This is a genomic window from Pseudoclavibacter terrae, assembly GCF_008831075.1.
GTDB classification, from domain to species: Bacteria; Actinomycetota; Actinomycetes; order Actinomycetales; family Microbacteriaceae; genus Pseudoclavibacter; species Pseudoclavibacter terrae.
In genome coordinates, this window is sequence record NZ_WBJX01000001.1 from 697470 (window position 1) to 811310 (window position 113841).

A 113841-nucleotide genomic window follows, 5' to 3' on the forward strand; every position below is an offset into this window, starting at 1 on the left:
CCGACGCTGGGTTCGACGACCGGACGCTGCCAGCGCGCCGGTAACGCCACGAACCGCACGTCGCATGCAAGAAGGGCCGCTCCTCTCGGAGCGGCCCTTCCTGTGCGCTAGCGGATGTGCCGCGCTAGTTGTTGCCGCGCAGGATGGCCAGCACGCGGATGATCTCCACGTAGATGAACACGACAGTGGAGACGAGGCTGTACGCGCCGATCCAGCCGTACTTGCGGGGAGCGCCACCCTCGACGCCGTTCTTGATGAGCTCGAAGTCCATGACGAGCATGTAGGCGCCCATGAGGACGGCGAAGATGCCGAGGATCACGCCGAGCGGGATGCCGAAGACCTCCATGGAGCGCATGCCCCACGGGCCGGCGGCGCTCTCGAAGCCGAACATCATCATGCCGAAGTTGATGAGCGAGAAGAGCGCGTAGCCGAGCATCGCGACGAGCACGATCTTGGTCATGCGCGGCGAGGTGCGGACCTTGCCGAAGCGGAACAGCACGAGGGTCACGGCGACCACGGAGAACGTCGCGAGGACCGCCTGCATGGCGATGCCAGGGAACATCCCCTCGAGGATCGAGGAGAGGCCACCGACGAGGAGGCCCTCTGCCGCGGCGAACGCGAAGATGAGGCCCGTCTTGGGCTCGCGCTGGAACGCGAGCACGAGCGAGAGCACGAGCGCGCCGATCGCACCGATGATCATGAGCATCGGCACGAACCAGGCGACAGCAGCCGCGACGAGCACGATGCCGAAGAGGCCAGCGGTCTTCGCGATGGTGTCCTCGTAGGACATCCGCTCCATCTGGTCGGGTGTCGCGGGCGGTGCCTGGAACTGGGCGTTCAGCTGGTCGGCGGTGAGCGGCGCGGGAGGCTGCTGCCCGTAGGCCGACGCGGACGGCGTGTTGCCGTAGGAGGGAGCGGTGGGCGCCTGGCCGAACTGTTGGCCGTGCTGCCTGCGTGCCTCCCCGTTGAAGTAGGGGTTGCGTTCTAGCGCGGAATTCGCCATGGCTGTCCGTGAGTCCGTTCTGTCTCGAAGGTCAAGATGCCCGCCAGAGACGGGGTTGCCGGGATTCTAACGAAAGAGTTCGTGAATACGACTTGGAGGTGTGCGCCCTCAGCGGACGGCGGTCCTCGCGTCGCTCGTCGAGCGGGCGTCGCGGCCGGTGCCGAGGAGCAGACGCGGCAGGAGGAGGAACGCGCCGAGCACGATGGAGGCGACGATGATGAAGGCGACCTCGGCGGTGTCGCCGATCATGAGGCGCAGCAGCATCCCGCCGCCGACGGTCACGACCCACACGAAGACGCCGGCCGGGAACGGGCGCCAGGGCTTCCAGCGGAAGAGCGTCACGAGCACCCAGGCGAGAAGCAGGCCCAGGACGAACGGCCAGCCCGTCGTCACGATTCCCGCGAGGGAGAGGCCCTCTGCGTGGCTCATCCGCCCGATGACCGCGAACACCACGACGAGGAGGAGATCGACGATGAGGGGGAGCGCGTAGCCGCCGCCAGCGCGATAGACCGAACGTGTTCGCCGCATGACACCAACCGTACGCCTGGGTCCGGCACACTGCGCGCGTGAACGCGCCAAGCCAGCACAAGTGCCCCATGCTCATCGGCCACCGCGGTGCGCCCGCGTATCGGCCGGAGCACACGGCCGAGGGGTACCTCCTCGCCGTGCGGCAGGGCGCTGATGCGCTCGAGCCGGATGTCGTCCCGACCCGCGACGGCGTGCTGCTCGTCCGCCACGAGCCCATGCTCGGGGCGAGCACCGACATCGCCGCACGCACGACCGAGTTCGGGCCCGCTCGCACCCTGTCGACACCGGACGGGATGCTGACCGACTGGTTCGCGCACGACTTCACCTGGGAGCAGCTCGGGTCGCTGCGGGCACTCGAGCGCATCCCTCGCATCCGCCCCGTCAACGCCGTCTGCGATGGGACGTCAGCGCTGATGCGCCTTCGCGAGCTCGTGCAGCTGGTGGAGCACGAGCGGACCATGGCTGGAGCACGGCCACGCCTGGTGATCGAGCTCAAGCACGCCAGCTGGTTCCGTGGGCTCGGGTTCGATCTGCCGGCGCTGCTCGAACGCGAGCTGGCCGGGCTGTGGGGCTCACCCGCGCTCGAGGGCCTCGTCATCGAGAGCTTCGAGGGCGAGGTGCTGCGCGACGTTCGACGGCGGGGGGTCGCGGCCGACGCATCGTTGGTCTACCTGCTCGAGAGCGAGGGTGTGCCGCATGATCGGCTCGCCAGGGACGGCGCCCACGCGCAGAGCTACGCGAGCGACCTGACGAGTCCAGGGCTGGATGCGGTTGCGGAGTGGGCGGACGGCATCAGCCCCAGCCACCTGCTGCTCGGGGTGCGCGACGAGGACAGCGCGGCGCATCCACAGGCTGGCCGGAGGCTGGTCGAGCGCGCCCACGCCCGCGGCCTCGAGGTGTACACGTGGACCCTGCGACCTGAGGACGTGTTCTTGCCGCAGGCTCTCGCGGGTCGCCCCGAGACGTACTGGCGGGGCATCCTGCGCACGGGTGTCGACGGCGTCTTCGCGGATGCGCCCGACCGCGTTCGCGCGCTCATCGATGCGCAGACGCCGCGCGCGTAGCGCTCACACCAGCGCCCGCGCGCACGGCATCCTCCCCTCCCCGCCTCTCCTCACCCGGACGAAACGTGCGAGAGATGCAGGTCCCCGAGGCCGGGAGCCTGCATCTCCCGCACTTCTCTGGCCGAGCGAGGGGCGAGTCGGGCGCTGACTGCGCCTAGGAGGCCTTCGCGGAGACGCGGTCGAGCGTGCGCAGCTCGTCGTCCGTGAGCGCGAGCGTGAACGCGTCCGTGATGAGCGGCAGCTGCTCAGCGGTGCGCGCGCTGGCGATCGGGGAGACGACGCCGGGCTGAGCCGCGAGCCAGGCGAGCGCGACCGTTCCCGGCTGGGTGCCGTGAGCCTGCGCGATGTCCGCAACCGCATCCACGATCGCGTAGCCGCGGTCGGTGCGGTACTGCTCCACGGAGCTCGCACGGGCCGAGTCGACCTCGACGTCCTTGCGGTACTTCCCGGTCAGGAAGCCGTGCGCGAGCGCGAAGTACGGGACGACCCCGAGGCCGGCCTCGCGGGCCAGGGGCAGGAGCTCGCCCTCGATGTCACGCTCGAGGAGGTTGTACTCGGGCTGCAGGGCCGCGGGCTGGTGCAGCTGGCTGCTCTCGACGGCGGAGAGCCATTCGCGCAGGCGCGCCGGGGAGTAGTTCGAGACGCCGATGGCCGCGATCTTGCCGGCATCGACGAGTTCGGAGAAGACCCCGGCCGTCTCGGCGACGGGCGTCTCCGGGTCGTCTCGGTGCGCGTAGTAGAGGTCGATCTGCTCCACGCCGAGGCGCTTGAGGCTGTCGTCGACCGCGGCGCGCACGTTGTCGGCGCTGAGCCCGGGCCTCTTGTCGTACTGCGCGACCTTGGTCGCGATGACCAGATCCTCCGGGCGGCCGCGCGAACGCAGCCACTCGCCGATGATCGTCTCGGACTCGGCCCCGGAGTTGCCGGGGATCCAGGCTGAATAGACGTCGGCGGTATCGATGAAGTTGCCACCCGCCTCGACGTAGCCGTCGAGGATCGCGAACGACGCGTCGCGGTCGGCGGTCCAGCCGAACACGTTGCCACCGAGCGCGACGGGGGAGACGGAGAGCGTGCCGCCGAGCGCGCGGCGGGCGGGGGAGAGCTGCGTGGTCAAGGTGATTCCCTTCCGCGGCCCACGCGATGTCGGTGGCCGCACCTACAATCAACGAGTCATGACGCTACTGCCACCAGTCTTCGATCCCTCTGAAAACGACCTCCTCGACGGACTCAATCCGCAACAGAAGGAAGCCGTCACCTACCGCGGCCCCGCGCTGCTCATCGTGGCGGGTGCGGGCTCCGGCAAGACGCGAGTGCTCACCCACCGCATCGCGGGCCTCATCGCCTCCCGTGAGGCGTGGCCGAGCCAGATCCTCGCGATCACCTTCACCAACAAGGCCGCCGCCGAGATGCGCGAGCGCATCCAGCACATCGTGGGCGGTGCTGCGGATGGCATGTGGATCTCGACCTTCCACTCGGCCTGCGTGCGCATCCTGCGCCGTGAGGCAGACAAGTTCGGCTTCACCACGAGCTTCACCATCTACGACTCCGCCGACTCGAAGGCGCTCATCAAGCGCATCGTGAAGTCGCTCGAGGCGGACGTGCTCGGCTTCACGGTCTCGAGCGTCCAGTCGCGCATCTCGAAGCTCAAGAACGAGCTCACCGATGTCGACGGGTTCGCCCGCCAGGCCAACATGAGCGACCCCCGCGACGCGATGTTCCTCGACATCTACCGGCAGTACACGCAGTCGCTGCGCCGCGCGAACGCGTTCGACTTCGACGACCTCATCTCGCAGACGGTGTGGATGCTGCGCGCCTTCCCCGACATCGCGGCGCAGTACCAGCGACGGTTCCGCCACGTGCTCGTCGACGAGTACCAGGACACGAACCACGCCCAGTACTCGCTCATCCGGGAGCTCACGAGGCCCGTCGAGCCGCAGCACGTGCCGCCCGACACCCGAATGGAGCTCGACGAGCGCGGCGGCATCCCCGGCGCGTCGCTCACGGTCGTCGGCGACTCCGATCAGTCGATCTACGCCTTCCGCGGTGCCGACATCCGCAACATCAGCGAGTTCGAGCGCGACTTCTCGAACGCCAAGGTCGTGCTGCTCGAGCAGAACTACCGCTCGACGCAGAACATCCTCTCGGCAGCCAACGCCGTCATCCGCAACAACTTCGACCGCGTCGACAAGAAGCTCTGGTCCGACGGCGGCGAGGGCGCGAAGATCGTCGGCTTCACCGGGTTCTCGGCGCACGACGAGGCGCAGTTCGTGGCCGACGAGATCCACAAGCTCCGCGACGCCGGCCAGAGCTACAACGACATGGCCGTCTTCTACCGCACCAACGCGCAGACGCGTGCGCTGGAGGAGATCTTCATCCGCTCCGCCGTGCCGTACCGCCTCGTGGGCGGCACGAAGTTCTACGAGCGCGCTGAGATCAAAGACCTCATCGCCTACCTGACCGCCCTCGTCAACCCGGCCGACGAGATGTCGACGAGACGCATCCTCAACTCCCCGAAGCGCTCGATCGGCCCGGCCACGGAGACGGCGATCTGGGACTTCGCGAACAAGTACGGCATCACGTTCCGAGACGCCATGCGACGTGCTGGCGAGCTCGGGCTCGGCCCCAAGGTCACTGGCGCGATCGCTCAGCTCGCGAAGCTGCTCGACGACGCGACGGCCGGCCTCGACATCGACTCGCCGACCGGCCGCAAGACGGTCAGCCAGACGCTCAAGACCATCGTCAAGGGCACGGGGTACCTCGAGAAGCTGCTCCAGACCGGCAACCCGCAGGACGAGGCGCGCGCCGAGAACGTCGAGGAGCTCATCTCCGTCGCGGCCGAGTTCGACAAGAACAACGCTGGCGGCTCGGTCATCGACTTCCTCACCGACGTCGCGCTCGTCGCAGCCGCAGACGACCTCATCGACGAGTCCGGCGCGGTCGTGCTCATGACGCTCCACACCGCGAAGGGGCTCGAGTACGACTCGGTCTTCATCACGGGCGTCGAGGAGGAGCTGCTGCCGCACCGCATCGCGGCCGATGAGCCGGGCGGGCCAGCGGAAGAGCGGCGCCTGTTCTACGTCGGCATCACGCGCGCCCGCAAGCGCCTCCACCTCTCGCTGGCCATGATGCGCTCGCAGTTCGGCGAGACCGCGGCGTCGCTCCCGAGCCGCTACCTGCAGGAGATTCCCGAGGAGCTCATCGAGTGGCGGGTCTCACCCGGTGCCGCGGGCGGCCGCGGCGGCTACGAGCAGCGATCTGTCGCCTCAGCACGCAAGCCGCTCGGCAGCGAAGGCTATGGAACGGCCGGTGGCTACGGCAGGAGCTCCTCAGATGCGGGCAGCGCTGGCTTCTCCAGCGCCGTCCGCTTCCGAGACTCCGACGCGGGCCGAGAGACGGCCCCCAAGGCCAAGCCGAAGCAGAAGTGGATCAACGAGGTCACGGGGCAGATGCGCGACAACAGCGGCATGGAGCTCGTCGCCGGCGATCGGATCTCCCACGTCGACTTCGGTGAGGGCACGGTGCGTGCGATCCTCGGCAGCGAGGCGAAACGCATCGCGGAGGTCGACTTCGACAGCGCCGGGCGCAAGAAGTTGCTCGTGAAACTCGCACCGATCGAGAAGCTGACCAACTGAGGCGCGTGCTGGCACTAGGCTGGACGACGGACGTGTTTAGCCGGGCGGCGGGCACACACTGCCTGCCGGCGATGCGGTCCGCTCTGCAAATTCTGAAGGCTCGAGCGCGAGAATCCGAAGGCTCGGGCGAACGAACGCGACGACGCGTCGCGGATGGGATGAAACGTGGATCTCTTTGAGTACCAGGCGCGAGATGTATTCGACGCCCACGGTGTTCCAGTTCTCCAGGGACTCGTGGCCTACACGCCCGAGGAGGCGAAGGCCGCAGCCGAGAAGATCGGTGGCGTGACCGTCGTCAAGGCACAGGTCAAGGTCGGCGGCCGAGGCAAGGCCGGCGGCGTCAAGCTCGCGAAGACCCCAGATGAGGCGTTCACCGCTGCGGAGGCCATCCTCGGCCTCGACATCAAGGGCCACGTCGTCGAGAAGGTCATGATCGCGCAGGGCGCGGACATCGACCAGGAGTTCTACTTCTCCGTGCTCCTCGACCGTGCCAACCGCTCGTACCTCGCCATGGCGAGCGTCGAAGGCGGCATGGAGATCGAGCAGCTCGCCGTCGAGAAGCCCGAGGCGCTCGCACGCATCGCCGTCGACCCCATCCGTGGCATCGACGCAGCCAAGGCGGAAGAGATCGCGCGCGCCGCGAACTTCCCGGAGGAGCTCGTCGCGAAGGTCGCCGACGTCTTCGTCAAGCTCTACGAGGTGTACAACCAGGAAGACGCGACGCTCGTCGAGGTCAACCCGCTGGTGCTCACCAAGGGTGGCGACATCGTCGCACTCGACGGCAAGGTCACGATCGACGAGAACGCCGAGTTCCGTCACGCAGACCACGTCGCGCTCGCCGAGGCAGCAGGCGGACTCGACCCGCTCGAGGTCAAGGCCAAGGCCCACGACCTCAACTACGTGAAGCTCGACGGATCCGTCGGCATCATCGGCAACGGCGCAGGCCTTGTCATGTCGACGCTCGACGTCGTCGCCGGCGCCGGCGAGAAGCACGGCGGACAGAAGCCCGCCAACTTCCTCGACATCGGAGGCGGAGCATCCGCTGAGGTCATGGCCGCCGGTCTCGACGTCATCCTCGGCGACGAGCAGGTCAAGTCGGTCTTCGTGAACGTCTTCGGCGGCATCACGTCGTGCGACGCCGTCGCCAACGGCATCGTGGGCGCCCTCAACACGCTCGGCGACGCGGCCACCAAGCAGATCGTCGTCCGCATCGACGGCAACAACGTCGAGGAGGGCCGTCGCATCCTCGCCGAGGCGAACCACTCCCTCGTGACCGTCGTCGCCACCATGGACGAGGCAGCCGACAAGGCCGCCGAACTCGCCGCCCGCGCCTGAGTCGCCAGAAGAAAAGCAGAGAAGGAACAACAATGTCGATCTTCCTCGACGAGAACTCCAAGATCATCGTTCAGGGCATCACCGGCTCGGAGGGCTCCAAGCACGCCACGCGCATGCTCGAAGCCGGCTCCAACATCGTCGGCGGCACCAACCCTCGCAAGGCCGGGCAGACGCTCGAGCTCGCGGGCAAGGAACTCCCCATCTTCGGCACCGTGAAGGAGGCCATCGAGGCCACCGGCGCCAACGTCACCGTCATCTTCGTGCCGCCGGCCTTCGCCAAGGACGCCATCATCGAAGCCATCGACGCGGAGATCCCGCTGGCCGTCGCCATCACCGAGGGCATCCCGGTCAAGGACTCCTCCGAGGCGTGGTCGCACGCGCAGAGCGTCGGCAAGACCCGCCTCATCGGCCCGAACTGCCCCGGCATCATCTCGCCGGAGAAGTCGCTCGCCGGCATCACGCCCGCGAACATCACAGGTGCTGGCCCCATCGGCCTCGTCTCGAAGTCGGGCACGCTCACCTACCAGATGATGTACGAGCTCCGCGACCTCGGCATCTCGACCGCCATCGGCATCGGCGGCGACCCGGTCATCGGCACGACGCACATCGACGCGCTCGAGGCGTTCGAGGCTGACCCCGAGACCAAGGCGATCGTCATGATCGGCGAGATCGGCGGCGACGCCGAAGAGCGTGCGGCCGAGTACATCAAGGCACACGTGACCAAGCCCGTCGTCGGCTACGTCGCAGGCTTCACGGCCCCCGAGGGCAAGACCATGGGCCACGCAGGCGCCATCGTCACCGGCTCCGCGGGCACCGCTCAGGCGAAGAAGGAGGCCCTCGAGGCCGCCGGCGTTCGCGTGGGCACGACACCCACCGAGACGGCCAACCTCCTCCGCGAGGTCTACGCAGCGCTCTAGCGAGCGAGCGGCCGGGCGCCGCCAGGCGCCCCGCAACCAGCGCAGAGCGGCAGCTCTGCACACGACGAAGTGGGCTGCAGCCACACGTGGAAACACGGGCTGCAGCCCATTCGTCTCACCGCGAGTCGACGCCCCCGCGTCGCGTCGCGCGCGTGAACGTCCGCCGGAATCACGCCGTCGGGTCAGGACTCGAGACAGGATGCACGTGCCACGACCAGAGTCGGCCCCCGCACGACCGCATGGTCACACCGGCGCGCATCCGGGCGGGCAGTCCGGGACGCGCCCAGGCCCCGCGCCCGCTGGGCGCCCGGCCGGACCCGCCGGAGTCGCCGGAGTCGCCGGAGGGCATCGTGGCGACGGGTCGACTGGCCGCCCCGGCGGCCACCCGGGCGCCGCATCCGTCCCGCTCGACCCGCGGGTCGTCGCGGCGACCCCGAGGTCCCGCATCGCCGGGCCGCTGGCGCTCGGCTGGCTGCAGGCCCTCGCGCTCGCCTTCACGCTGCTGCTCGTCGGGGGAGTGCTCGACGGTGTCCTGAACCACGAGTCCCCGAGCCGCGGCACCGTCGCGCTGCTCGTGGTCCTGGTCCTCATCGCCTCCGCCGTGACGGCGGCCTCGACGATGCTCGTCCAGCGCAGCAAGAGCGCAACCGAACGCGCGCTCCGCCGCCTCCTCGTCGGCCAGTTCTTCACCATCGGGCCCCTCGCGCTCGGTCGGGAGCGCACAGGCTCGCTCGTCAGCCGCGCCACCGCATCCGTCGAACGCGCGGCCGCCTACCGCGCCGGCTTCCTCGGCCCCATCATCGCGTCCCTCACGACGCCACTCCTCGTCCTCGCGGTCATCGCCACCGCGATCGACCCGGTCACGGCCGGGCTGCTCCTCCTGCTCGTTCCGCTCATCCCGCTCATCATCGTCGGGGTGCAGCGCGCGTTCCGCTCCTCGACCGGCGCCTATCGGCGCAGCGCGGGGCAGCTCTCCGCGGCGTTCCTGAGCGCCATCCAGGGCCTCACCACGCTCACGCTCAACCGCGCCGCGACGCGCACGGGGGACGAGCTCCGGGTCCGCGGCGAGCAGAACCGGCGCAACGTCATGCGGCTGCTCGCTGGCAACCAGGTGCTGATCCTGGCCGTCGACGCCGTGTTCTCGCTCGCCATGATCACGGGCGCCGCCGCGCTCGCCGTGTGGCGCCTCGGCGACGGCGCGATCACGCCTGGGCAGGCAGTCGCGATCGTGCTGCTGTCGACCTTGCTGACGGGCCCGGTCGACATCGTCGGCCAGTTCTTCTACATCGGCATGACCGGACGAGGCGCGGAGCGCGAGCTGAGCGCGGCCATCGCGGCGCGGCCGAGCCGAGACGCAGGCGGCCAAGCGACGGATGCAGCCGCGACCGCAGCTGTGCACGCCGCCCTGGAACTCCGGGGCGTCACCGCAGGCTACGACCGGGCGCCGAACATCCTCAGCGACTACTCGCTCCGCGTCGAGGCCGGTGAGCGGGTCGTCATCACCGGGCCGAGCGGTTCGGGCAAGTCGACGCTGCTGACCCTCGCCCAGGGGTTGCTCGCGCCTCGCGAAGGGACAGTGCTCATCGGGGGAGCGCTCGCAGGAAGCGCAGACGCGCGAGCCGAACTCGCCGTCGTCGAGCAGAGCACGTTCCTCTTCACGGGCTCCGTCGCAGAGAACCTGCGGGTCGCGAAGCCGGACGCAAGCGACGACGAGCTGTGGGCCGCACTCGACGCGGCCGAGCTGCGCGACGACCTCGAGCGTGCGCCGGACGGCCTCGCGACGCAGGTCGGCGAGAGCGGACTCGCCATCTCGGGGGGCCAAGCGCAGCGTGTCGCAATCGCGCGGGCGTTCCTCCGCGATGCGAGTGTGCTGCTGCTGGACGAGCCGACGGCGCAGGTCGACCTGCGCTCCGAGCGCCTCATCACACGTGCCCTCGCACGGCTGGCCGAGGGGCGGACCGTGGTCATGGTCTCTCACCGGCCGACGAGCATCCTGGCCGCCGACCGCGTCATCAGCCTCGGCGCCGCCCGCTCCGAGCGCCACGAACCTGCCAGCGGGCCCTCGCACTCCCGCGGGGTTGCGGATGAACCCTCGGCTCCCGGGCAGCACGGCTCCAAGACCGCCAGCGGAACGGGGGAGCACCGATGAGCACCGTGACCACTCCAGCGGCGCAGCAGCGCGAGCCGGCGCGGCCGAGCCGGCCCCAGCTGGTCGCCTGGCTCCTGCGCCAGACGGCGCCGCTGCTGTGGCCGCTCGCCCTGGCGACCGTGCTGCGAGTCGTCGGCCAGCTGGCAGGCATTGCGATCCTCGTCGTCGCGGTGCTCGGGGTCTCCGGACAGCTCTCGCTCTCCGCCACGGTCGTGACGATGGTCGTCCTCGCGCTGGCGAAGGCGGTGCTGCGGTACCTCGAGCAGTTCAGCGGGCATTTCGTCGCGTTCGCGGCGCTCGCTCGACTCCGCGACCTCTTCTACGCACGCCTCGCGCCGCAGGCTCCCGCGGCCACAGAGGGGGCGGGCAGTGGCGAGCTGAGCGAGCGCGCCACCCGCGACATCGACCGCGTCGAGGTCTTCTTCGCGCACACGGCGCCGCCGGCTCTCTCTGCGGTGCTGGTGCCCGCCATCGCGCTCGCCTGGCTCGGCGGTACGCAGGACGCGATCCTGGCATCTGCCATCGCGCCATTCGTCATCTTCGTCGTGCTGGTCGTCCCAGCGCTCGGCGGCGGGGCGAGCTGGCGGGCATCGCGAGACGCGGTCGCGGCGAAGGGAGCCGTCGCGCAGCACGTCAGCGACTCGGTGCAAGGGGTCCGCGAGGTGCTCGCCTTCGAGCACACGGCAGCACGCCTCGACGACATGGACGCGCGGAGCGAGTCCGGCGCTCGCTCATCGCTGCTCGCTGCCCGGATCTCCGCGGTCCGAGGTGCGCTCGTCCTGCTGCTCCAGTGGGGGTCCGTGCTAGCGGCACTCCTCGTCGGGAGCGCGGGCGTTGCTGCCGGTGAGCTGATCTGGTCCCAGCTGCTCGTCGCCCTCGCCGTCGCCATCGGCCTCTTCGTGCCGACCCGCGCCGTGGAGAGCTTCGTGACCGACCTCAACGCGTCGTTCGCAAGCGCCGCGCGCCTCTACGAGGTCATCGAGCGGCCGCCGATCGTGACGGATGCACTCGCGCAGCCCGGTGGAGCCGGCCAGGCCGATTCCGCTCGGCAGGAGCACCGCGAGCATCCCGTGGCGCTCGCCTTCGATGGAGTCACGTTCGCGTATCCGGAGGGAGTCGGCTCGAATTCGGAAGCCCACGCCGCCCCCAGTCGGGTCGTCCTCGACGATGTCACCTTCGACCTGCGCACCGGGGAGCACCTGACCGTCGTCGGCCCCTCCGGAAGCGGCAAGTCGACCATCGCCTCCCTCGCCCTCCGGTTCTGGGACCCACTCGGAGGGGTGGTCTCACTTCGACGCGGCGCCGGGCCCGAGCCGCTGCAGCGCATCCCGCTCGACGAGCTTCGAACCCGGACGGCCCTCGTCCCCCAGCGCCCCTACCTGAGCGACGGCACGGTCGGCCAGAATGTGGCGCTCGCGAGGCCCGACGCGAGCGACGAGGAGATCCTCGCCGCACTGCGCGTCGCAGCGCTCGACGAGTGGGTCATGCAGCAGCCGAAGGGACTGGACACCCCGGTCCGGGAACGCGGCGGAGGGCTCTCCGGCGGACAACGCCAGCGCGTCGCGATCGCGCGAGCCGTGCTGGCCGACCCGGAGCTCCTGGTGCTCGACGAGGCGACCAGCGCGCTCGACGCGGCAACCGAGCAGACCGTTCGCGAGCGCCTCGCCGAGTGGGCCGCCGGACGCAGCATCCTCGAGATCAGCCACCGCATCGACACGCTCGGCGACACCGACCGCGTGCTGGTCCTCGACGCCGGGCGCATCGTCGAGGTCGGGTCACCCGAGCGGCTTCGCCACGCGGGCGGCCCCTTCCAGCAGCTCCTCGAGCGCTGATCAGCCGCGCCGCATCGACGTCTGCACGCCGTGTGCGCGCTGCCCGTCTGCACGGCGAGCCGCCGATCCGCGCGTGCGCCCAGCGGGTCACCGGTTGTCCTGGCCAACATCAGTGCAGCATCGCAGCGATCGCGGCTTGAGCGGCCGATTCTGGCTGATATCGCACTGATGTTGGTCAGCCGTTCGCGGAATCGCCGCCGCGAGCGTGGCCAGGCCGCGTGATGACTGGCGTCGGAGAGATGCCTCCGCTCGTCCGCGGGCGGAACGATCCCGGACGTTGGTCAGGCCGAGGCTGGCGCTCGGTCCGGATCCGAGTCCGGCGCTGCGGCCGAAGCGGAGCCGAGGGTGGCCTCGCCAGCGTGCTCGCGCAGCTCGAGGTCGATGAACGCGCCGATCATGGCTCGGTAGGTGGCCTCGACGACGTCAGGTGATGCGTCGGCCGACTCGGCAAGCCCGCGCACCTTGGAGATGACCTGGTCCACACGCGCCGGAGCGCGCACGGCACCCTGGTCCTGCCCTCGTTTCGCGACGGCTGCACGCTCCACCCAGCGCTGCCGCTGGCCGATGAGGGCAACGATCTGCGCGTCGAGGGCGTCGATCGCGGCGCGGATGCCGGTCATGTCGTGCGGGCCTGTTGATCCAGTCATTCCGGCAGGTTAGCGGCTATCGTCGGGGTGCTATGCCTCGCCCGATCACGTACTTGTACTCGGCCGTCGACGCGCTTGTCGCGGCCGCGGTCGGCCTCGGCGTCCCGCTGATCGCGGTCGTCGCGGTGCAGTTGGCGACGGCTGGCTTCGGCAGTGATTTCCTCGCCGGGTTCCAGTACGCGGCCGCCATCTGGGCGCTGTCCCTCGGCGGCTTCGTGAACGCCGCGATCGACCCGAGCTCAGGCCTCCTGCCTGCTGGCAGCGAGGCGATGGCCTTCACGGTGCGGGTCATGCCGCTTGGCCTGACGCTCGTCACCGTGTGGCTGGCTCGCGTGACGGGCGTGCGCATCCGTGCCGGTTCCGACATGGTCTGGCCTGGCCTCCTCTTCACGACGGCGGTCTTCTCCGCCTGTGCCGCCGGCGTCTCGGTCGCCGCGACCGGTCGTGGTATCGATATCGGCGTCTGGCAGACCACGATCGTCGGCGCCGTCATCTTCCTTGCCTCCGCGTTCATCGGAGCCAGGGCATGGCAGGTCGCCCCCATCGAAGCCGCCGTCTCGAGCCTCGAAGCGCGCGGCCACGCGCTGCTCACGCAGGGGCTCCGGGCCGCCGGCATCATGATCACCGGCGTGCTGGGAGCTGGTGCAGTGCTGCTCGTCCTCGCCGTTGTGGTTGGCCTCGCGAGCATCCTGGCCCTGTTCCAGTCGCTGCCGCTCGACGTGACCAGCGCGATCGTCGTGGGCCTCAGCCAGCTCGTGATCGCCGTCAACGGCGTCGTCTGGTCGGCTGCGTGGATGCTCGGCACCGGCTTCGCGCTCGGCACCGGTTCGAGCGTCACCCCGACCGAGACCCTGGTCGGCCCGATGCCGGTCGTGCCGCTCCTCGGCGCGATCCCAGCCTCGCCGCCGCTGCTCGCCATCTCCGTCATCGCGGTACCCGTGCTGGTCGGCCTCGCGGCGATGGTGGGCGTACGGATGCACGCGCCAGCTGGCGCCGCCCGCGGGGTGTGGTCGCGCATCTCGGTCGCGCTGGTCGCCGCCGGTGTCGCCGCTGTCGCTATCGGGGTCCTGGCACTCGCCGCGGGGGGCTCCGTCGGCCCCGGGCGGCTGGCCGATGTCGGACCCTTCCCTCTGCTCACCGGCGCGAGTGCGTTCGGGACCCTGGTGCTCGGAGCGCTGGTCGGCGCGCTCGTGCCGCTCTCTGCCGAGGAGCTCGACGACGATGCGGAAGAGTCCGACCGCCGCCGCGATGCGCGGGAGGACGACGAGCCGGCGGACGCGACATCGACGGCGAAGGCGAAGGCAAAGACGAAGGCAGGGTCAAGCACGGCGAGTTCGCGCGCCGGTGCGAACGCCGCGAAGCGAGATGCGCCTGCAGGCGCTTCGACTGCACCGGCTTCGTCCGGGAAGGACCCAAGCGCCGCGGCCAAGGCGTCTGCCGTGAAGCGTCGCGCGTCCAGAGACAGCGCCGACGAGCGCCCCTGGGTGGCTGACGCCGTCTCGAAGCGCTTCGAGGACCCGGGTGAGAGCGAGAAGAAGCCCGGGAGCGCGCTCGAGGTGCGGGCCGACGACCCGCCGGCGGAACGCCAGACGTCGGAGATCCGCCGCGCCAAGCGGCTCAAGGTCGAGAACCCGCGCTACGACGACGAGCCAGACATCTACGCCGATATCGACATCGACGACTGACGATGCCGCGACCTGCGACGTCTCTCGAGATGACGGGAATCGCCACTCGACTAGACTGACCCGGTGCTCAAGGTAGTTGTCCTCATCTCCGGCGCCGGGTCGAACCTGCGTGCGCTGCTCGAGGCACTCCGGGCGTCCGCCGCTTCCGGTTCGCCCATCGGAGCCGAGGTCGTCGCGATCGGCGCGGACACGCAGGCCGCTGGCCTCGCGCTCGCGGAGGAGTTCCGCATCCCGTCGTTCGTCGTGCGGCCGAAGGACTTCCCCGACAGAGAGGCCTGGGGTGAGGAGCTGCTCGCGCAGATCCGTCGATTCGAGCCCGACCTGACGCTGCTCTCCGGGTTCATGCGGCTCGTACCGCCTGCTGTGGTGGATGCGCTCGCCCCGCGCCTGCTGAACACCCACCCCGCGTACCTGCCCGAGTTCCCCGGCGCACGCGCCGTGCGCGACGCGCTCGAGGCCGGCGTCGCCGAGACGGGCGCCTCCATCATCATCGTCGACAACGGCGTCGACACCGGACCGATCATCGATCGCGTCCGCATCCCCGTGCTCCCCGGTGACACCGAGGAGCTGCTCCACGCCCGCATCAAGGTCGCGGAGCGCCGTCTGCTGGAAGACACCGTCAGAGGCGTCGCCTCCGGCGAAATCGCACTCGAGGAAAGAGCCACCGCATGAGCACCCCCGCCTCCCACGGACCTTCCCACGGGTCGCTGACGACCCTCGAGCGCATCGAGCCGAAGCGCGCGCTCGTCTCCGTGAGCGACAAGAGCGGCCTCACCGAGCTCGCGGCCGGATTGAAGGCCGCCGGTGTCGAGATCGTCTCGACCGGATCGACCGCGAAGACCATCCGCGAGGCGGGCTTCGACGTCACCGACGTGCAGCAGGTGACCGGGTTCCCCGAGTCGCTCGACGGCCGCGTGAAGACGCTGCACCCCGGGGTGCACGCCGGCATCCTCGCCGATCGTCGCATCGACGACCACGTCCGCCAGCTCGAGGAGCTCGGCATCGCCCCGTTCGAGCTCATCGTCGTCAACCTGTACCCGTTCGTGGAGACGGTGGCATCAGGGGCGGATGCGCCCGCGATCATCGAGCAGATCGACATCGGCGGGCCGGCGCTCGTGCGCGCTTCGGCGAAGAACTTCGCCAATGCCACGATCGTGACGTCGCCCGCCGACTACACGAAGGTGCTCGAGGAGATCGCCGGCGGCGGCGTCACGCTGTCGACGCGTCGCTCGCTCGCGGCCGCCGCATTCCAGCACACCTCGAGCTACGACCAGGCCGTCGGCGCGTGGTTCGTCTCCCACATCGCAGAGGTCGAGGGAGCAGGAGCAGGGGACGGGTCGACGGCGGCAACCGCCTCTGACACGCTTCCGACCTCGTTCACGCTCCGGGGCACGCAGCTCGCGACGCTGCGGTACGGCGAGAACTCGCACCAGGTCGCCGCCGTCTACGGCCGCGCCGACGGACGCGGGATCGCGCAGGCGGAGCAGCTCCACGGCAAGGAGATGTCCTACAACAACTTCGTCGACGCGGATGCGGCGCTTCGCGCGGCGTTCGATCACACCGCGCCCGCCGTCGCCATCATCAAGCACGCCAACCCCTGCGGCATCGCCGTGGCACCGGAAGGGCTCGCGCCCGCCGAGGCCATCGCCGAGGCACACCGTCGCGCCCACGCCTGCGACCCGGTCAGCGCGTACGGCGGCGTGGTCGCTGCGAACCGCGAGGTGTCGCCCGAGATGGCGAAGACGCTCTCCAAGATCTTCACCGAGGTCGTCATCGCGCCGAGCTTCGCACCGGAAGCGCTCGAGGTGCTGAGCGCGAAGAAGAACATCCGCCTCCTGCAGCTCCCGGCGAACCCCGCCCTGGAGGAGCGCGAGGTGCGTCAGATCTCCGGCGGCTTCCTCGTGCAGAGCGCAGATCGCTTCGAGCCGAACGCGTCGCTCATCGAGGGATGGACGCTCGTGGCGGGCGCGCCTGCGGCAGGTCAGACCGTCGAGGACCTGGAGTTCGCGTGGCGGGCATGCCGCGCCGTGAAGTCGAACGCGATCCTCCTCGCCTCAGACGGAGCCTCCGTTGGCGTCGGAATGGGCCAGGTCAACCGAGTCGACTCCTGCCACCTCGCCGTCTCGCGCGCGGGTGAGCGCGCCGCCGGGTCCGTCGCCGCGTCCGACGCGTTCTTCCCCTTCGCTGACGGCCTTGAGGTGCTGCTCGAGGCTGGCGTCAGCGCCGTCGTGCAGCCGGGCGGGTCCATCCGCGACGAGGAGGTCATCGCCGCCGCCGAGAAGGCCGGCGTGACGATGTACTTCACGGGCGAGCGCCACTTCTTCCACTGATCCGCGCCGGTCTGCGTGTCGCGCAGGTCCGCCCGCACCCGCATCCGACTTTCACGAGAGCAGCAATTGAGCACCAACACCTCCCAACCCGTGACCCGCGTCAGCGAGCTCGACGGCGGAACACGTTTCAACGCGGCGCTGGTGAGCGCCATGGGGGTTGCGTTGGCGACGCTCCTCACCTGCCTCGTCGTCATGAACGAGCGCGACCTGACCCTCGTCCTGTCGCCGCTCACCACCCTCAGCAACACGTTCGACTTCTACTCGCTGCCTGTGCTGGTCCTGCTGTGCCTCGTCACGCTGGTGGGCTGGCTCGGGTGGCTCCGGAGCTGGTGGATCGCCGCCATCGCCGGGTTCGTGCTGGCGCTGATCGCCGGCACGGTCGGGTACGTCGTGCGGCTCGCGACCGGCGGCGCCGAGTTCACCGGTGAGACCTGGTCGGCGATCTTCATGGAGTTCTTCGGACTCAACTTCGTGTTCCTCGTGTCCGCCACGGTGTACACGGCCATCATCGGGCCTGCCCTGTTCCGTCGGCAGGTCGCCGACATGCTCCGGGATGTGTCCGGCCGGGTCGCGCACGCCGGGGAACTCCGCCGGTTCTCCGAGTCGAACAGCAAGCTCGCGCTCGTCCGCATCCCCGCCGCGAACCCGCAGGATGCCCAAATCACGTTCCAGGAGCGCGCCGAGGTCGATCGGGATCGCGCCAACGAGCAGTGGGAGTCCTATGTGGCGCTGCTCGATGAGCACGGCTGGGAGACGCGCGAGGTCCCTGCTGCCGAGACCATGCCGGATTCGGTCTTCACCGAGGACCAGGTGATCGTGCTCGGTGAGATCGCGATTCTGGGTCGCAGCGGCGCCGCGTCCCGGCGCGCCGAGCTGCCCGGCGTGCGCGCGGCTCTCGCCGAGACCGAGCTCGTCACGATGGAGATCGAGGCCCCGGCGACACTGGATGGCGGCGACGTGCTCCTGGCCGGCGACACGGTCTACGTGGGTGCCTCCGCGCGCACCAACGCCGAGGGCATCCGCGCGCTCCGTGAGATCGCGCTCGACCTCGGCTACCGGGTCGTCGCGGTGCCCATCAAGGGGGCGCTGCACCTGAAGACCGTCGCGACGGCCCTGCCCGACGGCACCGTCATCGCGTGGACGCCGGCCCTCGAGCAGCCGTCGCTCTTCGGCGGCTACATCGAGGCACCAGAGCTGCTGGGAGCCAGCGTCCTGCCGCTCGATTCCGAGACCGTTCTCGTGTCAGCGGCGGCCCCCGCGACGGCGAAGCTCGTGAAGCGCCTCGGCTACAACGTGGTGTCCCTCGACATCTCGGAGTTCGAGAAGCTCGAGGGTGGAGTCACCTGCCTCTCGGCTCGCGCGTACTAGGCGGGAGCCGAGGGCAGCGACAGCTCGCGCCCGAGTCAGCGAATCACGGCATCGGCACGCGTCACAGCGAGCCGGTGCCGTGGTCGTTGAGCACGCGCTCGCCGACCGTCTCGCCATACTGGGTCTCGCCCGTGACGACGAAGCCCAAGCTGCGGAAGAAGTCGCCAGGCCCCAGGTCGCCCTCTTCCCAGATGGTCGTCACCTTGTCGAACCCGCGGCGTGCGGCCTCGTCGAGGATCGCCTTGACGGCGAACGACCCGACGCCGCGGCGCTGGAAGTCCGCGTCCACGTTCATGCGCATGATCGTGGCCCTGAACAGCTCGTCGGGGGCGTCCTCATCGAAGTTCGCCATGATGAACCCCACGACCCGACCGTCGAGCACGACGACCCTCGGCCACGACGTCGTCTGGTTGACGTAGGCCTCCGAGATCGAGTGCGAGACGGGCGCGACGAACGCCTCCTGGCCTGGTTTCAGCGTGAGCGTGTTGGCGGCGACGATGTTGTCGGCGGACAGCTCTTCGATATACAGCTCGCTCATGGATGCAGAGTAGCGGTCCGTCTGAGTATTTCTCCGAATGCGTCCCCGGTAGGCTGGAGGCAAACCGCGCGCAGAAGGAGGACTTTATGGCGAAGATCAAGGTCGAAGGAACGGTTGTCGAGCTCGACGGCGACGAGATGACCCGCATCATCTGGCAGAAGATCAAAGACACGCTCATCCACCCGTACCTCGACGTGAACCTCGAGTACTACGACCTGGGCATCGAGAAGCGCGACGAGACCGACGACCAGATCACGGTCGACGCGGCTCACGCGATCCAGAAGCACGGCGTCGGCATCAAGTGCGCGACGATCACCCCGGACGAGGCACGCGTCGAGGAGTTCGGCCTCAAGCAGATGTGGCGCTCCCCGAACGGCACCATCCGCAACATCCTGGGCGGCGTCATCTTCCGTGAGCCCATCATCATCTCGAACATCCCGCGCCTCGTGCCTGGCTGGAACAAGCCCATCATCGTCGGCCGCCACGCATTCGGCGACCAGTACCGGGCCACCGACTTCCGCTTCGCCGGCGAGGGCAAGCTCACGGTCGAGTTCACGCCGGACGACGGCTCCGAGCCGCAGAAGTTCGAGGTCTTCCACTCGCCGGGCGACGGAATCGCCCAGGTGCAGTACAACCTCGACGCGTCGATCACCGACTTCGCTCGCGCGTCGCTCAACTACGGACTCACGCGCGGCTACCCCGTGTACCTGTCGACGAAGAACACGATCCTGAAGAAGTACGACGGTCGCTTCAAGGACATCTTCCAGGAGATCTTCGAGGCCGAGTTCAAGGACAAGTTCGAGGCAGCAGGCATCACGTACGAGCACCGCCTCATCGACGACATGGTCGCGGCCTCGCTCAAGTGGGAGGGCGGCTACGTCTGGGCCTGCAAGAACTACGACGGCGACGTGCAGTCGGACACCGTCGCGCAGGGCTTCGGCTCGCTCGGGCTCATGACGAGCGTGCTCACGACGCCCGACGGCAAGGTCGTCGAGGCTGAGGCCGCGCACGGCACGGTCACGCGCCACTACCGTCAGCACCAGCAGGGCAAGCCCACGTCGACGAACCCGATCGCCTCGATCTACGCCTGGACGCGCGGCCTCGCGCACCGCGGCAAGCTCGACGGCAACCAGGACCTCATCGACTTCACGCAGGCGCTCGAAGAGGTGGTCATCGAGACCGTCGAGTCCGGCAAGATGACGAAGGACCTCGCCGCGCTCGTCGGCGAGGGAACCCCGTACCAGACGACCGACGACTTCATGAACTCGATCGCCGAGAACCTCGCCGCACGAGTGTCCGCGTAAGCGACACCACGGCACAGGGGCTCTCGCCTCACAAGCCCCGCATCCTGCTTCGGCAGGGTGCGGGGCTTCTGCGTGCGGCCGGCTCCTGGCCTACGGAGAATAGGGTGGATGCATGAGCACCTCGCCAGTCCGCATCACCGTCACAGGAGCAGCAGGCAACATCGGCTACTCGCTCCTCTTCCGCATCGCCTCCGGCTCCATGCTCGGCGACACCCCCGTCGAGCTGCGGCTCCTGGAGATCCCGCAGGCCGTCAAGGCAGCCGAGGGCACGGCGATGGAGCTGGCGGACGGCGCGTTCCCTCTGCTGCGGTCCGTGGACGTCTTCGACGACGCCGATGCGGCCTTCGACGGCACGAGCATCGCGCTGCTCGTCGGCTCGATGCCGAGGCGCGACGGCATGGACCGCGCCGACCTGCTCGAGGCGAACGGCGGCATCTTCGCGCCCCAGGGGCGCGCGATCGGCGAGCACGCCGCTGACGACGTCCGCGTGCTGGTCGTCGGCAACCCCGCCAACACGAACGCCGCGATCGCGCGCGCGGCAGCCCCCGACGTGCCGGGGGAGCGGTTCACGGCCATGATGCGCCTCGATCACAACCGCGCCATCGCGCAGCTCGCGGCCAAGGCAGGCGTCGGCGCCGGAGAGGTGTCGCGCATCCACGTCTGGGGCAACCACTCGAACACGCAGGTGCCGGATGTCGACCACGGCACGATCGGCGGCGTCCCGATTCGTGAGCGCATCGCCGACGACGCGTGGATCGACGGCGAGTTCACCACGACCGTCGCGACGCGCGGAGCGGCCGTCATCGCGGCCCGCGGAGCCTCCTCCGCCGCCTCCGCGGCATCTGCCGCGGTCGACCACGTGCGCGACTGGGTACTCGGCACACCGGAAGGGGACTGGACGACGGCGGCCCTGCCATCCGAGGGCCACTACGGGATTCCCGAGGGGCTCGTCGCAGGGGTGCCAGTGATCTCGCGCGGCGGCCGGTGGGAGGTGGTGCAGGGCCTCGAACTCAGCGAGCTGACCCGGACGCGCCTCGCCGCGACCGTCGCCGACCTCGAAGCGGAACGCGATAGCGTTGTCCGTCTGGGATTCGTTCCGTCGACCTCCTGAAGTGAGAAGAGCAGCAATGACCAATGCCGAACCGGACGTCCTCGCACTTGAGGTGCTGATCCGTCGAGACGGCGTCGGCGAGATCCGGGAAGGCGGCGCTGTCGAGCGCATCATCGCGGCGGACGCCGACGAGCTTCGCTCGGAGATCATGACGCGCGTCGTCGACCGCGCGACGCGCGAGGAGATCGTGATCGACCTCCGCACGATCGACATCGACGGCGTCTTCCCCCTCCGCGTGTCCCCAGATGGCAGCCTCGTCGAGACGGGGGACGTCGGCGAGCTGGCACCAGGCGATGACCAGCTGACCGACCGGCTCGCGCACGCAGAGCCCGCCCAGCCAGCCCAGCCGGGCAGCTCGGCCGAGCCGGACGTCGACGGCGGCTACGAGGCCGCGACGGGCGCGAACAGCGACGGCTTCCTGCCGCAGGGCAACGTGCACGAGACCGTGCGCATCCCTCGAGTCGAGATGATGCACCATGCGCTCGATCACGAGTCCGACGACGACGGCGTGATCCCCGGACCGCCGCAGCGCGTGGCAGCCGAGGTCGCCCCCGCGCCGGAGCTCGACGACCAACGACACGACGCGACGCAGGACGCGCCCGTGCAGCAGGCGGAGGCCCCGCCCGTGTGGTTCGAGGACCGGATCGACGAAGACGGCCTCGAGGACACCCAGCCGTGGCAGCCGCGCTTCCCCCGCGACGCCCGCGCGCAGCGTGACCTCGACGAGATCGAGAATGTCGAGACGGGACCGCGCGACATCATCCGACCCGGCCTGCCGCCCAGACCGACGAACACCGCACCGGTCGCCGCATCCGCCTCGGCAGGCACCGTGTCGAAGGCCGCATCCAGCACCGCCCCGGAGCGTCGCAAGAGCGACACCTCCGCGCCGACCCTCGCCGACCTCCTCGCCGACAAGCAGGCCGCGCCCGAAGCGCCCGCCCAGCAGGGATGGCGCAGCGCGCTGCGCGTCGGCACCGGAGGGCTCATCAAGCTCGGCCCCGGCGAGGCCGAGCGCATCAAACGCGACGAGATCCGCCGAGTGCAGCGCCAGTTCGACGGATCCAGGACCGTCGTCGTCATGAACCCCAAGGGCGGCGCCCACAAGACCACGGCCACGCTCATGATCGCGGCCACGTTCGGCGAGATCCGCGGCGGCTACACGCTCGCCTGGGACAACAACGAGACCCGAGGCACCCTCGGGTGGCGCTCGCACCCGGGCAGCCACCGCAACACGGCCGTGGACTTCCTCAGGCAGCTGCCCCGCTTCGAGGTCTCCGGAGGCGCGACCATCGCCGACGTCGACCGCTTCGTGCGCCCCCAAGGCGACGCCCAGTTCGACGTGCTCGCATCCGACGACGACGCGGCTTCGGCCGCCATCATCGACGCGGAGGCGTTCTCGCGCATGCACCGCACCCTCAGCCGCTTCTACCGCGTGCTCGTCGTCGATACCGGCAACAACATGCGCGCGAGCAACTGGGAGGCCGCCCTCGACGTCGCCGACCAGCTCGTGATCGTGTCCACCGCACGCGAGGACACCGCCGCATCCGCCGCCTGGCTCGCCGACGGCCTCCGAGAGCGAGGCTTCGGGGACAAGCTCGAGAACGCGGTCACGATCCTCTCGAGTCCCTCCGCGAAAGAGGACCAGGCGCTCACCGTGCGCCTGCGCCACCACTTCGAACGGCTCACCCGCGCCGTCGTTGAGGTACCGTACGACCAGGCTTTCGTCGGCGGCGGTGAGCTGAGCGTATCCAGCCTCAAGCCCGCGACGCGCGACGCGTGGCGCACCGCGACCGCCGCCATCGCGGAACGCCTCTGACCCGATACCAGACCTAGGAACCCAGTGCTCACGATCACCCACACCTCCCGTGCTGCCAGCCCGGACGAGATGGACGACATCCAGACCGGTCTCAACGACCGCTACGGCGTCGTCCTCTCATCCGGCGTCGAGTACCCGGGCAGGTACACGCGATGGGACATCGGGTTCATCGATCCACCGCTGATGATCGAGGGGCGAGGCTTCGCCCTGCGGATGCGCGCCCTCAACAGCCGGGGCGAAATCCCGCTCCGAGCCTTCACCGAGGCGTTCGAGCGCCTCGACGGCGTCGCGGTGCGGGTGCTCGCCGACGGCGAGGTCGAGATCGACGTGACCTCGCAGCGGGACGAGATCATCCCCGAAGAGCAGCGCACGCGGAGGCGTTCCAGCTTCAGCGTGCTGCGCGCCATCATCGAGACCATGCCGGACGACGCGCCCCACCTCGGCCTCTACGGCTCGTTCGGCTACGACCTCGTGCGACAGATCGAAGCCCTCGACGCCCCGAACGGCGGCGACCAGCGCGACCTCGTCGTCTTCCTGCCCGACTCCGTGCTCGCCGTCGACCGCCAGCGCGGCGACGCAACGCGCCACGACTTCGAGTTCTCCGACGGCACCACCACGACCGAGGGCATGCCACGCACACAGGTGCCGAGCCCCTTCATCGCACCCGCCGCATCCGCGCAATCATCGCGCGACCACGAGCCGGGGGAGTACGCGGCGCTCGTCGAATCGGCCAAGGCCTCCTTCGCCCGCGGCGACCTGTTCGAGGTCGTACCCGGTCAGGCCTTCCGTCGCCCCGTCCGCACCACCCCGGCCGACGTCTTCGCCTACCTGAAGCGCAACAACCCGGCACCGTACGGCGCGCTCATGAACCTCGGCGGGCAGGAGTTCCTCGTGAGCGCCAGCCCAGAGATGTTCGTTCGGGTCGCCGGCAGCCGCGTCGAGACCGTGCCCATCTCCGGCACCATCGCACGCGGTGCCGACGCGATCGAGGACGCCGACCGCATCCTCGAGCTCCTCAACAGCGACAAGGACCGCTCCGAGCTCACCATGTGCACCGACGTCGACCGCAACGACAAGTCACGGGTCTGCGAGCCAGGGTCGATCAAGATCATCGGCCGACGCCAGGTCGAGCTGTACTCGAAGGTCATCCACACGGTCGACCACGTCGAGGGGCGCCTGCGTCCCGAATTCGACGGGCTGGACGCGTTCGCGACCCACATGTGGGCCGTCACCGTCACCGGAGCCCCGAAGATCTGGGCCATGCGCTTCATCGACGAGCACGAGCGGAGCCCCCGCACCTGGTACGGCGGCGCCATCGGAGCGCTGCTCGCCAACGGCGACGTCAACACCGGGCTCACGATCCGAACCGCGATGATCCGCGACGGCATCGCCGAAGTCCGAGCCGGCGGCACGCTCCTCATGGACTCGACCCCCGCCGCCGAAGAGCTCGAGACCGAGATGAAAGCCTCAGCGCTCCTCGAGGCGCTCGACGCCGCCGCCGAATCGGCAGCCACCGAGGTTCCGGCCGAGACGGCACCCGCTTCGAATGGACTCGGCCACCGCATCCTCTTCCTCGACCACGAGGACTCCTTCGTGCAGATGCTGGCCGGCTACATGCGCGAGACCGGTGCGGAAGTGCGCACCGTGCGCATCCCCAAGGGCGGCATCGAGCGCGAGGAGATGGCCCGCATCCTGGACGAGCAGCAGCCATCGCTCGTCGTCATGTCACCAGGGCCTGGCGCGCCGAGCGACTTCAAGTCCTCCGAGCTGCTCGACGAGATCGTCGACCGTTCGCTGCCCATCTTCGGCGTCTGCCTCGGGCAGCAGGCCATCGGGGAGTACTTCGGCGCATCCCTCGGCCAGCTCGGGTACCCGCTGCACGGGCAGGAGCGGGAGGTCGTCGTCACCAATCCCGGTTTCCTGGACGCCCTGCCCCAGCGCTTCGTCACGGGCCGGTACCACTCGCTGCACATCGACCCCGCGACCATGCCGGAGAGCCTCGTCCTCGTCGCGTCCGACGACGACGGCATCCCGATGGCGATCCAGCACCGCGACCTGCCGATCTTCGCCGTGCAGTTCCACCCGGAATCGCTCATGACCCTGCGCGACTCTGCCGGGAAGCGCATCATCGAGGCCGTCATGGAGCGGATCCCGGCGCGCGTACCCGCCGCCTGAGCCGCGTCCAGCTGGGCGCGTGGCCGACTTCCGTGATGGGCGGGAAGATCTGGCGTGGTGACGGGCGTTGGGAGCGTTTTCGTCACGCAAGTCGGTCAGGGCAAGCGCCAGGCACGGATGCCGGGCGCCGTCACGGGTGCCTTGGGCGTCAAGAGGCCGTGGGCGGCAGCGCCGCGGCGCGTTTCATTGGCAGCGGAGCACTCAGCGACGACCTTTGACGTCTGCCAACGGCACCCGCAGTAGACCGGCCGGTCCAACTTCCGTGATGGATGCGCGTGGCTGAGGCGCCCGGGGCCCGTTGGCGTCGTCTCGTTCCGGAAGCTGGTCAGGCGCCGGGCCGTCGGCGTGAGCCTCGGACGTGGCTCCCTTCGGCGAGAAGTGCCCGCAGTGTGGCCTCGACACGCGGCCACTGGAACATCACCTGCTCGTAGGTCAAGCGCAGGACTCGGTATCCGAGCCTGTTCAGCACCAGGTCTCGGCGGCGGTCATTCCGAGAGTGCCACTCCGCGGAATGAAACTCCTTAGAGTCGCACTCGATGACGAGGCGATCGCCGACAAGCAGGTCCACATCACCGACGCCGACCACGTGGAACTGCGGAGTGACGCGCACGCCGCGCAGCTGGAGCCACAACCGGACGATGCTCTCCGTGCCGGATTGGCTCCGCGCATCCACGAATTTCAGCTTCTCACGCGCGCTCACGGCGAGCGGGGCGGCCAGCGCGGTGAGCGAGCTTCGCGTGATGAGGCGCAACTGGAGCGCCGAGTCGGCGACAACGACAAGGTCGCGTTCGGGGAGGCACAGGAGCGCGCATTCGAGAGCAAGACCGATGTCGTCGACCGCATGCTTCTCAAGCGGGCGAGCTTGATGGACTGAGGCTCGATGCAGGACCACTTCGCCTGTGCGGGGGTTGGAAGACGTTGTGCGCGTGATGCCGAGTGCGCTCGCTGCGATTCGCACATGCACCCCGGAGTGAGGCGGAGTCCAGACTCCTTGCGAACGGAGAGCCGTGAGGCAAGTGGCGCGACCGTGCAGGCGCACAGCTTCAACGACTGCGGCGGACGCGTCTGGCGTGGCAAACCAGCCAGGCGAAACCCGCCAGAAGGTCCCTTGTTTGAGCGACGCCTCTAACCCGCGGCGAGTTCCGCCCTCTGCATTCCATTCAGCGCGCGAGAAGACCCCTCCGTTTGTTCGCGCGGGCGCTCTCGCAGTTGCTGGTTCTGGCATGCGCCCAGCACAGCGCAGATCTACCGACCCGTGAACAGGAAGCTGGCCTCCTGTGGAGTCGTCGCCATCCACAGCTCGCCTGCTACGAAGTATGTGTCCAACTTCCGTGATGAGAGGCGAGCTCAGAGCGCCGGCGTGCCCGAAGTGGCCCATTCATTACGGAAGTTGGCCAGCAGCAGCAGCAGCAGCAGCAGACTGACCGAAGCGACCGGAGCGGGTCAGTGGAAGATGATGGTGCGCTGCCCGTCGAGCAGCACGCGGTGCTCGGAGAACCACTTCACGGCCTGCGTGAGGGTGCGCGATTCTTCGTCCTGGCCGATGGCCATGAGCTCCTGGGGTGCTCGCGTGTGGTCGACGCGGACGACGTTCTGCTCGATGATCGGGCCCTCGTCGAGGTCGCTCGTCACGAAGTGCGCGGTCGCGCCGATGAGCTTGACGCCGCGGGCGTGCGCCTGACGGTACGGGTTCGCGCCCTTGAAGCCGGGCAGGAAGGAGTGGTGGATGTTGATGGCGCGGCCGGCGAGTTCTGCGCAGAGCTCGGGGGAGAGGATCTGCATGTAGCGGGCGAGGACGACCAGCTCGATCTGCTGCTCCTCGACGACCTGCAGGATGCGCGCCTCGAAGGCCGCCTTCTCGTCCGGCCCGGTGACGGGGAGGTACTCGAACGGCACCTCGTAGAACTCGGCGAGGCTCGCGAGGGCTTCGTTGTTCGCGAGGACAAGCGGGACGTCGATGTGGAGGTGGCCGGAGCGTTGACGGAAGAGGAGGTCGTTGACGCAGTGGCCGGCTTTCGTCGCGAGGATGAGCGTGCGAACGGGGCGGCCGGCCTCGTCGAGGGAGACCTCGGCGCTGAAGCGCTCGGCGACGGGTTCGAGGCGGGCGAGGAGGTCCTCGCGGCTGGCGTCGGTGCGGATGTCGACGCGCATGAAGAAGCGACCGGTGTCGGTCGAGGAGAACTGCTGGAGTTCTTCGATGTTGCCCGCGGAGTCGACGATGGCTCCCGTGATGGCGTGCACGATGCCGGGCTGGTCTGGGCAGTTGAGGGTGAGCACCCATCGAGTTGCTTCTTGAATCACCACATCAGGGTAGCCGTCCTGCGCCTGAGGGGTAGACTTCACTGTGGTCGTGCGGATCGCTCGGCCCCCGGCGTGCCGGTACGCACGCAGTCGACTCCCTGGCGAGGTTTCCCGCTCGCCCGGAGTGCGCCGTTCGGATATTGCGAATGACTTCTCTCTCTGCTCCTGTGATGACGTCTGCCCCCAGGCTGCCGCTCGTCCCTCTGATCGCGCTTGCGTTCTCCACCTTCATCAGCGTCACGATCGAGATGCTGCCCACTGGCCTGCTCGAGCTCATGACCGTCGATCTCGGCGCGACGCGCGCGGAGATCGGCTGGCTCATGACGATCTTCGCGTTCACGGTCGTGCTGACGAGTACCCCGTTGACGGCGCTCACGAAGCGCGTCCCCCGCCACGCGCTGCTGGTTGTCGTCCTGGCGGTCTTCGCCGTCGGCTCCATCGCCTCGGCGTTCGCGCCCACGTATGCGTGGCTTGTCGTGACGCGCGTGGTCACGGGCCTGGCCCATGGCGTGTTCTGGGCGGTGGTCGCGTCCTATATCTCGCTCATCGCGCCGAAGGAGCTGCTGACGCGCGCGGTGTCGATCACGCTCGGCGGCGGCGCGATCGCCTACGTCCTCGGGGTGCCGATCGGCACTGCGCTCGGGCAGGCGTTCGGCTGGCGGTTCGCGTTCGGCTCGCTCGCGGTCGTGACGCTGCTCGTCGCGGTGCTGCTTTGGTTCCTGCTGCCGCGCGTGAACCACCTCGACGACTCCTATTTCACGCGGCCGATCGCGCTTCCGGACGACTCGGACGAGGAGGCGGTGCCTGCGAAGCGCGTCCGCTTCGCGCAGCGCTCGCTGCTGACGGTGATCCTGCTGTGCGTCATCACGCTCATCACGATGACTGCCCAGTACGCCTTCTACTCGTACATCTCGCCGTACTCGCTCGATGTCATCGGCTTCCCCGTCGAGACGTTGAGCCTCGTGCTCTTCGCGTACGGCATCGCGTCGGCGGGCGGGACGGCGCTCGCTGGCGTGTTCTTCACGGCACGTCCGCGCGTCGGCCTCGCGACCGGCTACGGCCTCATGCTCATCGCGGTGACGCTGCTGCTGTTCGCGCACGACACGACGGTGGCGCTCGTCGCGCTCGTCATCTGGGGGCTCGGGATGGGCGTGCTGCCGCCGCTGCTGCAGTCGCGCATCCTGAATGCCGCGCCGTCTCGCCACCGCGACCTCTCGAGCGCGCTGTACACGTCGGGCTTCAACTTCGGTATCGGCTCGGGCGCGCTCGTGGGCGGTCTGCTGCTGGATGCGGCGGGTCTCGTGGCGCTGCCGGTGTTCTTCCTGGCGATGGTCGGGCTCGGCCTGGTGAGCGCGCTGGTGCTCGACGCGGTGCTGGCTAGGCGTCCGCTGCAGCAGACGAGCTGACGCCGGACGCTCTGAAGGCCGCCGGGGTCGCCGCGGGCAGGGTGATGGTGTCGGTGCTGAGGCTTGTCGAGCTGAGGTCGTCGGCGACCCGCTGGAGTCCGTCGCGCACTGCGGCGATGGTCGGGGACGCCGCGCTCGCGGTTCGGATCGAGGTGAAGATCTCGCGCCGTGGAGCCCCGGCGAGGCTGAGGAATCGCACGCTGGGCGTGGAGTGGGCCCAGGTGAGGTCGTTGAGGATGCCGACGGCGTGGCCGGTCTCGATGAACCGCATCTGGGCCTGCAGGTCGGCGGTCTCGTAGCGCACGTCGGGTTCGAAGCCGGCGACGCGGCACTGCTGCTCTCCCCAGTGGCGGGATGCGGACCCCTGCGGTTCCATGACCCAGGCGAGCTGGGCTGCATCGGCGAGGGTGGTGACGGGGGAGTCGACGGGCACGGCGAGGCGCAGCGCGTCGCCGGTGAGGAGCCGTTGGTCGAGCCCGGGGTGGTGGGGTGCGGCGTGGCCGGGGTACTGCTCGGCGACGACGACGTCGAAGTCTCCCGCGAAGGTGTCGAAGAGCGCGGATTCCGGCTCGTGCTGCACCATCTCGATGCGGAGGCCGGGGTGCTCTTCCTCCAGGACGCGGAGGAGCGGCGGGATGAGCGTGAGGGCCGCGGATTGGAACACGGCGATGCGAACCGTGCCAACGGCGCGGCTGGTGGAGGCGAGGACCTCCTGCTCTGCGATCTCGAGTCGTTCGAGGATCTCGGCCGTGTGCCCTGCGAGGATCTCGGCCTGCTGGGTGAGCTGCACGCGGCGCCCGTGCTTGCGGAGGAGTTCGACGCCGAGCTCGGCTTCGAGGGCGGAGAGCTGCTGGGAGACGGCCGATGGCGAGAAGTTGAGCGCCTTGGCGACTTCGGCGAGGGTGCCACGGAGCTGCACTTCGCGGAGGAGTCGGAGCTTGCGTACGTCGAGCATGATTAATCATCACACGCACTGACGAAAACGCGTCAATTTCCTTCACTTTACCTAACGGAAGTCGGGTGTCGATACTGGTCACATGACCGCCACCGAGACGCCTGTCTTCCCCACAGATTCCCTCACCGAGCTCGCGCCGGAGGCTGTCGCGCTCGTGCGCCGATGGCTGACCGAGGCGGCCGAGATCCCGGTGGACGCATCCGCCGCGCAGCTCGCCGGCGTGCTGAAGGACCCGCAGGGTCTGGACTTCACGGTCGGATTCGTTGACGGCGTGGTGCGCCCCGAGGACCTCAAGGTCGCGGCGCGCAAGCTCGGCGCGATCGCCGACCAGGTGCCAGGGTTCCTGCCCTGGTACATGAAGAGCGCCGTGCGGGTCGGTGGCGCGGTGGCGCCAGTCCTGCCCGGCGTCGTGGTGCCGGCGGCGCGCAAGGTCCTGCGGGACATGGTCGGGCACCTCATCATCGATGCGACCGACTCGAAGCTCGGGCCCGCGATCGACAACATCCGAGGCAAGGGCGTGCGGCTCAACATGAACCTGCTCGGCGAGGCGGTGCTCGGCAAGAAGGAAGCCGCGCGTCGTCTCGACGGCACGACGAAGCTCCTGGCCCGCGACGACGTCGACTACGTCTCGATCAAGGTCTCGTCGACCACCGCACCGCACCAGCCGTGGGCCTTCGACGAGGCCGTCGCCGATGTCGTCGAGGAGCTGACTCCGCTCTACCGTCTCGCCGTGAACAGTCCGACGCGCAAGTTCATCAACCTCGACATGGAGGAGTACAAGGATCTCGAGATGACCATGGCGGTCTTCACGCGCATCCTCGACGAGCCGGAGTTCCTCAACCTCGAGGCCGGCATCGTGCTGCAGGCCTACCTCCCCGACGCCCTCGCGGCCATGATCCGACTGCAGGAGTGGTCGGCGCGTCGCGTCGCGCGTGGCGGTGCGCCGATCAAGGTGCGGCTCGTGAAGGGGGCGAACCTGCCCATGGAGCGCGTGGAGGCGTCGCTGCACGGTTGGCCGCTCGCCACGTGGGGCACGAAGCAGGACTCGGACACCAGTTACAAGCGGGTCATCGACTACGCACTGACCCCCGAGCGGGTGAAGAACGTGCGCGTGGGTGTCGCCGGTCACAACCTCTTCGACGTCGCGTTCTCCTGGCTGCTCGCCCAGCGCCGGGGCGCGACGGACGGCATCGAGTACGAGATGCTGCTCGGGATGGCGCAGAGCCAAGCTGAGGTCGTGAAGCGCGAGGTCGGCGGGCTGCTGCTGTACGTGCCGGTCGTGCACCCGCAGGAGTTCGACGTGGCGATCGCCTACCTCATCCGCCGCCTCGAAGAAGGGGCGAGCCAGGACAACTTCATGTCGGCGGTGTTCGAGCTCGCCGACAACGAGGAGCTCTTCGAGCGCGAGTCGCAGCGATTCATCGCGTCGCTCGACGCGCTCGACCGTGAGGTGCCGGCGAGCAACCGAGTGCAGGACCGCACCGCGGAACCGAACCCGTTGCCCGCCGACCGCTTCGAGGAGACCCCGGACACGGACCCCTCGCTGCCCGCCAACCAGGCGTGGGCGCGTGGCATCCGCGAACGCGCACAGGCGTCCACGCTCGGCACCGCGACCATCGAGGCGAACACGGTCGGCACCGCCGGCGAACTGGACGCACGTGTCACGCGTGCCGTCACGGGCAGCCAGTCGTGGGGTGCGCTGTCCGGCGCGGCGCGTGCCGAGATCCTGCACCGGGCGGGGGATGCGCTCGAGCGGCGACGCGCCGACCTCATGGAGGTCGCCGCGTCCGAGGCGGGCAAGACCCTCGACCAGTCAGACCCCGAGATCTCGGAGGCCATCGACTTCGCGCACTACTACGCGGAACTCGCTCGCGGCCTCGACGAGGTGGACGGCGCATCCTTCGTTCCGTCGAAGGTCATCGTCGTGACGCCGCCCTGGAACTTCCCCGTGGCCATCCCCGCCGGATCGACCTTGGCCGCGCTCGCGGCTGGCGCATCCGTCATCATCAAGCCGGCGCGGCCCTCGGCGCGCTGCGGCGCGGTGATGGTCGAGGCGCTCTGGGAGGCCGGTGTGCCGCGGGAGGTGCTGCAGTACGTGCAGTTCTCCGACCGCGAGCTGGGCAGCGAGCTCATCAAGAATCCGTCGGTCGACCGCGTCATCCTCACGGGTGGCATCGAGACGGCCGAGCTGTTCCGCTCGTTCCGCCCCGAGCTGCCGCTGCTCGCTGAGACGAGCGGCAAGAACGCCATCATCGTGACGCCGAGCGCCGACTATGACCTCGCGGCGAAGGACGTCGTCGCGTCGGCGTTCGGCCACGCAGGGCAGAAGTGCTCCGCCGCCTCCCTCGTGGTGCTGGTCGGTCAGGCGCAGCGCTCGCGGCGCTTCCGCGAGCAGCTCCTCGACGCCGTGCGCTCGCTCACGGTCGGCTACCCGTGGGACGCGCCGTCGCAGATGGGGCCGATCATCACGCCGGCCTCCGGCAAGCTGCTCGACGGGCTCACGACGCTCGGTGCGGGGGAGCGCTGGGTGGTCGAACCTCGTCAGCTCGACGACAGCGGGAAGCTCTGGAGTCCTGGCGTGCGTGCGGGCGTGCAGCGCGGCTCCGAGTTCCACCTCGTGGAGTACTTCGGTCCGATCCTCGGCATCATGACGGCGGACACGCTCGAGGAGGCGATCGAGATCGTCAACGAGGTCGACTACGGGCTGACGTCCGGCATCCACTCGCTCGACCGCGGTGAGGTGGCGCAGTGGCTCGACACGATCCAGGCGGGAAACCTCTACGTGAACCGGGGGATCACGGGCGCGATCGTGCAGCGCCAGCCGTTCGGCGGTTGGAAGAAGTCGGTGGTCGGATGCACGACCAAGGCGGGCGGGCCGAACTACCTCGTCGGCCTCGGAACCTGGGAGCGGGCTCGCGCCGTCGAGGTCGCGCCGGTCGCGAACGCCAGCGCGCAGACGCTCCTGGATGCTGCGGTGGCGATCGCGAAGGCGCAGCCGGCGGTGCTGACGAGTGGTGACACCGCGATGCTCGAACGCGCGCTCGGCAGCGACGCGCAGGCCTGGGCGGAGGAGTTCGGGCGCGACCGCGACGTGCAGGGGCTGTACGCCGAGCGCAACGTCTTCCGGTACCTGACGTTCCCGGGTGAGATCACGGTGCGGCTCTCCGAGGATGCACGCGTCGCGGATCTCCTGCGGGTCGTCGCGGCCGGACTCGTCGCCGGAGCGCAGCTGCGGGTCTCGACGGGGGTCGAGCTGCCCTCGGCGGCCAAGGCGGCGCTCGCGGGGGCCGGCGTGCGCATGCGGGCTGAGTCCGACGCGGAGTTCCTCTCGGCCGCAGGTTCGCTTCGAGGTGGGCGGATGCGTCTCATCGGTGGCGATGCGGTCGCGTTGGCGCGTGCCGTGGACGGCCGGGTGGACCTGGCGATCTACTCGGGAGCAGTGACCGAATCCGGTCGGGTGGAGACGCTGCCATTCCTTCGGGAGCAGGCGGTGTCCATAACGGCGCACCGTTTCGGCACGCCGAACGCGCTCACCGAGGGTCTTCTCTCTCGGTGATGTTCGATCGCGTTCGAGGTCGCTGAATACCCCCGCGATTCTCCAGCCAGTCTTCTCTCGGTATTCTGATCCGAAGGTTGGGCAGGCTGGTGTCGGGGGTATTCAGTGCCGGGGAATGCACGTCAGGATGTCAGCGAGTGGCTCGGTAGGATCGCGCACTCGGGGGAGTCGTCAGGCTTCTTCTCCGCCGATGACGTAGATCCCGGCGCATTCGAGGAATTCCGCGGAGAGTCGGGCTTGGCCCAATTCACGGGCACATCGACGACGATGAATGCCGCGGCGGGCGCGGATTTCCACGCGTACATCCTGAATACGCACGTCGGAACCGTGCAGCTCTTCGGCAGCCTTCGCCGGAGTTCCGGCTCGGAACGCGAGGGCGTGGATATCTCTCGCATCGAGAGCGAGAAGCTCGTCGTCATCGGAATGATCCGCGGGTCGCTCAAGTTCCGAACCGGCAGCCTCTCTGGTGTGCTCAACCCCGGCGACGTCCTCGTCGTGAACTCGAAGCATCCACTTGTCACGGCGAGTCTCGGCCCCATCGAGACGCTCGGCTTGGCCGTGCCCCTCGACGATGTCGCGAACGATGCGAGAATCACCGTCAGCGACCGCGCCGTCCGCCTGCCCGAGACGGCTCTGACCGCTGCCTTCCTGGCGTTCATCGGCCGCTACCTGGTGGAGGCGACGTCGAGCACCAGGGGCGGCCGTCGGTCACCGGCAGGCACGGAGCCCGTGCTCCACGACCTGCTGCGGGCTGTCCTCGCGCAGGTGACGCTTCCGGCATTGACACCCGCCCAGCATTCGCTGCGGATGAAGGAGGCGGTGCGCGAGCTCATCGAGAAGTACCACGTCATCCAGGGCTTCGACGCGGACAGCATCGCGCGCGCCCTGCACATCAGCAGGCGGAAGCTGTACCGCGATCTCGCCGACGAGGCCGACGGCATCGCGGGGCTCATCGCGGCACGCCGGGTCCAGTCGGCGGCCGCGCTCCTCGTCGAGCAGCCGCAGCGCTCGCTCAACGACGTGTCGGCTGCGGCCGGCTTCGGGGACGCCACGACGATGCGTCGACATTTCCTCACGCGACTCGGCGTGACACCCGCCGACTACCGCAAGGAACGCCCCTGATCGCGTAGCCTCATGTCTGCGGCTCCGGGCTCGCGCTGGGGCGGTCCCGTCGAGGCGCCGGGCGCAGCGCAGCTCCCTGTTCCCCCGTCACCGACAGAAGGATGGCCGTGGCCTCGTCGATTCACCGCCCAGCGCTCGTGACCGCGAAGATCGGGTTCGGTCTGCTCGCCTTCTCCTCGATCGTGTCCGAGATCGCGACGATCATAGAACGCGGCACCTGGGTGCCAGAGAACTTCTTCGCCTACTTCACGATCGAGACCAACATGCTCGTCGTGCTGTCGCTGCTGCTCAGCGCCGTCGCGACAGCGGCCAACGCGCAGGGTGCCAGGATCAACGCCTTCCGCGCCGCCGTCACGGTCTACATCCTCATCGTGGGCATCGGCTTCGCGCTGCTGCTCTCGGGCCTCGTCGACGTCGACTTCACCGCCGTCCCGTGGAACAACACCGTGCTCCACTACGTCATGCCGGTCGTGATGCTGCTCGACCTCCTCATCGACCGGCCGACGAAGCGCATCCGGTTCGGCACGGCGCTCATCTGGCTCATCTTCCCCGCCGGCTACGCGGCCTTCTCGCTCGTGCGCGGCAACCTCATCGGCTGGTACCCCTACCCATTCCTGAACCCCACGGATCAGGGCTACGCGCCGGTTGTGCTCACGATCATCGGGCTCGTCGTGCTCGGGGTCGTGCTCACCTGGCTCGTGACGCTGCTCTCGCGGCGACCAGGCAAGTCGCGCTAGACTTCTGACGGCCGCGACTGGCGTTCAGGTGGGTCACCACCGGGGAGCGGCTCTTCGGGTTTCGAGCCGTTCGCCTGGGCTCGCCGGTTCACGACCACATGTTCGCCGTGCCATCCGGTTTTCTGAAGGAGCCTTCGTGACCGATACGTTCAATTCCCCACTGAGTGAAGTCGACCCCGAGATCGCAGCGGTGCTCGAGCAGGAGCTCGACCGCCAGCGCTCGACACTCGAGATGATCGCCAGCGAGAACTTCGTTCCGCGCGCGGTCCTCGAGGCCACCGGCAGCGTCCTCACCAACAAGTACGCCGAAGGCTACCCCGGTCGCCGCTACTACGGCGGCTGCGAAGTCGTCGACATCGCCGAGAACCTCGCCATCGAGCGCGCCAAGTCGCTGTTCGGCGCGGAGTTCGCAAACGTGCAGCCGCACTCCGGCGCCACCGCCAACGCCGCTGTCATGCACGCCCTCGCGCGCCCCGGCGACACCCTGCTGGGCCTGTCGCTCGACCACGGCGGACACCTCACGCACGGCATGAAGATCAACTTCTCCGGCCGCCTCTACAACATCGTCGCGTACGGCGTCGACGCCGAGACCTCGCAGATCGACATGGAGCAGGTGCGCGAGCTCGCGCTCGAGCACAAGCCGAAGGTCATCGTCGCCGGCTGGTCCGCATACCCGCGTCAGCTCGACTTCGCCAAGTTCCGCGAGATCGCGGACGAGGTCGGCGCCTACCTGTGGGTCGACATGGCGCACTTCGCCGGACTCGTCGCCGCTGGCCTGCACCCCAACCCGGTACCGCACGCGCACGTCACGTCCAGCACGGTCCACAAGACCATCGGCGGCCCACGCTCCGGCTTCATCCTGACCAACGACGCCGACCTGGCGAAGAAGATCAACACAGCGGTCTTCCCCGGCCAGCAGGGTGGCCCCCTCATGCACGTCATCGCCGGCAAGGCGACGGCGTTCAAGCTCGCTGCGACGGACGACTTCAAGGACCGCCAGGAGCGCACGCTGCGCGGCGCGAAGATCGTCGCCGACCGCCTCCAGCAGGCCGACGTGGCCGGCGCCGGCATCTCGGTCCGCTCCGGCGGAACCGACGTGCACCTCATCCTCGTCGACCTCCGCAACGCGGAGATCGACGGCAGGCAGGCCGAGGACCTCCTGCACGAGGTCGGCGTCACCGTCAACCGCAACGCGGTCCCCAACGACCCGCGCCCTCCGCTCATCACGTCGGGACTGCGCATCGGCACGCCCGCGCTCGCGACCCGCGGCTTCGGCGACGTCGAGTTCACCGAGGTGGCCGACGTCATCGCGCTGGCGCTGCTCCCTGACGCGGATGTGCCCGCCCTGCGTGCTCGCACGAAGGCCCTCGCCGACGCGTTCCCGCTCTACCCTGGCCTCGGCGAAGCATGACCGCTGCCGCACTCGACGGCAAGAAGGCCGCGGCCGACATCAAGGCCGAGCTCCGTGAGCGCGTAGCTGCGCTCGCGGAGCGGGGCGTCGTGCCCGGACTCGGGACGATCCTCGTCGGCGACGACCCGGGCTCGAAGTGGTACGTCGCGGGCAAGCACCGCGACTGCGCCGAGGTGGGCATCGAGTCGATCCGCGTCGATCTGCCCACGGAGACCACGCAGGAGGAGCTCGAGGCGGAGATCGATCGCCTCAACGCGGATCCGGCCTGCACGGGGTACATCGTGCAGCTGCCGTTGCCGAAGCACATCGACCAGGACCGCGTGATCGAGCGCATCGACCCGTCGAAGGACGCGGACGGCCTGCACCCCACCAACCTGGGCCGCCTCGTGCTCAACGCCAACGACCCGATCGTGACGCCGCTGCCGTGCACGCCTCGCGGCGTCATCGAGCTGCTGCGTCGCAACGACATCTCGCTGAACGGCAAGCACGTGCTCGTCATCGGGCGCGGCGTGACGGTCGGGCGGTCGATCGGCCCGCTGCTCACGCGCCGCGAGAACAACGCGACGGTCACCCTCACGCACACGGGAACGCCCGACATCGGCGTGCTCGCGCGCGAGGCGGACGTCATCGTGTCCGCGGCGGGTGTCGCCGGCATCGTGCGCCCCGAGTGGGTCAAGCCTGGCGCCGCGGTGCTCGACGTCGGCGTGAGCCGTGTCGAGGACCCGGTGACGGGCAAGTCGAAGGTCGCGGGCGACGTCGACCCCGGCGTCTGGGAGGTGGCGGCCTGGGTGTCGCCGAACCCCGGCGGTGTCGGGCCCATGACGCGCGCGCTGCTGCTCGAGAACGTCGTCGAGCAGGCCGAGCGCCTCAACCCGGCGGTCTAGCGCCGCATCCAGGTAGAGGGCCCGAGCAGTTCATCGAACTGCTCGGGCCCTCTGCTGTAGCTCGTGAATCCCGCGATGCCACGTCGAGGGCGGTGTTGTGGTCGTCAAGGTCGAGTCTTGACGACCACAACACCGCCCTGGGTAGGGCGTGCAGGGCGCGGAGCGGACTTGGGGTCGTCCGCCGCGCGCTACGCCTGGGAGCGGCGCTTGCGGAGTGCGGAGATGCCAAGGACTCCAGCACCGCCGGCCACGAGGGCGACGGCGAGCGTCACGAGCCACGAAGCGTCAGTCGCGCCGGTCTGGGCAAGGGTGGGCGTGCCGCCAGTCTCGGCAGTCGAAGTCGGTGCCGTCACGGGCGGGGCCGCGGATGCTGTCGGCGCGACGGTCGTGCCAGGCATGGGTGCGGCGGTAGGTTCCGCCGTGGGTTCTGCCGTCGGCGGGGCGACCGTCTCGATCGGGCCAGTGGTTGCCGTCGGCGTGGGTGTCGGCGGTGCGATCGGCAGCTCAGGGGTCGTCGGAGGGGCGACTCGGTGCAGGGTCGCCTGCTCGTAGTCGTACGACATTGCAAGGAGTGCGGCGTCCTGGCTGCGCGGTGCGGCGAGCTCGAGGCCGACCGCGGCGCCCGTCGACGTGAAGCCGGCCGGCAGCGACACGGTCGGGATGCCCGTGTTCGCGCCGAGGTCGCAGAACGTGGTGCCGGCCCAGTCGGGCGTCGCGGAGGTCGCGCTCGTCGGCATCGCGAGGGCGTCGAGGTCGTTGTCGATGAAGAACTGGTCCATCGCGGCCTTGCCGGCATCCTGCTCTGCCACGGCGGCGTCGTAGGCCGCGTTCGGGATGTCCTCGTTGCTGAGGAAGGAGTCGATGTCGTCCTGCGTCATCGACGACTTCCCGTCGGCGATGACGTCGGCGAAGGTCAGCTCGTCCGGGTCGCCCGTGAGCTCGGCCAGGCCCTCTGGCCACGCCGCCGCCGTGCTGGCGAAGAACGAGTCGATGCTGGGGCGCATGTCGATCCAGCCGCCGCTCTTGAGCGTGCCGGTAAGGAACTCGCTTGTGAAGGCCGGCAACTCGACGACCTCGGCGCCCTGTGCGCGGAGGTCCTCGACGGCCTGGTCGATGAGGGCCGTCGTCTCCTCGAGGCCGGGGCGGTCGGGGTTCTCCTCGTAGTCCCATCGGATGTAGCCGATGCGCTGCCCTTCGAGGGCGGAGCCGCTGAGGCCCGCGACGTAGGAGGTGGTGTCCTGCTCGTTGGCGATGACGGTCTGCGGGTCGGTCGGGTCGTACCCGGCGAGCACCTCCATGAGGAGCGCGGCGTCGGTGACCGTGGTGGTCATGGGGCCGGAGACGTCCTGTCGCAGCGAGAGCGGCACGATGCCGGTTACGCTCGTGAGCCCCATCGTGGGGCGGTAGCCGACGAGGCTCTGGTGGGCGCTCGGGCCGACGATCGAGCCGCAGGAGTCGGTGCCGAGTCCGGCGGGGGCGAAGGCGGCGGCGACGGCCGCACCGGTTCCGCCGCTCGAGCCGCTGGCGCTGTTCGCCTGGTTGTATGGGTTGTTCGTGCGCCCGCGTTCGGAGCTCAGCGTGTAGGTGCCGTGCCACGCGAACTCGGAGAGGTTCGTCTTGGCGATGATGATCGCTCCGGCGTCGCGGAGGCGCTGCACCGCCGTCGAGTCGAGCTCGGTCTGGTAGGTGTGCAGGGATGCGCTGCCCGCAGTCGTGGGCATGTCGAACGTCGCGTAGTTGTCCTTGACCAGGATCGGGACGCCATGCAGCGGGCCGCGGAGGGTGCCGGCGGCGCGCTCGGCGTCGAGCTCGGCGGCCGTGCTGAGCGCGTCCGGGTTGGCGAGGATCACGGCTGCCAGGCCGGGCTGGTCGCCGTACGGGTCGTCGTAGGCGGCGATGCGGTCGAGGTACCGCTGCGTGAGGTCGACGGAGGTGGTCCGCCCCGCCTCGAGGAGCGCAAGCGCATCCGTGATGCTGAGGTTCACGACCTCTGACGCTGCGGGGAGCGTGACCTCGGTGCTTGGGGCACCGAATGCTGACGGGGCGGTGAGAGCGGCGCTCAGGGCCAAGCCGGAGCAGAGGGCGGTGGCGGCGGTGATCTGGGTGACTCGGCGGAATGCGGGCTTGTGTGGCAACGGAGACCTTTGCGAGGAGGGGACGACGGGGGTGTCGTCAGTCTCGGCCGGGCCGGTTTCGCTGCTGTTTCGAGCGTGTGTTGTTTTCCGCACATCCGGGGTGTTCAGTCGCGCGTCGCGACGACCCTTGTGAGCGTGATGCGGGTCTGCTTCTTTGGCAGGGCTTTGCCTTCGCGGCGGTCCACGTACTCGGTCTCGCTGACGCGGAACGTGCGGCCGGGGCGGTGGGGAGTGTGCAGGTCGGGGAACACTCCGCGGGCGACCTGCTCGAGCAGCTCGAGCCCTTCGGCCTCGGTGCCGACTGGCTCGGAGTGCCCGAGCTTGGTGCCGACTGCGCTGATGCTGACGGTCTCGGTGATGACCACGTACTGCTCGCTCATGCTGATCCTCCAGTGCTGGGCCGGGGTGCATCCCGACACCTTCACGGTACGAGCAGGGCGGCGGCGGGCGCTTCGGCCGTGCGACTGAGTTGCGGCGATACCCGGCCGAGCGGCTCAGCCCTGAGGCTGAGCCTGGCGCTGCGCGTCGAACGAGGCGAGCAGCTGCTCGACGCGCTCCGTGATGACCTCGCTCCCGTATTCAGGGGCGGATGCGATGGTGCCGTCGGCGGCCAGCAGGAGCGCTGCGGGGGTGGCTTCGGCTTCGAAGTACTCGGTGACCGCCTTCGCCCCGAAGTAGGTGGAGGGGAGGGCGCTCGGGTAGCTCTTCTTGATGGAGGCGCGGCTCGAGGAGGTGGCGACGATGATCTGCGCGTCGTCGCCCATGCGCCGCGACCAGTCGCCGATCTGGCTGAGCACGGGGCCGCAGGAGCCGCATCCGACTCTCGCGAAGATGAGGATGGTCGTCTTGCGGGGGATGACGACGAGGTTGTAGAGGAGTTCGGGGGAGCCGTCTCCCGACACGAGCTCGAGGTTGTGGGGGATCATGTCGCGCGCGCTCGGGTCCGAGATGAGGTCGGGGCCCTGCTCGACGAGTTCGAAGTCCTGCCCTGAGCTCACCGCTCCGGCCGTCGACGCCGCGGTGGGAGCCGGCGTCTTCACGAGGCTCGCGATGATGCCGAGGAGGGCTGTGATCGCGATCGCGACGAGCCACATCCAGTCGCCCAGCGAGAAGAGGGCCAGCTGGGTCGGCACGCCGAGGGCCATGCCAGGGATGACGGTCGCCAGCAGGGCGGCCACGGTGAGGCCGGCGTTGCGCCAGATCGTGATCTGGCTGACGGGTTCGGTGCTGAGGGCGCCGAAGCAGTTGCAGTCGACGGCCTGGCGCTTGGCGACGCTTCGGGCGACGACGGTGAGGTAGGCGGCCATCAGGAGGGTGCTGAGGCTGGCCGCGACGAGGTACGCGGGGCCGCTCAGGAGGAGGAGTGCTGCCCCGAGGATGATCTCGCCGATCGGCAGGGCGACGGCGGTCCAGGGTTTCCGGAGCGCGGCGGGTACCCCGAAGGCGGCGAACGACTGCAGTGTGCGGGAGCGTTGGGGCAGCTTCAGGGCTCCGCTTGCGATGAGGACGCAGGCGACGAGAACTGGGAAGATCACGAGGGTGGGTAGCACTCGTTCATTATCGCTGGTGTGCGGCGCGTCGCCTCGTCGAGCTTGACCGTCGGCTCGGCGCCGTCGAAGATCGACGCATGCGCCTGAATTCCCTCGATGTGGTGCGCGGCTTCGCGATCTTCGCCATGATCATCGCTCACACGGTCGTGTTCTTGGATGACCGCGAGCCGCGGGCGCTGGAGGTGCTGTTCCACTTCCTGAACGATGCGGCGTCGCCGCTGTTCGCGTTGGTGATCGGTGTGACTGCCGGCTACCAGCTGCGGGAGGCTTCGCGGTGGGATGCGCGTCGGAAGAGCTTCTTCGCGATCTCGTGGGTCATCAAGTCGATCGTGCTCATCCTCGTTGGCCTGCTGTTGAGTATCAACTTCTCTGGCGTGCTCATCGTGTTGGACTTCCTGGGCATCATGATGCTCGCGGCGACGCCGTTCCTCTTCCTTCCTGCGGCGTGGTCTGCGGGTGCTGCGCTGGTGTTCCTGGCGGCGGCCCCGATCGTGAACGAGGCGGCGCGCAACTGGGCGCTGACGTCGGCGTTCTCGCCGACGTCGATGTACAACCCGACGGCCCTGCTGCTGGATTGGACGGTGCTGGGTTCGGCGTACCGCCTCACGAACCTGCTGCCGATGCTGCTGATCGGCTTCCTGCTGGCGCGGTGGCAGCTCGGCGATCTGCGCCGCACGGCGTGGGTGTTCGGCGGGGGAGCGGTGCTGCTCGGTGCGTCATTGCTCATGCGCCGTTGGGAAGAGGCGACGACGGGGGTGGCTCAGTCCGGTTCGTATGGTGATGAGGCTCGTGACCTTGGGCTCGCGCTGCTGGCGTACGCGGGCATCCAGCTGCTCGGCGACTTCTCGGGTGAGCGGATGCGCACCTGGTTCGCGAGGCTGACGAGGCCGCTTGCTGACATGGGCACGATGGCGTTCACGATCTACTGTCTGCACGTGCTGATTCTGACGGCGATATGGTCGCAGCTGCTGCTCGGGGAGGAGAACTGGCTGGCTGGGCCGGGGCTCATCTATCGGCAGCCGCAGGGTGTGCTGACGATGGTCGCCATCATGGTGGTGTGCATGCTGTTCGCCACGCTCTGGCGCCGGTATCTCGGGGTGGGCCCGTTGGAGCGGGTCATCGGTGTGCTGTCGCTCAGGCACCCGCCGGAAACATTGCTTGCAGTTCCTTCCGCTTCGACCAGGCGATCCGAACCAGCTCTTCCAGCACCTCGAGGTTGAGCGACGAGAAGCGGCCGGCCCAGATGCAGTCCTTGCCGAGCTTCACCTTCCCGAGCTGCTCGATGAGGCCTTCGGGGGCCCACATCTGCAGGCCGTAGATGGACATCGACGCCTTGCGGGGCGCGAATCCCAGGATCATCGCATCGCCCGAATGGCCGCTCTCGTACGTGTAGTGGTAGCTGCCGTAGCCGATCATCGTCGGCCCCCACACGACGGCGTCCTCGCCCGTGACCCGATCCATGATCTCCCTCAGTATGCGGGCGTCCTCGCGCCGACCCGCGGGCTCCGCCTGGTCGATGATGAGATCGGGTGAGACATCTGACGGCTTCGTCTTCGTTTCTGCCATGACGAGAGTATGGACCCGGCCACCGACAAGACGGGCCCAACGTCGCTGAACCCCGGCCGCGATTCGCGATAGGATTCCCCACGGTCGCCGCACGCCAGGCGACTGTGGGGCCTGTAGCTCAGTTGGCAGAGCATCGGACTTTTAATCCGCGGGTCGTGGGTTCGAGCCCCACCGGGCCCACTCCACCTCGTTCAGCGTCCTCGCGGCGAGAGTGCAGGCTGCACGTCGGGAGCATCGTCTGACGATCTTTCGCGGACACAGGGCGGATCGGCTAGCTCCAGGCGAGGACGAGGCGCGCGGCCTGGATCGGTATCAGGGGATCGACGCCCGTGACCTCGGCGAACCGCCGCAGTCGCTTGCTCAGCGTGTTCCTGTGGCAGTACAGGTCTTGAGCTGACTCCCCGATGTTGCCAGTGCGCAAATAGCTCGAGACGCTCTCCCGCAGGCGAGCCTGCTCGGAGGGCCCGCAGCGTTTCAGGGCCTCCTCGACGTCTGTCGCCAATGGCGCGCCCGTTTCCGACACGGCGCGTTTCATGTAGCGCGCCCAGCCGCGTTGCCAGGTCATGCATCCGACCTCGTGGGCATCGAGGAGACGTGCGAGCGAGAGTGCGACGTGCGCGGCTCGACCGAGGTCTGAGAGCCCCTGGTCCGCATCCACCAGACCCACCCGCTGATCGCGCAGGCGCCGCAGCGGCTCTCTGAACGTCGCGCTCGGCTCCTCCATCCCGCGCCGGGGAGCGAACGCCACGAGCCCGTCCGCGGAAGGATGCGTGAAGAATCGGTTGCCGATGCGATCGAAGTCCGCAAGGACGAGACGAAGGTGCTCCGCGTCTGAACCGACGGCCGCGATCACAAGCAGAGGGGCGGTTGGCTCCAGGCCCAGGTGCCCGGCGATGGTGCGCACGTGACTGTCCTGCAAGGGCCCTTCCTGCAGCAGGCTTGCGATGTGTCCCTGCAGGACTGCGGTCGCCTCACCCTGCATGCGCTCACGCTCTGAGACGTACGCTCGTTGCGCCCGATACGCGTACTCGTCAACGGTGCGAATCACCACGGATGTGTGGCGGACGATGAGCTCCGCGTCCGAAGGCAACGCGTTTCTGGTCACAGCACCCCACAGGACCTGGAAGTCAGCGTGGATGGCCGACATGAGGGAGCTCAACGGCACGTGTGCACGGGCTCGGGACACCCCGACCCGGTCGGCCACCTCGACGACGTCGGGGAGGCCGCCGACGCGAAGCCCCTCGATCATGGCGTCGAACGCCTGGGCGGCCGTCGTTCGTATGTCCGAGCGGGGGACCAGCGACGATGCGTAGCCGGGGATGTCGAAGATCAGATCCATGAAGGCCTCAACGAGAGCAGACACGTCGATCTGGTCCACGATCTCAAGCCAGCGGTCCCCATCCGTTCCTCGCGGGTGCTGTCCGATACCTGCGGTGGCTGCTGGGCTCATAATCGACACTTTATGTGCATGTGCACCGTTTTGGCGGGATAATCAGGAGCCCATGCACCCAGAAGAGTGACGAACGTGTTGACAAGCTGTTTCCAGGCCTCCGCACAGGGCGGTAGCCGTTTCGATTCTCGACGGGGAGCATCATGAGCGACAGGGCACCTACCGCAACGATCGAGTACAGCGCCGTGCAGGAACTGAGTTCGAGGGACGCTAACAAAGTCGCCGTCGGCGCCCTTGTCGGCACAGCACTCGAGTACTACGACTTCTTCCTCTTCAGCGCAGCTGCGGCGCTCGTCTTCAACGTGCAGTACTTCACCAACGAGAACGCAAGCGCAGCAGCACTCGCCTCGTTTGCCACGTTCGGAGTCGGCGTGGCCGCTCGTCCGATCGGCGGCGTCATCTTCGGAGCGATGGGCGATCGAATCGGGCGACGGAAGACGCTGATGATCACCATCATCGGCATCGGTGTCATCACCGGGCTCATCGGAATTCTGCCAACCTACGCCGCGATCGGAATCGCGGCGCCCATTCTGCTCGTGCTGCTCCGCGTCGTCCAGGGGCTCTTCGTGGGCGGCGAATGGTCAGGCGCACTCACGCTCGTCGTGGAGAACGCACCCCTCCACCTTCGTGCCAGATATGCGGTGATCCCCCTCATCGGTTCGCCTATCGGCACGATCCTCTCGTCAGGCGGCTTCTTCCTCATCACGTTCTTCTTCACTCAGGAGAACTTCGACTCCTGGGCCTGGCGGATACCGTTCCTCCTCTCACTCCCTCTGCTGCTCATCGCCATCTACATCCGCAGCCGACTCGAAGAATCACCAGTGTTTCGCCAACTCGAAGCGGCAGGGGAGACAGCACCGACGCCCGTCCGGACGACGTTCAAGCACAGCTGGCGCCAGATACTCGTCGGCCTGGGTTCGTCGCTGCTCGGGATGGGCGGCTTCTATCTCGTCACCACCTTCTGCGTCTGGTACGGCGTCAACGTACTCGACTACGAGCCGTCACTGATGCTCCTCGGAACCATCGCCGCCGCCACGGCTGAGATCTTCGTAATCCTGGGCGCGGGGAGGCTCGGGGCAAGATTCGGCTCCAGCCGCGTCATCCTCTGGGGCGGGATCGCCTCCGCAGCCGTCGCCGTGCCCGCATTCATGATGCTTGCTTCAGGAGTTCCGGTCCTGGTGATCCTCGCAATGGTGCTGGCCGTGTCCACGCTGTCGTTCCCATACGCCGGAACAGGGGCTGTGCTCACCGGACTCTTCCCCGCGAAAACCCGCTACACGGGCGTGGCGGTGGCCAACAACACCGCCGCCATGGTGGCTGGCTTCGTCCCTCTCGTCGTCACAGGTCTGGTCGCGACAGCCAACGAGTCATGGTGGCCAGCCGCCCTCATGCTCGCCTTCATCTCTATCGTCACTGCCGTCTGCGGTGCCATCGCACCTCGCTTCAGCGTCAGCCTTCCGGGATTCAAGCACTGACGCTTCGGCGCGCGAACAAGGAAAGGCAGAGCATCATGCACATCGACGTGAGAGTTCAGGCACGTGAGATCCTCACCATGGATCCGGCGAGACCGAAAGCGAGCCGCGTGGGAATCCTCAACGGACGGATCGTCGGGTTCGACGGCGACCTCGACGGCATCAGTGCGCGCGAAGTACTCGATTTCGGCGATGCCTGCATCACTCCGGGGCTCATCGACGCGCACTGTCACACCGCTTGGTGGGGACTCGGCCTGAAGTCGATCGACGCAGGCGAGTGCCCCACCCTCGCATCTCTCTACGATGCGATCGAAGCGGGGGCGGCCGCGCTCGACCACGAACCTGATGCCTGGATTCACGTCACGGGCTTCAACCAGGCTCTCTACGACGGTGCGTACCCCAGCCTCGCTCGCCTCGACCAGGTCACCGGCGCGCACCCGCTCTACATGCGCCACACGTCCGGGCACGCGGCTGTCGTCAACACCGAGACGCTTCAAAGGATCGGCGCGTTTCGGAACGACTTCGAGGTCCCGACAGGCGGAGTTCTCCGCCTGGACGAGAACAACGCCCCGACCGGTGTCCTCGAGGAAGCGGCTCAGGGGCTCGTCCAGGCGCTGCTCATGCCCTACTCGCAGGATGCGCTCGTGGATGCGATCGAAGCAGCCACCTCCAGGTACGCCGCGGAGGGCATAACGAGCTTCTCGGAAGCAGGCGTCGGCGGAGGCTGGATCGGGCACAGTCCGATCGAAGTGGCGGCATATCAGACAGCGGCAGAACGAGGCGTGCTGCACGCCCGCGCGCAGCTCCTGCCCGCCATCGATGCCTTGCGTCCTCTCCAGGCGCATGCCACCGACTTCCATGGTCGGGGGGAGGGGAGAGGGCTCGAGCTGGGCGTTCGCTTCGGCTTCGGGTCCGACGACGTGAGCTTCGGGCACGTCAAGGTGTTCCTCGATGGCTCGCTGCTCGGCGCGACGGCCGCTGTCACCGAGGACTTCTGCGGGCATGAGCACAATCGTGGGTACCTGCTCGACGATCCGGTGCACTACCAAGAACGCGTGCTCGCCATCTACCGCGCTGGCTGGCCGCTTGCGCTGCACGCTATCGGGGACGCGGCTATCGACCTCGCTCTGGACCTGATCGAGGAAGCGCAGAGACTCTACGGACTCCTGCGTGCCCCATGCAGGATCGAGCATTTCGGCATCGCGCGCCCGGATCAGGTCGCGCGCGCCGGGCATCTGCGAATCGCCGTGACGCCGCAGGCAGGGTTCATCGGGCCACTCGGTGACCAGATCGTCGAGCGTGTCGGTGAGGAACGGGCCGACTGGCTCTATCGCGGGCGATCCATCATCGATGCTGGAGTGATCCTCGCGGGGTCGTCGGACCTGCCCGTGTCAGACAACAACCTGAGGAGGGGTATGCAATCGGCCGTTGATCGCCTCACCGACACCGGCAGGCTCCTTGGGGCCGACGAAGGGATCACGCCGGAGGAGGCCCTGCGGACCCATACGGAATGGGCTGCTGCAGCCACGGGACAACTCCACGACAAGGGAACCCTGCAGACCGGCAAGCTCGCTGACATGACCGTGCTCGCCTCCTCACCGCTTGTCTCGCCCGATATCGCGGCGATCGCGGTCGTCGCGACGATCCTGGGTGGGAAGATCAGCTTCGACGGCCGCGAGATCCTGAGCGGTGGGTTCGCCGCTCACTCGGAGACAACCCCCTCCAGGAAGGCAGGAGCACGATGAACGCATCTGATGAATGCCCCGAAGGAACGGACGTCTTCGCTGACGCGCAAGCGGCCAGCGAAGCTCACGAGGTGGACGGGTGGTTTCGAGAAGTTCAGCAGGCTCAAGAGCTCTTCGATGCAACCCTCGCTCGTCTCCAAACGCCGGATCTGCGGAACGCCTCGCTGCTCCCGCAGTGGACACGCGCACACGTCGTCGCGCACGTCGCGTACAACGCGCGTGCGCTGACTCGCCTCGTCGACTGGGCCGCAACTGGCACGCCGAATCCCATGTACGCATCTCGGGCAGCGCGGGACGCGGAGATCGCAGCCGGAGCTCGCTTGACGGCGACGCAGCTGCGGCGACTCTCCGTGGGGGAGGCGCAGGGGTTCCAGGCTGCCTGGTCTGCGCTCCCCGAACCCCGCTGGGGCCACCAGGTCAAGGATGGGAGGGGCTTGCCACTGGCTGTCAAGCAGGTCCTGTTGCTGCGATCCCGAGAGCTCTGGATGCACCTCATCGATCTCGATGCGGGTATCACGACCGACGACGTCCCTGCGGCCTTGCAGCGCCGCATCCTCCAAGAGGTCCTCGACACCTGGGCGGCCCGAGACCACTTCGTCAGTGCAACGTCGACGGACGACGGCGTGAGCTCCTATCCGTGGGCGTCTCAGCACTGCGGACCGGGTGTTCGAGACACCGACCTCCGGATCTCCGGAGAGCTCTCCGACCTCCTCGCGTGGTCGACGGGGCGATCAGCCACAGGGATCGTCGCGGCCGACTTCCAGGGGCGCCCGCTCGAGACGGTCCCCGCTGCGAAGCCCTGGCTCTGAGCGCGTCTAGCCCGCCGACGCGGTCCTGGTGATGCGTGGTGCGGTGGCCGCCACGTCGCCGGCCGCTCCGGTCGGTGTGCCTGCGAAGGTCCAGTCGTAGGTGACGTCGACGAGTGTCCGACGAGCCAAGGTCATCGTGAGGGACTGGCTCGTGGAGCTGAGGCCGCCTGTCGTCGTGGTGATCGAGGCCGACCGGACCAATCCCGTACCCGTTGTGACATTGCGGACGAACACCGTGAAGGTGACCGGGCGGGGGTTGGTGCTGTCGAGCGCGGCATCGAAGGCGATCGAGTACGTGCCGGGCCCGAAACAGGTGGCCGGTGTGATCAGCTGCGTGCTGCTGTTCACGTTCGCAGGCGGGTCCGCGCTCATCAGTGCGACTTGGCTGAGTGTGCCGTACTGGTCCGCGTAGACCGCGCGGGGTGCGGTCGGGCCGGTTCGACTCTGACGCCACACTCCGAAGGAGCCGTCGAACGACCACGCGGACGTGATGGCTGCAGGGGACTCCGGCGCGCACTCCGCCGAGGCGACAGCGGCCGGTGCTGCAACGACAAGACCGACCGCCGGTACGGACCACGCCGCACCCCTGAGCAATGTCCGTCTCGGAAGGGCGACGGCGGGTGTCTCAGGGGAGTGTGCAGAGTCCATGGGGCGGGTCACTGTGCTCTCATGTCGGCCGCGCTCTCCAGGGGGAGTGCGGCTAGTGCGGGGACGCGTCGGTACGCACGGCACCTTCGCCGTGATCTCTGTGCAGAACGGACATTCGCATGACGCTGGTCCCTCGCGGCGCCCGTATCGCCGCTAACTCTAGGCGGCTCTCTCGGTCATGTCGATGACGATCTCGTTCGTCGGCGAGCTCTGGAAGTGTCGTGGCGTCTCCGGCGATCCTCCTGGCAGGCAGTGCAGGGACCATCTGCCATCTGCAGCAGTCGAGCACCGCCGCGTGTAGCATTCTGGGCATGTCGAGTCCCGAGTCAGACAAGTCAGGGGTTGTCGGTCACACCGCCAGCCCCGGACGTCCCTGAGAACTTCACCCCGCTCACGGAGCGCGGTCTCCTCGACATCTTCGGCGCGCCGGCCGTGGTGACCAGATGAATCCCTCGCTGATCACTGACCTCGGAGCACTCGATGCCCTTCGCCCTCTTCCTGCTTGCCCTGGCGGTCTTCGTCATGGGCACCTCCGAATTCATGCTCGCGGGCCTGCTGCCCGCTCTTGCCGCTGACCTCGACGTCACGATCGGCGTCGCAGGTCTGCTGACCTCAGCGTTCGCCATCGGGATGGTCGTCGGCGCGCCGCTCATGGCCGCCTTCGCGCGGCGCTTGCCCCCACGGGCCGTTCTGCTCTCGTGTTTGCTCGTGTTCGCCGCCTGCCATGTGATCGGCGCCGTCACGGACGACTTTCCCGTCTTGCTCGCGACCCGTGTGCTCAGCGCCCTGGCGAACGCCGGGTTCCTGGCGGTGGCGCTCGCGACCGCGGCCACACTCGTTCCCTCGGACCGAAAGGGGCGCGCTGTCGCGATTCTGCTCGCCGGCACGACGCTCGCCACCATCGCGGGTGTTCCCGGCGGCGCACTGCTCGGAGCCGCCGCCGGTTGGCGGGTCACGTTCTGGGCCATCGCGTTGCTGTGCATCCCCGCAGCACTCGGCATCATGCGTGGGATCCCGAACCGATCAGTGCATCCGAGTCCGGCTCCGCGGCTGCGCGTCGAACTCGGCCAGCTGGTCACGCCGCGGCTCCTCCTCGCGATGACGCTCGGCGCTCTCATCAACGCGGGCACCTTCGCGGCGTTCACGTTCCTGGCTCCCATCGTGATCGGCGGCCCGAGGCTCGGCGAGGCTTGGGTTCCGCTGGTGCTCGTGCTGTTCGGGGTGGGCTCGTTCGTGGGCGTCTCGATCGCGGGCCGACTGTCGGACCGTCACCCAGGTACCGTCCTGGCGGTGGGAGGCGCACTTCTCTTCCTCGGATGGATCGCGCTGGCGCTCCTCGCTTCGGAACCCGCGGCGCTGCTTGCCCTCGTTTTCCTCCAGGGAGTCCTCGCCTTCGGAGTGGGCAGCACGCTCATCACCCGCGTGCTCTACGCCGCCGCGAACGCCCCGACGATGGGCGGCTCGTACGCAACGGCGGCGCTCAACCTCGGTGCCGTCGCCGGCCCGGTCCTGGGAATCTTAGCCCTCGAGACCGGAGCGGGTGACGTCGGCCCGGTCTGGACTGCCGCCGTCCTCACCGCACTGGCTCTCGGGTTGGCAGCACTGCGCCGCAGGGACTTGCTCGGTGGATGACAGCATGGCCGGGCGGTGACAACCCGCGATGCCCCACGGGTGTGGACGTCGCCGACGGATGCCGTCGTCGACGGCTCCTGGCTGGCCCTCGGATCTGACTCCGAGCTGTGCGACCGCCACTGGTACCCGTTGGTGGGCTGATCCGCCGGACGCCTGCCGGCCTGTGCAAAGGGCGGGGGAGACCGCGCTGTGTCCCTCTTGCGTGATCGTCTAGGTTTATCCGGTGATGATGATGTCGAGGTGGGCCGCCTGTGCGCTCCTCGTGTCGGTTGCCGCGGGAATTCTTGCCGCGGTGCTCGCAACCATCCGCCTCGACTGGGCCATGGGTCTGGCGACACTGACCGCGCTCGCGGCGGCGTGGGCGACGGTCTGGCTGGTCCTGAAGGACCACGAGCGCGATCGGAAGCGGCTCGAGGAGGTCACGGAGCTCAGTACGAGGCGCGCCGACCAGGCGTCGGTGCTCAGCCACGAGCTGCGCACTCCGCTCGCCGTCATCCAGGGGGCCGGTGAGCTGCTCGCCGAGGAACGCGCGGGTCCGCTCACCGAGAAGCAGGCGGTGTTCGTGCACCGCATCGTCGACAACGCGGTCCGCATGCACAACTTCTCGGAACAGCTGCTCACCCGCGCTCGACTCGAGGCTGGTCTCGTGTCGATCGAACGCGCGTGGGTGGACCTCCGCGTCCTGTTCCGTGGCGTCGTGGAGGAGCTGTCCGAGATCTCCGACGTCACCGTGGTGTTGGATGCGCCGGGCGCCCCGGTGAGCGCGTTCGTCGACCCGCAGCTCACGCGCCAGGTCATCACGAACCTCGTCAACAACGCGGCGAGGAGCGAATCCACCGGCGGGCGCGTGGAAGTGCGTATCGTTCCAGGAGACGACGAGGTCATGATCTCCGTCAGCGACGGGGGAACCGGGATGAGCGAGACGCAGCGGGAGCGGCTCTTCAGTCGCTTCTCGAGCGGCCGGCCGCTCGGCAACGGAACCGGAATCGGGCTCTTCATCTCGCAGCAGTTCGTGGAGCTGCAGGGCGGGCGCATCCACGTCGACACGATCTCCGGGAAAGGGACGACCATGATGTTCACGCTGCCGCTCGCCGACCCGTCGCGTCGACGGCGGCGCCGATGACCGCGCCGAGCAGCCTCGCCTTCGTCGTCGACGATGAACCCGCGATGCTCGACATCGTCACCTTCGCGCTCGAGACGCAGGGGTTCACCACCGAGTCGTTCCGTTCGGCCGAGGCCGCCTGGTCCGCCCTCGAGCGCTCCCGCCCCGACCTCGTGGTGCTCGACATCATGCTCCCTGGCATCTCGGGCATCTCGCTCTGCCAGCGCATCAAGTCGCGCTGGGACGTGCCGGTCATGCTCGTCACGGCCAAGGGCGAGGTCTCCGACCGCATCGCCGGGCTGGAAGCGGAGGCCGACGACTACGTCGCGAAGCCGTTCCACCCCCGCGAGCTCGCCCTTCGAGCGCAACGGCTGGTGCGGCGCACGGACTCGTCACGCGTCGTCGTCGCCGCGGGCGTCCGACTCGAGCTCGACCCCGCGAGCCACGACGTGATCGTCGGGACCGAGCGCGTGTCGCTCACCAACACCGAATACAAGCTGCTGGCCGCCCTCATCGCGCATCCGAACTCGCCGCTCGACTTCTCGCAGCTGCTGCTCATGTGCTGGGGCGAGTACGACCGCCACGGCGACCGGGAGATGATCAAAGCGGCCATCTACCGGATGCGCCACAAGCTCGAAGCCACGGTGCCTGGCAGCGCCGCGGCCATCGAGAGCGTGCGCGGCACCGGCTACCTGCTCCGCGCCGACCGCTGACCGCCGGCGACGCCCCGCCCAGGCCCGCGCCCGTGCGGGTCCCGCAGGCGCTCGGTGACGAAGCTGTCACCGAGCATCACCAAGCTGTCACGGACGGATGCCCGCCCCGCTCCTAGCGTTGGCATGGTCAGGCACAGCGTCCTGATGCTCGACAGCACGGAAACAAGAACAAAGGAGTTCTCCCGCATGCAACGCAAAATGCTTCCCCTCGCGGTCGCGGCCACCGCCGCCACCGCGCTCCTGGCCGGTTGCTCGGCGGGCGCAGGCACTGAAGCTGGCGGCTCGAGTGAACCCGTCACGTTCATCTGCAGCCCGCAGGAGGACTGGTGCCAGCTCATCGCCGCCGAGTTCACGGCCGCATCCGGCATCCCCGCCAACTACGTCCGCCTGAGCGGCGGCGAGGCGGTCGCCCGCCTCAGCGCGACCGGTGAGACTCCAGAGTTCGACGCGTGGTTCGGCGGAGGCGCCGAAGGGCACCTCGCCGCCGACGAGTCGGGCCTGCTCGAGCCGTACACCTCCCCGAACGCCGAGCAGATCCCCGACGAGTACAAGGACGCCGACGGCACCTGGACCGGCGTCTACGTCGGGGCGCTGAGCTTCTGCTCCAACACGGATATCCTCGAGGAGATCGGCGCCGAGGCACCCACCTCGTGGGAGGACCTGCTCGACCCCAAGTTCAAGGGCAACATCGCGATGGCGCACCCCGGAACCTCAGGCACGGCCTACCAGGCGCTGTGGACCGAGGTCGAGCTGAACGACGGCGACCAGGATGCGGCGATCGACTTCTTCGGGAAGCTGCACTCGAACATCCTCCAGTACTCGAAGAGCGGCAGCGCACCCGGCCAGATGGCGGGCCGCGGTGAGGTCGCCACGGGCGTGATCTTCGCGCAGGACTGCCAGAAGTTCGTGAACGAGGGCTTCACGAACCTCGAGACGACGTTCCCGTCCGAGGGAACCGGCTACGAGGTCGGGGCCGTCTCCCTCATCAAGAACGCCAAGAACCCGGAAGGCGCGAAGGCGTTCATCGACTGGAGCCTGACGGCCGAGGCGCAGGACCTCGCCGCGACGGTCGGCAGCTACAGCGTGCCGACGAACCCCGACGCGACGATCACCGAGGACATGGTCGACTTCGACACGCTCAAACTCGTGCACGCCGACATCGACGCGGCAGGCAAGGCGCGTAACGAACTCACGGGACGGTTCGACGCGGAGGTGGCGCCTGCTCCGAAGGAGTAGAAGCGCAGACGAACAATGACCTCCACACTCGAAGCAGTCGCGGGGGGGGGGGCCGCCCCCCCCCCCGCGACCCCGGCCGCGCCCAGGCGCGGCAAGCGCCCGGCTCCACGAACGCGAGCACGCGCCGACCGCAGCGTCGTGATCCTCGGCCTCGCCGTCGCCCTCGTCCTCTTGCTGCTCATCGGCTACCCGGTCGTGCGCCTCCTCTCCGCGGCCTTCGCCCCGGACGGCCTCGCCGTGCTCGGCAGCATCGTCACCGACCCCGTCAACCACCGAATCATCCTCAACACCCTCACCCTCGGGCTCATCGTCGGCGTGGTGGGGACGATCATCGGCTTCCTGTTCGCCTTCGCCCAGGTGCGCGTCGCGTTCCGCGGCAAGCGAGCGCTGCACCTGCTCGCGATGGTCCCGATCGTCGCACCACCCTTCGCGGTCGCGACCGCCGTCATCACGCTCTTCGGGCGCAACGGCGCGATCAGCAACGGCATCTTCGGCATCAAGGGCGACATCTACGGCCTCACCGGCCTTGTGATCGTCCTCTCCCTCTCCTTCTTCCCTGTCGCCTACATGAACTTCCGGGGCATGCTCGAGTCGCTCGACCCGAGCCTCGACGAGGCCGCCGCCGGTCTCGGCGCGAGCAAGCTGAAGGTGTTCTTCTCCGTCACCATCCCCATGCTGGTCCCCGGCTTCGCCGGGTCATTCCTGCTGCTGTTCGTGGAGTCGATCGCCGACCTCGCAAACCCGCTCGTCCTGGGTGGTGACTACACGGTGCTCGCCAGCAGGGCGTACCTCGCGGTCACGGGCGACTACAACACGAGTGCCGGTGCCGCCTACTCGCTCACGATCCTCGTCCCGGCGCTCCTCGTGTTCCTCGTGCAGCGCTACTGGGTCTCCAAGCGCAGCGTCGTGACGGTGACGGGGAAGCCGACCGGGCGATCCGAGCAGATCACCGCCGCGAGCATCCGCGTGCCCATCCTCCTGCTCGTCGGGTCGATCAGTGCGCTCATCGTCACCATCTACCTGACCGTGCTGTCCGGCGGCTTCATGAAGGTGCCAGGCGTCAACAACGAGTTCACCCTCGAGCACTTCCAGTTCGTGCTCACGGGCATCGGCTCGAAGGCGATGACCGACACCGCAACCCTGGCCCTCATCGCGGCACCCATCGCGGGTGTGCTCGGGATGCTCATCGCCTGGCTCGTGGTACGCAAGCTTCGGCGCACGGCCGGCATCCTCGACTTCGTCGGGATGCTCGGGCTCGCCGTGCCTGGCACGGTGCTCGGCATCGGCTACGCGCTCAGCTACATCACGCCCACGACGATCTTCGGCGTGCAGATTCTGCCGGCGCTCGCGGGCGGCAGCGCCGCCTTCGCCGGTGGCATCGCGATCGTGATGGTCTACATCACGAGATCGCTGCCGTCCGGTCAGCGCTCGGGCATCGCAGCGCTGAACCAGATCCACCCCGCCATCGAGGAGGCCTCAACCTCGCTCGGCGCGGGATCCGGCACGACGTTCCGCAAGGTCACGCTGCCGCTCATCCAGTCGGCCCTCCTCACTGGCCTCACGTTCGCCTTCGCGCGGTCGATGACAACCCTGTCGCCCATCGTGTTCCTGACCACGCCCGGCATCAAGATCATGACCTCGCAGATCCTCGCCGAGGTCGACTCGGGCCGATTCGGGAACGCGTTCGCGTACTGCACGGTGCTCATCCTCATCGTGCTGACGCTCATCCTCATCATCAACTTCCTCGTCCGAAAGGTGATCTTCCGTGGTCGCACACACCGTCGTTGACTCCGTCGATGGCCTCGCCGAGGCCGTCGGCATCGACCCAGAGGCCGCGCTCGGCCGCATCACGCTCCGCAAGCTGACGAAGCGGTACGGCGCGAAAGCGGACGACCCGCTCGCGGTCGACTCCATCGACCTGGAGATCGAGCCTGGCGAGTTCATCACGCTCCTCGGCCCGTCCGGCTGCGGCAAGACCTCGACGCTGCGCATGATCGCCGGCTTCGAGGAGCCGACCTCCGGCGAGCTGGAACTCGACGGTGCGGACATGATCCGCGTCGCCCCCAACCAGCGACCCATGTCGATGGTGTTCCAGTCGTACGCGCTGTTCCCGCATCTGTCGGTGCGCGAGAACGTCTCGTACGGGCTGAAGCTCAAGAAGATGCCGGCGGCGCGGATGCGCGAGGAGGTCGACACCGTCCTCACGATCATGAACCTCATGAACTTCGCCGACCGTGCCCCGCACCAGCTCTCGGGCGGCCAGCAGCAGCGCGTCGCCCTCGCCAGAGCCCTGGTCATGCGGCCGAAGGTGCTCCTCTTCGACGAGCCCCTGTCGAACCTCGACGCGAAGCTGCGCGTGCTCATGCGCAACGAGATCCGGCGCCTCCAGCGTCGCCTCGGCATCACGAGCATCTTCGTCACCCACGACCAGGATGAGGCGATGACGCTCTCCGACCGGATCGTCGTGATGAACCGAGGCCGGATCGAGCAGGTGGACGTGCCGGACACCGTCTACCGCCGCCCGGAGTCGGTGTTCGTGGCCGACTTCATCGGCCGGGCCACGTTCCTCGACGCCACCCTGCTCGCCGAGCCGAGCAACGGCCGAGCACGCGTCGTCGCGCTCGGCCGCGAGTTCGAGACCGACTGCCAGGACGGGGTCACGATCGACACCGAGGTGCTGCTCATGATCAGGCCGGAGTCGGTTCGCCTCTCCGAGCGGGTGGATGCGGCAGACGTGCACGGGGACATCGGTCGCGTGCTCAACGCGATCTTCCACGGCGACAGCGTCGAGTACGAGATCGAGACGGACACCGGCACCATCGTCGCGCAGGTGTCCGACCCGTCCGTCGAGGACATCCTCCGGCCTATGGACTGCGTCCGCGTCAGCATCGCACCTGACCGCGGCTGGCTGCTGCCGAAGACCGACTACGAGGAGGACGCCGCAAGGCACTAGTCACGTCGGCACCGTGAACTCGGGCCGTCTGCTCCTCTTGGAGCGGGCGGCCCGATTTCCGTCGCGGCGCCCACGTGGGCGCTCCGCGCGAGGCCGTCACCCGTATCCGAACGGCTATAGTCGCGATCATGGAGCCAGAAGACACCTCGCCCGTTGGCATGGCCGGCATCGCCGCCGCCGCGGGCGTCTCCGTCTCCACCGTCTCCCGGGCGCTCAGCGGCGTGCCCGGCGTCTCCACGGCGAAGCGCGCGGAGATCCGCAGGATCGCGCGAGCCCAGGGGTACCTGGCCGACGACATCGGCCGAGAGCAGAACCGGGACGCGCGAACCGCCGGGCGGATCACGGCTGTCATCCCAGAGCCCGACCGATGGGTCTTCGGCTCCATCCTCGCTGGGTTGCACGACGTGCTCACCCCGACGGGCGCGACGCTCACCGTCTACCAGGGGCTCTCCGGGCGCGAGCGGGCGAAGCTCTTCGAAGCCACCGCGCTCTCCCGCAGCAGCGACGTCGTGGTGCTCGTGCCGATGCCGCATCGCATGCCGGTCCCTGACGTGCGACGCCTCGGCGTTCCCGTCGTCGTGGCGGGATCCGTCGTCGAGGGCATCGCGAGCGTCGGCATCGACGACGTCGTCGTCGGCCAGCAGGCCACGAACTCCCTCATCAACGGCGGATGCACGAGCATCGTCTACGCGTCGAGCACCGACCACGAGGGCACGCCCGGCAACGCCTCCCGCCGCCGGGCAGAGGGCTTCGAGTCGCGCATGCAGCGAGCCGGACTCGATCCGAGCTGGCAGGTGCAGGTGCCGTTCGGCCCGACGGCGGGCCAGGTCGCCGCGGAGCAGCTGCTGGCGGGGGAGCGCTTGCCCGACGCGGTCTTCGCGTCGTCCGACGATCTCGCCTCCGGCATGCTGTCCGCGTTCCGCAAGGCCGGGGTCAGGATCCCGCAGGACCTCTCGATCATCGGCGTCGACGACAGCCCCATCGCCAGCCTCATGCACCTCACCACGATCGCGCAGCCTGCTCGCCAGCAGGGACACCTGGCCGCGTCGATGGCGTTGCGTGCCCTGCAGGGCGACCTGACGAGCGAGGCGGTCACGCTCGAGACGCGCCTCGTCATCCGCGAATCGACGGGGCACCCGACCGCGAGATAGCGCACGCTTCGCGGTATTGCGGGGTGCCCCCGCTTGTTGCGCAAAGACACGCAACAGTCACGCAACCGCGCCGAATCGCGTCGACCGCGGTCCTAGGCTTCTGCCGATGCGTACTGAATCCAACGGCGGCTTCCAGCAGAGCACCGTCTACCAGATCTACCCGAAGTCCTTCCTCGACTCCACGGGCAGCGGCGTCGGCGACCTCCGCGGTGTGATCCGGAAGATCCCGTACATCGCGTCGCTCGGCGTCGACATGGTCTGGTTCAACCCGTTCTTCGCGTCGCCGCAGGCCGACAACGGCTACGACATCTCCGACTACTACCGCATCGACCCCGAGATGGGCACGATGGCGGACTTCGAGGAGCTCGTCGCCGGCCTCAAGGCAGAGGGCATCGACGTGATGCTCGACATGGTGCTCAACCACACGTCGACGGAGCACGAGTGGTTCCAGCGGGCGCTCGCGGGCGACGACGAGTACCGCGACTTCTACTTCGTGCGGCCGGCGGGCGAAGACGGCGGCCCCCCGAACAACTGGGTCTCGAAGTTCGGGGGAGTGGCGTGGGACCGCTTCGGTGACACCGACGAGTACTACCTGCACCTCTTCGACCGCACGCAGGCGGACCTCAACTGGCACAACCCTCGGGTGCGCCTCGAGATGGCCAAGATCGTCGAGTTCTGGCGCCTGAAGGGCGTGCGCGGCTTCCGCTTCGACGTCATCAACCTCATCTCCAAGCCCATCGACCTGCCCTCGGCGCCCGAGGGTGCCGACGACCGGTACCTGTACACCGACGGCGAGCTCGTCACGACGTTCCTGCGCGAGCTGGCGGAGGCCTCCTACGGCAGGGACGCCGGATGCGTCACGGTCGGCGAGATGTCCTCGACCTCGATCGAGCGGTGCGTCGAGTACTCGCATCCCGAATCGGGGGCCCTCTCCATGGTGTTCAACTTCCACCACCTCAAGGTCGACTACATCGACGGCAAGAAGTGGTCGGTCGGGCGCTTCGAGCTCGACGACCTGCGCCGCGTGCTCATGGAATGGGCCGACGGGATGCAGGCTGGCGGCGGCTGGAACGCGCTGTTCTGGAACAACCACGACCAGCCCCGCGCGCTCAACCGCTTCGGCGACGCGGGCCGGTTCCGGGTCGAGTCGGCGATGATGCACGCCACGCTCCTGCACCTGTTCCGCGGCACGCCGTACGTGTACATGGGGGAGGAGATCGGCATGACCGACCCCGAGTACACGTCGATCGACGACTACGTCGACGTGGAGGCGGTCAACGCGCACACGGCGCTCGTCGGCACCGGCATGTCCGACGAGGATGCGCTGCAGATCGTCCGCGCGAAGGCCAGAGACAACGCCCGCGCCCCCATGCAGTGGGAGCCCGGCCCAACCGCCGGCTTCACCTCGGGCACGCCGTGGCTCCGGCCCACGAACGCAGACCTCATCAACGTGGCTGCCGAGGAACGGAACGGGCGCATCCTGCCCCACTACCGCCGGCTCATCGAGCTGCGGAAGGCGCACATGGTCATCAGCCACGGCCAGATAGCCGGGTATGCGCCACAGCACCCGCACGTCTTCGCCTACGAGCGCACGCTCGGCGAGACGCGCCTGCTCGTCCTGGCGAACTTCCTCGACAGCCCGACGCGCATCGACGTGCCGGCCGAGTTCACCTCGGGTCGCGTGCTCGTCTCCACCACCGACCGCGCCACCGCACCGAGCTCGCCCGACGTCGAGCTCGCGCCGTACGAGGCGCTCGCGATCCTCTTCGAACCTTCCGAACGCTAGGAGCAGCAATGTCCCAGACCGAACTCAGCGGAGGCATCGTCGCGCCGCTCGCCGGCACGATGGTCGCCATCACCGATGTCCCAGACCCCATGTTCGCCTCGAAGGCCATGGGTGATGGGTTCGCCGTCGCGCCCAACGCAGACGATGTCGTCGCGCCGTGCAGCGGAACCGTCATCATGGTCGCCAAGACCGCTCACGCCTTCGGGATCCGGACTGACGACGGCCTCGAGGTGCTCGTGCACATGGGCATCGACACGGTCGAGCTCGAGGGAGCGCCCTTCTCGATGCACGTCGACGTCGACGACCGCGTCGAGGCCGGCCAGCCGCTCGGACGCATGGACCTCGCCGCCGTCGAAGCCGCGGGCAAGAGCACCATGACCATGGTGATCTTCCTCAACCTGGCCCAGAAGAAGGGCTCCGTCGAAGCTGCGACCGGCCCCATCGGGCTCGGCGAGCGGGCTGCGACCCTCGACATCCCCGAGCAGGATGCGCCAGCGCCGGCGGCGGCGGCACCCTCGGAGGCGTCGGCGCAGGGCGCGGCTTCGCCCGCGACTGCGAAGACCGCCGTGGCCACCGGGCACGCCTCCGGCGCGACCGGATTCGACGCCCTCGCCTACGACATCGTCGAGGGCATCGGCGGCAAGGACAACGTCCGCAACGTCGTCCACTGCATCACGCGCGTGCGCTTCACGCTGAAGGACGCGGAAGCGGCCAACGACGACCTCGTCAAGAACCTCGACGGCGTCATCGACGTCATCAAGGCAGGCGGCCAGTACCAGGTCGTCATCGGCCCGGCCGTGGAAGACGTCTACGACGCCGTGGTCCGTGTCATCGGCGGCACGGGGGAGGCCTCGCCTGACGACGAGCCGGTCGAGCGGCCGACGACCATCGTCGGCTGGTTCCAGTTCGGCTTCAGCTCGCTCATCGGCGTCATCACCGGCTCGATGATCCCCGTGATCGGGCTGCTCGCCGCATCCGGAATCCTGAAGGGCATCCTCGCGCTGCTGACGCAGTTCGGCGTGGTGGAGAGCGACAGCTCGACGTACGCGCTCATCGACGCGATGTCGTCGTCGATGTTCTACTTCCTGCCCATCATCATCGGGTTCACGGCGGCACGCAGGTTCGGCTCCGACCCCATCATCGTCGCCATCATCGGCGGCGTGCTCGTGTTCCCCTCCGTCGTCTCGATGTCGGACCCTGCGGCCGATGGGTACACGGTCGTCAGCCAGCTCGGGAACACGATCTTCAACGCCGACTTCTTCGGCATCCCCGTGGCGCTCCCGCAGGGCAACGCCTACGCGTACTCGATCTTCCCGATCATCGTCGCCGCCTACCTCGCGTCACTGCTCGAGCCGCAGCTCAAGAAGCACATCCCGGCGGTCGTTCGGATGATCTTCGCGCCGCTGCTCGAGGTCTTCATCATCTCGACCGTCATGCTCGTGGTCTTCGGCCCCATCATCATGACCATCTCGGGCGGCATCGCGAACGGCATCAACGGCGTGCTCGAGGTCAACTACGCCATCGCGGGCCTCATCATCGGCGCCCTCTACCAGTGCCTCGTCATCTTCGGCCTGCACTGGGCGGTCATCCCGCTCGTCGCCTCGCAGATCGCGATCGACGGCTCGTCGCCGCTCAACGCGATCATCTCGGCGACCATGGTGGCGCAGGGTGGCGGCGCGCTGGCGATCTGGATCCGCACGCGCAGCCAGAAGATCAAGACGCTCGCGGGCCCCGCGACCATCTCGGCGTTCTGCGGCATCACGGAACCGGCGATGTACGGCTTGAACCTCAAGTACGGTCGGGTCTTCATCACCGCGTCCGCCGGTGGCGCGGTCGGCGGCTTCCTCACTGGTCTCATGGATGTGAACATGTACGGCTTCACGGGAGCGTTCGTCGGCTTCCCGTCGTTCGTGAACCCTGCCGGGCTGGACCACAGCTTCTTCGGGTTCCTCATCGCCTCCACGGCTGCACTCGTGGTCTCGTTCACGCTCACCTACTTCTTCGGGTACAGCGACGACGACCTCGAGACGGAACGCGCCGTCAAGAAGGTTCGCCTCGGGAAGCGGGAGCCCGCCGGCGTCTAGAGTTCCCGCGCCGCCACGTCGTTGGCGGCGCGGGGCGACAGAGCGGAGACCCCGGTGGTCACCTCGAGGATGCGCCCTCGAGGTGGACACCGGGGTTCTTCGGTTGAACGAGGCGGCACTGACCGGCGACTACTCGCGTTTCTTCTGCGTGTAGGCGACCGTGGCGGCGGCCGCGAGGGAAGCGCCGATGGCGACGAGCACCCCGCCACCCCCGGTGAGCGGGGTGAGGAGCCCAGCCCCGGCCGGGATGAGCGACTGCGCGAGCCGATTGCCGACGAGTCGGAGCGAGAGGGCGAGGCCGCGCTGATCCTCCGGCGCCACGTCGGTGAGCCAGGCCATCGTGATGGGCTGCGTCACACCGATCGCGAACCCGTAGAGCACGGCGGCGACCACGAGCCAGATCGGGCCGATCGGGAGGCCCGTGAGTGCGAGCGTCACCGCTGCCGCTCCCAGCGAGATCAGCAGCAGCATCCGCCGTGAGAGCCGTCGACTGAGCGAGGGGAGGGCCGCTCGGGATGCGAGCGTCGCGAGCGCCCGGCTCGTCAGCATGAGGCTCACGAGCGCCGCGGAGACACCGGGCTGCGTGCTGAGCGCGGGCCAGAACGCGAGCGTCACGTCGACGGAGGCGATGGCGATTCCGCCCGCGACGACCGCTCGGAAGGCGCCCGGCTCGCGCAGGATCTTCCGGCTCGACGTGAACGATCCCGGCCGTTTGGCGGTGCTGTCGCCTCGCGACCCGCTCCCCAGGAAGAGGCTCGCGACGCCGAGCAGGACGGCCGCCCCCATGGCGCACCAGAACACGAGCTGGAGGTTCGGGCCAGGGCCGGCGGGGTTCGGGATGGCCAACAGCAGCGGGCCGAGCGTCTGGCCGATGGATGCGGCGAGTGTATAGAGCCCGAACGCCGACTCCCGAGACCCGACCTTCGAGCGGTTGGCGACCGCCGTCTGCTCGCTGATGATGCTGAGGAGATGCCCCACTCCGAGCACGAGCGCCGCCACCATCAGGCCTGCGACGCTCTGCAGGGACACGAGCGCGATGCCGATCGCGGCGACGAGCAGGACGCTGCCGAGCACCGCAATGGTGCGTTCACCGCGCCCATCCGTGAGCCGACCGGCTGGCAGGGCGAGGAGGAGAGCTGGGAGCGCGAACGACGTCGCGAGCAGGCCGATGACGGCTTCCTGCCCGCCGGCTTCGAGCACTGCGAACGAGAGTCCGGGGCGAACCGCGTACGTGAGCACCTGGATGAGCACGGCGTGCACGATGATCCACGGCCACCGCGAGCCGGGTGCGCCCGACATTCAGCGCACCTCCGACGGGCGTTTCACTCCGCGGTCTCGGAGTCGCGCGCGGCGCTCGGCTCGAGGGTGCCGATCGCGCGACGCCCGAGGCTGTGCGTGATGTGCTTCCGGGAGAGCTCGCGGGCCAGCTCCGGATCGCCGGCGACGATCGCGTCTCGGAGGGCGGTGTGCTGCCGGTGCACCCGTGCCCGGTCATCCGCCGTCGGGGACCAGGCGCGCAGTGCGCGCTGGCGGTAGAGGTCGGTCTTGTCCCAGAGCCCCTCGAGGATGCCGAGCAGCGTCGGGTTGGCGGCGGCCTCGTAGATGGCGAGGTGGAAGCGGCGGTGGGCGTCAAGCGCTTCCGGGGACGCGACCCCGGTGAGCGGTTCGAGCTCGCTGAGTGCGGCGTCGATGCGCGCGAGGTCCGCGTCGTCTCTGCGTTCCGCGGCGAGACCGCACGCGAGGGGGTCGGCGGCTGCGCGCACTTCGTACAGGTTCTGCGCCTCCGCCTGGGAGAGGGGGACGACCCGGGCATCCCGGTGCGAGCCGAGCTCGACGAGCCCTTCGGTGGACAGCCGTTTGAGGGCTTCCCGCAGCGGGGTCGTGCTCAGGCCGAGTTCGGCAGCCAGCTTCGTCTGCCCGATGATGTCACCCGGTTCGATGACACCGGTCAGGATGCGGCGGCGCAGTTCCTCGTAGGCGAGTTCGCTCTTGCTTCGGAACAGCGGCTGCAGTGGGGATGCAGGGGCGGGCATACGTCGATGGTAGCAACAGCCGCGCCATCGTGTAGCATCGAGCCTATAACCTACAACGTGCGACGAGACGGAGAAAGCGTGCTGACCGACACCGAAACGACGACGACGACGGTTCTCGCCACGGCGTACGGCGACCTCGAGATCTGGCCCATCACGGCGGTCCCCGGGGCTGAACGACTGCCGTTCGCGCACCGCATCATCCTCGAGAATCTGCTCAGGCACCAGGACGGCGAAGTCGTGACGCAACGCGACATCGACGCGCTCGTCGCCGGGGGAGCTGGCACGCACGACATCGCGTTCCACCCCTCTCGCGTCTTCCTGCACGACACGAACGGCGTGCCCGTGCTCACCGACCTGGCGGCGATGCGGGACGCCTTCGCGGCCAAGGGCATGGACCCAGCGCTGCTCGACACCGAGGTGCCGGCGCAGCTGACGGTCGATCACTCCGTCGTCACCGACTTCTTCGGACGGCCGGATGCCCCAGCACTCAACGTGCGCCGCGAGTACGAGCGCAACGCCGAGCGCTACCGTTTCATCAAGTGGGGCCGCGAGGCCTTCTCGGGGCTGGAGGTTGTGCCGCCCGGCGCCGGGATCATGCATCAGGTCAACGTCGAGTACCTCGCCGACGTCGTCACGGTGCGCGACGGCCGCGCGTTCCCCGACACCGTCGCGGGCACCGACTCCCACACCACGATGGTGAACGGCCTCTCCGTCCTGGCGTGGGGCGTCGGCGGCATCGAGGCCGAGGCCGCCATGCTCGGCGAGCCTGTCACGATGCTCATCCCGCCCGTCGTGGGCGTCGAGCTCGTCGGGCGCCTTCGACCAGGCGTGACGGCGACGGACCTGGTGCTGACGCTCACCGAGCGGATGCGTGCCCTCGGCGTGGTCGGCAGCATCGTCGAGTTCCACGGGCCGGGCGTCGCCGAGGTCTCGCTTGCGACGCGCTGCACGATCGCCAACATGAGTCCGGAGTTCGGCTCGACGTCGGCGATCTTCCCGATCGACGACGCGACGATCGAGTTCCTGCTCATGACGGGGCGAAGCGAGCGGCAGGCGAGCCTCGTGGAGACCTACGCGCGGGCCCAGGGGCTGTGGAGCGACCCGGGCTGCCCGGCCGACTACGACCGCCGGGTCGTCGTCGACCTCGATGGCATCACCCCGAGCCTGGCCGGCCCGCGGCGCCCGCAGGACCGCATCGAGCTTGCGGATGCACCCGCAGCGGCCCAGCGTGCCCTCGCGGAGGCGCATCTGATCGCGCCGCTCGCGTCCAGTGAGCAAGACCGCGCCGTCCCCGACGGCGCCGTCGCGATCGCATCCATCACCTCGTGCACCAACACGTCGAACTCTGCAGTCATGATGGCGGCCGGACTGCTCGCTCGAAACGCCAGGGCACGCGGCCTGCAATCGAAATCGTGGGTCAAGACGAGCCTCGCCCCCGGGTCCCGAGTCGTCACCGACTATCTCGCGAAGGCCGGGCTCATGTCACCGCTCGAGGAGCTCGGGTTCGGGCTCGTCGGGTTCGGCTGCATGACCTGCATCGGCAACTCGGGTGACCTCCTTCCCGAGGTGCTCGGCGGTATCGAGCAGGACGGCATCGTCGTCGCCTCCGTCCTGTCCGGCAACCGCAACTTCGACGGCCGCATCAACAACGACGTCGGCATGAACTTCCTGACCTCGCCGCCGCTCGTCGTCGCCTACGCGCTCGTCGGCACGATGCACGTCGACCTGACGCGTGACCCGCTCGGGCACGATGAGGCCGGAGCTCCGGTCTACCTCGCCGACCTCTGGCCGAGTGACCAGGAGATCCAGCAGGCCGTCTCGAGCTCCATCGACCCCGAGATGTACACCGACGCCTACTCGACCATCTTCGACGGCGACGAGAACTGGCAGGGGTTGGATGCTCCGGGCGGCGACGGCTTCGACTGGGACCAGGATTCGACCTATCTGCAGCGGCCGCCCTTCCTCGAGCTCGACGCCGCGGCTGGCAGCACCGACATCGAGGGCGCGAGAGTGCTCATGTTCCTCGAGGACTCGGTGACGACCGACCACATCTGTCCCGCCGGGCGCATACCGGCCGCCAGCGCGGCGGGCCGGCACCTGACCGAGCTCGGCGTCGGTGCCCGGGACCTGAGCAGCTACGCCTCACGGCGCGGCAACTGGCGCGTCATGAAGCTCGGCGGCTTCACGAACACCCGCCTCGTCAACCGCCTGGTACCAGCAGGCAACGGCGGGAGCACCCGCGACTTCCTGGCGGGTGAGCCTGCGGCGACGGCGCCCATCCGCGAGATCCACGCCGTCGCAGACGCCGCGGCCGACGCCGGCATCCCGCTCATCGTGCTCGCCGGCCGCGAGTACGGAACCGGATCGTCCCGGGACTGGGCCGCGAAGGTCACCCGCCTGCTGGGGGTCCGGGCCGTGATCGCACAGTCCTTCGAACGCATCCACCGCTCCAACCTGGTCGGCATGGGCGTGCTCCCGCTGCAGTTCGAGGAGGGGACGAACGCCGACACGCTCGGGCTCGACGGCAGCGAGCGCTTCAGCATCCGCGGCCTCGCGGCCGACGCTGACGTGCCTGACCACCTCGAGGTGGTCGCGGTGCATCCCGACACCGGCAGCGTCACCTCGTTCGTCGTGCGCGCACGCGTCGACACCTCGCTCGAGCAGCGCTACCTCCGTTCGGGCGGCGTACTGCCGTACGCGCTCGAGCGGGCGGCCTCGCGGCACACGCAGAAGCCAGACATCACCGAGAAGGGCGGCACCACCGTCCTCGCCACACCAACGGGCTGAACCGCCCACGCCACCTCCATCACAGGAAACAACGGAGTTTCATGTCAAAGACACCCAGATCAACGCTCCGACGCGTCATCAACGTCGTCGTCGGAGCCTGCGCCGTGGCGATCGTCGCCTCGGCCACGGCGCTGTCCATCAGCCGCTCATCCGCGGCCGAGGACGTCAGCGCGAACCTCACGCTCATCGCGCCCGCCGGCCCCGGTGGCGGCTGGGACGGGTTCGCGCGCGAGCAGCAGCAGGCACTCCGCGCGACCGGCCTCGTCGGCAACGTGCAGGTCGTCAACATCCCGGGTGCCGCCGGAACCATCGGGCTCGGGACCTTCACGACGATGACGGGCCGCAGTGACACCCTCCTCGTGACCGGGTCAGGCATGACCGGCGGAATCGCGCTCAACGACTCACCGGTCGGCTTCGACGACGTCCGGCCGGTTGCGAAGTTCGCGGAGGACTACGACGTGATCATCGTGCCGGCCGACTCCCCGTACACGACCCTCGAGGAGCTCGTGGATGCGTGGGCCGCCGACCCGAAGGCCATCCCGTGGTCGGGAGGGTCCGCCGGCACCATCGACCACCTCCTCATCGCCGAGCTCGCGCAGGCCGCCGGCATCCCACCGGCGGAGCTGACCTACATCCCGAAGTCCGGTGGTGGCGAGGCGATCCAAGCGCTGCTGAACGGAACGGTGGATGCGGTCGCGACCGGCTACAACGACGTCTCCGACCAGATCGAGGCCGGCCGAGTGCGAGCGCTCGCGGTCAGCGGGGCGGAGGAGCTGGAAGGCGTGGACATCCCGACGATCATGTCGCAGGGCTATGACGTCGAGGTCGCCAACTGGCGCGGACTGCTCGCCGCCCCCGGGGTGAGCGACGAGGCCTTCCAGCAGCAGCTCGAGATCTTCAGCGAGCTGCGGGAGAGCGACGAGTGGCAGGAAGTGCTGACTCGACTGAGCTGGGAGGACTCCTGGCTGACAGGGCCGGAACTCGACGCCTTCCTCGTCGAGGACATGGCCCGAACCGAGGCACTGCTTGAGGAGCTGGGACTGTGACCGCACACACCGAGACGCATCTCGACGACGTCGACACCGGGGGCGCCAAGCAGAGCTGGTGGACCGGCCGGTCCGGGCTCATCTTCCCCGGCATCCTGGCGGCCTTCGCCAGCTACCTCCTCTACGGCCAGCTGACCATGGACGTCGCTCCCGATACGGACCCGCCCGGCCCCGGGTTCTTCCCCGGCGCGATCATCGCGCTCCTGTACCTGTTCGCCGTGCTGCTGGCGATCGGCATCATCCGGAAGCCGCAGCTGCCAGAGGACGTGCACAGCGACCTGCGCACCGCCGAGATCAGCGTGCTCGGCCAGGGCGGTCCGCGCTGGTACAGCGACTGGTCTCGCGTCGCGTGGGCGGTCGGCGGGTTCGTCGCCTTCATCCTGCTGCTGCAGCCGCTCGGCTGGATCATCGCGGCCGGCCTGCTGTTCTGGACCATGGCGCGAGCGTTCGCGTCACCCACCCCGCTGCGGGACATCCTCGTCTCGCTCACCTTCTCATCAGTGCTGTACCTGCTGTTCGCCGGGCTCCTCTCGGTGAACCTGCCAGCCGGATCGATCTTCGGCGGAGGGATCTGACATGGACATCATCAACAGCCTCCTCGGCGGCTTCGAAGGGGCACTGACCCCGATCAACCTCATGTGGGTGCTCATCGGCTGCCTCCTCGGCACCGCCGTCGGCGTCCTCCCCGGCCTCGGCTCGTCCATGGCGGTCGCGCTCCTGCTGCCGATGACGTTCGCGCTCGACCCGACGGGGGCGTTCATCCTCTTCGCCGGCGTCTACTTCGGCGGCCTCTTCGGCGACTCGACGATGGCCATCCTCATGAACACTCCCGGCTCGTCGTCGGCGATCGCTTCGACGTTCGAGGGGCACGCTATGGCGAAGGCCGGGCGGGCGCCACAAGCACTCGCGACGGCCGCCATCGGGGCGTTCATCGGCGGCTTCGTGTCGTCGATCGCGGTCGTCTTCCTCGCGCCGGCACTCGCGGAGCTCTCGTCGAACTTCGGGCCAGCCGAATACGTGGCGCTCGCGCTCTTCGCCTTCATCGCCACGTCGTCGATCGTCGCCGACTCCGTGGTCGCCGGACTCGCGAGCCTCACGCTCGGCCTCGGCATCTCCGTCATCGGCATCGACTCGGTGACCGGCACCGAGCGCTTCACGGCTGGCGTGCCCGAGCTGTTCGACGGCATCTCGCTCGTCACGGTGACCGTCGCCGTGCTCGCGCTCGGCGAGGTCTTCCGCGTCGCCTCCCGGGCCCGCCGCGAACCGGCGAACGTCTCGATGATGTCGAGCCGCACGCCGCGCCTCTCCCGCGTCGAGTTCTTCAACGCGCTCCCGGCCTGGATCCGCGGCACCGGCATCGGCCTGCCCTTCGGCGTCATCCCGGTCGGCGGCTCCGAGGTGCCCACGTTCATGGCCTACACCCTGGAGAAGAAGATCGACAGCCGCCGGAAGGATCCCGAGTTCGGCAAAGGTGCCATCCGCGGTCTCGCCGCCCCGGAGGCGGCAGGCAACGCGACGACGGGTACCGCCATGGCCTCGCTGCTCGCTCTCGGGCTGCCTGTCTCCTCGACCGCCGCGATCATGCTCGCGGCCTTCCAGCAGTACGGCATCCAGCCGGGGCCGCTGCTCTTCGAGCGGGCACCCGACCTCGTCTGGGGCCTGCTCGCGAGCTTCTTCATCGCCATGGTCGTGCTGCTGCTGCTCAACCTGCCGCTCGCACCGCTCTGGGCGAAGCTCGCCGACATCCCGAAGCAGTACCTCTACCCGGGTATCGCGGTGTTCTGCGCGATGGGCATCTTCGCGACGTCCGCGTCGATCTTCGACCTGTGGATGCTCCTGCTGCTCGCCCTGCTCGGCTTCGCCATGCGCCGGTTCGGCATCCCGCTCGCGCCGCTCATGATCGGGATGGTGCTCGGGCCGCTCACGGAGACGAATGTGCGGGACGCGCTCCTCAGCTCGGGCGGCGACTACTCGGTCTTCTTCTCGAGCCCCATCGCCGTCGCGCTCTACGTCGTCCTGGCCGGGGTCATCGCCTTCACGATCGTCGGGCGGGTGCGCTCGTACCGGCCGAAGAACGTCGAGTTCCAGACCACACGCGAGACGAACTTCGAGGTGTCCGGCAAGAAGCGCCGCGACTAGCGCGTCGCGGGGAGGCCGGCAGCCCAGGCTGCCGGTCTTCTCACGCGGTCGCCCACTCGCCCCGCACATGCCCGATGTGCCGCGCGACGATCTCCTGCATCCGCTCGCGGTCGCCGTCGAGGGCCGCCTCGATCATCTGCTCGTGCTCGAGGGTGGATGCGGTGAGCTGGCCGGCCTCGGCGAGCGGCACCAGGTTGTGGAGGCGGCTGCGCTCGCGGGCGCGACGCACGATCTGCACGAGCTCGGGGTTGCCGTGCAGGGTCAGGAACGCGGTGTGGAACTCGGTGTCGGCGGTGAGGTACGCCACCATGTCGTTGGCCTCCTCCGCTCGCTTCATCGCCTCCACGAGACGGCGGAGCGTTCGGATGCGCGTGGCGTCGTCGTCGCTGTGGAACTCGGCGATGTCGCCCATGACGGGCACTTCGAGCAGCAGGCGCACCTCCGCGAGGTTGTCGAGCTCGGCTCGCGTGACCTCCGTCACCCGGAACCCCGTGTTCGGGACGACCTCGACCATCCCGTCGCGCGCCAGGTCGAGCATCGCCTCGCGCACGGGGGTCGCCGACGAGTCGAAGCGGGCTGCCAGGGCGGGCGCCGAGTACACCTGTCCGGGAGCGAGATCTCCGCCGACGAGCGCCGCCCGCAGCTCCGCCGCCACCCGTTGTCGCACGGAATCTCGGCGACCCCCGCCGGAAGTGCTGGAGCCGGCCGAGCTCATTCTCGACGCCCGTCGGCGTCGGCGATCGCCTGCGCGAGCACGAGGTCCTCCCAGGACATGCCGGCGCTCTTGAACACGACCGGGCGCTCGCCGAGAAGTCCGCGGTCGCCTCGCACGAGGTCACCCATCGGGATGAGGTCGTCGGCAGCGAGGTGCCCTTCGTCGATCGCCAGCACCACGTCGCCGCACTCGCGGAGCGCCGCGCCGATCTCCTCGACGATCACGTCCGACCGCCCGAGCAGGGCCCCCGGCAGCTCGCGCGCGTCCGGCGAGTGCGAGCCCACGGCGACGACGACCGCGTCGTCGCGCACGACCTCGTCGTCGAACAGCGGAGTCGAGGCCGTCGTCGTGCAGAGGATGAGCCCAGCGGCACGAGTCGCGGCCGCGGCCTCCTCGCTGCCCGCCGCCAGGACCGCATCGAAGTCAGTGCCCGTCGTCACGCGCGCTGGGGAGCGGACCACCGAGGTGACGCTGCCGACGCGGCGAGTGCCCTCGAGCACCGCGCGGACGGTGCGCACGTGCGCTCGGGCCTGCGGGCCCGCCCCGAACACGACGATGTCCAGCGTTCCGGAGTCACGCTCGAGCGCATCCCTGATCGCGGCGACCGAGACCGCGGACGTGCGGATGTCGGTGAGCGCGGGCCCGTCGATGAGCGCGCGCGGGCTGAGCGTCGCAGAGTCGAACAGCACGTAGAGGCCCTGGATGCGCGCGAGGCCCCTCGCGGGGTTGTCGGGCGCGATCGTGAGCACCTTGATGCCGGTGCTCGTTGCCGTCTCCGCGGGCATGAGCAGGAACTCGCCGCCATCGAGCTGCTCGAAGATGCGTGCGTGGTCGGTCTCGGGACGCAAGCCGTCCGCGAGGGCACGGCGCAGCGCATCCACGGCCGCCGTGGGCGTGAGCAGGGCCTCGACGTCGCTCGCCTCGAGGAATGGGATGCGCGCGCTCATCGCAGCACGAACCCGGGGGTCATGTCATCGCGAGGGTCGACCTCGAAGACGTGCTCCCCGGTCTTGTGGGCGATGCCGGAGACCTGGGTCGTCGTCGCCCGGTGCCCGGCCTCGACGCCTTCCGCCACGACCCGCGCCAGGAACCGCGAGCCCACGATCGAGTCGTGCACCAGCTCTGCGCCGACGGGCAGCGTGCCGTCCTCGGTCAGCGTGGCGACCCGCGCGCACGTGCCAGACCCGCAGGGCGAGCGGTCGAGCTCTCCGTCGGCGAAGACGGTCGCGTTGCGCTGGTGCACGACGCCGTCCGCGCTGTGGTCCGAGTACAGGATCGTGCCGTAGATGCCGCTCAGGCGTCGGTCGCTCGGATGCTCGGCGTGCGCCGAGTCGTTCAGGAGCCACTTCACCTCGCGGCCGAACGCGATGACCTCGCTCACGTCCTCCGGCTCGATGGACAGCCCGACCGCGGTCGCGTCGACCTGCGCGTAGATGGCCCCTGCGAAGGTGATGTCGGCGAGCACTTCGCCGCGGGACGTCTGCACGGGCACCCGTCGCGCGAGCACGTACCCGGGCACGTTGATGAAGTCTGCCCCGGTGACGGTGCCATCGACGGCTGTGTGGACGCGGGCCGTCACGCGCCCCGAGGGGACGTCGATGATGACGTCCGTCGTCCCGCTCTCGTGGGCGGCCACGAGTCCGCTCTCGATCGCCCACACGCCGAGAGCGATCGTGCCGTGTCCGCAGGCCGTCGAGAAGCCGTCCTTGTGCCAGAAGAGCACCCCGAGGTGAGCGCCGGCGTCGTCCGGCTCGACGATGAATCCGCCGTACATGTCGGCGTGCCCTCGCGGTTCGAAGCAGAGGAGGCGACGGGCACGGTCGACCTCGGGGGAGGCTGCGGCGAAGACGCGCCTGCTGGCGACGTCATCGCCGTCGATCGGGATGCCGAGGTCCGGGACGATCCGGAACGGCTCGCCGGCCGTGTGGTAGTCGATCGTCGCGATTCGTTCGCGCATGATGCCTCCCCGTCGATTGCAATTGCAATAACACTACGCGGTGTCAGGCGCACGAGCGAGGGGTCTGACACGCGACGCGCACGTGCTTCGAAGTTGACCTAGAACATAGGTACGATGGCGGGGTCATGAACTCGTACCTGCTCCATGCCGACGCCGATGCGTTCTTCGCTTCGGTCGCCCTGCGGGATCGGCCAGAGCTCGCGGCCAAGCCCGTCGCCGCAGTGGCGCACCTCTTCATCGCGAGCGCCAACTACCCGGCCCGCGAGTACGGCATCCACGCGGGCATGCTCGTGACCGAAGCTCGAGAGCTGTGCCCGCGCATCCTCCTCGTCGAGTCCTACCGGCAGGAGGTCGAGGCGGTGGGGGATGCGCTCTTCGCCCTCTTCGACTCGGTCGCCAAAGGCATCGAGCCCGGCTCCATCGAGGAGGCGTTCCTCGATGTCGGAGCGACGATGCCAGAGGCAGCGCTCGAGGTGGCGCACGAGCTGCGACGGCGTGCCGCCACCGAGCTGCGCATCCCGGTCAGCGTCGGCATCGGCCGCACGAAGCTGATGGCGAAGCTCGCGTCACGCAACGCGAAGCCCGACGGGGTGCACGTCATCGACCCGGTGCGCGAACTCGAGCTGCGCACGGAGCTGCCCATCGGCGACGTCTGGGGCATCGGATCCCGCACCGAGGCGAGGCTCATCAAGCTGGGCGTCGCGCGCATCGGCGACGTCGACGTCATCCCGCGCGACGAGCTGCTCCGCGTGTGCGGCACGGCCATGGCGAGACGGCTGTGGCGCATCCGCGCCGGCACGGACGAGGCCATGATCTCGCCCATCAGGCACCGAACGACGCTCACCTCCGAGTCGTCGACGTCCGGGTACGCCCGCGCGGATCGCACGCCCGTCGAGGTCGTCGAGGGCTGCGTCGAACGCGTCTGCCACCGCGCCACCCGCGCCGGCCTCAGCGCGACCGGCATCAAGCTGGAGCTGCGCCCGACCGGTCTCGGCCCCATTCGTGAGAAGTATCAGGGCATCGACTCCAGCGCTTCGTTCGACGTGTGGATGCCCGTGGCCGAGCGGCTGCTCGTCGCCTCGAAGGCGACCGAGATCGAGTCGGCCAGCGTGACCCTCACGGGCCTCCTGCCCGTCGAACTGGTGCAGCCGACGCTCTTCTGAGGCCTCCGCGCGGTTTCGTCCGCCCGCCACCCTGCCTCTACGCTGAACTGCAGATCGCGGGATGCGCGAGCGGACGAGACGAGGAGCCCACGATGAGCAGCACCGTCGAGCCGCGCGAGGGCATCCTGCGCCCCGTCTCTGCCGGCGTCGTGTCGGCGCTCGTCGCGTTCACGAGCTCGTTCATCGTCGTGCTGACCGGCCTGACCGCCGTCGGCGCCAGCGCAGACCAGGCGTCGAGCGGGCTCCTCGCGGTGAGCGTCACCATGGGCCTCGGCTGCATCCTCCTCGCGACCTGGACCCGCCAGCCCATCACGGTCGCCTGGTCCACGCCGGGAGCGGCGCTGCTCGCGGCGACGGGCACGCTCGAGGGCGGGTGGCCCGTCGCCGTCGGCGCGTTCCTCGTCACGGGCATCCTCATCATCGTCACGGGCCTCATCCCGCAGCTCGGCGCCGTGGTGGCGCGGATCCCCGTCTCCGTCGCCCAGGCCATGCTCGCGGGGGTGCTGTTCCAGCTCTGCCTCGGCCCGATCACCGGCATGGCCGAGAACCCGCTCGCCGTGGCGCCGGTCGTCGTCGCCTGGCTGCTCGCGCTGCGCTTCCTGCCGCGCTGGGCCGCGCCCATCGCGTTCCTCGTCGCCGCGATCGTCATCGGCGTGCACATCGTTGCCTCCGGGGCGACGATCGACGCTGCCGACCTGGCGCCGCGCATCCAGTTCACGGCACCAGAGCTCTCCGTCACCGGGATGATCGGCATCGCGCTGCCCCTGTACCTCGTGACGATGGCGTCCCAGAACGTGCCGGGCGTCGCCGTCATGAAGGGCCTCGGCTACGAGGTCCCCTGGCGTCGCTCACTCCTCGTGACGGGCATCGGCACCGTCGCTGGAGCCCCGGCAGGAGGGCACGCCATCAATCTCGCCGCCATCAGCGCCGCCCTCGCGGCCGGCCCGGAGGCCGGGGAGGACCGTTCGCGCCGGTGGATCGCCAGCGTCACCAACGGGGTCGTCGTCATAGTCCTCGGCGTCGCGTCCGCTGCGTTCGGCGCGCTGGTGCTCCTCGCCCCGGCCGGTGTCATCGCCGCCGTCGCCGGACTCGCGCTGATCGGCACGCTCGCCTCCTCGCTCAAGGCCGCCCTCGCCGAGACCGGGGAACTCGTGCCGGCCGTCGTCGCGTTCGCGACCGCCGCGTCCGGCATCGCCATCGGGGGTATCAGCGCGGCCTTCTGGGCGCTGGTCGCCGGCCTCGTCGTGCGCTTCGTCGTGCGCCCGCGTCGTGCGCCCGCCCAGAGCTGAGTTGGGGTCGCCACGACCGTGGAATGACGACCAGAAGTCCGCCGCTGACTGGTGCCGACCGGGGCGAAGTGCTCAGTCGTTGCGCGGCGCGGTGAGCCTCACGACCACGAGGAAGACGGCGAGCGCGGCGACCGCACCCACGATCGCGGAGGTCCAGTTCGGCAGGGAGAAGGGGTCGCTCGTGCTGCTCCAGAAGAGCACGCTGCCGAGCCAGCCGCCGAAGAGCGCACCCAGCGCGCCGACGAAGAGCGGCGCAATCCAGTCGTCCCGACGGCGAGTCGGGAGGAAGCGCTTCGCGACCACCCCCGCGAGTAGGCCGATGGCGAGAAAGGCGAAGTAGCTCACGCGTGCTCCTGAGGTTCTTGGGACGATTCGATGGGCTTCAGCTCCCGGTACGCGAACGGCGGGAGCTCTGCGACCGGAACGAGGACGACATCCCGCAGCTTCCAGTCGAGCCCACGACAATCCTCCGTGAGGCGCTGCAGTTCCGCCAACTCGAGTGCAACGCCGTCGCGCGGCACGATGAACACCTCCGCCTGCAGCTCATGCCCCTGGTCGCGCACCCGGCACCCGACATCCGCCACCCAGTCGCGCGCCTCCACGAACGTGTTGAGCTGCCCCGCCAGCGGGTGCGGGCGCTCCCCGTCGTAGGTGCGCGCCTGCTCATCCATGAGGTCGAGCACCGCGATGCGGAGGTTGCGAACCCCGTCATAGAGGATGCTCGCCGAGATGAAGAGCGCCGCGACGGAGTCGAGCCACCAGATGCCGATGCCGATCCCCGCGACCCCGACGGCCGATCCGACCGCTGTCTGCCAGTCGGCCTTGTTCATGTCGGCGTCGGCGTACAGCACCTTGTCGTGCAGCTTCGCGGCGAGCTTCATCTTGTGGTGCCCGATGATGACCGGTGGCCACGCGATGAAGAGCATGACGCCGATCATCAGCCAGCCGAGCCAGATCTGCTGCCCGAACAGCTCGACTGAGCCGATCGTGGGGTGCTCCTGTGCGAGCAGCCCGGAGCTCGAGTCGACGATCAGGAACACGGCCATCGAGGTCAGTGCGATGCCGGACACGAGGTGCCCGATGCCCACGGCCCGGTGGTAGCCGTACGGATGCTCGACCGTCGCGGCCCTTCGGCTGATGCGAGCGGCGAGGAGGAACGCGAACGGCGGGATGAACGACAGCATGTCCTCGAGCCAGGCGGCTTTCATGGCCTGTGAGTTGCCGAGCACCAGGTAGACGAGTGTGACGGTGACGGCCAGGAAGCCGATCGTGATCCACTCGAGCCGGATCGCCTTCCTGCGGACCTCGTCGTGGGCGTCGCTCATGAGGTCGCCTCGGCGAGGTACGTCTCGAGTTCGACGAGGAAGGCGTTCTCGCCCATGGGGGTGAGCATCACGTGGGAGACCTTGCCGCCCGCGGCGTCCTCGGTCTCCAGGAACGGCTGCGTCGAACCGGCCTTGTCGACGTAGAGGGAGTCGTCGCGGAAGCCGGCGATTGCGAGGTCGAGCGTGCCGTCCTCGAGCCCCTGGACAAGCGCGGCCTCGGAGCCGTCGACCCACGTGATCGAGGCGCCGAGCTCGTCGGCGAACCCGTCCACGAGCTCGACTTCAACGCCGGTCGGGTCCGCCCCCTCGGCGATCCCAGTGAACGGAGGGTTATGGGAGATGCCGACGCGGAGCTCACCGCCACGAACCCGGTCGAGGGTCCCGTCCGGGTCGGTCGGGACGCTCATCCCGCACCCGCACAGCATCAGCACGGCGGTCGCGACCGCCACCACCGCGGCGATCGCCCGCCGCACTCTCGTCAACTCCCAGAAGCGCAGAGCCATGTCATCAGGTTAGGAGTTGTCGCTGTGCTCGAGCTCAGCACTCCGCGGCTGGCCGGGTTCCTGGACGACGACGCATGGCTCGTCGCCGAGACCGCCCTCGAGGAGGCCGAGCTCGCGAAACGCCCGCAGCCAGCCGACCATCGGCCACACCCGCCAGCGCTCGCGGAACAGGTTCGCGTTTCGTGCGATGTCGTGAAGGTGCTGAACCGGCGGATTCGAGGTGGGGTGCCACTGGTGGTAGGCGCGCGCACCGCCGACCCAGGCGAGCCCCACGCCCAGGTTCCCCGCGACTCGCGCGAAGTCGGTGTCCTCGGCGCCGTACCCGCGGTAGCCCTCGTGGAAGCCGCCGATGCGACGCCAGTTGTCGGCGGTCACGGCGAAGGAGAGCGACCAGAAGAGGTTGCGGTCCTCACCGAGCTGCACCTCGCCAGCCGCCGGGGCGGGGCGAGCGGGATGCGGGGCGTCCTTCAGCTCCACGCGTTCCGCGTCGTAGCCGTTCGGCCCAGGGGGCTCGAGGTAGGTGACCGGGCCGCTGAGCAGGCTCGACGCCCAGCGCGGATCCTGCGCCGCGTCCTGGTAGGCCTCGACGAGCCCACGGCCGGGGATGCAGTCCACGTCGAGGAACACGAGCAGCTCGGCTCCCCGCTCCAGTGCGACCCGCGCGCCTTCGTTGCGCGCGGCGGCGAGGGGGAGCACGCTCGCATCTGCGGGCATCTCGACGGTCGTTCCGGGCAGCAGGCCGTCGGAGATGAGCTCAGCGATCTGCGGATCGCCCATCGCGATGACGATGGCATCGTCCGCGGGCACCGACTGCCTGAGGAGCCCCCGTCGCTGCTCCAGCAGATGACGATGGCGCCCGTGCGCCAGCGTGATGGTGGCGGTCTTCATCGGCTCGCCATCCGATCGAGCAGCGCGGCCGCTCGCAGCGCGCCGCCCCCGTCGTTCCACGTCGCCCACTGTCTGCCGTCGAGCTCGGACGCGGCGTCGAGGAGCCCCGCCCAGTCGTCGCGGTCGAACGTCTCGGCCACGATGACCGGAAGGTTCGGCGTCGCCGCGAGCACGCGCGCCGACGTGATCTGCTCGTCGTGGGGTCGGGGCTGCGGCACGACGATCGCGGGGACCTGCGCCGCGGCGACATCCGCGATCGCACCCTGGCCCGCGTGCGTGATGACCAGCGACGCCTCGCGGATGCGTGGGCCCGGGTCGGCGACGCGGTTGCCCGGCGTCGTCCCGATCTCGTCCCACTCGACCCCCGGCGTCTGTCGTTTCGCTTCGCGGATCTGCGCCGACGTCATTCCGCCGCCGCCGGAACCGGCGAGCACGAGCACGCGCCTGATGGGGCTGGGACCGGCGCCGTGGCCTCGCTCAGCGGCCGAGATCGCGCCGACCTGGTGGATGCGCGCTTCGATGTGGGAGGGAACGCCTGGCAGCATTCCGGTGATGCCGACGGGCCAGGCCGCGAGGATCGCATCGGACAGGCCGAAGCCCAGCGTGTGCGGCGCGTCGGTGCGCACCCCGGGGAGCGCCACCGAGACGACGGGAACCCCGTGGAGCCTCGCCAGCGCGGCCACCTCGACGGAGACGTCGGAGACGAAGACGGTGGGGGCGGTCTCTGCGATCCAGGCGGAGATGCGGGCCATGCGACGCCGCATGCCCTCGTCGTCGACGGGTGCCCAGTGCAGCGCGCCGTTCGCGGTCGGCTCGAGGGGCGAGAGCGCCATGTCGTCGCGCTCGAGCCGAACCCAGGGGCCGAGCCACGCGTCGGGCTTCGCGAGCGTCGAGAGCCCGGTGACCGGGAGCGAGCACTCACGGGCGATGGCGAGCGCACGGCGCGCGTGTCCGCCGCCCTGATGGTGGACGTAGTAGCCGATGGTGCCCGTGGCCGCCGAGTCGCCGGTGTTCGCGCCGTTTGCGCCCGAGATGGTCATGCGGCTACCCGCCCTTCTGTCACCGAGCGCAGCAGCGCTTCGTACTCGTCGACCATCCGCTCGAGCGAGCAGAAGGTCACCGCGCGTTCCCGCGCGCCTGCTCGGGGCAGGTCCGCCGCCTGCAGCAGGGCGGCTGCGAGTGCGTGGATGCTGTCAGCGGCGGCGAGGCGTCCGCTGCGGTCGTCGAGGATCTCGCGCAGCGCACCGCGGTCGAACGCGGCCACGGGGGTGCCCGCGGCGAGCGACTCAGCGGCCACGAGCCCGTACGGTTCGTCCCAGCGCGGGGTCACGAGCGTGACGCTCGCCCGACGGAGATGCTCGAAGAGAACATCATGGTCGAGGTGCCCGAGGTAGCGGACGCTCCCGCTGAGTCGCGGGCGGATCGCGGACTCGAAGTAGCCGCTGTCGTAGGCGGGACCCGCGATGTCCAGTGGGACGCCGGCGAGGTTGGCGGCGTCGATCGCGAACTCGAGTCCCTTCTCCGGCACGATGCGCCCCGACCAGAACGCTGGCCCGCCTCCGTCGCCTGGACGAAGGCGCTCGGTGTCCACGCCATTGAGGATCACCGAGCAGTCGATGCTGTCCGACCACGCCTCCCGCATGTGGGAGCTGACCGCGACGAACGTGCTGGCGGACCCGTCGACCCGCACCGCCGACTCGATCCAGCCGACGGGAGGAGTGTGCAGCGTGGTGACGACGGGAACATCGAGCAGTCCCGACATGGCCACGGGGAGGTGGTGGATGCTCACGTTGAGGACCGCGTCGAACCGGTCGCGCGAGTTCCGGGCGAGATCCACCATGAGCGAGAGGTATGCGTGATGCTCGCTCATCCACTCGGCCGGCATGGCTCCGACGTCGCGCCGTGCGGTGTCGCTCATCGAGAAGTCCGCGACGTCGAGGAACTCCACGCCGAGACTGGGGTCGGAGCCGGGGGCCGCGAACAGCGTGACCTGGTGACCGCGGCGCTTGAGCGCCGTGATCAACGCGTGCGTGTGCGCCTCGAGACCACCGGCGAATGGCTCTCTGATGGGGAAGCGCGAGGGGCCGATGACGCAGATCCTCATTGGGCCACCCGCACTCGAGTCAGCACTGCCTCGTAGATGTCGGCATGTGCGGCCGCGATCTCGTCTCGCTGCGACGCCCGGAACTCGGGTGCGTGGCGAGGTGTGACGGCTCGGGACGCGGCGAGCACCGCGTCCCGCAGCGAATCGGCGTCGAGTGCGTCGGACGCGCGCCGGTACGTGAAGACCGGCCCCTGATCCTCGTAGAAGCCCACGTCGGGGGCGATGACGGCCGTGCCGAGGTCGAGGCACGCCTCCAACCACCCCGAGTGCGTCCCGAAGCGGTAGGGGAGCACCGACGCGTCGAGCGAAGCCAGGTAGCGCCACAGCTCGGCGTCGCTCAGATAGTCGTGGATGCGCAGCCTGATGCTGCCCGAGTCCGCGAGCTCCCGCAGGCGCGAGGCGAGCGTCTCTTCGTACTTGACCCCATCCGGATCGAGGATCTCACGGTGCCCGTTGACGTGGACGACGATCGACGGCTCGACACGCGCCAGCTCGGCGAGCGCCTCGATGACGGGCAGCGGCTCCATGCTCGCCCGCAGGCTCTTCGCGTGCACGCCCACGTGGAACTCGCCGCTCGTGTCCGCCCGCTCCGCACGAACGGTCTCGACTTCAGCAGGTTCGACGATGTGCGGGTGAGGGATCACGACCGGTCGTCTGCCCCACCGTCGTTCGACCTCGTCCGCAGCCCCTTCCGTGAGGGTGATGAGCTCATCCGCCGCGGGGATCAGGATGTCGAGGTGCGCGATGTGGGCCTCGGGCGTCGCGTGGTGCGGGTTCGTGAGGTCGTGCACGGTGTACACGAGCGGCTTGCCTTCGCGGCGGAGTGCATCCACGATCTCGGCGAGCACGTCCGGCGAGAGCGCGTCGAATCCGAAGTGCACGTGGAAGACGTCGAACTCGTCGGCGTGGTCTGTGATCCACTCCGGCTCCAGCATGCGCGGTGGCCACCAGCGCTCGGCTGCGATCCGAGCGGAGCCATCGGGGTGGGGGTCCGGGAGTCGGACGACGGTGGCGCGTGATGGATCGGGTGTGACGGTCGAGAGGTGCCTGACGTAGACGTGTCCTGCGGGGACGCTCGCAATCCGGATGGTTCGACGGAGGTCGTCGTCGACGTCTGAGCTTCTGGGGGATGGCACCCCTCCACCTAATCAGCTCGAAGAGGGGACTGTCGCGCTCTTGACAGTCCTTGACCATCGTGCATGCGTCCGCCCGGTCCTGTGGGCCGGCCCGGATTCGGGTCAGTCGCCCGGGTTCGGCTCCACGATGACAAGACCGACGCCGGGGCCGACGAGCAGATTCGCTGGCTCGAGGCGTCCTTCACCGCGGTCACCGCGCACCCAGAACCACTCTCCGCTCGCGACGCGAGCAAGGATCTCGGCCCGGAACGTCTCGATGTCGTCGATGAGCTTCGAGAACGTCTCGCCCTGGTAGAGGAGCTCGATCCTGGTCTGTCCGTTCATGACGCCCTCTCTGCGGGTTCAGCGATCACGGCCAGGCCGGCCTGCGAATTGGCGCCCTGCACCAGCGCCTCAACCCAGGATCGGTTGATGTGCACCTGACGGCTGCCGAGGAATTTGAAGCGGATGGGGACTGCAGGGTGCATCCAAACGGTGCTGCGACCGTCGCCGCCTGCGTTGTTGTCCTTCCAGCTGAAGAAGAACGACTCGCCGCGGCGCAGCTTCGTGCCGATTGCGAGCTGAAGATGCGCAAGCAGGCGGTCCTCGAAGTCCACGGTGACTTCGGAGTTGTAGATGAACTTCCCCACGCTGAACCCTGCTTTCTGGTCTGTCGCGCATTGTGTGCGCCGTCCATTATCACTGTCTCGGAGCTGACATTTCGCCAGCTCGGCGTCTAGAGCTCGTCGAGCCAGTCGGGATGCGGCACGCGCGGGTCGTTCGACGACCCTTCTTCGACGAGCGCCTCCGGTGCTCCGTGCTCTTCGGCGAGCTCTGCCCGGAGCCTCTGGAAGGTCGCGAGTGCCTCGCTGTCGTCGAACTCCGGGACCTCGGAAGTGACCGTCTCGGTTGCGATCTGACTCGAGGGCCCGACCAGCACGGAGAGCATGTTGTCCGAGCCGTCAGCGTGGCGCACCGGAATCTCGACGATTCCGGCCTGCTGGACAGCGGCAAGCGCCGCCGCATACTCGACCAGCTCTTTCGCGATCCTCGTGCTCGTGAAGTAGACGCCACCTGCGTAGTGAAGTTGGTCCATCGTTTCCCCAGACGGTCGCGTGCGTGCAGAACCCCTGGAGTCTCCCAGGCCGAGTTGGGTGCGCTCGGAGTATTGCCTTCTGAACCGTTGTATGAAGCGACGGCATCTGTTTCCCGAATGGAGACGCGGAATGAGGCCGCGTAACGCTACGCTCAGTGCAAATCCCATGCCTGGCAGTGCCTGATTGGAGTCCCTGATGTCTACCCCTCAGCTCGACGCCCCGCTCTACCCACCGCTCTACGGAGCCAGCTTCGGTCAGGCGGTGAAGCGGTTCTTCAAGAAGTACGCCGTCTTCTCGGGCCGAGCCAGCCGCAGCGAGTACTGGTGGTGGATTCTCTTCGGCGTCATCGTCAACGCCGCGTTCTTCCTCATCGGTTCGCTCGCCGGCGGGCCGGGCACCATGGATTCCTCCGGCCAGTTCACCGGCGCCAGCGGGGCCTACACGGCCGTGTCGGTCGTGCAGTCGCTCTGGGGCCTCGCGACCCTCATCCCGGGGCTCGCGCTGCTCTTCCGCCGCCTGCACGACACGAACCGCTCCGGCTGGTGGTGGCTGCTCCTGTTCATCCCGCTCGTCGGCGCGATCGTCATCCTCGTGTTCGTGATCAGCGACTCGCGCCCCGAGGGCGCCCGCTTCGACCGCCAGTAGCACTGGCCGCCGAACGCACGAACCGCCACCCTCGACCGAGGGTGGCGGTTCGTCGATCAGCGCGCTCGCCTCGTGGGCGTCACGACTCCGGGGAGACGGCCTCCGCGACCGCACCGAAGCGGCCGAGGAGACCCGAGAAGACACGCAGCTCCTCCGGCGTCCAGTCCCGGAGCACAGCGTGCAGGCGGTGCCGGTTGCGGGCACGCACCTCGGTGACCCGTTCGACGGCGAACGACGTCGGCGTCAGGATGCGCGCCCGCCCGTCGTTCGGGTCCGACCCGACCGTCAGCAGCTCGAACTCCTCCAGCATGCGAACCTGCCGACTCATGACGCTCTTGTCGACGGCGAGCTGCTCGCCGAGCGTGCCGGCGTGCGCCGTGCCGTGCTGCACCAGCGCGGAGAGGATCTTGTAGCCGATGGGCTGCAGCGACGGGTGCACTGCGACGGCCGACTCGCTCCACGTGGTGCGGACACGGCGGTAGAAGGTGCCGAGTTGCGTCTCCACCGCGGCGATCGCCTCTGTGAAGTCGGCGTCGTCTGGGGACTCTGGCATGGTCGCCATCTTAGGTGCGGTCCGCCCGCCGCCCCGAGTCGCCGAGGATCGGGATGGCCCCGGTGCGGGGGATGCCGACCACGGCCTCGGCGACCTCCACGAGGTCCTCCGATGCCGACTCTGCACCCGCGTGCCCGCGAGGGCTCTCCTCGCCCTTCGCGCGCTGCACGGCATTCTGCGTGCCGAGCTGCGCGTTCGGGAGGAAAGAGACCGCCACGAGGGTGACGATGGCGAGCGGCAGCGCTGCGAGGAAGATGGCGCCGACCGAGGTGCCGTAGGCGTCCTCGACGAGGATCCGCAGCCACTCCGGGAGCGTCGCGAGCTGCGGGATGCTGCCGCCCGCGAGCGACTGCGCGGCGACCGCCTGCTGCTCAGGTGGCAGGGCGCGGACGCTCGTCGAGATCGTGTCCGCGACGACGGTTCCGAGGATCGACCCCATGACCGAGACGCCGATCGTGCCGCCGAGGCTGCGGAAGAACGTGACCGCACTCGTTGCGACGCCCATGTTCTTGACCTCCGCCTTGTTCTGCACGACGAGCACGAGGTTCTGCATGACCATGCCGACGCCGGCGCCGAGCGCGAACATCGAGAGGCCAACGTAGAGGTACGGCGTGTCGTAGTGGAGGCGGCTCAGCAGGAAGAGGCCGACGACCATGAGCGCGCTGCCCGTGACGACGAACGCCTTCCACTTCCCGCGACGGCTGATGAGGTTGCCCACGATGGTGGAGGCGACGAGGAGGCCCGCCATCATCGGGATGGTGAGGATGCCCGACTCGGTCGGGGTCGCCCCTCGCGCGAGCTGCATGTACTGGCTGAGGAAGACGCTCGTGCCGAACATGGCGACGCCGACCGAGACGCTCGCGACGACCGCGAGGGTGAAGGTGCGGTCGCGGAAGAGCGTGAGGGGGATGAGCGGCTCCGTGACGCGCAGCTCGACGAGGACCGCGATGACGAGCAACAGGACGCCGCCGCCGACCATGAGCCAGGAGGGGAGTGAGTTCCACTCGAACTGGGAGCCTGCGAGGGTTACCCAGATGAGGAGCAGCGAGACGCCGCTCGAGATGAGCACGATGCCGAAGTAGTCGATGCTCACCTTGCGCTTCTTCGGCTTCGGCAGGTGCAGCGTGACCTGCAGGAGGATGAGCGCCACGACCGCGAACGGGAGCCCCACGAAGAAGTTCCACCGCCATCCGAACGCATCGGTGATGACACCGCCGAGCAGGGGTCCGCCGACTGTGGCGAGCGCCATGACGGCACCGAAGAAGCCCGCGTAGCGGCCGCGCTCGCGGGGGCTGAGGATGTCGGCCATGACGATCTGGCTGAGCGCGCCGAGGCCACCGGCGCCGAGGCCCTGGAACACGCGCATCGTGATGAGCATGGACGTGTCCTGCGCGAAGCCGGCGATGGCGGAGCTCACGACGAAGATGACCAGCGAGATCTGCAGCAGCAGCTTGCGGTTCGTGAGGTCGGCGAGCTTGCCCCAGATAGGGGTCGAGACGGTGGTCGCGAGGAGGGTCGCGGTCACCACCCAGGTGAACGCACTCTGGTCGCCCTTGAGGTCGCTGATGATGAGCGGCAGGGACGTGCTCACGACGGTCGATGCGAGCATCGACACGAACATGCCGAGCATGAGGCCCGAGAGGGCCTGGAGCACCTGGCGGCGGCTCATGCCTGACTCGGTGAGCGCTGCTGCTGGCTTGGTGCTGGGTCTGGGGTTCTTGCTAGACGACATCGACGCGGGGCCTCCTGATAGTTGACGACGGTCAACCATACATACATGGTTGACCGTCGTCAACTACCAGAAAGGGCCCCGCGAACGGGGCCCTGATCCTGCGTGCTGCCGACTACGGCGCAGTGCCTAGTCGATCTTGCGCTTGAGGTTGTCGAGGCCCTCCTTGGCGCCATCCTTGACATCCTCGACCTTGTCCTTGAACCCGGCCTTCGCCTGGTCGGATCGGCCCTCGGCCTTCAGCGACTCGTTGCCGGATACCGCCCCCGCGGCTTCCTTCGCGCGTCCGCCGAGGTCTTCTGACTTGTTCTCAATTCGATCGTCGATTCCCATGGGGGGATGCTCTCAGGACAAGTTGGGTGCAGGCTGAGGCGCGGTCTGGACGACACTGCCGGGCGAGGATGCCTGGGCGAGATCACGCCCGCGGGTGCTGCTCGGCGGAGACCGACAGTGCCTCGAACACGGCGGCGACCGCCTCGTCGTCGCTGACGCCCAGCTCGCGTGCCTCGACGGCGAACGCCCGCGCGGCTGCCGTGAGCCGCACATCCCCGTTCCGACCATCGGCAGTCACGAACGTGCCGGCGCGCCCGCGGCCCTCGACGACGCCCTGCTCCTCGAGCGCCGTGTAGCACTTCGCGACCGTGCCAGGCGCGACCCCGAGGGTCTCCGCGAGAGAACGCACCGGGGGAAGTCGCTCACCGGGCAGGAGGTCGCCGCGTTCGACGGCGAGGATGATCGCGTCACGCAGCTGCCTGCCCGGCGCCTTCGACGAGTCACCGCCGATCGCGAGGTGCTCGAAGAAGTCGCCGGTGCTCATGCGCGAGGCCGCTTGCCTGGGCTCGTGTTTTCGTCGATCGCGGTCTCCGAACCCAGCGAGATCTCCTCGTCGTCATCCGGCTCGACCAGGTCATCGAACATCGCCGCGCTGCCGGCCTCGTCGTGCTTCTTCGCACGCTGCGGGCCGAAGCCGAGCCACTTCCGAGTCGGGTAGTGGAGCTTCTCGCGTCGCCACCACAGCGTGGCGAGCACCAGCGTCGCGACGCTCGGCACGAGTGCAAGCCACGCGCCGTACGCAATCGGGTACTGGCCGTTCGCCGCATCCACACGCAGCGTCGCGAAGACGAACAGGAACAGGATGCCGAGCGTCGCGAGGGCAGCGTAGACCTGGAGGATCTTGGCCGAGATCACCGCGACACCGGAGATCCGCAAGATCAGCACCACGACGAGGCCGAGCAGGGGAATGGTCGGGACGAGCCCGAACAGGAAGGTGCCGAACCAGTTGTAGCCGAGCGCCTCGTCCATCTGGCTGAGGCCGGTGCCCGCCACGAACAACTGCCAGCCGTTGAGCGTCGGGGCGATGCGGTTGAGGGGGATCTCGGAGTTCCACCAGGGGAAGAACATCGTCACGAGCAGCAGCGCCGCCAGCACGCCGAACGCGATCTGCTTGGGGCGGTAGGCCGGGTACGACGACATCGCCGCCGTGTCCTCGACCAGCGAATCGTCGTCCTGCGCAGTAGCCATGCCCCCAGCCTACGAGGCAGGTTCGCAATCGTGGCTCCGAACGCGCAGACTGGATGCGGCCCCTCACGAGGCCGAACGGTCTCAGGCGGCGAGAGGGGCAGCATGACGGAACGACACCACAGGCCCGTGCGCGTGCCATCGCAGGCGTTCGAAGCGCTCATCGGCGCCGACGACCCCGCGGCGGTGAGCCGCGTCGCCCACGACACGGCAAGGGCGCTGCTGCAGCGTGCGCGCGGCGAGGGGGACCAGGCCGTCGTCGCGCGGCTTGTCGCCTACGCCGACGAGCACGGCATCGATGAGATCGCCGAGCTCTGGGCCGGCGCCAGCTCACGATCACTGCCTGGCGCACTGTGGCGTCTCTACCTGCTGCGGCAGGCCGTGCGAGCGAACCCCGCGGAGACGAGCTACCTCTTCCGTCGCGGCTACGAAGTCGACCGCTCGATCAGCTCCGTCGTCGCGGGAGCCGCCACACCGACTGGCCCAGAAGAGGTCGTCGCCCTCGCAGACGTCATCCTGCACGGCGCCTTCTCCGGAGACTTCGCGCTCGCGCTCGAGCGAGCAGCCGCCTTCTGCCGCGTCATGTCGCAGGGCGCGACGAGTCTCGCGAAAGACGAGGAAGGGCCCGCGCCGGCTCGGGCCAGGCAATCGACGCGTCGCGCCATCCGCTACCTCGAGATGGGCGACGACCTGCATGCCTCCGCCGGCATGTGGCGCCTCGACACCCTCGACTGAGCTCTCGCGCTCGCGCTGCCCGCTCGCGTTGCCTGCTCGCGCACGGGGCACCCGCCGGTTCGCCCCCGACTTCGCCCGAATGGCTGTCAGAGGAGCTCCTGGACCACCCTTTGGGGCAGGTCGCGTCCGGAGCGGGCGTTCGCGCGACCCTTTGCGGCGACTCGAATGCGGCATTACGCAGGACTTGTTCGCGGAGAGCCGATCCGGCTTCCGATGAGCCCGAGGTTCGGTAAACTCGACGTCGCCGGGCCGCAGTAACCCCGGGCTCCAATATTCGCCGCTGCGAGCGGCCTTCCGCCGAGAGGCGTTCCTGCGGCCTGGCTTTTCTCTTCCCTGCGGCCGCGCGCCGCTCCTCCGACTGAACCGCATCCGTCGTCTCTGGATGGAAACCTCGCATCGTTGCGGGAAGTTCTCCATCGCGAAGTGAGAATCCCATCCCGAGTCGGTGCGTCGCCGCCTCGCCTCGACTCCACCAGTTTCGAGATGGCTTTCGCGCTTCGGGATGCGTTGCAACCCATCTGCATGCGTGGAACCCACCCCGAATCGGGGAGATCGAGGCGTGGCTGCCGAGCGTAACGACGACCCAGGATGCGGGAGGAGAGCCACCCGCGCGCGGCGAGGAGACCACCGCGGCGCACGACGAAGGCCCCGGCGCGATTGCGCCGGGGCCTTCGTCGTGATGCGGGGGGACTGCGGTCTAGCCGAAGCGGCCCGAGACGTAGTCTTCCGTCGCCTGGACGGAGGGGTTCTCGAAGATGGTCTTCGTCGTGTCGTACTCGATGAGCTTGCCCGGCATGCCGGTGCCCGCGATGTTGAAGAAGGCGGTCTTGTCGGAGACGCGCGATGCCTGCTGCATGTTGTGCGTCACGATGACGATCGTGTACTCGGTCTTGAGGTCCTCGATGAGGTCCTCGATGGCGAGCGTCGAGATGGGGTCGAGCGCCGAGCAGGGCTCGTCCATGAGGAGCACGTCGGGGGAGACGGCGATCGCGCGGGCGATGCAGAGACGCTGCTGCTGGCCGCCGGAGAGTCCGGACCCTGGGAGATCGAGGCGGTCCTTGACCTCCTTCCAGAGGTTGGCACCCTGGAGCGACTTCTCGACGAGTGCGTCGGCGTCGCTCTTGGAGATCTGCGTGTTGTTGAGCTTCACTCCGGCGAGGACGTTCTCGCGGATCGACATGGTGGGGAACGGGTTGGGGCGCTGGAAGACCATGCCGACCTGACGGCGCACGAGGACGGGGTCGACGCCTGGGCCGTAGAGGTTGTTGCCGTCGATGAGGACTTCGCCGTCGACCCACGCCTTGGGGATGACCTCGTGCATGCGGTTGAGGGTGCGGAGGAAGGTCGACTTGCCGCAGCCTGATGGGCCGATGAAGGCGGTGACGCTGCGGGGCTCGATGATCATGGAGACGTCTTCGACGGCCTTGAACTTGTCGTAGTAGACGTTGAGGTCGTTGACTTCGATGCGCTTGGACACTGTATTTCCCTAACTTCCTGGCTGGTCGGCCTGGTCAGTCTGACCGGTTAGCCCTTGGGGGCGAAGAACTTGGTGATCATGCGTGCGAGCAGGTTGAGCAGCATGACGATGATGAGGAGGACGAGCGCGCCCGTCCAGGCGAGGTTGAGCATGTTCTCGGCTCCCGCGCCGACCTGCTGCGTGTACGAGCGGTAGACGAAGACGGGGAGGCTCATCATGGCGCCCTGGGTCATGTTGTAGTTCATGTAGATGTTGAACCCGGCCGCGATGAGCAGTGGCGCGCTCTCGCCGATGACGCGCGAGATGGCAAGCATGACGCCGGTCGTGATGCCGGCCAGTGCGGTTGGGAGCACGACCTTGGAGATCGTGAGCCACTTCGGCACGCCGAGCGCGTAGGAGGCCTCGCGGAGCTCGTTGGGGACGAGTCGGATCATCTCCTCCGAGGAGCGCACGACGGTCGGGATCATGAGGACGGTGAGGGCGATCGAGCCGGCGAGTCCCGTGCGCACGTTGGTGAGCGGGATGCCGAGCGTCTGCAGGATGAGCATGATCATCGTGTAGGCGAACAGACCGGCGACGATCGACGGAACGCCCGTCATGACGTCCACGAAGAAGTTGATGGCCCGGGACAGGCGGCCCTTGCCGTACTCGACGAGGTAGATCGAGGTGAAGAGGCCGATCGGCACCGAGATGAGGGTCGCGACGAGCGTGATGAGCAGTGTGCCCACGATGGCGTGGATGCCGCCGCCGCCTTCTGTGACGACGCCGACCATGGAGGACGAGAAGAAGGTCGGGTCGAAGCGGGCGACGCCGTTCGCGACGAGGGTGAACAGCAGCGACAGCAGCGGGACGAGGGCCAGGACGAATGCTGCGGTGACGAGCGAGGTCACGAAGCGGTTGGTGGCCTGGCGGGAGCCTTCGATGATGCGGGCGATGACCCACTGGCCCGCGATGTAGAAGATCGCGCCGAGGACCGCGAAGCCGGTCCAGTTGAACTCGCCTCCGCCTGCCGCGAGGAGCAGGGTGATGGCGGCCGAGAGCGCGAAGCCTCCGACGAGGATCGCGTACGGGCCCCACTTGGGGAGGCGGCCGTGCGTGAGCGGGTTGATCATCTCGGGAGCCGACTGGTTCTGGGCTGGTTTCTGCAGTGTTGAGGTCATCAGTTGGCTCCTGAGAATTCCTTGCGGCGGCTCACGATCCATCGTGCGAGGGAGTTCACGAGGAGGGTGATGGCGAAGAGCACGAGACCGGATGCGATGAGCACGTTGATGTCGAGGTTCGACGCCTCTGGGAAGGAGAGTGCGATGTTGGCGGCGATCGTCGACGGGTTGGTGTTCGACGTCAGCTGGAAGGTGATCACGCCGGTCGCGGAGAGCACCATGGCGACGGCCATGGTCTCGCCGAGGGCGCGTCCGAGGCCGAGCATGATGGAGGACACCATGCCGCCGCGCGCGAAGGGCAGCACGGCCATCTTGATCATCTCCCAGCGCGTGGCGCCGAGGGCGAGCGATGCCTCTTCGTGGAGGCGCGGCGTCTGGAGGAAGACCTCGCGGGTGAGGGCGGTGACGATGGGGAGCACCATGACGGCGAGCACGATGGCGGCGGTCAGGATGGTGCGTCCCGTCGCCGAGACCTGCCCCTGGAAGAAGGGCAGCCAGGAGAGGTTCTCGTTGAGCCAGACGTAGAAGGGCTGCACGAACGGTCCGAGCACGGTTGCACCCCAGAGGCCGAAGACGACCGAGGGAACTGCGGCGAGCAGGTCGATGACGTAGCCGAGGGGGGCTGCGAGCTTGCGCGATGCGTAGTGCGTGATGAAGAGGGCGACGCCGATGGCGACGGGGACTGCCATGAGCAGCGCGAGCAGCGAAGCCCACAGTGTTCCGAAGATGAGCGGCAGCACGTACCAGAAGAAGTTGCCTTCGGCCTCCGGCTCGGCGAGGTTGCTCGCACCGGCGACGAAGTGGCTGTTCTCAGCCGCGTCGGGGAAGAAGGCCGGGAGTCCCTGGAAGAGCAGGAAGAAGAACACGGCGGCGAGGATCGCGAGGATGAGCGATCCGGAGAACGTCGAGAGGAAGCTGAAGACGCGGTCGCCAGGACGCGACTTGGCCTTCACCGATGTGCCCGCATCTGGGGCGAGTTCTGCAGTCATCTGCTGAGGGTTTCCCTAAGTCATTTGGGTGGAGCGGGGCAAGAAGCTGAAGAGAGCCGAATCGCCCGGTGCCATGCTTTCACAGCACGGCACCGGGCTGAAACGGAACTTCAGTCCGCGCGGACTACTTGATGGCGTCGACTGCTGCCTGTGCCTGGGTGCGCAGGTCGTCCGAGATGGGCGCGGAGCCCGCGTTCTCGGCTGCTGCATCCTGCGCTTCGGGGCTGATGACGTAGTCGAAGTACGCCTTGACGTTGGCTCCGACGGCCGGGTCCGTGTACTCGGCGCAGCCGATGAGGTAGGAGACCAGGACGATCGGGTAGACGCCTTCAGCGGAGCGGTCGAGCTCGAACGAGAGGTCGGTCGCTGCGCGGCCTTCCTCGAGCGTGGAGTTGTCGACGACGGCGGCTGCCGCCTCGGGGGAGAGCTCGACGAACTCGGAGCCGGTCTGGATGGCGGCCGTGCTGAGGTCGCCGGCCGCGGATGCGTCGAGGTAGCCGATGGTGCCGTTGCCGGAGGTCAGCGCCTGCTGGACGCCGGGGGTCTCCTGGGCGCCTTCGCCGCCTTCGATGGGCCAGTCGTCGCTGTCCTCGAAGGTCCACACGTCGGGGGCTGCCTCGACGAGGTAGGACGTGAAGTTGCCCGTGGTGCCCGAGGTGTCGGAGCGGTGGACCGGCGTGATGGCGAGGTCGGGGAACGTGACGCCCGCGTTGAGCGCGGCGATCTCCGGGGCGTTCCAGTTGGTGATCTCGCCCTTGAAGATCTTGGCGAGGGTCGCGGGGTCGAGGTTGAGCGTGTCGACGCCCTCGACGTTGAATGCGACGGCGATGGGGGAGATGTAGGCGGGGATCTCGACGAGGTCGGTGCCGTCGACGCAGTTGCCGAAGCCGCCTGCTTCGATCTCTTCCATCTTGAACGCGCGGTCGGAGCCGATGAAGGCGGACGTGCCGTTCGTGAAGTCGGTGCGGCCGGCGCCGGAGCCGCCACCCGCGTAGTTGATCTGGATGCCTGGCTGCACCGACGCGAAGCCGGCGATCCAGGAGGTCTGAGCCGTGCCCTGTGACGATGCGCCGGAGGCAGCGAGTGAGCCCGTGAGCTGTTCTTCAGCTGGTGCGCTTCCTGGATCTCCAGCTGCCGGGCCTTCGTTGCCGGCGCAGGCAGCAAGCGTGAGTGCGGCGATTGCGGCCATGGCGACCGATGCGCCTACTCGCGTGAACTTCATGGAGTTTCCCTTCGGGGACAGGTGACATTCCGTTGGATCAGTTGCGATCCGTCGGTGACGCTATGCGCGAAGGGTGACGAGGAGGGGCGGGGAAAGTGAACGGAGGGTGAACGGGCTGGGAATGCGCGCAGATTTCACCCGCATCCGCTTACTTCATCTGCTCCAGGACGGGCTCGATCTGCGCCCGGAGGGTGGCGGAGATGGGCGCTGATCCGGCAGCCGCTGCCGATGCCGCCTGCCCTTCTTCGCTCACGACGTAGCTGAAGTAGGCCTTCGCGTTTGTGCCCTCGTCGGCGTCGGCGTACTCGGCGCAGCCGATGAGGTAGGAGACGAGCACGATCGGGTAGACGCCCGGCGTCGTGCGGTTGAGCTCGAAGGCGAGGTCGGTCGCGGCACGCCCGTCTTCGATCGTCGAGTTGTCGACGACGGCTGCGGCGGCTTCTGGGGAGAAGGGCACGTACTCGCCGCCGGTCTCGACTGCCGCCGTCGTGAGGCCGTCGGCCGCGGATGCATCCATGTACCCGATCGTGCCGTTGGCGCGGAGTGCCTGCTGCATGCCTGCGCTCTCCTGCGCGGCTTCGCCGCTCTCGACGGGCCACTCGTCGACTTCGCCGTAGCTCCAGGCGTCGCCGGCGGCCTCGTCCAGGTAGGCGGTGAAGTTGCCGGTCGTCCCGGACTTGTCCGAGCGGTGCACGGGGGTGATGGCGAGCGACGGCAGGGTGGCGTCCGGGTTCAGGGCGGCGATCTCCGGCGCGTCCCACGAGTCGATGTCTCCGGCGAAGATGCCGGCGATCGTCGCCGCGTCGAGGCGCAGCTCGTCGACGCCCTCAAGCGCGAAGGCGACGGCAATGGGAGAGATGTAGGCGGGGATCTCCACGAGGTCGCTGCCCTCTGCGCAGGTCCGGAACGGGCCCTCCTCGATCTCCTCGATGTCGAAGGCGCGGTCGGAGCCGATGAACGCGGAGGTGCCGTTCTGGAAGTCGGAACGTCCGGCGCCCGAGCCACCACCCGCGTAGTTCACTCGCACGTCAGGCTCGATGGGATAGAAGCCCGCGATCCACGCGGTCTGCGCGACGCCCTGCGAGGAGGCGCCAGAGGCGCTCAGCACGCCGGAGAGGTGCTGCGAGCGCGGGTCCTTGCTGACAGAGATCTCGTTGAGCGCGCATCCGCTCGTCACGAGAACGGTGGTTGCGAGGAGCGCCAGGGCGGCGAGTGCTCGGGAGTGGTGCATCGAGTTCCTTCTGCCATCAGGTGTCAGGCGATCGCAAGATCCGCCTGCATCAGTATGGACGAGAAGTGGACGGGACGTGACGCGCGGGTGAACGGATGGGCCCCCGCGCAGGCGTATCCGACGGCATGGATCAGGTGATCGGACCGTGCGTCTCGGCGGCGACGACGCCCGCCCTCGGGTGGTTGACGGGCACGTGGATGACGGAGCACTCACCGGTCGAGAGCATGGCGTGACGCGCGAGCGAGCTCGGGCGCGTCGCCGTGTACAGGGCGATGGAGCGGACGATGGCGGGCATGACCGGGGAATGGCTGCAGATCACGGTGCTGCGGCGCTTCGCGATGAGCTTCCGGACGACCTCGTCGAGCTCCTCTTCGTCTCGCGTGTAGGAGCCCTGCGCGATGCTGCGCTCGACCTGCGGCGTCAGCCCCAGGAGCGAGCTGATGGGGGCGACCGTCGAGCGGCAGCGGACCGCGTTCGAGGTGATGACGGCCTCGGGCCCGAACGCCCGGAGGATCGGCACGACGGTCTCGGCCTGCTCGAGGCCGCGCGCTGTGATCGGGCGGGAGTCGTCGTCGCCCGGCCACGACTGCGGGGGCACGGCCGTCGCGTGGCGCAGCACGAGGATGGCGAAGGTCCGGTGCAGTCCGCGACGGTACCTGTCGGCGAAGACCTCGAGCAGCTCGCGGTCCCTGTCGTAGCTGAGGAGCTTCTTGGCCTTCTTGAGGGAGACCCACTCGATGGCGTCCACCTCGTCGTTCGGTTCGAAGACGTGCGCCTCGAAGGATGCTTCGTCGACCTCCGCGGTCCAGTAGTGGACCTCTTTCGGTCGGCCGTTCGGCATGACGTACTCGATGTATCCGAGCGGCGCGCCGAGCTTGGCCTCGTAGCCGGTCTCCTCCTCGACCTCGCGTGCCGCGGTCTCCGGCAGCGTCTCGCCGGGGTCGACCTTGCCCTTCGGCAGCGAGTAGTCTCCGTGGCGCCCACGATGGATGACCAGCACCTTGAGCTTGTCGTCTGCAACGTCCTCGTGCCACAGCACAGCGCCTGCCGCGTAGACGGTGCGCGAGGCGGCAGGGGTGTCGATCGTCATCCGGTCAGGCCAGCGTGGTGGGCCTGCGACGCTTGCTGATGCGTCGCATCATCTCGTCGTGGAGGTCGGTGAGGCGCTGCCCGTTCTCGTCTCTGGCGTGGCGGACCCATTCGGCATCAGAGCCGAGGTGCCAGGTCGCGGTCGTGTCGTCCATCGCGAGGTCGAACATCGCCGCGATGTCGGCGGCGTGGTGCTCGTCGATGATGCGCACGAGCGCTTCGATGCGGCGGTCGAGGTTTCGGTGCATCATGTCGGCTGAGCCGATGAAGACGCGTTCGTCGCCGTCGTTCGCGAAGCAGAAGATGCGGGAGTGCTCGAGGTAGCGGCCGACGACGGAGCGCACGCGGATGGTCTCGCTGAGGCCGGGGACTCCTGGGCGGAGGCCGCAGATGCCGCGGACCCAGATGTCGACGGGCACGCCCGCCTGGCTCGCGCGGTAGAGGGCGTCGATGATCTCCTCGTCGACCATGGAGTTGACCTTGATGCGGATGCGGCTCGGCTTGCCGTCGAGCGCGTTCTTGCGCTCCTTGTCGATGAGGTTGAGGAGTCCGGGGCGCAGGTGCATGGGGGCGACGAGGAGTCGCGTGAACTTGCGCTCGATGGCGTAGCCGGAGAGCTGGTTGAAGAGGCGCGTGATGTCGCGGGAGATCTTCTCGTTGCAGGTGAAGAGGCCGAGGTCCTCGTAGATGCGGCTCGTCTTCGGGTTGTAGTTGCCCGTGCCGATGTGGTTGTACATCTTGAGCTCGTTGTCTTCCTTGCGGATGACCTGGAGGAGCTTGCAGTGGGTCTTGAGCCCGACGGTTCCGTAGACGACGTGCACGCCGGCCTTCTCGAGCTTGCGTGCCCAGACGATGTTGTTCTGCTCGTCGAAGCGCGCTTTGATCTCGACGAGGACCAGCACCTGCTTGCCGGATTCGGCCGCCTTGATGAGGGCGTTCACGATGGGGCTGTCGCCTGACGTGCGGTAGAGGGTCTGCTTGATGGCGAGCACGTTCGGGTCGGCTGCGGCCACCTCGAGGAAGGCCTGCACGCTCGTGGAGAACGCCTCGTACGGGTGCTGGACGAGCACGTCGCGGCGCGCGATCGCACCGAACATGTCCGGCTTCTCGTCGCTTTCGGACGTGCGGAACGCCGCTGCGGTGACGGGCACGTGCGTCGGGTACTTCAGGTCCGGCCGGTTGATCGCGCCGAGCGCGAAGAGGCCGCCCAGGTCGAGTGGGCCGGGGAGGACGTACACCTCGTTGTGGGTGATGTCGAGCTCGGTCATGAGGAGTTCGAGCGTCTCGTCGTCCATGTCGTTGGACACTTCGAGGCGGATGGGCGGGCCGAAGCGGCGCCGCAGGAGCTCCTTCTCGAGGGCCTGCAGGAGGTTCTCGGTCTCGTCCTCCTCGATCGTCATGTCCTCGTTGCGGGTGAGGCGGAACGCGTGGTGATCGAGGATCTTCATGCCGGGGAAGACGTGACCGAGGTGCTGCGCGATGAGGTCTTCGAGCAGGATGAAGCGCGCCTTGCCGTGGTCGGACTGCAGCGGGTAGAACCGCGGGAGCACGGGCGGCACCTTGAGGCGCGCGAACTCCTCCTTCTCGCTGCGCGGGTTGTAGACGCGCACGGAGATGTTGAGGGAGAGCCCAGAGATGTAGGGGAACGGGTGCACCGGGTCGACGGCGAGCGGCATCAGCACTGGGAAGATCTGCTCGTCGAAGAGGTCGCCGAGCTCGACGCGTTCGGCGTCGGAGAGCTCGTCCCAGCTGACGATGTGGATGCCCTGGTCGGCGAGCTCCGGGCGCACGCTGTCGTTGAAGATCGCCGCGTGCCGCTTCTGCAGCTCGTAGGCCTTGGATCGGATGGTGTCGAGGGCCACCTGCGGCGGGACGCCGGCGGGGGTCGGGACGGCGAGGCCGGTCGCGATGCGGCGCTTGAGGCCGGCGACGCGCACCATGAAGAACTCGTCGAGGTTCGAGGAGAAGATCGCGAGGAAGTTCGCCCGCTCGAGGAGCGGCGTCGACGGGTCCTCGCCGAGCTCGAGCACACGCTGGTTGAAGGCGAGCCAGCTGAGCTCGCGGTCGACGAAGCGGCTTCGCGGCATGTCCGGCGAGTCTGCACCGGCCTCGGGTGCGCGGAGTTCGATTGTCATGCGGTCATCCTTGCAGGTGTGCGGTGAAGAACGGTGCCTCGATGCGACGGTCCCGCAGGATCGAGATGATCCTGCGGGGGTGAAGCTCAGCAGACCCATTCAAACGGTTCATGAACGGCGGTGTCGGTACTGCACGTCGATCGAGAGCTGCTCGTAGCCGAGGGAGCGGTAGAGCGCGAGCGCTGCCGTGTTGTCGCCCTCCACGTACAGCGAGGTCTTGCTGGCGCCCGTCGCGTGCATCCGCTGCAGGCCGGCCTGCATGAGGGCACGGCCGAGCCCGCGGCCCGCTGCCTCCGGCGCGATGCCGACGACGTAGATCTCGACCTCGTCGCCTTCTCGCTTGAGCCAGTTGTAGCCCAGGAGGGTGCCGTCCTCGTCGCGCAGGAGCAGGAAGTCGTCGGCGTCGAACCAGTCGGTCGACCGTCGGGCGTCGAGGCCTGCGGCGTCGAGCGCGCCCTGTTCTGGGTGACTGCGGAACACGATGGCGTTCAGCGCCAGGAAGTCGTCGGCATCCGCGTCCGTGAAGGGCGCGATGGTGAGCCCGTCGGGGGGAGGGGTCGCACCGGCGTCGGCATCGGTGATCGGCCGCCCGAGCTTGAGGAGCGTTCGCACGGCCTCGAGGCCCCGGCTCTCGGCGAGCGCCGATGCGCCCGGCAGGTTCCCGTGGGCCCAGAGGACCGGGGGAGCGGCGGCCGAGGAGACTGCGTCGTAGAGCCGTCCACCGAGGCCTGCTCGGCGGTGCGCTGGATGCACGACCAGCTCGCCCTCGACCGTTCCGTCGCCGAGGTCCCTCGTGAGCGCCACGGCGACGAGCTGACCCGAGTCGTCGACGGCGGCGAGCCGCCGAGCGTCGAGCGACAGCATCGTGTCCTCGTTGAACGGAGAGACGCCGTCCGCGGACAGCGCGGCGTCGGCGATGGCGCGGATCTCGTCGCCGCGAGCGTCGGCCGACGCCGTGGTGGAGATCTCGGGGGTTTCGGGCATCTCGGCTCCTAGGCCTTGGCGGTCGCGTCGTCTGCGTGGCCCGTGGCTGAGGGCTCGTCGCGTGAGGCCTCGCCCCCGCGCAGCAGGCGATAGCCGACATTGCGGACCGTGCCGATGACGCTCTCCTGGTCTCCGAGCTTCGCGCGGAGACGCCGAACATGCACGTCGACCGTGCGCGTGCCGCCGAAGTAGTCGTACCCCCACACCTCGCTCAGCAGCCGCTCCCGCGTGAACACGTGGTCGGGATGCGAGGCGAGATAGCGCAGCAGCTCGAACTCCTTGAAGGTGAGGTCGAGGGTGCGCCCGCGATACCTGGCGGTGTAGCTGTGCTCGTCGATCGTGAGGGGGCCGATGGCGATCGTGCCGCTCGGCTCCTCCACCGCGGCCTGCGGACGCAGGAGACGGATGCGCGCATCCACCTCCGCCGGTCCCGCTGTGCGCAGGATGACGTCACCGATGCCCCAGTCGGAGGAGATGGCCGGGAGGCCGCCCTCCGTGATGGCGAGCAGCACCGGAACCGAGGACTCGATGGTGTTGAGCACCCCGCACAGGCGCTTCGCGCTCGGGAGGTCGCTGGTGCCGTCGATGATGTTGGCGTCGGCTTGGGGGGCCGAGGCGAGGGCGGATGCGGTCGGAGGGAGCACCCGGACGCGGTGCGCCAGCAGAGTGAGGGAAGGGAGAGCGTGCTCGACGCCGCCGGCGCTGAACAAGAGGACGTCTGCCAAATGTGGCCTCCTCGATGTTTGGTCGGACTCGCTCGCTAGTCTACGCACCCTCGGGACAGCTCCAGCGTGCACAATGGGGCAATGACCCGCGAACGAGTGAGCATTGGCATCGTCTGGCTGGCGGCCATCGTCGGAGTATTCGGCGTCGCGGTCCTCGCTGACCCGTCGCGGCATCTGGTCTGGGTGAGCATTCTGATGCTGACGCTCATCTGCCTCACCTGCCTCCTCCAGCTCCGCTTGCAGGAGAGCGACGGGTTCATCATGAGGATGAGCCTCAGCCTCGTCGGGGCCCTCGTCGTGCTCGGCGTCGCGTCCCTCGGCTTCGCGCTGCTCGGCGGAGACGCGGTCGTCGGCACGCCGAGCCACAGCTAGACGCGCCGCCTCTCGCGTGCATCCGCACTGACTCTCGCGTGCATCCGCACTGACTCTCGCGTGCATCCGCACTGACTCTCGCGTGCATCCGCACGGCTAAGATGGTCGGCATGGACACCGTGCTTGTTATCGAAATCATCTTCACCGGGCTGCTGGTGCTCGCGCTCGCCGCCATCAGCTTCGTCTCCGTTGTCGTGCTCAAGAACCTCTTCAAGGGCCAGAACTAAGCAGCCCAGCGGAGCGACACCGCAGCCGGATCGAGAGGAAACCCCCGATGGTCTACGACATCCCCACTGACCTCCCGCCCGAGATCGTGCCGCTCTCCTGGCTGCTCGGCGTGTGGGAGGGAACCGGACACGTCGAGTACAAGGTGGGCGAGGAAGTGCGCGAGCAGGCGTTCCGCCAGCGCGTGAGCTTCAGCCACGACGGCCTTCCGTACCTCAACTACTCCGCTCAGCTGTGGCTCGAGGAAGGCACGGGCGACGAGCCCGTGCAGATCCCGCTCACGGGCGAGACGGGGTTCTGGCGGCTGGCTCGCACCCGGGACGACGGCGATGTCGGTCCCGGCTATCTGCCCCCGACCGCCCCGGCGACGATCACGGACGCCGATGGCGTCGAGGGGCTGCGCGACGATGACCAGGCGTTCCCGCTCGAAGTGTCGATCGTGCACCCGACGGGACTCCTCGAGCGGTACAGCGGCAGCGCCAGAGGCCCGCGCATCGACCTCAAGACCGAGGAAGTCCTGCTCGCGCCCGGCGCGAAGGAGTTCACCGCATCCACTCGCATGTACGGCTTCGTCGCGGGCGAGCTGCTGTGGGCGTGGGATATCGCAGCCCTCGGCCAGGAACTGGCGACGCACGCGTCGGCGAAGCTGGCCAAGCTTGACTGAGCACGCGGTTCCCAGCAGCTCGGCGGGTGACGCCGACGAGCCCCAGCCGTATCGCTCGCCGTTCCTCGCGCTTCCCGGCGCGGTGGAGGGCGTCGGCATCGACGCTGGTGTCGCCTGGCACTACGGGCACGTGACGGCCGACCAGCGCGACCTCGCTGCCGGTCGCTCGGTCGTGGATGCATCGCACCTCGGGATCATCCGCCTCACCGGCGGTGACAGGCTCAGCTGGCTCGACTCGCTCACCTCGCAGCGCCTCACGACGCTCCAGCCCGGCGAGAGCGCAGAGACGCTGCTCCTCGACATCCAGGGTCACATCGAGCACGGCGCGGCCGTCATCGACGACGGCACCGCCACCTGGCTGATCACGGAGCGCGACTCTGCCCCCGCCTTCGCGGCATGGCTGAACCGGATGCGGTTCATGCTCGACGTGCAGCTGGCCGAGGTGACCGGCGAGTTCGCCGTGATCGCGACGCTCGGTGAGCTGGACCTCGGTGCAGCTGACCCGAACGGCACCCCACTCGTGTGGAGCGACCCGTGGGCCGCACCGCCGGAGCACGGCTGGAGCTACTCGGCGCACCCGGTCGTGCCCGCCGGTGGTGTCGCCGACGCGCACCCGGGGGCCGACTTCCCCCTGAAACTGCACGTCGTCGAACGGGCAGGGCTGCAGACTCTCGTCGACCGCGCCTCGTCCGGTGCGCTGCCCATCGCGGGCATGCACGCGCTGGAGGCGCTGCGCATCGCCGCCTGGCGGCCTCGCCTCGGTGCCGAGGTCGATTCGCGCGCGATCCCGCACGAGTTCGACTGGCTCCGCAGCGCTGTGCACCTGGAGAAGGGCTGCTACCGCGGACAGGAGACCGTCGCGAAGGTGCACTTCCTGGGGCGCCCGCCGCGCAGGATCGTCCTGCTCGACCTCGACGGCTCGCTCGGCGAGCTTCCCGAGGTCGGGAGCACCCTGTCGGTCGAGGGCGACGCCGGGGCGCAGACGGTCGGACGAATCAGCTCCGTGGCCATCCATCACGAGGACGGCCCCATCGCACTCGCGCTCGTGAAGCGCTCCCTCCCGGAGAACGTCACCCTCGTCGCGCACCTCGCTGACGAGCAGCAGGTGACGGCGAGCGCCACGACGATCGTCTCGCCGGGTGCGGGACGAGCGGCCGAGGTACCTCGGCTGCCGCGCCTCGAGCGCCGCGGGCAGTAGACGTGGCGGCTCCGGCTGTCGGCGTCGGGGCCGCGCTCGCTCGCGTGCGCGCCTCCCTGCCGGCGGTCGTGCAGATCACGGCCGCCGCGTTCGTGGCCTACGCGATCGCGCACTGGGGGCTGGGGCATCCCATACCGTTCCTCGCGGTGACGGTGGCGATCACGAGTCTCGGGCTGCAGCGGGATGCGCGTCCCCGTCGCGTGTTCGACACGGCGCTCGGCATCACCTTCGGTGTGCTGCTCTCCAACCTGTCGCTGGTCCTCTTCGGGCGCGGTGTCTGGCAGGTCGCGGTCGTGCTCGCGGTCGTGCTGCTGCTCGGCCGGCTCGTGCACCCCAGCCCGGGCTTCGCGATCGGCGCGGCCGTGCAGGCATCGCTCGTGCAGCTCATCCCCGTGCAGGGCGTGGCCGAGTACTCGCGGCTCCTAGACGCGGTCATCGGGGGAGCGGTCGCGATCGCGGCCACGGCGCTCGTGCCGCGCAACGCGGCGGCGCTCGCGAAGAACGAGGCCAAGGGCCTCATCGGGGCGCTGGCGCAGGCACTCGGCGACATCTCGCAGGCGCTGCGTCGCGGCGACAGTGACGCAGGGCTCGCCGCGCTGGAGGAGCTGCGCCGGACGCAGGACACGCTCGACGCCTGGTCGACGGAGCTCGAGAGCGCCGCATCCATCGCCCGCCTGTCGCCGTTCATGCGCCACCACCGAGGGCGAGTCGATCGCCTGGTGGAGCTCCGCACGAGCATCGACCTCGCAACTCGGAACCTGCGCGTGCTCGCGCGTCGCGCCTGGTCGCTGTCCTGGGACGGCCGCCACCGTGAGGAGCTCGCTGACCTCCTCGGCGACATCCAGTCGGGCATGCTCGAACTGCGACTCGGCCTCGACGACGACGCCATGCTGCACCAGTCTCGGCAGACGCTGCTCATCGCGGCGGCGCGACTGGAACCCGACCACCTCCATGGGGCGCAGCTCGCCGATTCCGTGCTGCTCATGCAGTGCAGGCCCCTCGTCGTCGACCTGCTCATCGCGAGCGGCATGGACCCGGAAGCTGCCCGCACCGCGCTCCCCGAGGTCAAGTAGCCTTCCTCACGTCGGTCGCTGCCTGCGGCGACCTTCTTCCGCCCCGCGCGATTTTCCGCCGCGCTCTCGCGCCGATCGCTGCCAGTGAAGTGGCCGTTCTGGCCGATTCGGAAGGGCCGTTCGGCTGGCAGCGATCAGCGGATGAGGGGCGGGGCGCCGCGACAGGGCTCGGGGCGGGGGCTAGGGCTGGGGGCGGTGGCTAGGGGCGGGGCAGTGCGAGGGCCCCGGAGGAAGGGGCCACCGCGTCCCAGGCGACGGTGACCTCACCGAGCCGCCAGCGCTTGGAGGAGTCGACGAGCGGCCAGCCGGCCGCGCGCATCCGCTCGCACACGGCGAGGAAGCGCTGCCTGGCGCCGAACGTCTGCCGCGGGGCCTCGCGCTGCCAGGCGTCGTCGAGCGCCCGCAGGTAGTCGTGCACCCCTTCGCCGGACACGTTGCGGTGGATGAGGGCCTTCGGCAGGCGCTCGGCGACGACCAGCGGCGATTCGAGGCTCGCCGTGTGCAGCGAGACCGTGAACGTGCGGGGTCCGCCGGCGTCGATGCCCACCCAGGACGACACGCGCCCGACCTCGTTGCACGTTCCCTCGACCAGCAGTCCGCCCGGCGCGAGTCGCGCGGTCATGCGCGACCAGGCATCGGCGACCTCCGCCTCGTCGTACTGACGCAGCACGTTCATGGCGCGGATCACGGCGGGCGCCTCCGACTTCGGCGTCGGCACCTCGAACCCGCCGACCGCGAACGAGACCCGGCCGGCCAGCTCCGGCCGCTCGGCGAGCTGCTGTCTGGCGAGCGCCACGCGCCCCGGGTCGATCTCGAGTCCGTGCACGCGGACCTGCGGGACAGCACGCCCGAGGCGCTCGGCCAGCTCGAACGCCGTCGCCCCGCTCGCCCCGTAGCCGAGGTCGACGACCAGCGGGCGCTCGGCGGACGACAGGGCCGGATGCTGCGCGATCCAGCGGTCGACGCGACGCAGACGGTTCGTCCCCGTCGTCCCGCGCGTGAGTCGACCCAATGGCATGCGACAAGACTATTGAGCCACCGAGACTATTTCAGCGCGCGACGACCCCGCGTCGCACACGGGCCAGCCCCACTCGGTACGCTTGGACGCATGACTGAAGCGCTGACCCTCATCCTGGTCCGTCACGGACAGAGCGAGTGGAACGAGAAGAACCTCTTTACCGGCTGGGTGGACGTTGAGCTCACCGAACAGGGCCGGGAGGAGGGGGCCCGCGCGGGCCGCCTCATCCGCGAGTCCGGCCTCAAGCCGAACGTGCTCTACACGTCGCTGCTCACACGCGCCATCGACACCGCCAACCTCGCGCTCAAGGAAGCTGGCCGCGGCTGGATCGACGTCAAGCGCACCTGGCGCCTCAACGAGCGCCACTACGGCGACCTGCAGGGCAAGGACAAGGCCCAGGTCCGCGACCAGTACGGCGAAGAGCAGTTCATGGAGTGGCGTCGCTCGTACGACACCCCGCCGCCCGCCCTCGACGACAGCAGCGAGTTCTCGCAGGCCCACGACGAGCGCTACGCAGATCTCGGTGACGAGCTGCCACGCACCGAGTGCCTCAAGGACGTGCTCGTGCGGTTCCTGCCCTACTGGGAAGAGGAAGTCCTGCCGACGCTCGTCCAGCGCGGCACGGTCATGGTCGCCGCGCACGGCAACAGCCTCCGCGCGCTCGTGAAGCACCTCGAGGGCATCAGCGACGACGACATCGCCGCCGTCAACATCCCGACCGGCATGCCCCTCGTGTACCGCTTCGACCCCGAGACGCACGAGGTGCTCGGCAAGGGCGAGTACCTCGACCCGGAGGCGGCAGCAGCGGGAGCCGCCGCCGTCGCCTCGCAGGGCAAGTAGCGCCGAGCGAACCCCAGGCCCACGCAGGGCCGCACGAACGAGGAGCTCCCCGTCAGCGGACGGGGAGCTCCTCGTCTGCGATCACCGGTGACGAGGAAGACCGTCAGTCGTGCTCGTGCTCGTGCTCGTGCTCGTGCTCGTGGTCGTGCTCGTGCTCATGCTCATCTTCCAGGAGCATCCCGACCGAGGTCGCGCAGGCATCGCCCTTCCATGCCTCGATGCCCTCGCGAACGGCGAAGGCGGCGATGACGAGCCCGGCCACCGCGTCGGCCCAGGCCAAGCCGAAGAGCGAGTTCAGGACGAGGCCGAGGAGGACGGCGGCGGACAGGTAGGTGCAGATGAGGGTCTGCTTGGAGTCTGCCACGGCCGTCGCCGAGCCCAGCTCGTGCCCGGTGCGCCGCTCGATGAGCGACAGGAACGGCATCAGGATGACGCTCACGGCTGCGAGCACGATGCCGACGGTGCTGTGCTCGACCTCGGAGCCCGAGGTGAGCGCGAGCACCGAGCTGACCGTGACGTAGGCGGCGAGCGCGAAGAAGGCGATCGCGATGACGCGCAGCGTCGGCTTCTCCCAGCGCTCCGGATCCTCTCGCGTGAACTGCCAGGCGACTGCGGCGGCCGAGAGCACCTCGATGATCGAGTCGAGGCCGAACCCGATGAGGGCCGCCGAGGATGACGCCGCGCCCGCACTCAGCGCGACGGCCGCCTCGATCACGTTGTAGGCGATCGTGAAGGCCACGACCATGCGGATGCGCCGGTGCAGCAGCGCGCGGCGCGCCTCCCCGTCGGCGCTCGCGGCACCGATGCCGCCAGGACTGGTGTCTGCCGCGGCCTTCGCCGTCGAGTCGAATCGCTCGGTCACGAGACAGGCTCGCAGCAGCCTGGCACGGGGCAGGACGTGTCCTGGCACGGGGCGGCCTCGTCGACGGCGAGGACGACGCCGACGAGCGTCGTGAGCGACTGGGTCAGGTGCGGGTCGGCGATCTCGTACCGCGTCTGCCTTCCCTCCGGCGTCCCGACGACGATGCCGCAGTCCCGGAGGCAGGTCAGGTGGTTCGACACGTTCTGTCGGGTCAGTCCCAGGTCCGAGGCGAGGCGCGCGGGGTAGTCCGGGCCGTCCAGCAGGCGCATGAGGATGCGTGACCGCGAGGGATCGGCCATGGCGCGCCCGAGGCGGTTCATGACCTCGAGGCGTGAGGTGGTCGCGGTTGTCATGCCCCCATTAATACAGCGCGGGCTGTATTAAGCAAGCCGCGGGCGTCGACCTGCGACTGGGGAGAGACGACGGCACCCCTGCTCGCTGCCGTTCCGGGAGGAACGGCGGCGGCAGGGGTGCCGTCGGTGCTGTGGTGCTCTGCTGCTAGGCGCCCGGGGTGACCGGGGCGACAGGCGTGGACGGCTCCTTCTCCTGCATCCACTCGCCGCTCGTGAGGTACTGCACCTTCTGCGCGATCGAGACCGCGTGGTCGGCGAAGCGCTCGAAGTAACGGCTCGCGAGCGTCGCGTCGACGACCTCGACGCTCTGCGCCTGGATGTCATCGGACAGGAGCGCGTCGAACGTGCTGCGGTGCAGGTCGTCGATCTGCGTGTCGCTCGCCTTGATCTCGTCGGCGATGCGGTTCGTCTCCTCGTCGTTGCCCGCGTCGAGCAGAGCCACGAGCTGACGCGCAACCGCGACGTCGAGTCGGCTCATCTCAGCGAAGACCGGACGGAGCGTGTTCGGGCCGACGCCGCCCGGGAAGCGGTAGCGGGCGAGCGCCGCGATGTGGGCCGCGAGGTCGCCCATGCGCTCGAGCGACGAGCTGATGCGCAGCGCGCTCACGACGAGTCGGAGGTCGCGTGCCACGGGGGACTGGCGGGCGATGATCTCGATGGTGTGCTCATCGAGGGCGATCGCGAGCTCGTCGATGCGGGCATCGTCGGAGATGACCTGCTCGGCGAGGGCCACGTCGGACGTGGTGAACGCAACGGCGGCGCGCTGCATGGCGGACTCGACGTGGCGGGCGATCTCCACGAGGCCGTTGCTGACCTCAGCGAGTTCCTGCTGGAAAACTTCGCGCATGTTTATCCTCTGTTTCGTGGCAACGAGCGATGTGCCGCTGCCCGTAGTTCTGGGAAGACCGGTCGTCCAGTGCCTTGGGAGTGACGCTGCCTTCGCGGGCGAGTCTACGGAGCCAAGGTAACGGACTCGTGTACGACGGGTGACGCATCCGCTGGCCCATATGCTGGGCACATGGACTCGTCCGTCGCAGTGGTCCTTGCGATCGTACTCGGCTTCCTCTTGGGTGCAGGTTTCGTCTGGCTGCTCCACGTCGCCTCAGTACGGCAGGCAAAGGCGCGAGCTGCATTCTCACCCCGCCTCCCAGAGGGCATCGAGCATCTGCTCGGCGCCCTCGACTCGATCGTGATCGTCACGGACCCTTCGAGGAACGTCTACCAGTCGTCCCCGGGAGCCACCTCGAAGGGCCTCGTCCGACCAGGTGGGCGCCTCGACGAGCGCGTCGGTGCCGTCGTCGACGAGGCCAGAAGGGAGGGCGAGGCCGTCACCCGTGACCTGGAGATCGCGCGTGGCCCGTTCGGCCGCTCCGAGATCCACGTCCGCGTGCGAGCCGCGCCCCTCTCCACCAGGTTCTTCCTGGTGCTGGCCGAGGACCGGACCGAGGCGCTGCGCGTCGAGAGCGTGCGGCGGGACTTCGTCGCCAACGTCAGCCACGAGCTCAAGACGCCGATCGGGGCGGTCACGCTGCTCGCCGAGGCGATCGCGGAGTCCGCGGGCGATGAAGAGCAGGTCAAGTACTTCACCGGGCGCCTCAGCAAGGAGAGCCTGCGCCTCGCATCCATCACCAACGAGCTCATCGAGCTGTCGAGGCTGCAGTCGAGCGACTCCCTCGCGCATCCGGAGCTGATCTCCATCCATGAGATTCTCTCACTCGCCGTCGACCAGTCACGCGTGCCAGCTGACGTCGCCGGTGTCGAGATCGTGCTCGGCGACGACGTGGATGCGTTCGTGTACGGCGAGCGGACCCACCTGCTCATGTGCTTCACGAACCTCGTCTCCAACGCCGTCCAGTACTCCTCGACGAACTCGCGCATCGGCATCGGCACGCGGCTCGTCGACGACACGGTCGAGGTCGCGATCTCCGACCAGGGCATCGGCATCGCCCCGGAGGACCAGGGGCGGATCTTCGAGCGGTTCTTCCGCGTCGATCAGGCGCGCTCCCGACGGACCGGCGGGACCGGCCTCGGGCTCAGCATCGTTCGACACGTCGCCGAGAACCACGGTGGAGACGTCCGAGTCTGGTCGCAGCTCGGCAAGGGGTCGACCTTCACCGTGCGACTGCCCTCCGCGGACTCCGTCGTCGAGGAGATCGACCTGCAGCGGTTCACCGAGCGGCGCTCCGCCTGAGCAGATCCGCACCGTGCGGGCCGTGACGCGCCGGTCCGCGCGCACGTCACTCAATGTTCACGAAAGATATGCACAATGACCACCGTGACCCGCATCCTCCTCGTCGAAGACGAATCAGCACTGCATGAGCCGCTCTCCTTCCTCCTCGGACGGGAGGGATACGCCGTCGCCGTCGCCGAGACCGGCCTTGACGCCCTCGATCTGTTCGACCGCGACGGCGCCGACCTGGTGCTCCTCGACCTCATGCTCCCCGGCGTTCCAGGCACCGAGGTGTGCAAGCAGATCCGCCTCACGTCGAAGGTGCCGATCATCATGCTCACGGCGAAGGACAGCGAGGTCGACATCGTCGTGGGGCTCGAGCTCGGCGCCGACGACTACGTCACGAAGCCGTACTCGACGCGGGAGCTGCTGGCGCGAGTGCGTGCCGTGCTCCGACGCAACGAGCAGGAGGAGGAGGGCGAGGACGACAGCATCATCGAGGTCGGCGAGGTGCGCATGGACCTCGACCGTCACACGCTCGAGGTCTCGGGCAAGGTGACGCCGATGCCGCTCAAGGAGTACGAGCTCCTCGAGTACCTCATGCGCAACTCGGGACGCGTGCTCACCCGCGGGCAGCTCATCGACCGCGTCTGGGGCCCCGACTACTACGGCGACACGAAGACGCTCGACGTGCACATCAAGCGCATCCGCAGCCGCATCGAGGAGAAGCCGTCGACGCCGGTCAGGCTCGTCACCGTTCGAGGTCTCGGCTACCGCTACGAGGGCTGAGCCGGCCCCAGGCCTCGCGCCGGGGGAACGCGAGAAGGGCGCATCCGGATGGATGCGCCCTTCTCGGCGGTGTGCGGGTGGCCGCTAGGCTGTGCCGCCCTCTTCCGGCTCCTCGGTCGGGGCCGGAGTGGGGGCGATGCTCGGCGGCGCGGCCGGCGGCTCGGTCTGGGCCGGGCCGGGCACGAGCGTCGAGTACTCCGGCAGCGTGCCGTCGAGCACGGGAACGTTCACGGCCTGCACCGACTGCTCGCCGTCGAGTGTCGCGGTGAACGTCACCTCGTGGGTCGAGCCCGGGACGAAGTCCATGCCCTCGAGGAGCACGCTGGCGCCCTCGCCGAAGCCGACCTGGGTCACGCCTGCCGCGGCGTCGACGGGAACGGTCACGACGACGTCCTGCTCGACGCCGTTGATGAGCCCCGTGTAGGTGATGTCGAGCGAGCCAGCGCTGCCCGTGTGGTTGACGACCGCGAAGACGAGGTTGGCGCGGTCGGTCACGTCGGTACCCGTCAGCGTGTCGGTGATGAGGATCGCGTTGCGAACCTCGAGCTCGCCCACGTTGGCGTTCGTGCCGTCACTCGCCGAGTACTGGGTCGTCGTGCGCTGGGGGGAGATGTAGTTGCAGCCGGCAAGCCCAACCGCGACTACGGCGGCAAGGGTGACGGACGCGACGGCGCGGATCTTCACGTCTGGAGCCTCCAGGTTCGGACCGTGCGGCTGTCGCCGCACGAATTCACAGGATGCAGGAAGCCTATCTGATCTGGGTGCGGCTCCCGGACGACGCGGCGGCGGACTCTACCACTTCCACCCTCGGATGGGCCCTTTTGACATGGTACTCTTAGGTGCCGAAAGGGGCTTGTATTTATGCAGTTTGAGGTCGGGGAGACAGTCGTCTATCCCCATCACGGCGCGGCCACCATCTCAGAGGTGAAGATCCGAGTCATCAAGGGTGAAGAGAAGACGTTCCTCAAGTTGAACGTTGCACAGGGAGACCTCGTCATCGAGGTCCCTGCTGACAACGTCGACCTGGTCGGAGTGCGCGATGTCATCGGACAGGACGGTCTCGACCGTGTGTTCGAGGTTCTGCGAGCCCCCATCACCGAGGAACCGACGAACTGGTCCCGCAGGTACAAGTCGAACCTTGAGAAGCTCGCCTCCGGCGACGTCATCAAGGTGTCCGAGGTCGTTCGCGACCTCTGGCGGCGCGACCAGGATCGGGGTCTCTCCGCTGGAGAGAAGCGGATGCTCGCGAAGGCCAGGCAGATCCTCGTCTCGGAGCTCGCACTCGCGGAGAAGACCGACGAGGAGAAAGCCGGAGACGTGCTCGACAAGGTCCTCGCGTCCTAGTCGGCTGACACCGGCGGTCTCCCTCGGGACTGCCGTTCGGCACACGCCACACGCTTCGTCGTCGGGGCCGCAGGGACGTTCACTCGTCCGTGCGGCCCCGACGCGTATGCTGGTGCAGTGAATCAGCGCATCTACGACACGCAGACGCAAGCACTCGGCGACTTCGCGCCGCTCGTGCCAGGCGAGGTCTCGCTGTACGTCTGCGGGCCGACGGTGCAGTCCGCGCCGCACGCCGGCCACCTGCGTTCCGCGCTGGTCTACGACCAGTTCCGCTCGTGGTTCGAGGCGACCGGGCTGCGCGTGACGCTGGTTCGCAACGTCACTGACATCGACGACAAGACGCTCGCTGGCGCGACGCCGGACGAGCCGTGGTGGGCCCTCGCGTACCGGGTCGAACGCGAGTTCAACGCCGCGTACTCCGCACTCGGCATCCGCCCGCCCACGTACGAGCCCCGCGCGACGGGGTCTATCCCGGAGATGCAGGAGCTGATCTCGCTGCTCATCGAGCGCGGCCACGCGTATGCGGCGGTCGACGAGAGCGGCGACGTGTGGTTCGACACGGGAAGCTGGCCCAGCTATGGCGAGCTCACCCATCAGCGTCCCGAGGACATGGCGGAGGGGGAGGCCCCGAGCCGAGGAAAGCGGAGCGCCGCCGACTTCGCCCTCTGGAAGGGGCAGAAGCCGGGCGAGCCGGACTCGGCTGCCTGGTCTTCGCCGTGGGGTTCGGGGCGACCGGGCTGGCACATCGAATGCTCGGCCATGTCGACGAAGTACCTCGGGCCGACGTTCGACATCCACGGCGGTGGGCGAGACCTCCGATTCCCTCACCACGAGAACGAGCTGGCGCAGTCCCGCGCGGCGGGCCTCGAGTTCGCTCGCACGTGGGTGCACAACGGGCTCGTGTCGGTTGCCGGGCAGAAGATGTCGAAGTCGATCGGCAACACCGTCTCGGCCGTCGACCTCCTGACCGCCGCGCGTCCGATCGTCGTTCGCTACTTCCTGGGTTCCGCCCACTACCGCTCGACCATCGAGATCGGTGAGAACTCGCTCGACGAGGCGGCCGCCTCCTTCTCGCGCATCGAGGCGTTCCTCGAGCGTGCCGAGCGGGCAGGCCTGCTCGCGTCCGTCGTCGAGGAAGCGCCGCCCAGCCTCGCCAACCTGCCCGAGGCGTTCATCGCGGCCATGAACGACGACTTCGCGGTCCCTCAGGCGATCGCCGCGCTGCACGAGGCCATCACCGCCGGCAACCAGGCGTTCGACACCGGCGCGTCCGACGCGGCGGCGCGCGCCGCCCGCGAGGTCACCGCGATGCTCGACATCCTCGGCATCAACCCACGCGCTGAGCAGTGGAGCGGGGGAGCGGATGCGACGGGCGAGACAGCCCTCGCCGCCCTCGTCGACGCGCTGCTCACCGAGCGCACACAGGCCCGCGGTGCGAAGGACTTCGCCCGCGCAGATCAGATTCGAGACACGCTGGCAGCAGCCGGCGTGCAGATTGAAGACTCGCCGAACGGCAGCTTCTGGACGTTGGAGAAGGCATGAGCACGAACTCGCGAGGAAATCGCAGCAAGAAGGGCCCCACGAAGGGCACCGGTGGCAACGGCCGCAAGTCCCTCGAAGGTCGGGGCAACACGCCTCGTGCCGAGGACCGCTCCTGGCACGTCGCCGGCAAGCGCAAGGCGGCGAAGGAGCGCCTCGAGGCTGCTCGTGGCGGGTCCAAGCCGCGTCCGGCGCAGCGTGAAGGCGGGGCACCGCGTCGCGCCCGCACCGATGACAGCACGGAACTCGTCACCGGCCGCAACTCGGTCGTCGAGGCGCTCCGCGCCGGCATCCCGGCGACGACGCTCTACGTCGCCGCCCGCGGCGAGATGGACGAGCGCGTCAAGGAGATCTTCAAGATCGCGACCGAGCGCAAGATCCCGATCCTCGAGGTCATGCGTCCCGAGCTCGATCGCATGGCTGGACGCGACGCGGTGCACCAGGGCGTCATCATCAAGGTGCCGGCGTACACGTACGCCGACCCCATGGAGGAACTCGACCGCGCCATCCAGCGCCGTCGCAACCCGCTCTTCGTCGCGCTCGACGGCATCACCGACCCCCGCAACCTCGGCGCGATCGTGCGTTCCGTGGCAGCGTTCGGCGGCGACGGCATCATCGTGCCGCAGCGCCGATCGGTGGGCATGACCGCCTCGGCGTGGAAGACTTCAGCGGGTGCCGCTTCGCGTCTCCCCGTCTCCATGGCCTCGAACCTGACGGCCACCATCAAGGCGTACAAGAAGGCCGGTGTGTTCGTCATCGGCCTCGACGGCGACGGCGACGTGTCGCTGCCCTCGCTGGAGCTCGCGACCTCACCGCTGCTCGTCGTCGTGGGCAGCGAGGGCAAGGGCCTCTCGCGCCTCGTCACCGAGCACTGCGACGCGATCGTCTCGATCCCGATCGACGGGGCCACCGAGTCGCTCAACGCCGGAATCGCCACGAGCATCACGATGTACGAGGTCTCGAAGCTGCGCGCGGCGAAGCGCGCGGCCAAGTAGCCGAGGCGTTCGACGTTGAAGGGCCTCACCCCTGCGGGTGAGGCCCTTCGTCGCACCTGCGCAGTCGGAGACCGCGGGTCCCTGTCAGCGGCACCAGGACGTCAGGAAGCCGGTGAGCCGACGCAGCTCCGCGCCGCTCGCGATGTCGATGACGGTTGTCGTCGACTGCTTCATGCCGGGGAGCACGGCGTAGCCGTCCGGCCCCTGCGCACCGAGCCCCGTCTCGACCGCGAGGTACTGGCCGTTGGGGGAGACGCAGATGTCGCGTAGCCATTCTCCGCTCTCGCCCGGATCGAACAGCGTCCGCTGCCCAGCGGCGTCGGCGAGCTCCACCGTGACGTCGGCGAGCCCGGCAGCCGCATCCGCAACCGCCGAGATCTGCGTCCCGTCTTGACTGAGCACGCTCGTCTGCGTGAGGTACTGCGTCTCGCTGAGCGAGATCGGGGCAGGGGTCAGCGCCTCTGCGGTACCCGAGCTGAGGTCGAACAGCGTGTAGCCGCCGACACCGGACGTGACTGCCGTCGCCGTGCCCGGTACGAAGCCGTGGAAATGCTGCGCCTGGCCGATCGGCTCGGCGGGAGTGCCCGCCAGGACGTTGACCAGGTACAGCTGCTCGTCGAGGGTCTGCGCGATGAGAGCCCCGGTCCGAGGGGCGAACGCCCACGCGGAGACCATGAGCGGGGCCCCGTCTGGGCCCGCGACCTGCTTCGGCCTGAACGAGGTGTCGCTCGTGTCGAAGACGAACAGCGACCGAACCAGTTCCGTCTGCCCGTCGGCGTGCATCCCGTCGATCACGAACCCGATGAGTCCGCTCTCCGCATCCGCGGCGAGACTCGAGAAGCTGCCCGTCGCATCCACGTTGAGGGGCACCGCCGGCCCTGGCTCGGCGCGGGGCGCGACGCCAACCGTCCCGAGGCCCGCGGTGTCCTGCTCGATGACGGCGACGAACGCGTCGGTCAGTGCGTACTCCTGGATGCGTGGCGCGGTGAAGAGGATGCGCGGCTCGCCGCCGCCGGAGACGTTCGTCTCCACGACGCGGTCCTCGAGGCTCCCGCCGGTTGAGATGGCACCGCGCACGAGCGTCGACACGTCCAGCTGCGGGGTCGCGAACTGCGTCTCGAGCGTCGATGCGACCCCCGTCGAGGAGCTGACCGCATCCTGGACCGTCAGCGTGTAGTTCGTGTCGTACGCGAGCAGCTGCTCGAACGTGAGGGTGATGGTGCCGTCGTCCTGCGAAAGGCTGTAGTCGGCGGCCGGTTCGAGGACGACCTGTGCGGGGTCGATCTCCCGCAACCGCTGGTTGGGCGTCAGTACGAGGCGCGTGCCCTGCTGCTCGACCGTGCCGATCGCGTTGACCGCCGTCGACGCGACGCGCGGCCCCTGCAGGATGTTGCCGACCGCGAGACCCGCCGCGAGCAGGGCGAGCACGACGACCGCGAGGATGAACGTCTTCCGAAAGCCTCGTCCCGTGCGGGCGTCAGGCGAGCTGAGCTCAGTAGACATATGGATCGCTCGGCTGGTCGATGGCGGTGACGGTCGTGGGCATGAGCGCCACCCGTTCCGCACTGGACGCGCTCGGGTTCGTGACGAACGCGCCGTCCACCTCGACCCAGGTGTCGACGGGGTAGGCGGCCTGCCAGCCGGGCTGGTGCACGGCGACGCCGACAGGTGCGGCGTCGATCGCGCAGCAGTTCACGACGAAGCGGGCGAGGATGAACGCATCCGGCGCGTCCGGATCGACCGTCACGAAGCCGACGAGCTTGGCGCGCTCGCCCAGGACCTGCTGCTCGCCATCGCCCTGCCGGAGCATGGCCGCCCAGTCTTTGACCGTGAAGCTGCTGGTGTCGCGGCCGCGCAGCGTCTCGCCTTCGTCGATCGGGGAGTCCACGGTCTGCGCGTTGGCGTTCAGCGAGCGGTTCTCGACGGCCGCAGAGCTCAAGGTCACGGGCGGCGCGATGATGAGCGCGACGAACGCCGTCACGACGACGACCAGCGTGACCGTCGTCGAGGCGATCACAGCGATCCGCTGGCGGGTGCCGAGGCGCGGACGCCGGTTGTTGCGCCGCGCGGTCGACGTGCCGAGCGCATCCGACTCATGCGAGTGGTCGTGCCCGTTTCCGTTTCCGTGCCCGTGCCCGTGCTCGTCGCGGGAGGGCGTGGCGGCGATCGCGGCGATCGCCAGGATCCCGCCGATGACCGCCATGATCG

At 68.7% G+C, this 113841-nt stretch carries 104 protein-coding genes, 1 tRNA gene and 1 riboswitch (2 of these 106 running past the window's edge); of the genes, 55 read left to right on the forward strand and 50 right to left on the reverse strand.

Annotation, left to right across the window (positions count from 1 at the left end; genetic code table 11):
• Positions 1-44: the 3' end of a hypothetical protein gene (locus tag F8O03_RS03260; RefSeq protein WP_244295874.1), read on the forward strand. The gene continues 847 nt to the left of window position 1, outside the view; the window shows 44 of its 891 coding nt (coding positions 848-891); its start codon lies beyond the left edge, outside the window; its stop codon occupies positions 42-44.
• 80 nt (positions 45-124) lie between these two features.
• On the opposite strand, the gene F8O03_RS03265 is transcribed toward F8O03_RS03260, so the two are convergent.
• Both F8O03_RS03265 and F8O03_RS03270 read right to left on the reverse strand, forming a co-directional pair.
• Positions 125-1003 (reverse strand): Bax inhibitor-1/YccA family protein, encoded by an 879-nt coding sequence (locus F8O03_RS03265; RefSeq protein ID WP_151422335.1) that lies wholly within the window; start codon positions 1001-1003, stop codon positions 125-127.
• Positions 1004-1111: 108 nt separating this feature from the next.
• Positions 1112-1531, reverse strand: a complete 420-nt coding sequence (locus tag F8O03_RS03270; RefSeq protein WP_151422336.1) for a DUF3054 domain-containing protein — start codon at positions 1529-1531, stop codon at positions 1112-1114.
• Between the two features lie 38 nt (positions 1532-1569).
• On the opposite strand from F8O03_RS03270, the gene F8O03_RS03275 reads away from it, so the two are divergent.
• Positions 1570-2595: a glycerophosphodiester phosphodiesterase family protein gene (locus F8O03_RS03275; RefSeq protein WP_151422337.1), complete on the forward strand. Its 1026-nt coding sequence runs from the start codon at positions 1570-1572 to the stop codon at positions 2593-2595.
• Positions 2596-2749: 154 nt separating this feature from the next.
• Here the strand turns inward: F8O03_RS03275 and F8O03_RS03280 are convergent, their stop codons facing one another.
• Positions 2750-3709, reverse strand: a complete 960-nt coding sequence (locus tag F8O03_RS03280; RefSeq protein ID WP_151422338.1) for an aldo/keto reductase — start codon at positions 3707-3709, stop codon at positions 2750-2752.
• 58 nt (positions 3710-3767) lie between these two features.
• On the opposite strand from F8O03_RS03280, the gene F8O03_RS03285 reads away from it, so the two are divergent.
• From F8O03_RS03285 to F8O03_RS03305, 5 genes are all read left to right on the forward strand, one after another.
• Positions 3768-6227: an ATP-dependent helicase gene (locus F8O03_RS03285; protein WP_151422339.1), complete on the forward strand. Its 2460-nt coding sequence runs from the start codon at positions 3768-3770 to the stop codon at positions 6225-6227.
• Between the two features lie 165 nt (positions 6228-6392).
• Positions 6393-7562: an ADP-forming succinate--CoA ligase subunit beta gene (sucC, locus tag F8O03_RS03290; RefSeq protein WP_151422340.1), complete on the forward strand. Its 1170-nt coding sequence runs from the start codon at positions 6393-6395 to the stop codon at positions 7560-7562.
• 32 nt (positions 7563-7594) lie between these two features.
• Entirely contained in the window at positions 7595-8479 is an 885-nt protein-coding gene (gene sucD / locus F8O03_RS03295) for a succinate--CoA ligase subunit alpha (protein WP_104253990.1), read from the forward strand.
• Between the two features lie 205 nt (positions 8480-8684).
• Positions 8685-10628 (forward strand): ABC transporter ATP-binding protein/permease, encoded by a 1944-nt coding sequence (locus tag F8O03_RS03300; protein ID WP_167516451.1) that lies wholly within the window; start codon positions 8685-8687, stop codon positions 10626-10628.
• The gene (locus F8O03_RS03305; protein WP_151422344.1) at positions 10625-12460 is read left to right on the forward strand and encodes an ABC transporter ATP-binding protein; all 1836 of its coding nucleotides are present in this window, start codon (positions 10625-10627) and stop codon (positions 12458-12460) included. The genes F8O03_RS03300 and F8O03_RS03305 overlap by 4 nt, the downstream gene beginning before the upstream one ends.
• A 281-nt stretch (positions 12461-12741) precedes the next feature.
• On the opposite strand, the gene F8O03_RS03310 is transcribed toward F8O03_RS03305, so the two are convergent.
• On the reverse strand, positions 12742-13107 hold the full coding sequence (locus F8O03_RS03310; protein ID WP_151422346.1) for a chorismate mutase: 366 nt from the start codon (positions 13105-13107) through the stop codon (positions 12742-12744).
• 32 nt (positions 13108-13139) lie between these two features.
• Here F8O03_RS03310 and F8O03_RS03315 point away from each other — a divergent pair, with 32 nt between their 5' ends.
• From F8O03_RS03315 to F8O03_RS18380, 4 genes are all read left to right on the forward strand, one after another.
• Entirely contained in the window at positions 13140-14792 is a 1653-nt protein-coding gene (locus F8O03_RS03315) for a cell division protein PerM (protein WP_151422347.1), read from the forward strand.
• A gap of 63 nt (positions 14793-14855) precedes the next feature.
• Entirely contained in the window at positions 14856-15464 is a 609-nt protein-coding gene (purN, locus tag F8O03_RS03320) for a phosphoribosylglycinamide formyltransferase (RefSeq protein ID WP_151422348.1), read from the forward strand.
• Positions 15461-17122 (forward strand): bifunctional phosphoribosylaminoimidazolecarboxamide formyltransferase/IMP cyclohydrolase, encoded by a 1662-nt coding sequence (gene purH, locus F8O03_RS03325; RefSeq protein WP_151422349.1) that lies wholly within the window; start codon positions 15461-15463, stop codon positions 17120-17122. Before purN ends, purH begins: the two co-directional genes overlap by 4 nt.
• Positions 17123-17188: 66 nt before the next feature.
• Positions 17189-18490, forward strand: coding sequence for a dimethylarginine dimethylaminohydrolase family protein (locus tag F8O03_RS18380; RefSeq protein WP_244295876.1), 1302 nt, complete (start codon positions 17189-17191; stop codon positions 18488-18490).
• A gap of 61 nt (positions 18491-18551) precedes the next feature.
• On the opposite strand, the gene F8O03_RS03335 is transcribed toward F8O03_RS18380, so the two are convergent.
• Positions 18552-19028: a GNAT family N-acetyltransferase gene (locus F8O03_RS03335; RefSeq protein WP_151422350.1), complete on the reverse strand. Its 477-nt coding sequence runs from the start codon at positions 19026-19028 to the stop codon at positions 18552-18554.
• A gap of 86 nt (positions 19029-19114) precedes the next feature.
• On the opposite strand from F8O03_RS03335, the gene F8O03_RS03340 reads away from it, so the two are divergent.
• The 4 genes from F8O03_RS03340 to F8O03_RS03355 all read left to right on the forward strand — a co-directional run bounded on the left by F8O03_RS03340 (position 19115) and on the right by F8O03_RS03355 (position 25434).
• On the forward strand, positions 19115-20332 hold the full coding sequence (locus F8O03_RS03340) for an NADP-dependent isocitrate dehydrogenase (RefSeq protein WP_104312672.1): 1218 nt from the start codon (positions 19115-19117) through the stop codon (positions 20330-20332).
• A 112-nt stretch (positions 20333-20444) separates the two neighbouring features.
• A complete protein-coding gene (locus F8O03_RS03345) occupies positions 20445-21443 on the forward strand; it encodes a malate dehydrogenase (RefSeq protein ID WP_151422351.1) in 999 nt (332 codons plus the stop codon).
• Positions 21444-21459: 16 nt separating this feature from the next.
• Positions 21460-23259: a MinD/ParA family ATP-binding protein gene (locus tag F8O03_RS03350; RefSeq protein WP_151422352.1), complete on the forward strand. Its 1800-nt coding sequence runs from the start codon at positions 21460-21462 to the stop codon at positions 23257-23259.
• Positions 23260-23283: 24 nt separating this feature from the next.
• Positions 23284-25434, forward strand: coding sequence for an anthranilate synthase component I (locus F8O03_RS03355; protein WP_244295878.1), 2151 nt, complete (start codon positions 23284-23286; stop codon positions 25432-25434).
• Between the two features lie 325 nt (positions 25435-25759).
• On the opposite strand, the gene F8O03_RS18585 is transcribed toward F8O03_RS03355, so the two are convergent.
• Positions 25760-26044: an endonuclease domain-containing protein gene (locus F8O03_RS18585; RefSeq protein ID WP_416375825.1), complete on the reverse strand. Its 285-nt coding sequence runs from the start codon at positions 26042-26044 to the stop codon at positions 25760-25762.
• Here F8O03_RS18585 and F8O03_RS18385 point away from each other — a divergent pair.
• Positions 25946-26308 carry a hypothetical protein gene (locus tag F8O03_RS18385; RefSeq protein ID WP_244295880.1) on the forward strand — a complete coding sequence of 121 codons (363 nt, stop codon included), beginning with the start codon at positions 25946-25948 and terminating at the stop codon, positions 26306-26308. The two genes, F8O03_RS18585 and F8O03_RS18385, sit on opposite strands and share 99 nt — an antisense overlap.
• Positions 26309-26877: 569 nt before the next feature.
• Here the strand turns inward: F8O03_RS18385 and purU are convergent.
• Positions 26878-27735, reverse strand: coding sequence for a formyltetrahydrofolate deformylase (gene purU / locus F8O03_RS03365; protein ID WP_371030164.1), 858 nt, complete (start codon positions 27733-27735; stop codon positions 26878-26880).
• A gap of 170 nt (positions 27736-27905) precedes the next feature.
• Between purU and F8O03_RS03370 the strand changes: the two genes are divergently transcribed.
• Positions 27906-29141 carry an MFS transporter gene (locus F8O03_RS03370; RefSeq protein WP_167516453.1) on the forward strand — a complete coding sequence of 412 codons (1236 nt, stop codon included), beginning with the start codon at positions 27906-27908 and terminating at the stop codon, positions 29139-29141.
• On the opposite strand, the gene F8O03_RS03375 is transcribed toward F8O03_RS03370, so the two are convergent.
• The gene (locus tag F8O03_RS03375; protein WP_151422355.1) at positions 29113-30096 is read right to left on the reverse strand and encodes a LysR family transcriptional regulator; all 984 of its coding nucleotides are present in this window, start codon (positions 30094-30096) and stop codon (positions 29113-29115) included. The genes F8O03_RS03370 and F8O03_RS03375 overlap by 29 nt on opposite strands.
• An 82-nt stretch (positions 30097-30178) precedes the next feature.
• On the opposite strand from F8O03_RS03375, the gene F8O03_RS03380 reads away from it, so the two are divergent.
• The 5 genes from F8O03_RS03380 to F8O03_RS03400 all read left to right on the forward strand — a co-directional run bounded on the left by F8O03_RS03380 (position 30179) and on the right by F8O03_RS03400 (position 37806).
• Entirely contained in the window at positions 30179-33652 is a 3474-nt protein-coding gene (locus F8O03_RS03380) for a bifunctional proline dehydrogenase/L-glutamate gamma-semialdehyde dehydrogenase (RefSeq protein ID WP_151422356.1), read from the forward strand.
• Positions 33653-33889: 237 nt separating this feature from the next.
• Positions 33890-34774 (forward strand): AraC family transcriptional regulator, encoded by an 885-nt coding sequence (locus tag F8O03_RS03385; protein ID WP_151422357.1) that lies wholly within the window; start codon positions 33890-33892, stop codon positions 34772-34774.
• A gap of 107 nt (positions 34775-34881) precedes the next feature.
• Positions 34882-35511: a Pr6Pr family membrane protein gene (locus F8O03_RS03390; RefSeq protein ID WP_151422358.1), complete on the forward strand. Its 630-nt coding sequence runs from the start codon at positions 34882-34884 to the stop codon at positions 35509-35511.
• Between the two features lie 3 nt (positions 35512-35514).
• A riboswitch (ZMP/ZTP riboswitch) is annotated at positions 35515-35598 on the forward strand.
• A gap of 49 nt (positions 35599-35647) precedes the next feature.
• Positions 35648-36922, forward strand: coding sequence for a serine hydroxymethyltransferase (glyA, locus tag F8O03_RS03395; protein ID WP_104253973.1), 1275 nt, complete (start codon positions 35648-35650; stop codon positions 36920-36922).
• Positions 36919-37806 (forward strand): bifunctional methylenetetrahydrofolate dehydrogenase/methenyltetrahydrofolate cyclohydrolase, encoded by an 888-nt coding sequence (locus F8O03_RS03400; RefSeq protein WP_151422359.1) that lies wholly within the window; start codon positions 36919-36921, stop codon positions 37804-37806. The genes glyA and F8O03_RS03400 overlap by 4 nt, the downstream gene beginning before the upstream one ends.
• A gap of 188 nt (positions 37807-37994) precedes the next feature.
• On the opposite strand, the gene F8O03_RS03405 is transcribed toward F8O03_RS03400, so the two are convergent.
• From F8O03_RS03405 to F8O03_RS03415, 3 genes are all read right to left on the reverse strand, one after another.
• Positions 37995-39941 carry an amidase gene (locus F8O03_RS03405; RefSeq protein ID WP_151422360.1) on the reverse strand — a complete coding sequence of 649 codons (1947 nt, stop codon included), beginning with the start codon at positions 39939-39941 and terminating at the stop codon, positions 37995-37997.
• A 104-nt stretch (positions 39942-40045) separates the two neighbouring features.
• A complete protein-coding gene (locus tag F8O03_RS18390; protein ID WP_104312661.1) occupies positions 40046-40321 on the reverse strand; it encodes a hypothetical protein in 276 nt (91 codons plus the stop codon).
• Between the two features lie 114 nt (positions 40322-40435).
• The gene (locus F8O03_RS03415; RefSeq protein ID WP_167516454.1) at positions 40436-41476 is read right to left on the reverse strand and encodes a MauE/DoxX family redox-associated membrane protein; all 1041 of its coding nucleotides are present in this window, start codon (positions 41474-41476) and stop codon (positions 40436-40438) included.
• Between the two features lie 92 nt (positions 41477-41568).
• Between F8O03_RS03415 and F8O03_RS03420 the strand changes: the two genes are divergently transcribed.
• Positions 41569-42711, forward strand: coding sequence for an acyltransferase family protein (locus tag F8O03_RS03420; RefSeq protein ID WP_151422362.1), 1143 nt, complete (start codon positions 41569-41571; stop codon positions 42709-42711).
• Here F8O03_RS03420 and F8O03_RS03425 read toward each other — a convergent pair.
• A complete protein-coding gene (locus F8O03_RS03425) occupies positions 42626-43057 on the reverse strand; it encodes a DUF1801 domain-containing protein (protein ID WP_151422363.1) in 432 nt (143 codons plus the stop codon). The genes F8O03_RS03420 and F8O03_RS03425 overlap by 86 nt on opposite strands.
• Before the next feature lie 107 nt (positions 43058-43164).
• On the opposite strand from F8O03_RS03425, the gene F8O03_RS03430 reads away from it, so the two are divergent.
• A tRNA-Lys gene (locus F8O03_RS03430) sits at positions 43165-43237 on the forward strand.
• A gap of 91 nt (positions 43238-43328) precedes the next feature.
• On the opposite strand, the gene F8O03_RS03435 is transcribed toward F8O03_RS03430, so the two are convergent.
• The gene (locus tag F8O03_RS03435; protein WP_151422364.1) at positions 43329-44507 is read right to left on the reverse strand and encodes a PucR family transcriptional regulator; all 1179 of its coding nucleotides are present in this window, start codon (positions 44505-44507) and stop codon (positions 43329-43331) included.
• A gap of 143 nt (positions 44508-44650) precedes the next feature.
• Here F8O03_RS03435 and F8O03_RS03440 point away from each other — a divergent pair, with 143 nt between their 5' ends.
• The 3 genes from F8O03_RS03440 to F8O03_RS03450 are packed head-to-tail and all read left to right on the forward strand — an operon-like array spanning position 44651 to position 48533.
• Complete coding sequence (locus tag F8O03_RS03440) at positions 44651-45982, forward strand: MFS transporter (RefSeq protein WP_151422365.1); 1332 nt, start codon at positions 44651-44653, stop codon at positions 45980-45982.
• A gap of 35 nt (positions 45983-46017) precedes the next feature.
• Positions 46018-47724 carry an amidohydrolase gene (locus tag F8O03_RS03445; RefSeq protein ID WP_151422366.1) on the forward strand — a complete coding sequence of 569 codons (1707 nt, stop codon included), beginning with the start codon at positions 46018-46020 and terminating at the stop codon, positions 47722-47724.
• Entirely contained in the window at positions 47721-48533 is an 813-nt protein-coding gene (locus F8O03_RS03450; RefSeq protein ID WP_151422367.1) for a maleylpyruvate isomerase N-terminal domain-containing protein, read from the forward strand. The genes F8O03_RS03445 and F8O03_RS03450 overlap by 4 nt, the downstream gene beginning before the upstream one ends.
• 6 nt (positions 48534-48539) lie before the next feature.
• Here the strand turns inward: F8O03_RS03450 and F8O03_RS03455 are convergent, their stop codons facing one another.
• Positions 48540-48881: a hypothetical protein gene (locus F8O03_RS03455; protein ID WP_151422368.1), complete on the reverse strand. Its 342-nt coding sequence runs from the start codon at positions 48879-48881 to the stop codon at positions 48540-48542.
• 780 nt (positions 48882-49661) lie between these two features.
• Here F8O03_RS03455 and F8O03_RS03460 point away from each other — a divergent pair.
• The 10 genes from F8O03_RS03460 (at position 49662) to F8O03_RS03500 (ending at position 61838) form a co-directional block, all read left to right on the forward strand.
• The gene (locus tag F8O03_RS03460; RefSeq protein ID WP_151422369.1) at positions 49662-50813 is read left to right on the forward strand and encodes a Cmx/CmrA family chloramphenicol efflux MFS transporter; all 1152 of its coding nucleotides are present in this window, start codon (positions 49662-49664) and stop codon (positions 50811-50813) included.
• A gap of 15 nt (positions 50814-50828) precedes the next feature.
• On the forward strand, positions 50829-50954 hold the full coding sequence (locus tag F8O03_RS18500) for a hypothetical protein (protein WP_280115561.1): 126 nt from the start codon (positions 50829-50831) through the stop codon (positions 50952-50954).
• Between the two features lie 85 nt (positions 50955-51039).
• Entirely contained in the window at positions 51040-51936 is an 897-nt protein-coding gene (locus tag F8O03_RS03465; protein WP_151422370.1) for a sensor histidine kinase, read from the forward strand.
• On the forward strand, positions 51933-52628 hold the full coding sequence (locus F8O03_RS03470) for a response regulator transcription factor (protein ID WP_151422371.1): 696 nt from the start codon (positions 51933-51935) through the stop codon (positions 52626-52628). Before F8O03_RS03465 ends, F8O03_RS03470 begins: the two co-directional genes overlap by 4 nt.
• A gap of 186 nt (positions 52629-52814) precedes the next feature.
• Positions 52815-53864 (forward strand): ABC transporter substrate-binding protein, encoded by a 1050-nt coding sequence (locus F8O03_RS03475; protein ID WP_208851782.1) that lies wholly within the window; start codon positions 52815-52817, stop codon positions 53862-53864.
• Between the two features lie 138 nt (positions 53865-54002).
• Positions 54003-55652, forward strand: a complete 1650-nt coding sequence (locus F8O03_RS03480; protein ID WP_244295882.1) for an ABC transporter permease — start codon at positions 54003-54005, stop codon at positions 55650-55652.
• Complete coding sequence (locus F8O03_RS03485; RefSeq protein WP_244295883.1) at positions 55630-56817, forward strand: ABC transporter ATP-binding protein; 1188 nt, start codon at positions 55630-55632, stop codon at positions 56815-56817. The genes F8O03_RS03480 and F8O03_RS03485 overlap by 23 nt, the downstream gene beginning before the upstream one ends.
• A 128-nt stretch (positions 56818-56945) precedes the next feature.
• Complete coding sequence (locus F8O03_RS03490; protein WP_151422373.1) at positions 56946-57968, forward strand: LacI family DNA-binding transcriptional regulator; 1023 nt, start codon at positions 56946-56948, stop codon at positions 57966-57968.
• 106 nt (positions 57969-58074) lie between these two features.
• Entirely contained in the window at positions 58075-59754 is a 1680-nt protein-coding gene (locus tag F8O03_RS03495) for an alpha,alpha-phosphotrehalase (protein ID WP_151422374.1), read from the forward strand.
• Between the two features lie 8 nt (positions 59755-59762).
• A complete protein-coding gene (locus F8O03_RS03500) occupies positions 59763-61838 on the forward strand; it encodes a PTS sugar transporter subunit IIABC (RefSeq protein ID WP_151422375.1) in 2076 nt (691 codons plus the stop codon).
• A gap of 129 nt (positions 61839-61967) precedes the next feature.
• Here the strand turns inward: F8O03_RS03500 and F8O03_RS03505 are convergent, their stop codons facing one another.
• Together F8O03_RS03505 and F8O03_RS03510 are read right to left on the reverse strand one after the other, a co-directional pair.
• Positions 61968-63137 (reverse strand): MFS transporter, encoded by a 1170-nt coding sequence (locus F8O03_RS03505; protein WP_151422376.1) that lies wholly within the window; start codon positions 63135-63137, stop codon positions 61968-61970.
• A 23-nt stretch (positions 63138-63160) separates the two neighbouring features.
• On the reverse strand, positions 63161-63871 hold the full coding sequence (locus F8O03_RS03510; RefSeq protein WP_151422377.1) for a GntR family transcriptional regulator: 711 nt from the start codon (positions 63869-63871) through the stop codon (positions 63161-63163).
• Positions 63872-63949: 78 nt separating this feature from the next.
• Between F8O03_RS03510 and acnA the strand changes: the two genes are divergently transcribed.
• The 4 genes from acnA to F8O03_RS03530 are packed head-to-tail and all read left to right on the forward strand — an operon-like array spanning position 63950 to position 69843.
• The gene (gene acnA / locus F8O03_RS03515) at positions 63950-66658 is read left to right on the forward strand and encodes an aconitate hydratase AcnA (RefSeq protein WP_244295885.1); all 2709 of its coding nucleotides are present in this window, start codon (positions 63950-63952) and stop codon (positions 66656-66658) included.
• A 41-nt stretch (positions 66659-66699) separates the two neighbouring features.
• The gene (locus F8O03_RS03520) at positions 66700-67704 is read left to right on the forward strand and encodes a Bug family tripartite tricarboxylate transporter substrate binding protein (RefSeq protein ID WP_151422379.1); all 1005 of its coding nucleotides are present in this window, start codon (positions 66700-66702) and stop codon (positions 67702-67704) included.
• Positions 67701-68279, forward strand: a complete 579-nt coding sequence (locus tag F8O03_RS03525; RefSeq protein ID WP_151422380.1) for a tripartite tricarboxylate transporter TctB family protein — start codon at positions 67701-67703, stop codon at positions 68277-68279. The genes F8O03_RS03520 and F8O03_RS03525 overlap by 4 nt, the downstream gene beginning before the upstream one ends.
• A gap of 1 nt (position 68280) precedes the next feature.
• The gene (locus tag F8O03_RS03530) at positions 68281-69843 is read left to right on the forward strand and encodes a tripartite tricarboxylate transporter permease (RefSeq protein ID WP_151422381.1); all 1563 of its coding nucleotides are present in this window, start codon (positions 68281-68283) and stop codon (positions 69841-69843) included.
• A gap of 40 nt (positions 69844-69883) precedes the next feature.
• Here the strand turns inward: F8O03_RS03530 and F8O03_RS03535 are convergent, their stop codons facing one another.
• From F8O03_RS03535 to F8O03_RS03545, 3 genes are read right to left on the reverse strand one after another with little or no spacing between them, the layout of a single operon-like run.
• On the reverse strand, positions 69884-70510 hold the full coding sequence (locus F8O03_RS03535) for a GntR family transcriptional regulator (protein WP_244295887.1): 627 nt from the start codon (positions 70508-70510) through the stop codon (positions 69884-69886).
• Positions 70511-70554: 44 nt separating this feature from the next.
• A complete protein-coding gene (locus tag F8O03_RS03540; RefSeq protein ID WP_151422394.1) occupies positions 70555-71505 on the reverse strand; it encodes an ornithine cyclodeaminase family protein in 951 nt (316 codons plus the stop codon).
• Entirely contained in the window at positions 71502-72515 is a 1014-nt protein-coding gene (locus F8O03_RS03545) for a proline racemase family protein (protein WP_151422400.1), read from the reverse strand. The genes F8O03_RS03540 and F8O03_RS03545 overlap by 4 nt, the downstream gene beginning before the upstream one ends.
• Before the next feature lie 125 nt (positions 72516-72640).
• Here F8O03_RS03545 and F8O03_RS03550 point away from each other — a divergent pair, with 125 nt between their 5' ends.
• Positions 72641-73678, forward strand: coding sequence for a Y-family DNA polymerase (locus tag F8O03_RS03550; RefSeq protein WP_151422403.1), 1038 nt, complete (start codon positions 72641-72643; stop codon positions 73676-73678).
• Positions 73679-73770: 92 nt separating this feature from the next.
• On the forward strand, positions 73771-74967 hold the full coding sequence (locus F8O03_RS03555) for a benzoate/H(+) symporter BenE family transporter (RefSeq protein WP_151422406.1): 1197 nt from the start codon (positions 73771-73773) through the stop codon (positions 74965-74967).
• A 72-nt stretch (positions 74968-75039) separates the two neighbouring features.
• Here the strand turns inward: F8O03_RS03555 and F8O03_RS03560 are convergent, their stop codons facing one another.
• The 10 genes from F8O03_RS03560 to F8O03_RS03605 all read right to left on the reverse strand — a co-directional run bounded on the left by F8O03_RS03560 (position 75040) and on the right by F8O03_RS03605 (position 81998).
• Positions 75040-75312 carry a GlsB/YeaQ/YmgE family stress response membrane protein gene (locus F8O03_RS03560; protein WP_151422413.1) on the reverse strand — a complete coding sequence of 91 codons (273 nt, stop codon included), beginning with the start codon at positions 75310-75312 and terminating at the stop codon, positions 75040-75042.
• Positions 75309-76292, reverse strand: a complete 984-nt coding sequence (locus F8O03_RS03565; RefSeq protein WP_151422419.1) for a cation diffusion facilitator family transporter — start codon at positions 76290-76292, stop codon at positions 75309-75311. Before F8O03_RS03565 ends, F8O03_RS03560 begins: the two co-directional genes overlap by 4 nt.
• Positions 76289-76795 (reverse strand): transporter substrate-binding domain-containing protein, encoded by a 507-nt coding sequence (locus F8O03_RS03570; protein ID WP_151422423.1) that lies wholly within the window; start codon positions 76793-76795, stop codon positions 76289-76291. The genes F8O03_RS03565 and F8O03_RS03570 overlap by 4 nt, the downstream gene beginning before the upstream one ends.
• 9 nt (positions 76796-76804) lie before the next feature.
• Complete coding sequence (locus tag F8O03_RS03575; protein WP_146079181.1) at positions 76805-77683, reverse strand: glycosyltransferase family 2 protein; 879 nt, start codon at positions 77681-77683, stop codon at positions 76805-76807.
• On the reverse strand, positions 77680-78723 hold the full coding sequence (locus F8O03_RS03580) for a glycosyltransferase (RefSeq protein WP_151422436.1): 1044 nt from the start codon (positions 78721-78723) through the stop codon (positions 77680-77682). The genes F8O03_RS03575 and F8O03_RS03580 overlap by 4 nt, the downstream gene beginning before the upstream one ends.
• Positions 78720-79787 (reverse strand): glycosyltransferase, encoded by a 1068-nt coding sequence (locus F8O03_RS03585; protein WP_151422442.1) that lies wholly within the window; start codon positions 79785-79787, stop codon positions 78720-78722. Before F8O03_RS03585 ends, F8O03_RS03580 begins: the two co-directional genes overlap by 4 nt.
• Entirely contained in the window at positions 79784-80923 is a 1140-nt protein-coding gene (locus tag F8O03_RS03590) for a glycosyltransferase (RefSeq protein ID WP_151422451.1), read from the reverse strand. Before F8O03_RS03590 ends, F8O03_RS03585 begins: the two co-directional genes overlap by 4 nt.
• A 102-nt stretch (positions 80924-81025) precedes the next feature.
• Positions 81026-81247, reverse strand: coding sequence for a hypothetical protein (locus F8O03_RS03595; RefSeq protein ID WP_151422458.1), 222 nt, complete (start codon positions 81245-81247; stop codon positions 81026-81028).
• A complete protein-coding gene (locus F8O03_RS03600) occupies positions 81244-81552 on the reverse strand; it encodes a DUF7882 family protein (RefSeq protein ID WP_104253917.1) in 309 nt (102 codons plus the stop codon). The genes F8O03_RS03595 and F8O03_RS03600 overlap by 4 nt, the downstream gene beginning before the upstream one ends.
• Before the next feature lie 86 nt (positions 81553-81638).
• Entirely contained in the window at positions 81639-81998 is a 360-nt protein-coding gene (locus tag F8O03_RS03605; protein WP_151422465.1) for a hypothetical protein, read from the reverse strand.
• Between the two features lie 196 nt (positions 81999-82194).
• Between F8O03_RS03605 and F8O03_RS03610 the strand changes: the two genes are divergently transcribed.
• Entirely contained in the window at positions 82195-82644 is a 450-nt protein-coding gene (locus F8O03_RS03610) for a DUF805 domain-containing protein (protein WP_151422472.1), read from the forward strand.
• Between the two features lie 79 nt (positions 82645-82723).
• On the opposite strand, the gene F8O03_RS03615 is transcribed toward F8O03_RS03610, so the two are convergent.
• The 5 genes from F8O03_RS03615 to F8O03_RS03635 all read right to left on the reverse strand — a co-directional run bounded on the left by F8O03_RS03615 (position 82724) and on the right by F8O03_RS03635 (position 86447).
• On the reverse strand, positions 82724-83197 hold the full coding sequence (locus F8O03_RS03615) for a MarR family winged helix-turn-helix transcriptional regulator (RefSeq protein WP_167516455.1): 474 nt from the start codon (positions 83195-83197) through the stop codon (positions 82724-82726).
• Between the two features lie 10 nt (positions 83198-83207).
• On the reverse strand, positions 83208-84866 hold the full coding sequence (locus F8O03_RS03620; protein ID WP_151423093.1) for an MDR family MFS transporter: 1659 nt from the start codon (positions 84864-84866) through the stop codon (positions 83208-83210).
• A 189-nt stretch (positions 84867-85055) separates the two neighbouring features.
• Complete coding sequence (locus tag F8O03_RS03625) at positions 85056-85259, reverse strand: CsbD family protein (protein ID WP_104253912.1); 204 nt, start codon at positions 85257-85259, stop codon at positions 85056-85058.
• An 82-nt stretch (positions 85260-85341) separates the two neighbouring features.
• Positions 85342-85743 (reverse strand): GntR family transcriptional regulator, encoded by a 402-nt coding sequence (locus tag F8O03_RS03630; RefSeq protein ID WP_151422488.1) that lies wholly within the window; start codon positions 85741-85743, stop codon positions 85342-85344.
• Positions 85740-86447 (reverse strand): hypothetical protein, encoded by a 708-nt coding sequence (locus F8O03_RS03635; RefSeq protein ID WP_151422496.1) that lies wholly within the window; start codon positions 86445-86447, stop codon positions 85740-85742. The genes F8O03_RS03630 and F8O03_RS03635 overlap by 4 nt, the downstream gene beginning before the upstream one ends.
• A 102-nt stretch (positions 86448-86549) precedes the next feature.
• Here F8O03_RS03635 and F8O03_RS03640 point away from each other — a divergent pair, with 102 nt between their 5' ends.
• Positions 86550-87179 carry a DNA-directed RNA polymerase subunit beta gene (locus F8O03_RS03640; RefSeq protein ID WP_151422504.1) on the forward strand — a complete coding sequence of 210 codons (630 nt, stop codon included), beginning with the start codon at positions 86550-86552 and terminating at the stop codon, positions 87177-87179.
• Between the two features lie 697 nt (positions 87180-87876).
• On the opposite strand, the gene pstB is transcribed toward F8O03_RS03640, so the two are convergent.
• The 9 genes from pstB to F8O03_RS03685 form a co-directional block, all read right to left on the reverse strand.
• Positions 87877-88656 carry a phosphate ABC transporter ATP-binding protein PstB gene (gene pstB / locus F8O03_RS03645; protein WP_104253908.1) on the reverse strand — a complete coding sequence of 260 codons (780 nt, stop codon included), beginning with the start codon at positions 88654-88656 and terminating at the stop codon, positions 87877-87879.
• 47 nt (positions 88657-88703) lie between these two features.
• A complete protein-coding gene (pstA, locus tag F8O03_RS03650) occupies positions 88704-89816 on the reverse strand; it encodes a phosphate ABC transporter permease PstA (RefSeq protein WP_104253907.1) in 1113 nt (370 codons plus the stop codon).
• Positions 89816-90805, reverse strand: a complete 990-nt coding sequence (gene pstC / locus F8O03_RS03655) for a phosphate ABC transporter permease subunit PstC (protein ID WP_151422511.1) — start codon at positions 90803-90805, stop codon at positions 89816-89818. The genes pstA and pstC overlap by 1 nt, the downstream gene beginning before the upstream one ends.
• 124 nt (positions 90806-90929) lie before the next feature.
• The gene (locus tag F8O03_RS03660) at positions 90930-92027 is read right to left on the reverse strand and encodes a phosphate ABC transporter substrate-binding protein PstS (RefSeq protein ID WP_151422519.1); all 1098 of its coding nucleotides are present in this window, start codon (positions 92025-92027) and stop codon (positions 90930-90932) included.
• A 148-nt stretch (positions 92028-92175) separates the two neighbouring features.
• Positions 92176-93258, reverse strand: a complete 1083-nt coding sequence (locus F8O03_RS03665) for a phosphate ABC transporter substrate-binding protein PstS (RefSeq protein WP_104253904.1) — start codon at positions 93256-93258, stop codon at positions 92176-92178.
• A gap of 130 nt (positions 93259-93388) precedes the next feature.
• Positions 93389-94348 carry an NUDIX hydrolase gene (locus F8O03_RS03670; protein WP_104253903.1) on the reverse strand — a complete coding sequence of 320 codons (960 nt, stop codon included), beginning with the start codon at positions 94346-94348 and terminating at the stop codon, positions 93389-93391.
• A gap of 4 nt (positions 94349-94352) precedes the next feature.
• A complete protein-coding gene (locus tag F8O03_RS03675; protein ID WP_151422525.1) occupies positions 94353-96482 on the reverse strand; it encodes an RNA degradosome polyphosphate kinase in 2130 nt (709 codons plus the stop codon).
• 108 nt (positions 96483-96590) lie between these two features.
• Positions 96591-97466, reverse strand: a complete 876-nt coding sequence (gene mshD / locus F8O03_RS03680) for a mycothiol synthase (protein WP_151422532.1) — start codon at positions 97464-97466, stop codon at positions 96591-96593.
• A gap of 8 nt (positions 97467-97474) precedes the next feature.
• Positions 97475-98191, reverse strand: coding sequence for a winged helix family transcriptional regulator (locus F8O03_RS03685; RefSeq protein ID WP_244295889.1), 717 nt, complete (start codon positions 98189-98191; stop codon positions 97475-97477).
• 81 nt (positions 98192-98272) lie between these two features.
• Between F8O03_RS03685 and F8O03_RS17985 the strand changes: the two genes are divergently transcribed.
• The 4 genes from F8O03_RS17985 (at position 98273) to F8O03_RS03700 (ending at position 101723) form a co-directional block, all read left to right on the forward strand.
• Entirely contained in the window at positions 98273-98563 is a 291-nt protein-coding gene (locus F8O03_RS17985) for a hypothetical protein (protein ID WP_167516421.1), read from the forward strand.
• Between the two features lie 274 nt (positions 98564-98837).
• On the forward strand, positions 98838-99452 hold the full coding sequence (locus F8O03_RS03690) for a heme-binding beta-barrel domain-containing protein (protein WP_104253899.1): 615 nt from the start codon (positions 98838-98840) through the stop codon (positions 99450-99452).
• Complete coding sequence (ygfZ, locus tag F8O03_RS03695) at positions 99445-100650, forward strand: CAF17-like 4Fe-4S cluster assembly/insertion protein YgfZ (RefSeq protein WP_151422546.1); 1206 nt, start codon at positions 99445-99447, stop codon at positions 100648-100650. Before F8O03_RS03690 ends, ygfZ begins: the two co-directional genes overlap by 8 nt.
• Before the next feature lie 2 nt (positions 100651-100652).
• Entirely contained in the window at positions 100653-101723 is a 1071-nt protein-coding gene (locus F8O03_RS03700; RefSeq protein ID WP_151422553.1) for an FUSC family protein, read from the forward strand.
• Positions 101724-101922: 199 nt separating this feature from the next.
• Here the strand turns inward: F8O03_RS03700 and F8O03_RS03705 are convergent, their stop codons facing one another.
• The gene (locus F8O03_RS03705; protein WP_151422559.1) at positions 101923-102741 is read right to left on the reverse strand and encodes a class I SAM-dependent methyltransferase; all 819 of its coding nucleotides are present in this window, start codon (positions 102739-102741) and stop codon (positions 101923-101925) included.
• Between the two features lie 90 nt (positions 102742-102831).
• Between F8O03_RS03705 and F8O03_RS03710 the strand changes: the two genes are divergently transcribed.
• Entirely contained in the window at positions 102832-103581 is a 750-nt protein-coding gene (locus tag F8O03_RS03710; protein ID WP_151422566.1) for a phosphoglyceromutase, read from the forward strand.
• A gap of 103 nt (positions 103582-103684) precedes the next feature.
• Here F8O03_RS03710 and F8O03_RS03715 read toward each other — a convergent pair whose 3' ends face one another.
• The 3 genes from F8O03_RS03715 to phoU form a co-directional block, all read right to left on the reverse strand.
• Positions 103685-104326 (reverse strand): cation efflux transmembrane domain-containing protein, encoded by a 642-nt coding sequence (locus F8O03_RS03715; RefSeq protein ID WP_151423094.1) that lies wholly within the window; start codon positions 104324-104326, stop codon positions 103685-103687.
• 113 nt (positions 104327-104439) lie between these two features.
• Positions 104440-104796, reverse strand: a complete 357-nt coding sequence (gene cmtR, locus F8O03_RS03720; protein WP_151422573.1) for a Cd(II)/Pb(II)-sensing metalloregulatory transcriptional regulator CmtR — start codon at positions 104794-104796, stop codon at positions 104440-104442.
• Between the two features lie 145 nt (positions 104797-104941).
• Positions 104942-105643, reverse strand: coding sequence for a phosphate signaling complex protein PhoU (gene phoU / locus F8O03_RS03725; RefSeq protein ID WP_104241934.1), 702 nt, complete (start codon positions 105641-105643; stop codon positions 104942-104944).
• Positions 105644-105814: 171 nt separating this feature from the next.
• On the opposite strand from phoU, the gene F8O03_RS03730 reads away from it, so the two are divergent.
• Positions 105815-106987 carry a sensor histidine kinase gene (locus F8O03_RS03730; RefSeq protein WP_151422581.1) on the forward strand — a complete coding sequence of 391 codons (1173 nt, stop codon included), beginning with the start codon at positions 105815-105817 and terminating at the stop codon, positions 106985-106987.
• An 84-nt stretch (positions 106988-107071) separates the two neighbouring features.
• Positions 107072-107755 carry a response regulator transcription factor gene (locus tag F8O03_RS03735; RefSeq protein ID WP_151423095.1) on the forward strand — a complete coding sequence of 228 codons (684 nt, stop codon included), beginning with the start codon at positions 107072-107074 and terminating at the stop codon, positions 107753-107755.
• Positions 107756-107839: 84 nt separating this feature from the next.
• On the opposite strand, the gene F8O03_RS03740 is transcribed toward F8O03_RS03735, so the two are convergent.
• The gene (locus tag F8O03_RS03740; RefSeq protein WP_151422588.1) at positions 107840-108439 is read right to left on the reverse strand and encodes a DNA modification methylase; all 600 of its coding nucleotides are present in this window, start codon (positions 108437-108439) and stop codon (positions 107840-107842) included.
• Positions 108440-108616: 177 nt separating this feature from the next.
• On the opposite strand from F8O03_RS03740, the gene F8O03_RS03745 reads away from it, so the two are divergent.
• The 3 genes from F8O03_RS03745 (at position 108617) to rlmB (ending at position 111633) form a co-directional block, all read left to right on the forward strand.
• On the forward strand, positions 108617-109099 hold the full coding sequence (locus F8O03_RS03745) for a CarD family transcriptional regulator (protein WP_068479837.1): 483 nt from the start codon (positions 108617-108619) through the stop codon (positions 109097-109099).
• 117 nt (positions 109100-109216) lie between these two features.
• Positions 109217-110641, forward strand: a complete 1425-nt coding sequence (gene cysS, locus F8O03_RS03750) for a cysteine--tRNA ligase (protein WP_151422595.1) — start codon at positions 109217-109219, stop codon at positions 110639-110641.
• Positions 110638-111633 (forward strand): 23S rRNA (guanosine(2251)-2'-O)-methyltransferase RlmB, encoded by a 996-nt coding sequence (rlmB, locus tag F8O03_RS03755; RefSeq protein WP_151422603.1) that lies wholly within the window; start codon positions 110638-110640, stop codon positions 111631-111633. The genes cysS and rlmB overlap by 4 nt, the downstream gene beginning before the upstream one ends.
• A gap of 84 nt (positions 111634-111717) precedes the next feature.
• On the opposite strand, the gene F8O03_RS03760 is transcribed toward rlmB, so the two are convergent.
• Entirely contained in the window at positions 111718-113136 is a 1419-nt protein-coding gene (locus tag F8O03_RS03760; protein WP_151422610.1) for a hypothetical protein, read from the reverse strand.
• A protein-coding gene (locus F8O03_RS03765) for a TIGR03943 family putative permease subunit (RefSeq protein WP_151422618.1) crosses the window boundary here: on the reverse strand, positions 113126-113841 show its 3' portion. It continues 130 nt past the right edge of the window; only the last 716 of its 846 coding nucleotides appear in the window; its start codon lies beyond the right edge, outside the window — the gene reads right to left on this strand; it ends in the stop codon at positions 113126-113128. The genes F8O03_RS03760 and F8O03_RS03765 overlap by 11 nt, the downstream gene beginning before the upstream one ends.

Bases quoted from the DNA above. Each gene is read 5' to 3' on its own strand.
- F8O03_RS03425 (WP_151422363.1), bottom strand. From the start codon at position 43,057: ATGGCAGAAACGAAGACGAAGCCGTCAGATGTCTCACCCGATCTCATC.
- rlmB (WP_151422603.1), top strand. From the start codon at position 110,638: ATGAGCACGAACTCGCGAGGAAATCGCAGCAAGAAGGGCCCCACGAAG.
- F8O03_RS03490 (WP_151422373.1), top strand. From the start codon at position 56,946: ATGGAGCCAGAAGACACCTCGCCCGTTGGCATGGCCGGCATCGCCGCC.
- F8O03_RS03500 (WP_151422375.1), top strand. From the start codon at position 59,763: ATGTCCCAGACCGAACTCAGCGGAGGCATCGTCGCGCCGCTCGCCGGC.
- phoU (WP_104241934.1), bottom strand. From the start codon at position 105,643: ATGCGCGAAGTTTTCCAGCAGGAACTCGCTGAGGTCAGCAACGGCCTC.
- F8O03_RS03660 (WP_151422519.1), bottom strand. From the start codon at position 92,027: ATGAAGTTCACGCGAGTAGGCGCATCGGTCGCCATGGCCGCAATCGCC.
- F8O03_RS03445 (WP_151422366.1), top strand. From the start codon at position 46,018: ATGCACATCGACGTGAGAGTTCAGGCACGTGAGATCCTCACCATGGAT.
- F8O03_RS03575 (WP_146079181.1), bottom strand. From the start codon at position 77,683: ATGAAGACCGCCACCATCACGCTGGCGCACGGGCGCCATCGTCATCTG.
- cmtR (WP_151422573.1), bottom strand. From the start codon at position 104,796: ATGACAACCGCGACCACCTCACGCCTCGAGGTCATGAACCGCCTCGGG.
- F8O03_RS03420 (WP_151422362.1), top strand. From the start codon at position 41,569: ATGCGCCTGAATTCCCTCGATGTGGTGCGCGGCTTCGCGATCTTCGCC.
- F8O03_RS03345 (WP_151422351.1), top strand. From the start codon at position 20,445: ATGAGCACCTCGCCAGTCCGCATCACCGTCACAGGAGCAGCAGGCAAC.
- mshD (WP_151422532.1), bottom strand. From the start codon at position 97,466: ATGCCCGAAACCCCCGAGATCTCCACCACGGCGTCGGCCGACGCTCGC.
- F8O03_RS03435 (WP_151422364.1), bottom strand. From the start codon at position 44,507: ATGAGCCCAGCAGCCACCGCAGGTATCGGACAGCACCCGCGAGGAACG.
- F8O03_RS03565 (WP_151422419.1), bottom strand. From the start codon at position 76,292: ATGAGCGACGCCCACGACGAGGTCCGCAGGAAGGCGATCCGGCTCGAG.
- F8O03_RS03440 (WP_151422365.1), top strand. From the start codon at position 44,651: ATGAGCGACAGGGCACCTACCGCAACGATCGAGTACAGCGCCGTGCAG.
- F8O03_RS03540 (WP_151422394.1), bottom strand. From the start codon at position 71,505: ATGAGCGCGCGCATCCCATTCCTCGAGGCGAGCGACGTCGAGGCCCTG.
- F8O03_RS03665 (WP_104253904.1), bottom strand. From the start codon at position 93,258: ATGCACCACTCCCGAGCACTCGCCGCCCTGGCGCTCCTCGCAACCACC.
- pstC (WP_151422511.1), bottom strand. From the start codon at position 90,805: ATGACTGCAGAACTCGCCCCAGATGCGGGCACATCGGTGAAGGCCAAG.
- F8O03_RS03270 (WP_151422336.1), bottom strand. From the start codon at position 1,531: ATGCGGCGAACACGTTCGGTCTATCGCGCTGGCGGCGGCTACGCGCTC.
- F8O03_RS03605 (WP_151422465.1), bottom strand. From the start codon at position 81,998: ATGGACCAACTTCACTACGCAGGTGGCGTCTACTTCACGAGCACGAGG.
- F8O03_RS03505 (WP_151422376.1), bottom strand. From the start codon at position 63,137: ATGTCGGGCGCACCCGGCTCGCGGTGGCCGTGGATCATCGTGCACGCC.
- F8O03_RS03340 (WP_104312672.1), top strand. From the start codon at position 19,115: ATGGCGAAGATCAAGGTCGAAGGAACGGTTGTCGAGCTCGACGGCGAC.
- F8O03_RS03545 (WP_151422400.1), bottom strand. From the start codon at position 72,515: ATGCGCGAACGAATCGCGACGATCGACTACCACACGGCCGGCGAGCCG.
- F8O03_RS03450 (WP_151422367.1), top strand. From the start codon at position 47,721: ATGAACGCATCTGATGAATGCCCCGAAGGAACGGACGTCTTCGCTGAC.
- F8O03_RS18385 (WP_244295880.1), top strand. From the start codon at position 25,946: ATGAAACTCCTTAGAGTCGCACTCGATGACGAGGCGATCGCCGACAAG.
- F8O03_RS03710 (WP_151422566.1), top strand. From the start codon at position 102,832: ATGACTGAAGCGCTGACCCTCATCCTGGTCCGTCACGGACAGAGCGAG.
- F8O03_RS03400 (WP_151422359.1), top strand. From the start codon at position 36,919: ATGACCGCTGCCGCACTCGACGGCAAGAAGGCCGCGGCCGACATCAAG.
- F8O03_RS03305 (WP_151422344.1), top strand. From the start codon at position 10,625: ATGAGCACCGTGACCACTCCAGCGGCGCAGCAGCGCGAGCCGGCGCGG.
- F8O03_RS03375 (WP_151422355.1), bottom strand. From the start codon at position 30,096: ATGCTCGACGTACGCAAGCTCCGACTCCTCCGCGAAGTGCAGCTCCGT.
- F8O03_RS03510 (WP_151422377.1), bottom strand. From the start codon at position 63,871: ATGCCCGCCCCTGCATCCCCACTGCAGCCGCTGTTCCGAAGCAAGAGC.
- F8O03_RS03495 (WP_151422374.1), top strand. From the start codon at position 58,075: ATGCGTACTGAATCCAACGGCGGCTTCCAGCAGAGCACCGTCTACCAG.
- F8O03_RS03675 (WP_151422525.1), bottom strand. From the start codon at position 96,482: ATGACAATCGAACTCCGCGCACCCGAGGCCGGTGCAGACTCGCCGGAC.
- F8O03_RS03705 (WP_151422559.1), bottom strand. From the start codon at position 102,741: ATGCCATTGGGTCGACTCACGCGCGGGACGACGGGGACGAACCGTCTG.
- F8O03_RS03555 (WP_151422406.1), top strand. From the start codon at position 73,771: ATGAGCAGCACCGTCGAGCCGCGCGAGGGCATCCTGCGCCCCGTCTCT.
- F8O03_RS03475 (WP_208851782.1), top strand. From the start codon at position 52,815: ATGCAACGCAAAATGCTTCCCCTCGCGGTCGCGGCCACCGCCGCCACC.
- F8O03_RS03550 (WP_151422403.1), top strand. From the start codon at position 72,641: ATGAACTCGTACCTGCTCCATGCCGACGCCGATGCGTTCTTCGCTTCG.
- F8O03_RS03335 (WP_151422350.1), bottom strand. From the start codon at position 19,028: ATGAGCGAGCTGTATATCGAAGAGCTGTCCGCCGACAACATCGTCGCC.
- F8O03_RS03380 (WP_151422356.1), top strand. From the start codon at position 30,179: ATGACCGCCACCGAGACGCCTGTCTTCCCCACAGATTCCCTCACCGAG.
- F8O03_RS03460 (WP_151422369.1), top strand. From the start codon at position 49,662: ATGCCCTTCGCCCTCTTCCTGCTTGCCCTGGCGGTCTTCGTCATGGGC.
- F8O03_RS03715 (WP_151423094.1), bottom strand. From the start codon at position 104,326: ATGGTCGTGGCCTTCACGATCGCCTACAACGTGATCGAGGCGGCCGTC.
- F8O03_RS03625 (WP_104253912.1), bottom strand. From the start codon at position 85,259: ATGGGAATCGACGATCGAATTGAGAACAAGTCAGAAGACCTCGGCGGA.
- F8O03_RS03635 (WP_151422496.1), bottom strand. From the start codon at position 86,447: ATGGCTACTGCGCAGGACGACGATTCGCTGGTCGAGGACACGGCGGCG.
- F8O03_RS03580 (WP_151422436.1), bottom strand. From the start codon at position 78,723: ATGACCATCTCGGGCGCAAACGGCGCGAACACCGGCGACTCGGCGGCC.
- F8O03_RS03595 (WP_151422458.1), bottom strand. From the start codon at position 81,247: ATGAACGGACAGACCAGGATCGAGCTCCTCTACCAGGGCGAGACGTTC.
- F8O03_RS03630 (WP_151422488.1), bottom strand. From the start codon at position 85,743: ATGAGCACCGGCGACTTCTTCGAGCACCTCGCGATCGGCGGTGACTCG.
- F8O03_RS03730 (WP_151422581.1), top strand. From the start codon at position 105,815: ATGGACTCGTCCGTCGCAGTGGTCCTTGCGATCGTACTCGGCTTCCTC.
- F8O03_RS03265 (WP_151422335.1), bottom strand. From the start codon at position 1,003: ATGGCGAATTCCGCGCTAGAACGCAACCCCTACTTCAACGGGGAGGCA.
- F8O03_RS03610 (WP_151422472.1), top strand. From the start codon at position 82,195: ATGTCTACCCCTCAGCTCGACGCCCCGCTCTACCCACCGCTCTACGGA.
- F8O03_RS03470 (WP_151422371.1), top strand. From the start codon at position 51,933: ATGACCGCGCCGAGCAGCCTCGCCTTCGTCGTCGACGATGAACCCGCG.
- F8O03_RS03530 (WP_151422381.1), top strand. From the start codon at position 68,281: ATGGACATCATCAACAGCCTCCTCGGCGGCTTCGAAGGGGCACTGACC.
- F8O03_RS03745 (WP_068479837.1), top strand. From the start codon at position 108,617: ATGCAGTTTGAGGTCGGGGAGACAGTCGTCTATCCCCATCACGGCGCG.
- F8O03_RS03350 (WP_151422352.1), top strand. From the start codon at position 21,460: ATGACCAATGCCGAACCGGACGTCCTCGCACTTGAGGTGCTGATCCGT.
- pstA (WP_104253907.1), bottom strand. From the start codon at position 89,816: ATGACCTCAACACTGCAGAAACCAGCCCAGAACCAGTCGGCTCCCGAG.
- F8O03_RS03285 (WP_151422339.1), top strand. From the start codon at position 3,768: ATGACGCTACTGCCACCAGTCTTCGATCCCTCTGAAAACGACCTCCTC.
- F8O03_RS03520 (WP_151422379.1), top strand. From the start codon at position 66,700: ATGTCAAAGACACCCAGATCAACGCTCCGACGCGTCATCAACGTCGTC.
- F8O03_RS03690 (WP_104253899.1), top strand. From the start codon at position 98,838: ATGGTCTACGACATCCCCACTGACCTCCCGCCCGAGATCGTGCCGCTC.
- F8O03_RS03615 (WP_167516455.1), bottom strand. From the start codon at position 83,197: ATGCCAGAGTCCCCAGACGACGCCGACTTCACAGAGGCGATCGCCGCG.
- F8O03_RS03585 (WP_151422442.1), bottom strand. From the start codon at position 79,787: ATGAGGATCTGCGTCATCGGCCCCTCGCGCTTCCCCATCAGAGAGCCA.
- F8O03_RS03640 (WP_151422504.1), top strand. From the start codon at position 86,550: ATGACGGAACGACACCACAGGCCCGTGCGCGTGCCATCGCAGGCGTTC.
- F8O03_RS03620 (WP_151423093.1), bottom strand. From the start codon at position 84,866: ATGAGCCGCCGCCAGGTGCTCCAGGCCCTCTCGGGCCTCATGCTCGGC.
- purH (WP_151422349.1), top strand. From the start codon at position 15,461: ATGAGCACCCCCGCCTCCCACGGACCTTCCCACGGGTCGCTGACGACC.
- F8O03_RS03310 (WP_151422346.1), bottom strand. From the start codon at position 13,107: ATGACTGGATCAACAGGCCCGCACGACATGACCGGCATCCGCGCCGCG.
- F8O03_RS17985 (WP_167516421.1), top strand. From the start codon at position 98,273: ATGACCCGCGAACGAGTGAGCATTGGCATCGTCTGGCTGGCGGCCATC.
- sucD (WP_104253990.1), top strand. From the start codon at position 7,595: ATGTCGATCTTCCTCGACGAGAACTCCAAGATCATCGTTCAGGGCATC.
- F8O03_RS03315 (WP_151422347.1), top strand. From the start codon at position 13,140: ATGCCTCGCCCGATCACGTACTTGTACTCGGCCGTCGACGCGCTTGTC.
- F8O03_RS03465 (WP_151422370.1), top strand. From the start codon at position 51,040: ATGATGATGTCGAGGTGGGCCGCCTGTGCGCTCCTCGTGTCGGTTGCC.
- F8O03_RS18390 (WP_104312661.1), bottom strand. From the start codon at position 40,321: ATGAGCGAGCAGTACGTGGTCATCACCGAGACCGTCAGCATCAGCGCA.
- F8O03_RS03370 (WP_167516453.1), top strand. From the start codon at position 27,906: ATGACGTCTGCCCCCAGGCTGCCGCTCGTCCCTCTGATCGCGCTTGCG.
- F8O03_RS03570 (WP_151422423.1), bottom strand. From the start codon at position 76,795: ATGGCTCTGCGCTTCTGGGAGTTGACGAGAGTGCGGCGGGCGATCGCC.
- F8O03_RS03670 (WP_104253903.1), bottom strand. From the start codon at position 94,348: ATGACGATCGACACCCCTGCCGCCTCGCGCACCGTCTACGCGGCAGGC.
- F8O03_RS03760 (WP_151422610.1), bottom strand. From the start codon at position 113,136: ATGTCTACTGAGCTCAGCTCGCCTGACGCCCGCACGGGACGAGGCTTT.